The sequence below is a fragment of the Actinacidiphila yanglinensis genome (assembly GCF_900107965.1).
GTDB classification, from domain to species: domain Bacteria; phylum Actinomycetota; class Actinomycetes; order Streptomycetales; family Streptomycetaceae; genus Actinacidiphila; species Actinacidiphila yanglinensis.
This window is the reverse complement of sequence record NZ_FNVU01000022.1, coordinates 1-115343: the sequence shown is the minus strand read 5'-3', so window position 1 is coordinate 115343 and position 115343 is coordinate 1. Positions and strand designations below refer to the sequence as shown.

Below are 115343 nucleotides of genomic sequence, written 5' to 3'. Positions count from 1 at the left end.
CAGGCTCATCTCGCGGGCGAGGTCGCCGAGCCAGCCGCAGGAGCCGGAGCCCAGGGTGGTCGCCGCGTCGGCCCACACGATGGCGCCCTGCGTCCGGGCCTGCACCCGGGCGAACTCGGTGTCCCAGTCCGGCCCGCTCAGCTGGCCGCTGGTTCCGTTGTCCCACTGCGGCCACAGGTACGGGTAGATCGGCAGCGCGGAGTCCATGGCGTGGTCGTTCGCGACCGCGGCGTCCAGCTCGCTCTCCCAGTCGGCCACCGTGGCCCAGCGGTTGTACAGCGACGGCGCGAAGAACTGCAGGTACCCGCCGGTGTAGAGCTGCTTGGTGGAGGAGCTGTTGGCGGTGCTGTAGTCGTAGGAGTAGATGCCGAGCGGTGCGGAGGGCTCGGCGTCGTGGGCCCAGGTGGCCAGCTTCTCGTAGAGGGCCAGGTCCTGCTGGGCCTGCGCGGCCGACGTGGCGCTGACCGGCAGGATGTTCTCCAGGTCCAGGACGAGGGGGGCGGAGGCCGCGGCCGTGAACGTGCCGACGGCGGCCTGGACGGCCGCTTCGAAGGTGGCCTGCGAGGGAACGTTGCTGCACCCGGTGGTGGAGCAGCTCAGGCCCCAGCGGTCGTAGACGGCGGCGTTGTCGACCAGGCCCAGCTGTTCGAGGTCCCAGTGGTGCCAGTCGCCCTGGGTCTGGTCGTACACGGTGAACGTCGCCGCGTGGGCGCTCTGCGCGGCCGGCCCCACGGTACCGAGGCAGGTGGTGGCCAGCGCGAGGAGCGCGGCGGCGGCGAGCACCCCGCGGGCGCGTCGGACGGTGGCTCGTACGGTCATGGCGTCTCCGGTGGTGGGGGGAGGGGGGACGGGCGGTGATGGGGGGGTTCGTCCTGCCGTGGCGGTCGTCACCAGCAGCCGCGCAGGCCCGCCGCGCGCGTGTCGAACGTGACGACGCGGCTCGCGCCCCGGGCCCCGGCGATGTCGGCCCGCACGACGACGGGGTGGCGACCGGTGATGCTGATCGCCGGGTCGGTGGTGCGGGTCCGCAGCGCGGCGGCGTCGAGGGTGACGGTGATCGCGGCGGCGCTCTGGCCGGGGTCGCTGACCGCGAGCGTCAGGGTGTCGCGGGAGGCGCGCACCAGCAGCGAGCAGGGGGTGTCGACGCTGACCGGGCCGATGCTGCCCGCGGTGAAGAAGTTGGCGGCCAGGACCCGCAGCGAGGGGTCCACGACGGCCTGCACCTGCGCGGTGTTGGCCAGGATGCGCGGGACGCGGTGGCGGGCGGCGGCCCGCTGGTCGGCGCCCGGCAGCAGCACGTAGGCGTAGCCGGCGTCGGCCGGGTCGGTGCCGTGGTCGCACCACAGGGTGAGGTAGGTGCGGGTGAGCGGGGTGGTGCTGCTGCCGGTGTTGATGTCGTGCCAGCTTCCGGTACGGGCCTCCCGCAGCACGTTCGGGGCGGCTCCCTCCGGGAAGAGGTAGGCGCCGGCGCCGCCGAGGACGACCGACCGCACGCCGGCCAGGCGCCGCTGCTCGCCGGCGGCCAGCGTCAGTTGCCGGCCGTCGACCAGGAGGGAAGGGGCGCCGCCGGCGCCCAGGTTGCGGTTGTCGACGACGGTCTCGATCGGCACGCCGTCGGTGGCACTGATCCCGGCGCCCAGGCAGACGACCGAGTCCTCCAGGCAGAACCACGACTTCCTGCCCCGCAGGGTGCTGGACAGCCCGCGCACGTCCTGCCCCAGCGCCGCGTAGGTGCCGTCCGTGGCGCCCCCGGCCCAGGTGGCGTCCGGGCGGGGAGCGCCCCAGGCACCGCCCTCCGCGTCGGCCAGCCGCTTGGTGGAGACCGTGGTGCCGGGCAGCCGGTAGGGGTCGACGGTGGGCCAGAAGGCGTCGGAGTACTGGTCGTTGCCGTGGTCGGCGCCCCACCAGTAGGTCATGCCGTTGCTGGAGTGCCAGCCGCGCAGGTTCTCGCCGTTGCCGTTCTCGTAGTACGTGGTGCGCGCCGAGCACATGCTGACGGCGGCCGCCCAGCCGGGCCGCCGGTGCACCGCCCGGTCCATGGCGAAGACGCGGTGGCCGGGCGGCTCGGGCGCGGCGGTGACGGAGGTGTCGGCCAGGAGCGCCTGGGCGCGGGCGAGTTCGGGGACGGCCACGCCCGGGTCGGACAGGTAGGGCAGCCAGGTGTCCCGCTCGATCCAGCCCTTGGCCATGGCCTTCCAGGTGGCGGACTGCTCCGCGCTGCCCATCCCGGAGTCGGCGAGCCGGAGGATGTCGGAGACCAGCGTGTGGCCGCGGGTGTGGTCGCTCTGCGGCACGGCGCTCGTGCTCTGCAGGCCGCGGCTGATGCCGCGCCCCGAAACGCCGTCCATCACCAGGCCGTTGAAGACGAAGGGGGCGAAGGCCCGGGTGACCGAGTCCAGCACGTTGCTCTGCTGCGGGTCGGTGACCGACCAGGGGGAGTCGGCGAGCAGGGCGAACAGCCAGCTCAGGTCGCCGAGCATGACCTCCCCGTAGGTGCCCGTGTAGGGGATGTCGGTGTGCTGGACGAACGACCCGTCGGCGTACAGGCCGTCGCCGGTGGTGACGTACGGGAAGACCGGCGACAGCGCGCCGGAGGCGGTGGCGAGCTTCGGCGCGGACTTACCGACCACCCCGCGCAGCGCGATCACCTTGCACAGGTCGGCCCGGTTGGCCCCGGTGCTGGTGCCGGTGTAGGACCCGACGGCCGAGTCGGGGACGTAGTGGTCGATCGCGGCGCAGTAGGCCGCGACCTGCGCGGAGGACAGCTGCGGGTAGATGAGGACGGCGGTGTCGAGCAGCGACTTGGGGGCGCCGATCTGCCAGTCCCACCAGTTGTCGTAGGTGGCGGCGGTCGCCGTGTAGGCGCCGGCGCACAGCCGGTCCAGTCCCGCGGCGATCTGCGCGGCGAGCGTGGCGTCGGCGGTGAGCCCGGTGCCGGGCTGGGCGTACGCCAGCGCCATCGTCCGCAACCGCACACAGCTCTGGGTGACGTTGTTGGAGACCGATCCGAGCGGGAGGTCCGGCCACAGCGACGTGCCGTCGGCGGTCAGGGCGGCCCGGAACTGCCCGGCCTGCGTGCCGAGTGCGGCCAGCGCGGCGGCGTAGGGCGCCGCGGTCGCGTCGAAGCCCACGCCGGTGAGCAGCAGTTGCCAGCGGCCGCGCAGGGTGTCGAAGTCGTCGCCCGCCGCGGCTCCGGCTGCCGGGGGCAGCGCCCAGGTCCCGGCCGTCGCCGCGAGGGTCGCCGCGGTCGCGAGCTGCAGCAGCCCGCGACGGGACAGGCCCGTACCCGGCCGGGGCGCCGCGCCGTGCTCGCGCCCGCCGTCGTCGCGCCTGTCGTCGTGCCTGTCCATGCTCATGGAACGTCTCCTTGCCCACTGGCCGACGGCAGGAAGTCGGGCGGCCGTCGGGACGGCACCGGACCGGGGTGGAGCGGGTCCGCGGCACAGAAGGTAAGCGGTTTCCTCACGGGGTGTCAATGGTCGTTGCCCGGGCCATCAACGCCCGCACGAGGTGTGGCCGTTGAGCGGGCGCGGCCAGCGCGGGGCACTGCAGGGCGCAGGGGTTCCGGCGTGGGCGGTACGTGGAAGGCGCGAGGAAATCGATTTCACGCGTCAGGAGAACGCGGGCCGCCTGCGCGGGGCGACCGACTGCCGTACGACCACGTGGGTGCCGAGCACGACGTGCTGGTCGCCGCAGTCCGGGTCGTCGCGGTGCAGGGCCAACCGCACGGCGGTGCGGCCGAGTTCGGTGAGCGGGATGTGCACGGTGGTCAGCGCGGGATGGACGTCCTGAGCGGGACTCAGGTCGTCGTAGCCGATGACGGACACGTCGCCGGGGACGTCGCGACCGGCCTCCCGCAGCGCCGCCACCACGCCCGCGGCCACCGGGTCGTCGCAGGCGAGGACCGCGGTGAACTCCGGCCCCTCGGCGAGCAGTCGCCGGGTGGTGCGGTACCCGAAGGCGCGGTCCATCCGGCCCGGCACGACCGCCGCCGGGTCGAGGTCGAGCCCGTAGGAGGCCATCGCGCGGCGCAGGCCGGTGATACGGGCCTCGGTGGCGGTGTTGCCCTCCCACCCCCCGACGAAGACGATCCGCTCGTGCCCGGCGGACAGCAGGTGGCTGGCGGCGGAGAAGGCACCGCCCTCGTTGTCGTACTCGACCACGGTGACCGGCAGGTCGTCCCCGGGCGACGGGCGCCCGCACAGCACCAGGCGCGAACCCGCGTCGTTGAGCGCGTGGGCGAGACGCGCCATCCGCCGCCGGTACTCCGGGGTGTCGGTGACCCCGCCCACCAGGAAGACCGCGTCGGTGCTCTGCTCGCGCAGCATCGAGACGATGGCGATCTCGCGCTCCGGGTCGCCGTCGCTGGCGCAGATCAGGCAGAGCCGTCCTTCGAGGGTCGCCTGGCGCTGGATGCCGCCCGCGATGGTGTTGAAGAACGGCGCGGTGACGTCGCTGAGGATGATCGCGACGGTCTTGGTGTGGCTGCCGGCCAGGGCGCGGGCGTGCGCGTTGACGACGTAGTCGAGATCGCGGATCGCCCGCATCACCTTGGTGCGGGTGGCGGGGGCGACCGGGTGGTTGCCGCTGAGGACGCGGGAGACGGTGGCGGCCGAGACCCCGGCCCGCCGGGCCACGTCGCTGACGGTGGCCTTCTGGACGCCGCCGGCGCCGCCGCGCGTCACGCCACTGCGGGCCATGTGCCGCCCCCACGTCCCTCGGATGGTGTCGAACCTGCGGCTGCCGACGTTAGCCGATGGGTGCCGCCGCCACCCCGGCACCTGCCGCTTCCCGCCCGCCCCCTGATGCGGCGGACCGCGACGTCAGCGCGTGCCGCCGAGTGCGTCCGGCCAGCGCCGGATCACATGATCGGTCAACTCACGACTCGCCTCGGCCACCTTCGGGAAATCCGCCAACCGCGACCACGGACGACACGCATCGATCACCGCACGCGTGTTGAACGGCGGCAACCCCGCCGCCCGCAACGGATCCACCCGACTCCCCCACGTCTGCCGCATCGTCTCGATGTCCTCCGCCGGATCCGTCCGCGTACACACCGCCCACATCACATCATTCAAACTCCGCGGATCCACATCCGCATCCACCACGATCACGAACTTGTTCATATACGCCGCCGACGGCAACTGCGACGCCAAATACCCCGCCTGCCGCGCATGCCCCGCATACCCCTGCCGAATCGACACCGCCAACAACTGCCGCCCACCCCCCACCTCATGAGCCCACACACCCTCCACACCCCGCAACCCACACCCCACCAACGCATCCTGGATCATCGCCGACTTCATCACACTCCGCATATACGAATAATCATGCGGCGGCTTCCCAGGAGGCGCCCCCAACAACACCGGATCCGACCGGTGATAAACCCGCTCCACCTCCATCGTCAACACCGGCTCACTCCCCCCACTGTAATACCCCGTCCACTCCCCGAACGGCCCCTCCAACTCCCGCCGATCCGGATACAACCACCCCTCCACCGCAATCTCCCCGAACGCCGGAACCGGCAACCCCGTCACCTCACCGAGCAGCACATCCACCGGCCGCCCCAACACCGCCCCCGCATACTCCAACTCCGACACCCCCGCCGGCACCTCCGTACCCGCCACCACCAGCAACAACGGATCATGCCCCAACGACGCCGTCACCGGCGCCCGACCCTCCCGCGCAAACCACTCCCGCACATGCCCCGCACCATGCTTCCCCGCCTCCATGTTCACACTCACCGCCCGCCCACCGTTCTGCACCTGCATCCGATACGCCCCCGCATTCACCACCCCCGACACCGGATCCGTCGTGAACACCGCACACCCCGTCCCCACATACCGCCCCCCATCCCCCTCATGCCACTTCGGCACCGGAAACGCCAGCAGATCCACCTCCCCACCCGCCACCACATGCTCAACCACCGGACCCGAATCCACCACATTCATCGGAAACTTCCCCGCAGCCTCCACCCACTCCCCCGGACGCGTCCGCAACGCCTCCACCAGACCCCGATCATCCAGATCCGTCCCCAACCGCAACGTCATCCCCAACCGGCGCGCATTCGCCATACTCGCCGTCAACACCCGCAACCCCGACCGATACCCCACAATGTCATCGAACAACAACGCCGGCGGCGACGCCCGCTTGTAATTCACCTCCGACGCCGCACCGATCTCCCGATCCCAATGCGCACCGGTGATCGTCGTCACCTCACCCATCTCACCCGCCAACTCCAGCCACCCACGCAGATCGTTGACGTCCTCCAAGGAACCCACGCCACATTCCTCCGGTCCTGTTGTGTCGTGCCAGGTTGTCGAGCGAGTCGAATCTACTCGCCCGGACGGGCGTGCGAGGGGTGATCACGCGTGCGGGTCGATCATGGGGCCCCCTGGTCGTCGGCCGGCTCAACTCCCCTCGCACAGAGGCGAATCCGGTCCAGCAGGAGTGCCTGCCGAAGGGTGGCCGTCGCATCGGCGTCCTCCGTGCCCGCCGTGTCCGCCGCGGCGGCCGCCGGGACCCCGGAGCGTACGGCCGCGGCGAACCAGGCCACGGTGTTCCGCACCTGGTCCTCGGCGGGCAGCGGCAGTTCCCGCACGCCTCCCGCCGACTGTTCGAGCCGGATCACCGGGGCCTGCCCGGCCGGCGGGGTGAAGGCCCGGTCGAGGGTGATCCGGCCGGTGCTGCCGCGCAGTTCGTAGCGCGACCTGTAGGCGTTCTCCAGGCCGAAGGTCAGGTGGGCGCTGACGCCGCCGGCGCCCCGCAGCAGGGCCCCGCCGAAGGTGTCGACCTCCCGTCCGGGACCGGCGCCGAGCACCGCGCCGACCACCTCGGGCAGGCCGCCGAGCAGGTGCAGCGCGGCCCGCACCGGATAGACACCGGTGTCGAAGAGCGCCCCGCCGCCCAGGTCGGCGCGGTGGCGGATGTCGCCGTCGGGCCGCTCGGGCACGGTGAAGTCGGCGTGGAAGGAGCGCAGCCGGCCGATCGCCCCGCCGGCCACCAGGTCGCGGACCGCGGCATGCTGGCCGTGGTGCACGAACATCACGTTCTCCCGCAGCACCAGCCCCCGCTCCCGAGCGAGCGAGAGCAGCGCGCGGGTGCGGTCGGGGTCGGTGGTCAGCGGCTTCTCGCCGAGCACGTGCTTCCCCGCGCGCAGCGCCGCCTCGATCCATTCGGCGTGCAGCGCGGCGGGCAGCGGCACGTAGACCGCCTCCACCTCGTCGAGGGCGAGGAGGGCGTCGTACCCGTGCACGGGCCGGCAACCGAAGGTCCGCGCCGTCGCGGCGGCCCGGTCGCGGTCGCGGGAGGCCACCGCATACACCTCGGTCGCGGGACAGGCCGTCATGGCGGGCAGCATCCGCCGGCGGGCGATCTCCGCGCAGCCGAGGACGCCGATGCGTACCGGGGTCACTGCCCGCCCACCAGGGCGTTGAGGCACGCGAGCAGGGTGCGGGCCTGCACGTTGAGGTAGTGGCCGTGCCGGACCAGCCAGGACAGCTGGCCCGGCGTCACCCAGCGGTAGCCGGGCGGTTCCTGGACCGGGGCGTCGTGCTCGTCGGCCTCGACGAGCAGGTAGCGGCTCTGCGCGGCCAGGAAGCGCCCGCCCTCCTCGGAGTGGACCGCCTCGTAGCGGACCCGGTCCGGCGGTGCGGCCAGCACCAGGTCGAGGAACGGGGGCCGCCCGCCGGGGTCCTCGGTGGCCACGAACTCTCCGGGCACGTGCTGCACGGTCGGCGCGAGCTCGACGGTGTCGAGGAAGCCGCCCTCCACCCGCGCGTGCACCAGGACGTGCGCCACGCCGCCGATCTGCCGGGTGACGAAGGCCATCACGCCCGTGCCGTTCGGCTCGATCAGCGGCTGCGTCCAGCGGGCCACCTCGCGGCTCGCGGCGGCCACCGCCACCGCGACCACCCGGAAGCCGAGGCCGTCCGCGTGCTCGACCACGTCCTCACGCCGGTGCCAGCCCGGCAGTTCGCGCAGCGGCATGCGGCGCACGACCAGGTCGTGCCGGGAGCGTTCGGAGGCGAACCACGACAGCAGCTCGGCGTCGCTGTGCAGCGCGCCCGCGGCGGGCTCCGCCGAGCGTCGCAGCGCCTGGGTGTAGCGGGTGGTGCGGGTCGAGCGGCCGTCGGCGGGCGGGACGGGTGCCGTGGACGGGGCGGTGACGGCCGGGCCGGGGGCCGGGCGGGCGGCCGGGGTGGCGGCCGGGCCGTCGACCAGGGCGGCGGCCACCGGTGCGCAGGCGAGGACGGTGCGCGCGTCCATGTTCACCACGTTGTCCAGATGCAGCAGCCGGCCTATCTGGCCGAGCGTCAGCCAGCAGAAGTCCTCCGCCACGGCCACCTCGCCGGACGCCTCGACGATCATGTTGCGGTTGCTCTTGTGCAGGAACCAGGCACCGTGCTCGGACTGCAGCACGTCGACGAGGACGCGGCCGCGGCCCGGCCGGGTGAAGTGGTCGAGGTACTTCACGTCCACGCCGCGGTGCACCTTCGTGTAGTTGCTGCGGGTGGCCTGCACCGTGGGCGACAGCTGGAGCAGGTTGACGTTCCCCGGTTCCATCTTGGCCTGCATCAGCAGGTGCAGGACCCCGTCGAACTCCTTGACGAGGATGCCCAGGATGCCCACCTCGGGCTGCTTGATGATCGGCTGGTGCCACGCGCCGCGCCGTCCCTCGTCGACGCTGACGTGCAGGCCCTCGACGGTGAAGAAGCGGCCGCTGCGGTGCACCAGGTCCCCGGTGCGGCCGTCGAACGACCAGCCCTCCAGCCGGTCGAACGGGATGCGTTCGACCCGGAAGGGGTGCGCCTCGCGGCGCCGGGCGAACCACGCGGCGAAGGCGTCGGTGCGCATGACGCCCCCGTCGGTCGCCGCGGCCGAGCGCGCGAGGCGTTCCGGGACGCCGGCGTCGACGCGGGGCTGCAGCAGCGCGGCGGCCGGGTCGAGAGTGGTGGCGGAGCCGAGGGTGATGGCGGACTGCGACGGCATGTCTCTGCTTCCCCGTTTCCCCGGACGCGTCCGGTGGTCGGTGCAAGTCGGTGGGACGGCCGTTCGCCGGCGGCGGCCCCGCCCGGCTCCGCCCGCTCGAGCCGTACGCCGCCACCCGCCGAACCGCCCTGAGCGAGTACCGCTGGTCATGATCCAACGCGTGCGCCACCCGCGCACCATGGAGGGAGGAACTCCGGAAAACAGCGGGCGGCCTCCACCGGCCGCGCGTCCCCCGGCAGGCGCCGTCCCGGCCCGGTCGCCCGCGAGTCGACGTACGCGCCATGTTCGCCTCCGCGGACGCCGATCCGGCCTGCCCGCAGACGAGTTGGGCCGCCGGGGACCCTGCGCGCCGCCGCGACCGCGGGCCCACCTCCCCTTCCTCGTCCTCCTCGTCCTCGCCGCACCGCGGGAGCGACCGGCAGAATGTTGCCCCGGGAGCCGGACCGGGGGCTGATCGGAGGCGGAGATGAGCGCAGGGGCGGGCGGGGAGACGCCGACACGCCGGCCCGGCCTCGGCGTTCCCCGCCTGGTCGGCCGGGACGGCGACCTCTCGCTGCTCGACCACGGGCTGGACGAGCGCCCGGGACTCGTCGTGGTCGCGGGCGAGGCGGGCATCGGGAAGACCCGGCTGCTGGACGAACTCCTGCGGCGGCGCCCGGAGACGGCGCTGGTCGCGCAGTGCCCGCCGTTCCGGGAGCCGTACACGCTCGGCCCGGTCGTCGACGGCGTGCGCCGGCTGGCCGAGAACGTGGCGGGGCTGCCCCTCACCGGGCTGGCGGGGGCGCTGCGCCCGCTCTTCCCGGAGTGGGCCGGGCAGTTGCCGCCCGCGCCGGAACCGCTGCCGGACGCCGGGGCGGCCCGGCACCGGCTGCTGCGCGCGCTCGTCGAGCTCGTCGACGCCCTCGGGGTCCGGCTGTTCGTGGTGGAGGACGCCCACTGGGCGGACGAGACCACGCTCGAACTCCTGCTGTTCCTGCGGTCCCGGCGGGACCGGGGCCCGCGCCTGCTCCTCACCTACCGGCCCGAGGACGTCCCCCCGCGCTCCCTGCTGCGCCGGATGGTCGCGCAGGCCGACGTCACCCGCCTCGAACCCGCCCCGCTGGACACCGCGGGGACGGCGGACCTGGTCTCCTCGATGCTCGGCGGCGAGCCGGTCTCCGTGGAGTTCGCGGCGTTCCTGCGCCGCCACACCGACGGGCTGCCCCTGGCGATCGAGGAGTCCGTCCGCCTGCTGCACGCCCGCGCGGACCTGGTCTGCGAGGACGGCTCCTGGCTGCGGCGCGACGTCGCGGAGCTGGAGGTGCCGCCCAGCATCCGCGACGCCGTGCTCGAACGGACCTCGCGCCTCGGACCGGCCGCCGGCGCGGTGCTGTCGGCGCTCGCGGTGCTGGAGGGGGAACGTCCGCCGGCGCTGGTCGCCGAGGTCGCCGGCCTGCCGACGGACGCGGCGGAGGCAGGTCTGGTCGAGGCCGTCGCCGCCGGGCTGCTGCACGAACACGGCGACGCCCGGGTGGGGTTCCGCCACGTCCTGGCCGCGCGCAGCGTGTACCACGCCCTCGGCGCGCTGGAGCGCGGCCGCCTCCACCGCCGGGCCGGGGAGGCGCTGGAGCGGGAGCCGGTGCGCCGCGTCGCTGATCTGGCCCGGCACTTCCGGGAGGCGCGCGACCCGGAGCGGTGGGCGGTGTACGCCGAGCAGGCGGCCGACCACGCGAGCGCGTCCGGGGACCCGCGCACCGCGTTCGGGCTGCTGCTCGACCTCCTGGTCGGCGGCGCCGTCCGCGGCGCGGCGGTCTCCCGCCTGGTCCTGCGGATGCCGCTGTACGCCGCCCCCGGGGACGGGGAGCTGCGCCGGATCGTCGGGGCCCTGCGCGAGAGCGCCGCCGGAGGGCTCACCCGGGAGGAACGGGCCGAGGCCACCTGGCAGTTGGCCCGGCTGATGTTCCACGTCGGTGACGTCGAGGAGGCCTCGGTCGAGATGGAGCGGGCGCTGCCCGGACTCGTCGAGGACCGGCCGGCCGCCGCGGTCCACGCGATGTTGATGCTGGCCCGCCCGCTCGGGACCGCCCACCCGGCGGCGCACCACCGCGCCTGGCTGGAGCGCGCCGGGCGACTCGTGGAGGCCCCGCCCGGGCCGTCGCCGGAGGAGTGGCTGGCCTTTCTCGTCGACCGCGCCTCGACGCTGCTGGTGCTCGGCGACCCCGCCGGGTGGGCGGCCGCGCGTGAGCTGCCCGTCGGCGGGCGGACCCCCGGGGAGGTGCTGCAGCGCGCCCGGGGGCTCGCCAACCTCGGTGAGGCGGCGATGCTGTGGGGCCGCTACGACGAGGCCAGGAGACAACTCGACGCGGCCGCCGCGCTCGCGCAGGAGCACCAGCACCTGCGCCTGCGCGACCTCGTGGGCGCGACCCTCGCCCACCTCGACTGGCTCACCGGCCACTGGAGCCGTACCCGGGCCTGGCACGCGCCCGCCCTCGACGCCTCCGAACCCGTGCTGCGCGCCGACGCGTCGCTGCTGGCCGGCCTGCTCGACGCCGCCCGCGGCGACCACCGCGGCGCGCGGGAGCGGATCGGGTCCGCCGGCGCGGCCGGCCGCCTGCGCGGCCCCGCCGACGGAACGCGCGACCCGGCCGCGGTCCGCGCGCGGCTGGCGCAGGCCGCCGGGGACCCCGCGGAGACGCTGGCCGCCACCGACGCCGCCTGGCAGCTCGTCGAGGCCAAGGGGCTGTGGCTGTGGGCCGCGGAGATCGCCCCGCTGCGGGTGCGCGCGCTGCTGGAGGAGGGGCGCGCCCGGGAGGCCGCCGCCGCGGCGGCGGCGTTCGCGGAGGGGACGCGGGCCCTGGACGCACCCGCGGCGACGGTGGCCCACCGGCTCACCGCGGCGCTGCTCGCCCGCGCGGACGGTGATCTCCTGGGCGCCGCGGGGCTGTTCGCGCAGGCGGGAGCCGCCTGGACCGCGCTGCCGCGACCGTACGACGCCCTCCTGGCCCGCGAGGCGGCGGCCGGCTGCCGCCTCGCCGCCGGGGAACGGGACCGGGCCGCCGGTGAGCTCCGCGAGGTCTTCGCGGAGCTCACCGCCCTCGGCGCGGACGGGGACGCGGACCGGGTACGGCGCACCCTGGCCGGCGCGGGGGTGCGGGTCGGGGGGCGGGCCGGCCGGCCCGGCTACGGCGACCGGCTCTCGCCGCGCGAACTCGACGTGGTGCGCCTGCTCGTGGAGGGGCGGACCAGCGCGCAGATCGCCCGCGTCCTCGGCCTGTCGCCCCGCACCGTCGAGAAGCACGTCCACTCCGCGATGCGCAAGCGGGAGGCGCCCTCGCGCACCGCGCTGGCCGTGGCCGCGGTGGAGTCGGGCGACGTCCCGCCGCCGCGGAGCGGTCCGGGAATCGCGCCGCGGGCGGGGTGAGCCGGGGGCGGCCACGGGATTTCCCGGGTAGTTCTGCGCATTGCCGGTCTCCCGACGTGCGGCGTTCACTGCTTGCTCTGGAACAGAACGGAGCAGCGGCGATGACTTCCGGCAACGGCGACGGCGGTGAACGGCCGGGCGAGCGGCCCGTGTCCGATCCCGTCGACGCCTCCCTCGTGGGCTCCCCGGACGGGTCCGACGGGCCTGATGCGCCCGACGGGTGTGCCGGGTCCGCCGAGGGCGGCGGGACCACCCCCGACCCGGCGCCCGATCCCGCCCCCCGGTCGGGGACGGAGACCGGGACGGAGTCCGGGCCGGAGACCGGGCCGGCCCGGGCACCGGGCGCGGACCGGTCGGACGCGCCGCAACGCAAGCCGGGTGTGCAGTACCGGCCCGTCTGACCAGGACCCCGCCTCAGTCGGCCCGGCCGACGCACCTCCCCGAGGAGAACGATGCACAGACGCATACGCATGTGGGCGGCCGGAGTCGCCGTCGCCTGCACCGGGGCGTTCGGCCTGGTGGCCGCCGCCCCGGCGCAGGCGGCGTCCTCCGCGAGCGGCGGCGGCACGGTGAGCACCGCGCCGAGCAGCGCGGGGTACCGGCCCGCCGGTTGCGCCGTGCCCCTTCCCGCCTCCCGGCAGACCGGTGGCGCCCCCTACGCCACCTGCGACCTGATGGGCACGACCAACAGCCACGGCACCCTGGCCGCGGGCTCGGTCGCCCCGCCCGCCACCGCCCTCACCCCGAAGGACATCCAGGCGGCGTACGCGCTGCCCGCGGGCGGCGCGGACAGGACGGTCGCCATCGTCGACGCCGGCGGCTACGCGGCCGCCGAATCCGACCTGGCCGTCTTCCGCGGCACCTACGGCCTGCCCGCGTGCACGACGGCGAACGGCTGCTTCACCAAGCTCGACCAGGACGGCGGCCACAACTACCCGGCGGAGGACGCCGGCTGGTCGACGGAGACCGCGCTCGACCTCGACGCGGTCTCGTCGGCGTGCCCGGCCTGCCACATCCTGCTGGTCGAGGGCGACTCCGCCGACCTCGACGACCTCGGCCACGCCGTCGACACCGCGGCGGCCCACCACCCCGTCGCCATCTCCAACTCCTACGGCGTCCCCGGCGAGGTGCCCGACGCGGCCGCCTACGACGGGTACTACGACCACCCGGGCATCGCCGTCACCGCGTCCACCGGGGACTACGGCAACATCGTGGAGTGGCCCTCGTCGAGCGGGAACGTCGTCGCCGTCGGCGGCACCGCGCTGACCCCCGACGCCGGCACCGCCCGCGGCTGGACCGAGGCGGCCTGGAACTCGGGCGGCTCGGGCTGTTCGAGCGTCGAGTCGAAGCCGGCCTACCAGCAGGGCGTCGACACCGGCTGCGACCGGCGCGCGACCGCCGATGTCTCCGCCGTCGCCGACCCCGACACCGGCCTCGGGGTCTACAACTCGACCGCGGTCGGCGGCTGGGCGCAGTACGGAGGCACCTCGCTCAGCTCGCCGCTGGTCGCCGCGATGTACGCGCTGGCGGGCACCCCGACCCCCGGCACCTACCCGGTGACCTACCCGTACGACGACACGGACGCCGCCGACCTCAACGACGTCACCACCGGCTCCGACGGCCAGTGCGGCAACCAGCTCTGCCAGGCCCGCGCCGGCTGGGACGGGCCGACCGGGCTCGGCACCCCGGCCGGCGTCGGCGCGCTGCGCCAGGGCCCGCACGGCGTGATCGAGGGCACCGTGCGCGGCACCGGAGCGGGCGCGACCGGGAGCGTCGCCGGCGCGTCCGTCACCGCCACCGCCAAGGGCTCCGGCGGCAGCGGCCGCAGCTACAGCGCCACCACCGACGCCTCGGGCGGCTTCACCCTCGCCCCGCCGCCGGGCACCTGGACCCTGACGGTCGGTCAGTTCGGCTACGCCGAGGCCACCGCCACCGTGAAGGTCACCGAGGGGCGGACGGCGAAGGAGGCCCTCACGCTGCGCGCCCTGCCCGCCCACGTCGTCTCCGGCACCGTCACCGACGCGTCCGGCCACGGCTGGCCGCTCGCCGCGACGGTCACCGTCGGCGGCTACCCCGGCGGCGCGATCAGCACCGACCCGGCCACGGGCCGGTACAGCGTCCGGCTGCCGGACGACGGGACGTACACGCTGCACGTCTCGACGACCTCGCCCGGCTACACCGCGGCGGACAGCACCGTCGCCGTCGGCACCCGCGACGTGCGCCACGACCTGTCGCTGTCCAGCGACGCGACGCTCTGCACCGCGCCCGGCTACCGCTTCGGCTACCAGGGCACCACGACCGGCTTCGACGGCTGGTCCGGGGCCACGCCGCAGGACGGCTGGACCGTCAGCGACGACAGCGGCTCCGGCGTCACCTGGCGCTTCGACGACCCGGGCGGCTTCGGCAACGACACCGGCGGCTCGGGCGTGTTCGCCGAGGTCGACTCGCACGACGGCGGCGCCGACACCCACGAGACGACCAGCCTCGTCTCTCCGCCGCTCGACCTGAGCGGCGACGCCACGCCGATCGTCTCGTTCGACAACTCCTTCATGGCCACCCGGTACAACTCCAACGCCTACGTGGACGTCAGCGTCGACGGCGGGCAGACCTGGACCTCGGTCTGGCGGATGTACAGCATCATCTCCTCGGGCCCGCAGGCGGTTTCCGTCCCGCAGGCCGCCGGCCGGAAGGACGTGCGGATCCGGTTCCGGTACGACGCGGTCAACTCGTGGTTCTGGAGTGTCGACGACGTCTTCATCGGTAACCGCTCCTGCGACAGCGTCCCCGGCGGGCTCGTGACCGGGGACGTCCAGGACGCCAACACCGGCGCGGCGCTGTCCGGCGCGACCGTCGGCGTCGCCGGCACCGCGACGACCGCCACGACCGCCGGGGGCGGTTACGAGCTGTTCGCGCCGGCCTCGGCCGCCGACTCCTCCGGGCGGACCGCGCTGGGCGTCGTCGACGGCGCGTACATCGGCACGACCGCGAAGGTCTCCGTCGCACCCGACCGGGTCACCCGCAAGGACTTCCGGCTGGGCGCCGGACGGATCAGCGTGTCCGGCGACGCGCTCAGGGCCACCGAGCGCCTGGGCAGGTCCACCACCGAGACGGTGACGCTGCACAACTCGGGCACCGCGACCGCGCACGTCCTCCTCGCCCCGCAGGGCGGGTCGTACACCCCGCAGTCGCGGCCGGGCGGTTCGGGCGTGTCCGGCGCCGGCGCGCCGGTCCGGCACGTGACCGGCGACCTCACCACCGGGCCGCTGCTCGCCGGCACGCAACGCGCGGCCACCGCGCCGACCGCGTCCGCCGGCGCGGCCACCACGGCGGGCACCACCGCAGGCAGCACCGCCTGGACCCCCGCCGACGCGCTGCCGTCGGCGGCGACGGACAGCGGCGCGGTGACGCTGGACGGGAAGGTCTACGCGTTCGGCGGCACCGACGGGTCGTCCCCGCTGTCCAAGGCGTCCCTCCTCGACCCGGCCACCGGCGGCTGGCAGCGGCTGGCGAACATGCCGGAGCGGCTGGACAAGCCCGGCGTCGAGGCGGTCGGCGGCGCCATCTACGTGTTCGGCGGCTGGGACGGCACCGGCGCCGCCTCGTCCGCGGCGTACCGCTACGACCCGGGGACCGACACGTGGTCCTCGGTGGCGTCCCTCCCCACCGGCCTGGCCGGCGAGGGTACGGCGAGCCTCGGCGGCCGGATCTACGCCGTCGCGGGCTGCACCGGCAACTGCGAGCCCGCCTCGCAGACGACGTACGTCTACGACCCGCAGGCCGACGCCTGGAGCCAGGCGGCCGGCTATCCGGCGACCGACGCGTGGCTGTCCTGCGGCGGCGTCGCGGGCCAGGTCGTCTGCGCCGGGGGGACCGACCCGGCCACCGGCGACGAGTCGTCGGCGGTCTACGCGTTCGACCCGGTCACCGGCGGGTGGAGCGCGCGTGCCGCGCTGCCGTACCCGAACTGGGGGATGGCCGCCGCGTCCTCCGGCGGGCGGCTGCAGGTGGCCGGCGGGGTCACCGGCGGGAAGCTGACCAACCAGGCCGAGGAGTACGACCCCGCCACCGACTCCTGGTCGGCGCTTCCGGCCACCAACGCGCTGGTCTACCGCGCGGGCGGCGCCTGCGGCCTGTACGTGGTCGGCGGCTCGGACGCGGACAGCGAACCGGTCACCGGGGTCGAGCAGTTGCCCGGTTACGCCGACTGCGGCAGCTCGGGCGCGGCCGGCTGGCTCGCGGCCCCGCGCACCGTCACCGTCGCACCGGGCAGCAGCGTGAAGGTCCGGATCACCCTGGACGCGGGCAAGGTCACCGGGGCCGGCACCTACACCAGCGGGCTGACCGTCACCACGGACACGCCCTACGCCCTGCCGGCGCTGGCCGCCACGATGAAGGTCACCGGCGGGCACTGACGGCGGGACGGCCGACCGGCCCGCGATCCCCTCGCGGGCAGCACCGGCGGGGCTCCCGGGCACCTGGACACAGGTGCCCGGGAGCCCCGTCCGTCCGGCAACGGGCCCACCCGGGCACGCAGTCGGCCCCGGCGGCCCGGCCGGCGGAGCTTGTGCGTTCTCTGTACGCCGCGACGGGCCTGATGTAACGTCACCGACGCACCAGGGCATTGAATCGATTCAAACGCCATCGGTTCCGCATCGGCGCCCCGTGGGGCCCGTATGCCCCGCGCCATCCCCGTGCGACGGACAGCAGAGAGGACCTGCTCCATGCCCCTTCCCGCCGAAGTGCGCCGGCCCGCCCGGCGATGGTCGCGGAGCCGGCTGGCCACCGGCCTCGCCGGGTCGGCCGCCGCACTCGTCCTCACCGTCGCCGCCGGGCAGGCCCCCGCCGCGGCCGGCCCGGCCCTCTCGGGCGCCTCGGACTCCTGCCCCTGGCTGGGGTCGAGCGCCTCGCCCGCGCAGCGCGCCGCCGAGGTGCTCGCGCGGATGACCACCGACGAGAAGCTGTCGATGACCCACGGCGCGCAACTGCCCGGCTACGCCGGCGTCGTGGCCCCCATCCCGCGGCTGTGCGTCCCCGCCCTGAACCTCAACGACGGAGGCGCGGGCGTGGTGATGGGCGGCACGACCGCGATGCCGGCGCCGGTGGCCGCCGCGGCGAGCTGGGACCCCGCGGCGGAACTGTCCTACGGGCAGGTGGTCGGCGCCGAGGCCCGGACGAAGGGCGTGAGCGTCGACCTGGGCCCGGACACCAACCTGGAGCGCGATCCGCGCGGCGGGCGCGTCTTCGAGATGGCGGGCGAGGACCCCTACCTGTCCGGCGCGATGACCACGCAGTACGTCAAGGGGGTGCAGTCCCAGGGCGTGATGGCCGACATCAAGCACCTCGCGGCCAACGACACGGAGCAGAACCGCAACAACGGCAACGCGATCGTCGACGAGCGCACGCTCAACGAGATCTACTACCCGGCCTTCGAGCAGGCCGTCCAGCAGGGCGGCGCGGCCTCCATCATGGCCGCGACCAGCCTGGTCAACGGCGTGCACGCCAACGAGAACGCGTACCTCCTCCAGCAGACCGCCAAGCAGGACTGGGGCTTCGACGGCTTCGTCGTCACCGACTGGGACGGGGCGCGCAGCACGGTGCAGGCCGCCAACGCCGGGCTGGACCTCAACATGCCGGCCCCCGGCAACTTCGGTCAGCCGCTGGCGGACGCGGTGCGCTCCGGGCAGGTGAGCATGGCGGTGCTCGACGACAAGGTGGCCCGGCTGCTCACCGAGGAGTTCGCCTACGGCCTGTTCGACACCACCGCGGGCTCGCCCTCCGCCACCGCCACCACCCCCGCACACGTCGCCACCGCCCGGGACATCGCGGCGGAGGGCACCGTTCTGATGAGGAACGAGGGCGGCATCCTCCCGCTGGACGCCTCCGCCACCCCGTCGATCGCCGTGATCGGAGCAGCGGCGAAGGACGCCCCGATCACCGGCGGCGGCGGGAGTTCGCACGTGCCGGCCGACCCGGCGGCGGTGGTCACCGACGCCGACGGCATCGCCAAGCGGCTGGGCAGCGCCGGCCGTGTCGACTACATCGGCTCCTGGGCGGCGAACGCGTCGTCCTCCGCGAGCAGTTCGGACCAGCCGCGCAACATGGTCGACGGCGACCCGGGCACCCGCTGGTCCACCGGCACCCCGATGGCCGACGGCCAGTGGATCACCGTGGACATGGGTGGCTCGCACCCGATCGACCGGATCACCCTCGACGCGGGCAACGGCACCGACTACGCCCGCGGTTACCAGATCCTGCTGTCCGCCGACGGCTCGCACTGGGGTGACCCGGTCGCCACCGGCACCGGGACCGGACAGGTGATCACCGCGACCTTCCCCGCCCAGCAGGCGCGGTACGTCAAGGTGGTGCAGACCGGGAGCGCCGCCAGCTGGTGGTCGATCGCCGAGCTGAACGCGTACACCGCCGACAGCACGGGTGCCCAGGTCGCCGTCGGCCGCACCGGGGTGAGCGTGCCCGGGGTGACCGACAAGCTGCCGACCGTGCCCTCGGCCCGGTTCAGCACCGCTGACGGTCAACAGGGCCTCACCGCCGAGTACTTCAACAACCTCGACCTGTCCGGCACACCCGCTCTGACACGGGTCGAGCCGAACGTCGACGACCACTACACCGCCGCTCCCGGGCCGGGCGTCAACCCGTCCGGGTTCTCGGTGCGGTGGAAGGGGTACCTGACGGCGCCGGTCACCGGCACCTACACGTTCTCGATGGCGAACACCGGCGGCATCCGCATGACCGTCGGCGGGCAGCCGGTCTTCCAGGACTGGGCCCAGTACGGTCCCGGGGTCTCCGCGATCCACCTGACGGGCGGGGTGCGCACCCCGATCACCGTGGAGAACTACCAGCCGGTCAACGGCCCGAGCGGCCCGGTCGCCGGCACCCCGACCAGCCCGCCCTCCAACGGCTCGGTCACGCTCGGCTGGCAGGTGCCCGACACCGCCGCGATCGCCGCCGCGGCCGCCGCGGCCAAGCAGGACAGTGTCGCGGTGGTCGTGGTCAACGACGACGAGAGCGAGGACGGCGACCGGCAGAACCTCACCCTGCCCGGCGCGCAGGACGACCTGGTCGCCGCGGTGGCCGCCGCCAACCCGCACACCGTCGTCGTCCTGAACACCGGTGCGCCCGTGCTCATGCCGTGGCTCGGCTCGGTCAGCGGCGTGCTGGAGTCCTGGTACGGGGGGCAGCAGAACGGCGCGGCCCTGGCCTCCGTGCTGTTCGGCGACGTCGACCCGTCCGGCAAGCTGCCGCAGACCTGGCCGGCGAGCATGGCGCAGCTGCCGACCGCCGACCCCTCCCGCTACCCCGGCACCGTCGACGTCTCGACGAACACCACCGACTACCACTACAGCGAGGGCCTGGACGTCGGCTACCGCTGGTACGACGACCACCACCTGACGCCGCTGTTCCCGTTCGGCTACGGCCTGACGTACTCCACCTTCTCCTTCAGCGGCCTGTCCGTCTCGCCGGGCGCGGCGGCCGCGGCCGGGCCGGTGAAGGTCTCGGCGACGGTGCGCAACACCGGCCGCCGCACCGCCTCGGAAGTGGCCCAGCTCTACGTCGGCGACCCGGCCGGTGCGGGCGAACCGCCCAAGCAGCTCAAGGGATTCCAGCGGGTCACGCTCGGACCCGGCCAGGCGCGGCGCGTCACGTTCACCGTCGACGCCTCCGACCTGCGCACCTGGGACGACGCCACACACGCCTGGCGGACGAACGACGGCACGTACCGGGTGTACGTGGGCGACTCCTCGCGCGACCTGCCGCTGTCCGGCGCCTACACGCTGCACGCGTCCACCGGCGCGCGCACCGTCACCGCGCAGGCCCCCGCCACGCTCGACCCGGCGCACGGCGGCGTGGTGACCACGACCCTCACGGCGGGCGGCACCCAGACCCTCCACCACGTCACGCTCGGGCTCGACCTGCCGGCGGGCTGGACGGCTCGGGCGCGCACCCCTGCGGAGTTCGGCAGCGTGCCGCCCGGTACCCGGCTGAGCACGTCGTGGCTGGTCACGCCGCCGGCGAGCGCGCAGGACCGGCTGTGGCGGCTGGTCGCGTCGGCGAGCGCGGACGGCGGGTACCGGACGCGGAGCGGACTGGGCGTCACCGTGGGCCCGCTGGTGTCGGCGACGCTCTCCTCGACCGCGAAGCTGGCCCGGACCGGGGCGAGTTACCCGGCCACGCTGACGCTGCGCAACACCACCGACGAGCGGGTGACGGTGAACGCCGCGACGGACCCGCCCGCCGGGGTGACCGTCTCGCCGGCGCGGACCTCGGTGGTGCTCGCGCCCCGGGCGTCGGTGGCCGAGCACCTCACCGTCGCCGTCGGGGACGACGCGCGGTCGTCCGCCGTCGACCTCACCGGCACCGTCACGGCCGGCGGGCAGGACCTCCCACTCCAGGGCGGCTCCCTCGACCTGCCGCTGCTGTTCGGCTCGGTCGCCGCCGCCTACGACAACACCGGTGTCAGCGACGACGCGGCGCCGCAGAGCGGTGACTTCGACGGCTCGGGCTACAGCTACTCCGCGCAGTCGCTGGCCGGCGTCGGCCTGGTGCCCGGGCAGCCCGTCCCGCACGGCCAGGCGGACCTCACCTGGCCGGCCGCGGCGGCGGGCAGCCCGGACGACGTGGTCGCCGCCGGGCAGAACATCGCGGTGCGCGGCAGCGGCGGGCACCTGTGGTTCCTCGGCGCGGCCAGCAACGGCAGCGGCTCGGGCACCGGCACGCTCACCTACACCGACGGCAGCACCGCGCCGTTCACCCTCGGCCTGACCAACTGGACGCCGAGCACCCCGCTGCCGGGCAACGACCCGGTCGCCACCGCACCGACCTGGAACCGCCCGGCGAACAGCGGCTACCCGGCCACCACGGCGGTCAGCGTCTACGCCACGAGCGTCCCGCTGGCCGCGGGCAGGACGCTCGCCTACGTCACCTTGCCCACCACCGTCACCGGCGACCAGGCCGGCACCCGGCTGCACGTCTTCGACATGGCCGTCGGGTAGCACGCCCGGACCGGCCGCCCGCCCGCGAGTCCACCCGCGGGCGGGCGGCCCCGGTGGGCGCCGATCATCCGCCAGCAGGGAAAGGCAGCATCGATGAGACCCCGCCGAGGACACCGCGTTCTCTCGGTCGCGCTCTTCTTCCTCCTTGCCGTGTCCCTCCCACCGGCCCTGCCCGCGGGGGCGAGCACCACGGGCCCGCGGGCCGCGGCCGGCCCCGACCTCGGCCAGGGCGACTGGGTCGGCGTGGACGCGGCCGACGCGCACTGGTCGGACTACACCGTCGACGTCGACCTCACCGTCGTGAAGGAGGCGGCGAGCGTCTACTTCCGGGCGCGGTCCGGCGGCGCCGACTCGTACATGTGGCAGATCAACGTGACCGGCGCGGAGCCCGTACTGAAGAAGCACGTGTGGGCCGGCGGGAACGTCTCCCAGGTGACCGAGACGCCGATCGGCGACGTCATCGGGCCGGACGCGCTGCACTCGTCCCACCACCTGCGCATCACCGCCGACGGCGGCACGATCACCACCTCCGTCGACGGCGTCGCGGTCGACACCGCCCAGGAGTCCGCCTACGCGACCGGCACCATCGGCTTCCGGGAGTCGCCCACCGAGGAGGCCACCTACCGCGACCTCACCGTCACCGCCCCGGACGGGACCGGCCTGCTGGACGACCCGTTCACGACCGGCGAGCCGAACGCGTTCGGCGCGGGGACCATCGGCGCCGACGGCCTGGACCTCGCCGGCGCGAGCGCCCTGCTGAAGCCCGGCAACCAGACCCCGCGGCTGCGCACCGAGTTCACCCTTCCGAAGAAGGTCGCCGCTGCCCGGCTGTACGCCTCGGCGCAGGGCATCTACGAGATGTCCATCGACGGCAGGCGGGTCGGCGACGACCTGTTCGCACCCGGCTGGACGAACTACAGCGACCAGGTCCAGTACCAGAGCTACGACGTGACCGACCTGCTCGGCCGCGGCGCCCACGCGATCGGCGCACAGCTCGCCCCGGGCTGGTACGCGGGCGACGTCGGCTGGTTCGGCACCGGGCAGTACGGCACGACGCCCGCGCTGTGGGCCCAACTGCGCGTCACCTACACGGACGGCACCGTGCGGACCCTCGACACCGACGGCTCCTGGCAGGCGAGCACCGGCGGGCCGGTGACGTCCGCGGACAACTACATGGGCGAGTCCTACGACGCGCGCAGGGAGCAGTCCGGATGGGCCGAACCCGGCTTCACCGGCGCGGGTTGGGCCCCGGTCGACGTCCAGCCGGGCCTTGCGTCGAAGGCCGTGCCGCAGATCGGCCCGCCGGTGCGGGTGACCGGCACCGTGCGGCCCGTGCGCGTCACCGAGCCGGCGCCGGGCACGTACGTCTTCGACCTCGGCCAGGACATCTCCGGCGTGGTGCGGGTGCGGGTGCGCGGTCCTGCCGGGACCACGGTCACCCTGCGGCACGCGCAGGCGATCAACCCCGACGGCACCCTGTACACGGACAACCTCGCCGCGGGCCCCGCCCCGTACCTGACCGCCGCGCAACAGGACACCTACACGCTGCGCGGCGGCGGGACGGAGACCTTCCAACCGGACTTCACCTACCACGGGTTCCGGTACGTCGCGGTGACCGGCTATCCCGGCACGCCCACCCCGGCAGACCTGACCGGGATCGTCGAAGGCACCGACGCACCCGTCATCGGCGCGTTCTCCACGTCCGACGCCCTGGTGAACCAGCTCCAGTCGAACATCACCTGGAGCGAGCGGGACAACCTCTTCTCCGTCCCGACCGACACCAACGCACGTACCGAGCGCCTCGGTTGGGCGGGCGACGCCGACTTCTTCGCCCCGACCGCGGCCTTCAACCGCGACCTCGACGGCTTCTACGCCAAGTGGGAACGCGACCTGATCGACAGCCAGACCCCGCAGGGCATCTTCGACAACGTCGCGCCGACCTGGCCGGCGGTCGCGGGCTCCGGCTACGGCGGCGGCTGGGGCGACGCGGGCGTGGTCATCCCCTACACCGCCTGGCAGAGCTACGGCGACACCGCCCTGGTCAGGAGCAGCTACCCCGCGATGCGGAAGTACCTCGCGGCCATGGAGGCGGCGAGCACGGACCTCATCCTGCCCGCGTCGTTCGCGCCGGCCGGCGACTGGATGAACGTGGACCAGCCCACCCCCGCCGACCTGATCGCGACCGCGTACTTCGCCTACGACGCCTCCCTGATGGCGCGGATGTCCGCGGCCATCGGCCGCGACGCCGACGCGGCGGGCTACCGCGCGCTGTTCACCCGGATCGCGTCCGCGTGGGACGCGACGTACCTCGCCGCCGACGGCTCGATCGCCGGGAACAGCGAGACCGGCTACGTGCTCGCCCTCCACCTCGGCCTGCTCCCCGAAGGGCTGCGCGCGCAGGCGGCCGGCCGCCTGGTGGGCCTCGTCCACGCCGGCGGCGACCACCTCGCCACCGGCTTCGTCGGCACCCAGTGGCTGCTGCCTGTGCTGTCCGCCACCGGGCACACCGACGTCGCCTACACCCTGCTCGAACAGACCGGTTACCCGTCCTGGGGCTACGAGATCGCGCACGGCGCCACCACGGTCTGGGAGCGCTGGGACGGCATCCTGCCCGGCGGCGGCTTCAACCCGAACGTGAACGGCAACTCCTTCAACCACGCCGTGGACGGCGCGGTCGGCAGCTGGATGTACACCACCATCGCGGGCATCGTCCCCGACCCGGCCCATCCCGGGTACGCGCGCTTCTCCGTACGGCCGCAGCCGGGCGGCGGGCTCACCCGGGCGCGGGCGAGCCTGCGTTCGCCGCACGGCACGATCAGCAGCAGCTGGCACCTGACGGGCAAGCAGCTCGTCATGGACGTGGTCGTGCCGCACGGCAGCACCGCGGTGATCTCCGTGCCCTCGCCCTCGCCGTCCGGTATCACCGCCACGGGAGGGGCACACGCGGGCACGCCCGCGGACGGCGCCACCCCGTACACGGTGACGGGCGGGCACTACACCTTCCGCACCGCCGTCGGATGAGCAAGGGGGCCGGGCCGACCGGCCTCAGCCCGGCGGGAGTTCCTGGGCGCTGGTCACGGCGGCGATGTCCGCCGAGATCGCGTCCGCGGCCTCCCGCAGCCGGGGCAGGATGACCTCGCGGGCCTCCTCGGCGGAGGTGCGGCCGGCGTGCAGGGAGACGTTCACCGCCGCGACCACCCGCCCGTCCCCGGCCCGGAGCGGGACCGCGATCGACCGCAGGCCCTCCTCCAGTTCCTGGTCCGCGATCGCGAAGCCGTCGTCCCGCGCCTGCCGCACCGCGCGGTCGAGCCGGCCGGGGTCGGTGACGGTGCGCGGGGTCAGCGCGGGCAGCGGCGCCGCCGAGAGCCAGGACGCCCGCTCGTCCGGCGGCAGCCCGGCGAGCAGGACCCGGCCCATGGAGGTGGCGTGGGCCGGGAAGCGGGTGCCGAGGGTGATGGTGACGCTCATGATGCGGTTGGCGGCGACCCGGCCGACGTAGCGGATGTCGTGGCCGTCCAGGACCGCCACCGACGCCGACTCGCCGACCTGCCGGACGAGGGCGATCAGGTGCGGCCGGGCGATCTCCCCGAGGGTGAGCCGGGACAGCACCGGGTAGCCGAGGTCGAGCACCCGCGGCAGCGGGCTGAACCGGCCCGCGTCCGAGCCCACGTAGCCCAGGCTCTCCAGGGTCAGCAGGGAGCGGCGCGCGGTGGCCCGCGCCAGCCCGGTGCAACTCGCCACGGCGGACAGCGTCATCCCGCCCTGCTCCGTCCCCAGGGCGGCCAGGACGGACAGCCCCCGCGCCAGCGACTGGAGGTACTCCGGGCCCAGGTCCCGCTTGGCGTCCGAGGTCCGGTCGGCCGCCGTCGCGCGCCGCGGGGGCTCGCCGGTGGCGGCGGCCAGGGCGGCGGACATCCGCTCGGCGGTGGCCTGCATCCGCGGGAGCGCGAAGTCCCGCAGCTCCCGCACCGCGTGCCTGCTGGTGTGGCTGACGACGCTGAGCGCCGCGACGGTGCCGCCCGCCGCGTCACGCACCGGGACCGCCACCGCGACCAGGCCCGGTTCCAGCAGCTGGTCGTCGACCGCCCAGCCGTGCCGCCCCGCCTCGGCGGCGGCGCGCCGCAGTTCGGACTCCGCCGGCCGGGGACGGTGCTCCCGCGGCAGCGCCGGGAAGTCCCGACCGGAGTCCAGCCGCCAGGACGCGAACCGGTCCTCGTCCCACCCGGCGGTGAACAGCAGCCCCGCGGCGCAGCGTTCGACCGGGAGCAGGTCGCCGATGCGGAAGCTCACCGACAGGGCGCGGCGCCGGGTGTACTGGACCACGAACCGCGCGGCGTTCCCGTCCGGGACGGCGACCGACACGGACTCGTCGAGGGAGTCGGCGAGTTCGCGGGCCAGCGGGCCGAGCACGCGCGGGACCCCGCTGCTGTTCAGGTAGGCCGTGCCGAGTTCGAGCAGCGCGGGGGCCAGCGCGAGGTCGCCGCCCTCCTCGCGCAGGTATTCCAGCCGCAGCAGCGTGGTGGCGATCCGGTCGACGGGCGACCTGGCCAGGCCGGTGGCCTTCACCAGCGCGCTCGCCCGCAACCGCCCCTCGGGGACCTCGGTCAGGGCCCGCAGCACCTGGAGTCCCCGTTCGAGCGGGCCGACCGAGGAATCGCGGTCGATGCCGTCCGGCATGGGAGCTCCTCGATCACACGTGAACCATTGACAACGGGCAGGAGCCGGGGCGAGACTCGCCGCGAGCCGATGGTGAATCTTAGTTCATTGGGCGAACGGCCGCAAGAGCGTGACACCTTCCCGGCCCGCCACGCCGTGCCCCGCCGCGCGTCGGCGACCCGCCCTCGTCCTGGAGCGCTGACACCCATGGCCGACACACAGCCGACGACGCCCGACCAGAAGAGCATCGACGCCGCGATGGCCGCGCTCGCCGGGAGCGGGAACGGCGCGGCCCACCCGTCCCGCGCCTACCCGCCCTACCGCAGCACCGCGCTGCGCCACCCGCGGCAGCGGCTCGTCGTGGTCGAGGACCCCGAGGCGGTCGAGCTGACCGGTCCCGTCTTCGGGGTCACCGACGTCACCGCCCTCGACAGCGACCTCACCCGCCAGCACACCGGCGAGCCGATCGGCGAGCGCATCACCGTCAGCGGCCGGGTCCTGGACCGCGCCGGACGCCCCGTGCGCCAGCAGCTGGTGGAGATCTGGCAGGCCAACGCCGCCGGCCGCTACGCCCACCAGCGCGAGCAGCACCCCGCCCCGCTCGACCCGCACTTCACGGGGGCGGGCCGCTGCCTCACCGACGACCAGGGCCGCTACAGCTTCACCACCGTCAAACCCGGGCCCTACCCCTGGGGCAACCACCTCAACGCCTGGCGGCCGGCCCACATCCACTTCTCCGTCTTCGGCACCGCCTTCACCCAGCGCCTGGTCACGCAGATGTACTTCCCCGGCGACCCGCTCTTCGGGTACGACCCCATCATGCAGTCGGTCACCGACGCGGCCGCCCGCGAGCGTCTGGTCGCCGCCTACGTCCACGACCTGTCCGAGTCGGAGTTCTCGCTCGGCTTCCAGTGGGACATCGTGCTGGACGGACCCGCCGCCACCTGGACCGAGAACGCCGAGGACAGCCGGAACACCGAGCAGGGGGAGAACCGTTGAGCACCGTCGACCGCCGCCCCTCCACCGTCCCCGCGCCCGCATCCGCACCGTCCACGTCCGTATCCGCGCCCGCATCCGGTCCCGCCCCGACCCCCTCCCAGACCGTCGGCCCCTTCTTCGGCCACGCGCTGCCCCTCACCGGCGGCGGGGACGTCGCCCCCCGCTCGGCGCCGGAGACCGTCACCCTGCACGGCCGCGTCCTCGACGGTCGCGGCGAGCCCGTCCCCGACGCCCTGCTGGAGTTCTGGCAGGCCGGTCCGGACGGCCGGCCCCCGGCCGCGCCCGGTTCCATGCGCCGCGACCACTCCACCGGCCGCGACGCGGGCCGGGACGGCGTCACCTTCACCGGGTGGGGCCGCGTGCCGACCGACGCGGACGGCCACTACACCGTCCGCACCCTGCGCCCGCCCGCGGCCGCGCCGTACGTCGGCGTCCTGCTCTTCGCCCGCGGCCTGCTGCACCACCTGTACACCCGCGCCTACCTCGACCCGGCGGCGGACGACGCCCTGCTGGCCTCGCTGCCCGGCGAGCGGCGCGCGACGCTGGTCGCCACCCACGAAGGCGGCGAGGCCCACCGCGTCTACCGCTTCGACCTCCGCATCCAGGGCGACGACGCGCAGGAGACGGTGTTCCTTGACTTCCGCTGACCCGGGCGAGCCCGCGGACGTCGGCCTCCTCGCCCCGGCGTGGGCCGGCACCCCCGTGGAGGCCGCCACCGGCGACCGCGCCTTCCTCCGGGCGATGCTCGACGCCGAGGCCGCGCTCAGCCGCGCCCTCGGCGCCCCGCCGGAGGTGCTCGGCCGGATCCGGGAGCAGGCCGTCGCGGGACGGTTCGACCCGCGGGACCTGGCGCTGCGGGCCCGGGCCGGCGGCAACCCGGTGATCCCGCTGGTCGCCGCCCTGCGGTCCGCGCTGGACCCCGAAGCCGCCGGCTGGGTGCACCGCGGCGCCACCAGCCAGGACATCCTCGACACCGCGATGATGGCGGTGACCGCCCGCGCACGGCCGCTCCTGCTGGCCGACCTGGACGCCGCAGCGGACGGCCTGGCGGTGCTGGCCCGACGCCACCGGCTGGCCCCGATGCCCGGCCGCACCCTCACCCAGCACGCCGTGCCCACCACCTTCGGCCTCAAGGCGGCGGGCTGGCGCTCCCTCGTCCTGGACGCCCGCGACCGGCTGGCCGCCCTCCGCCTGCCCGCCCAACTCGGCGGCGCGGCAGGCACCCTGGCCGCGCTCGGCGGCGACCCGGACCTGCCCGGGCGCTACGCCGGGGCCGTCGGCCTCGATGCCCCCGACCTGCCCTGGCACGTGCTGCGCACCCCGGTCGCCGACCTCGGCGGCGCCCTCGCCCTCACCGGTGGCGCGCTGGCCAAACTCGCGGCCGACGTCCTGCTGCTGTCGCGTACCGAGACCGGCGAGCTGGGCGAGGGCAGCGGCGGCGGCTCCTCCGCGATGCCGCACAAGTCCAACCCGGTCCGCGCCACCCTGACCGCCGCCGCCGCGCGCCAGCTCCCGGCCCTGGCCTCGGTGCTGTTCGCGGCCATGGCCGCGGAGGACGAACGCCCCGCCGGAGCCTGGCACGCGGAGTGGCAGACCCTGCGCGAGGCGCTGCGGCTCGCGGGCGGCGCCGCCCACCACGCCCGGGAACTGGTGGCCGGGCTGCGGGTCGACGCCGACCGCATGCGCCGCGACCTCGACCTCACCGGCGGCCTGATCGCCACCGAGCGCCTGCTCACCGCCCTCGGCCCGTCGCTCGGCCCCGCGGCGGCCCGGGACCTGCTGGCCCGGGCCGCCCGCACGGCCGCCGAGCAGGGGCTGCCGGTGGCCGACGTCCTCGCGGCCGAGCCCGCGCTGCGGGGCGTGCTGCCGGCCGGCCGGCTGCGCGAACTCCTCGACCCCACCCGGTACCTGGGCGCCGCGCCCGAACTGACCGACCGGGCCCTGCGCCGCGGAAGGAAGCCATGACCCCCTCGTCGACCCCCTCGTCCCTGCCGCACCACGCGGTCGACGGACGCGCCGACGCCCCCACCCTCGTGCTCGGCCCGTCGCTCGGCACCAGCCTGCGCCTGTGGGACGCGCAGGTCCCCGAACTCGCCCGCAGCCACCGGGTCGTCCGCTACGACCTGCCGGGCCACGGAGGATCACCGGCCGGCCCGGTCGCCGAGCCGACCGTCGCGGCGCTGGCCGGCGGCGTGCTCCGGCTCGCCGACCACCTAGGCGCCGAGCGGTTCGCGTACGCCGGGGACTCGCTCGGCGGGGCGGTCGGCACCTGGCTCGCCGTCCACCACCCCGAACGCGTCACCTCGCTCACGCTGGTGTGCACCGCGGCCCGCTTCGGGGACCCGCAGGGCTGGCACGAGCGCGCGGCGCGGGTCCGCGCCGAAGGGGTCGGCTTCCTCGCGGAGTCGGCCCCCGCGCGCTGGTTCACGGAGGACTTCCGCGGCAGCGACACCGCGCGCGCCCTGGTCGAGGACCAGCGAGCGGCCGACCCGGCCGGGTACGCCGCCTGCTGCGAGGCGCTGGCCGCCTTCGACCTCCGCGCCGAGCTGCACCGGATCGGCGCCCCGACCCTGGTGATCGCCGGCCGCGAGGACCGGGCCACCCCGCCCCCGGACGCGCGGCTGCTCGCCGACGGCATCCCCGGCGCCACCCTGCTCGAACTCCCCCGCGCCGCCCACCTCGCACCCGCCGAGCAACCGGTGCCGGTCCTCCGGGCGATCCGGGAGCACCTCGGCGCGACCCCGTACACCGACGGCATGGCCGTGCGCCGCGCCGTCCTCGGCGACGCCCACGTCGACCGCGCCACCGCCGCGGCCACCCCCTTCACCGCGCCCTTCCAGGACCTGATCACCCGTTACGCGTGGGGCGAGATCTGGACCCGCCCCGGACTGGACCGCCGCACCCGCAGCTGCGTCACCCTCACCGCGCTGGTCGCACTCGGCCACCACGACGAACTCGCGATGCACGTCCGCGCCGCCCGCACCAACGGGCTGACGCCCGAGGAGATCCAGGAGGTGCTGCTCCAGTCCGCCATCTACTGCGGTGTCCCCGCCGCCAACACCGCCTTCGCGATCGCCGCGCGCGTGCTCGCCGCACTCGACGCGGAGGCGTAGCCCGGCGGGCGGGCCCCCGCCCCGAAGTCACCTGCCCGCACACTCGCCCCATCGGACGGGCCAGGCCCCACCCGGCCGCGTTCCGGGGCGTGTTGCCGGACGCGGAGGCACAGCCCAGCCCCTGGCCCGCATCCGGCATGCGACCCGCCCGCGACCGCACGCGCACCCGCCCCCCTCGCGCGCCGGACCCCGGCCGGCCGCGTCCCCGGGCACGTTGCCGGCAGGACGCGCGACTCACTCCTCGGCCAGCACCTGCACCGGTGCGATCCGCGACATCGCCCGGATCGGGACGATCAGCGCCGCGCACACCAGGACCACGGCCGCGGCGGTCGCCAGCAGCGCGGCGCCGGTGATGGCCGGCAGCCGGCCGGCGAGCATGCCCGCACCCAGCGGGAGGACGGTGACCACGCCGACGACGGCTCCGCCGAGACCGCCCAGGACGGCGAGCAGGGCGCCTTCGTAGAACGACAGCCGGGCCAGTTCGCGGTCGCTCCAGCCGGTGGCCCGCAGCACCGCCAGGTCGGCGGCGCGCTCGCGCTGGGACAGCACGAGGACGTCGACCGCGCCGGCCGCGCCCAGCAGCAGGGACAGCGCCACGGACACGTAGTCGGCCGAACGCGCCTGCGCGACCACCGTGTTGCCCAGGAGCGAGCCGGCGACCTCGCCGCGGAAGCCCAGGGTGAGGGCGAGCAGCACGGTGAACGCCGCGACGCCCAGCGCGATCCCGGCCGCGCCGAGCGCGGTACGGCCCGGCGTCCGCGCCAGGTTGCACCAGGCCAGGCCCCGTACGGAGCGGATGGCCGAGGCGCGGCCGGTGCCGATCACCGGGGGATTGACGGCGTCCAGCGGGCCGAGGCGGGTGGCCTTCCAGGCCGGAAGCAGGCCCGCGACCACGGTCAGCAGCAGGGCGACCGGCAGCACGAGCACCGCGCGCAGGCCGGCGTGCGACAAGCCCAGCCCGCTGCCCAGCACGTACGCGAGGGCGGTGCCCACCGCTCCCGACACGGCCCCGATCACCCCGAGTTCACCGACGATGAGCCGCAGCACCTCGCGGCCGCTCCAGCCCAGGCAGCGCAGGGTGCCGATCTCGGTGCGCCGGGAGCGGACCGAGGCCAGGGCCGCCTGGGAGAGGAACAGCGCGCACACCACCAGGACCAGCACGAAGAGGATCTCGCTCTTGCGGTCGACGGCCTTGAGGATGCGCAGGGCCACGCCCTTGGCGGTCCACTCCTCACGGACCGTCAGGTTGCCGGGCAGCGCGATCTTCTGCGGTGCGGGCGAGCTGCCGACGGTGATGTCCACCTGGAGCTTCGGGTAGGCGCGGCGGATCTCGGCGGCCACGGCGCTGACCCGGGCCCGCGAGACGGAGTCCACGCCGGTGACGCCGGCGACCCTGATCCGGATGGAGCTGACCGGTGCCTTGTCCTGGATGTCGGGCGTGTGGCGGCTCTTGGTCAGGGCGGTCAGCGAGTCGAGGGTGGTCAGCAGGGTGGGCGGTGCGCTCAGGTAGCCGCCGAGATTCCGGTCCGGCTGGAGCGGGGCGTCGTGCAGCGCCTTGCGGGTCGCCGCGTCCGCCCCGACCACGGTCGGCGGCCGGTAGGTCTCCATGGGGACGGCGGACAGCGCCGAGAAGCCCGGCAGCCGGTCCGGGTCGTAGCGGCCGACGACGTTCATGACGGGCAGGGGAAGGCGTCCGGAGTCCTTGTTCGAGCAGATGTCGGCCATGGGGGCGCAGTCGAAGGTGGCCGAGTGCGGCGTGACGGTGCGGAACTGGGTGCCGGTGTTCTCCGCCGGCACGTCGGGTACGAACTGCTGGTTGATGATGGTCCGCCAGGTCTCCTTGGACTGGGACGGTTGCACCTTCGGATGCAGGACGCCGCCCGAGGTGGTGTAGTGCACCGGCCCGGTGGTCCAGTACTCCTCCGTGTTGATGATCGACCTGCCGGCGGCCGTGGGCGGTTCCTCGAGCGACGGGAAACCCCGGTCGAGGTCCGCGCTGACGCTCCCCACCGTGGTGCCCCGCAGCCCGTTGAGGAAGGTGTGGGCGTGGACGCCGCCCAGGTTCTTGATCAGCGCCGTGGGGTCCCCCACGTCGAGTTGCTGCACGGAGCCGTCGATGCGGCCGGCGGTCAGGGCGCGGCTGCTGAAGACCGCGGGAAGGCTCCAGTACGGGTCGACGTCCTTCGGGGTCGTCCAGACCGGCTTGTCGCTCTCCCGCAGCGGGTTCCCGGCGACGGTGGCGTGGTCGAGGCCGACCAGCCGGTTCTCCTGGTCGGGATCGATCGCGGCCATCAGCACCGGGTAGCTGACCGGCACGTCGACCGATCCCTTGGCGGAGCCGCTCCGGCAGGTCAGGGTGGCGTCGAGGTCCGGGTCGAACGGGGACCACTCGCGGGTGTCCTCGGGAAGGTCGATCGGTTGCAGCGGGGTGTTGTCGCCGTTGACCAGCAGTTCCGACTTGTTGGAGTTGTAGTACCAGCACACGTAGTAGGGCGCCTTGCCGACCTTCTGCTCCTGCAGACCCGGATACGTCAGGCCCTGCACCGTGTTGACGGTGCCGATCGGCCGCCGCGAGAGGTACAGGTACTCGTCGGAGCCCGGCACGCGCTGCGTCCCCGTGCTGATCGTGGTCTTCACCCTCAGCACCTGGGCGTCGACACCCTGCTTCAGGTACGTCGAGACGTCGATGTGGAAGTCGGTCTGCACCATCACGTAGCCGACGTTCGCCACGGGCGCCGCGATCCGGACGCCCGCCATCTTCTTGATCGCGCGGTACTGGTCGAGGGTGATGCCGCCGTAGATGCCGGACAGGAAGTTCGCCTGCACCAGGTCGCGGCTCTTCTCCAGCGGCGTCTCGGTTCCCTGCGGGCGGACCAGGACGTCGTAGGCGGAGCGGACGTTGTGCTGCACCACGCCGACAGTACGGGCCTGACTGGTGCTCACCGCCGTGGTCAGCAGGGTGAAGCTCGTCGCGGCGACGACGATGCCGGCACCCAGCGCCAGGGCGCGCGAGCGGCGCCGCCGCAACTGGGAGGCGATCATCCCCAGCAGGCCGGACCGGCCGGGGCGGTGACGGAGGCGGATCACGGCCGGTACCCGCCCAGCCGGTCCAGCGCGTCGGCGGCCGGTGCGACCACGTCGTCCGCGACGATCCGCCCGTCCTGCAGGCGGACGATCCGGTCGCAGGACGCCGCGACCTCCGCGTCGTGGGTGGCCAGCAGCATCGTCATCTCGAACTGCTCGCGCAGGTTCATCAGCAGGTCCACGATGCCGCGTCCGGTCACGCTGTCCAGGTTCCCGGTCGGCTCGTCGGCCAGCAGCAGCCGGGGCCGGCCCACCAACGCCCGTGCTATCGCCACCCGTTGCCGCTGGCCGCCGGACAGCTCCGACGGGAGCGCCCGCGCCCGCTCGGCCAGACCGACCGCGGCGAGCATCTCCATGCCACGCTCCCGCCGGTCGAAGTCCACCCGGCGCGGCAGCACCGGGGCCAGCACGTTGTCCAGGGCGGTCAGCGCGGGCAGCAGGTGGAAGCGCTGGAAGACGAACCCGGTCCCGCGGCGGTGCGCGTCGAGCCTGCGGGCGGTCAGCTCCTCGCCGTCGATCTCCACCCCGCCCCGGTCGGGACGGTCCATCCCGCCGGCCAGGTGCAGGATCGTCGACTTGCCCGAGCCCGACGGCCCGGTCAGCGCGACGGACTCACCGTCCCCGACCGCGAGGTCGACCCCGTCCAGGGCGGTCAGTTCCGGGTAGCACCTCGTCACCTCCCGTAAGGCCAGCCGCATTTCGCGCCTCCCTCCTCTCTTGCATTGTCACAATGTAGCGGTACGTTGTCACAACTCAGGAGGTGTGTAAATGCCACTGCACCACGCGGTGCTCGCGCTGCTGAGCGACGCCCCGGACCACGGCTACGAGCTCAAGGCCCGGTTCGAACGGACCGTGGGGCCGCAGTGGGGCGGCCTCAACATCGGGCACCTGTACCAGATCCTGGAACGCCTGGTCCGCGACGGGTACATCACGCGCTCCCAGGTCGCGCAGAGCGACCGGCCCGACAAGAACCAGTACCACCTCACCCCCGCGGGACGCGCCGAACTCCACGACTGGGCCACCAGCGCCTGGGTGCGCACCGGCGGCTACCGCGACGAGCTCTTCCTCAAGCTCTTCGGTGCCGCGTCCCTGGGCACGGAGGCGCTGAGCGCGCTCGTCGAGGCACAACGCACCACCTACCTCTCGGAGATCGGCGGCCTCGCCCGGCTCCGCCGCACCCACACCGACGACCCGCTGGTGTCCCTGCTGATCGACGCGGCGATCGCCCACACCAAGGCCGACCTCGCGCTCGTCGACTCCGCCACCGACCGCCTCGCGCCGGTCACGGGAGCCGCCGCCACCGCCGCCCCGACGGCCGCCCGGCAGCGGGAGCCCGACCACGCGGGCGACCCCGGGGACGAGGCGGGGGCCCGGCGGCGCTCCGTGTGAGACGGCCGGGCGGCCGGGGCCGAGGGAGGCGCCGCGTCAGACCCGTCCGAGGGCGTACAGCGCGGTGGCACCCACGAGCAGGGCGACGGCCAGGGCGACCAGGGTCCCCATCCGGCCGAGCTGGTGGCGCACCTGCCGGCTGAGCAGCACCGCGGCCACCGCGAGGCAGGCCAGCGGGACGAGGACCTGGAGAGTCTCCTCGGCCCGCGTGGCGATCAGGGCGAGCAGCCGTGGGACCGGCACGTCCATCGCAGGCGCTCCTTCGGGCAGGACGGGCAGGACCGGAGCAACCTACTACATGATGTAGAAATCAGGTCAACCGCGAGACCGCCCACCCCTTGCCGACCCGCGCGCCCGACCCGCGCCTCCCCGACCCGCGCCACCCGGCCCCGGCCGTCCGTCCCGCCCAGGGCCCCGCACACCGGCGGCCCGACCTCGGCGGCCGTTTCCTCCGCCGACCATAACGTCTACAGTCGCGTAGACGATACGACGTGGTGAGGCGGTGTTCCGCATGGATGCGTTCCGGCGCCGGCGGCCAGGGACGAGGACCGCGGCCCGGGCGGTGTCCGGCACGCCGGCGGCCGTCCGCGCCGTGCGCGCGCGGACCGCGGCCCCGGCGGTCCGGCCGTGACCGCCGCGGGCGCGGCGGCACGCGCCGAACCGCCGGTGGCGGAGCCCGCGGGGACCGCCCCGCCGAAGCGGCAGTTGTGGCCGCTGTACGCGGCGGGGTTCACCACCGCCTTCGGCGCGCACGGCATCGCCGCCAACCTCGGGGCCCACGGCCGGGGCGCGGTCGGCTCGCTGCTGGTGCTCGGCGGGCTGCTGGCCCTGTACGACGGCGCCGAGGTGCTGCTCAAGCCGGTCTTCGGCACGCTGGCCGACCGGGTCGGCGCCCGCCCGGTGCTGGTCTGCGGCCTCGTCGCGTTCGCGGTCGCGTCCGGTCTCTACGCCGTCGCGGGCAGCCCGGGCTGGCTGTGGGCCGCACGGCTCGGGCAGGGTGCGGCGGCGTCCGCGTTCTCCCCGTCGGCCTCGGCCCTGGTCGCCCGCCTCCATCCGGCGGCCAAGCGCGGGCGGGCGTTCGGCAGTTACGGCTTCTACAAGTCGGTCGGCTACACCCTGGGCCCGCTGCTGGGCGGGGTGCTGGCGTGGGCGGGCGGCCTGCGCCTGCTGTTCGTCGTCCTGACGGTGCTGGGAGCCGCCGTCGCGGTGTGGGCGGCGCTCGCCGTTCCCGCCGTGCCGCCGCTGCCCAAGGCCCGGCAGACGGTGGTGGACCTGGCCCGGCGGCTGGCCGACCCGGCCTTCCTCACACCGACCGCGGCGCTGGCCGGGGCCACCGCGGCCCTGTCCGTCGGCGTCGGGTTCCTGCCCGTCTCGGGCCGGGCCGCCGGCCTCGGCACGGTGGCCACCGGCGCGGCGGTGTCGGTGCTGGCGGCCTGCGCGGCGTTGGTGCAACCCCGGGCCGGGCGCGCCCTGGACCGCGGGGACCTCGGCACGCGGTCGGGCATCACGGCGGGGCTGCTGCTCACCGCCGCCGGACTGGGCTGCGCGATGCTGCCCGGCCTCACCGGGGTGCTCCTGGGCGCGGCGCTGATCGGCGTCGGCACGGGACTGATCACCCCGCTCGGCTTCGCCGCCCTGGCCGCCACCACGCCCGCGGCCCGCCTCGGCCAGACCATGGGCGCGGCCGAACTCGGCCGCGAACTCGGCGACGCGGGCGGCCCGTTGCTCGTGGCGGTGGTCGCCTCCCTCACCACGCTCACACACGGGTACGCGGTGCTGGGCGTGCTGCTCGCGGCCGGCCCGCTGGTCGGGTACGCGCGGGGGCGGCGCGCGACGGGGTGAGCAGTACCGAGGACCCCGGCGCATGTGGGCCCCTCGTCACGCCGCCCGGGCCGTTCACCGTACGAGCCGCCGGCCCGTTCACCGCACGGGCAGACCCGCGACCCCGTGCTCGCGCAGGGGGCCGACCTGCCAGCCATGGTCGCGGCAGGCGTTGAGGAGGCTGGGCAGTGCGCGCAGGGTGGTGCGCCAGGAGCCCGTGGCCGAGGTGCAGTCGGAGTCGTGCAGCAGGATCGTGCCGCCGCCGCGCAGGTCCCGCAGGACCGTGTCGCGGACGGATCGGGGGGTGGCCCGCCGGCGCCAGTCCTCGCCCCAGCACGTCCACAGCACGGGCGTCAGGCCGAGGCGGCGGCAGGCCAGGTGGGCCGCGGCGGTCATCACCCCGTACGGCGGCCGGAAGAGCGTGGGGGCCCGGCCGGTGGCGGCGGCGACCGCGTCGCGTGCGCGCGCCAGGTCGTCGTAGGTGGCGCGCGGGCCGCGCAGCAGCAGCGGGCGGTGCTCCCAGCCGTGGACGCCGATCTCGTGTCCGGAGTCGGCCATGTCCCGGGCCAGTTGGGGCGCGCGGACGAGTTCCGAGCCGAGCAGGAAGAAGGTGGCGTGCAGTTCGCGGCGCTCCAGCAGGGCCAGGAAGTGCGGGGTGGAGAGCCGGTCGGGGCCGTCGTCGAAGGTCAGGGCGACATGGTCCGGGCGGCCCTGTCCCGACAGGCGCGGCATGGCCCTGGTGCGCAGCGGCCCGAAGGTGGAGACCACCGGTGCGGCCTGCAGCGCGGCGAGCGCGGGCAGGACGGCGGTCGAGGCGAGCAGGGCGGCGCGGGGGCGCGTCATGACCGGTCTCCGTGCAGGTAGTGGGCGACGGTGAAACGGGCGGGGTCGTGGTGGTAGGCGTGGGCGACGGGGGCGGCGACGCCGAGCGAGAGGGCGGCCGCCGCCGCGAGGGCGGCCGCGCCGAGGCGCAGGCGGCCCCGGCGCCGCTCCGGCCTGCGCGCCGGAGACGGGCGACGACCCGGTGCCGGCGCGGCGGGCCGGTCTCCCGCCCGCGCGGCGATGGCCGGCACCGGGCCGGGCGCGGACCGGTGCAGGGCGATGCCGGCCGCGCGCTGGGCCTCGCCGCGCTGTCCGTGCAGGAGTTGGGCGAGGACCGGCGCCAGGTCGTCGGCGCCGCGTATCCAGGCGGCCAGTCCGGCCTCCTCCAGCGCCCGGGCGTTGGTACGGCCGTGGCCGGGGATGCAGCGGTAACTGGCCACCGGCAACCCCGCGGCGAACGCCTCCAGCGAGGTCAGCCCTCCGGCGTTCTGGACCAGGACGTCGCAGGCGTGCATCAGGCCGGGCATGTCGTCGACCCAGCCGAAGGCGTGCTCGACGCCGTCCTGCCGCAGTCGCGCGGCCAGGGCGTCGTTGCGCCCGCACACCACCACCGGGACGGCCAGCCCCGTCGCGCGTATCTCGGCGGCGGCCTGCCGTACCGGGCCGACCCCCCACGACCCGGCCACCATCAGCGCCAGCGGGCCGCGTTCGGGGAGCCCGAACCTCGCGCGGGCCCCGGACCGCTGTCCGGCGGCGGCCGGGGTGAAGCGCGGGTCGGCGACGGGTCCGGCGACGGTGACGGCGGCGGCGCCCTGGGCGTGGGCCTGGGCGGCGGGCACGGCGTGCACGGCCAGGTGGGCGTCGATCCCCGCGGCCACCCACAGGGCGTGGACGGAGAAGTCCGTGAGATACGTCAGCGCGGGCACCGCCAGCGCGCCGCGCCGGCGCAGCGCGCCGAGGACCTGGCTGGCGCCCGGGTAGGTCGAGACGACCGCGCGGGTGTCCGGCGGGAGGTCGCGCAGCAGCCGCCGTCCGGCGCTGCGGAAGAGCGCCCGCCACACCCGACCGGGCCGGGACCGGTCGGTGGTCCGGTAGAGGTGCTGGTAGCCCTCCGGCGCCCAGGTCAGCAGCCGGTGGTACCCGCCGCACAGCAGCCGGCCCGCGCCCGCTGGCAGCAGGTCCAGGAAGTCCCGCCGGTCCACCAGGTACCCGTGGGCGCGCAGCCGTTCGGCCAGCCCCGCGGCCGCGCCGTCGTGGCCGGCGCCGACGCTCGCGGAGACGACGACGATCCGCCCCGGGCCGCCGCCCTCGCGGCGGTCGCCGGGCGGCGCGGGTGCCGGGAGCGGTGGCAGCGGGTCGGGGCGTTCGGGCACGGTCGATCAGCCTCCTGGCAGCGACGGGGACGGCCGGGCATGCCCGGGCCGGGGCTTACCGGCGCACACGGAGGTCAGGCAGGACCGAGGGCTCGCATACGGCAGCGCCGACGCCGAAACTACTACATGATGTAGAAATAAGGGAACGGGCGATCGGGAATCGCGCGACCGGGGCTCCGACCGGCGCCGAGGAGGTGGATCGCGTGCGGGCACAATCTACTACGACATGTAGAAACCATGGCGGGCGCACGGACGCGCGCGAGGGAGGACCGTCGATGAGGCCAGGCCCCACGAGCCCAACCGGCCCGGCCGGGACCGGCCACGCGCCGCACCCGAGGGCATCGACACCCCGCTCCCGGCCCGCCGGAGCCCGCCCGGGCCGAACGCCGGTGAGCCACCCCTGCCCCGCCGACGCCGCCCGCCCGCCGTCCTTCTCCCCCGCGGACCGGATGCTCCGCGGCGTCGCGTGCGTCCTCCTGGCCCTGGTGCCCGCCGGCTACCTCGCCGTCGCGGCCGACCAGAGCCACAACGTGGCCGCGGCACGCGAGATCGACGCCGAGCAGGCCGGGCTCGTCGACGGCGTCCCCTCGGCCACCCAACAGGCCGTCTACCAGACACCGGTACCGGCCGGGAGCGGCGGCGCGGCGTTCTTCGAGGCCAACACGTGGGCGGAGGACACCCTGTACGTACGCTTCACCACCACGCGGGCCGGGCTCGCCGCCTTCCTCCGCGGGCTCGGCGCCGGACCGGCGGACCTGCGCACCGGGCGGCGCGCGGTGTCGGTTCCCGCCGCTGCAGCCCCGAAGGTCCCCTGGACCTTCCCACCCGGCCACCGCTGGGCGGGGATGACGCTGGCCGGGCGCGGCCCGCGGCCCTCCCACCGGATCACCGTGAACCTCGACGATCCCGACCGGCCCGTGGTGTTCGTGATGTCCGTCATCAGCTTCGGCTCCCGCTGAGCGGACGGACCCAGGGCGGGGTCGTGGTGGTACGCGTGGGCGACGGGGGCGTCGGCGGTGACCGCTGCGAGTGAAGGAACGCCGGACATGCAGCCGGGCTGCACGAACAGGCGTTCCATGACTCATTGTGGCGGTTAGGCACGGTCGACGTCGGGCGGGCGACTGAACGACCATCTGATGTGCATGACAGGGCCACAACACTGTGGTCTGTCCATCATCAGGAGGAAGCATGCGGAAGAGGGTGGGGGCCGCGGTCATCGCGGTGCTTTCGGTGGGGGGTCTGCTTCTGGGGACCGGGTCTGCGCAGGCCGCCGGGAAAGACATCCCGACTACCTGGGTGATCGGTCCGTACGGCTATGAAGGCCACGCGTACTTCAACACCGTGGGTGACGACCTCTGGGTGTGCGACGACTACGACGGGGACAGCTACGGGGTCAGCGCATACCTCTACGACGACACCACCGGGACGAGGCTCGAGTCGGTCTACGACGGCGTCCCTGAGACGCAATGCGTTTCGAGCAACAAGAACCTCGATGAAGGAATCCGCGTGTACATCCGGGTATGCCTGCAGAGGGAAAAAGTCGACGAGGTCTGCGCCGATTCGACGTTGGGCACGACCTGACCCAGCCGCCTCCCCGCCTCCCTGACCGGCAGTTGCCGTAGGTGGGGCCGGGGAATGCGGACGAGGGAGGCGGGTGGGGAGTTCTCCCCCGCCTCCCCCGTACCCCCTGCGCCTCGGCGCGGTCGCCGCGCCGTTCCTGCCGGATCGCCGGCCGACGGTACGACAGGGCGGGCGGAAAACGGGAGGAGCGGCCAGGGCGGTGACGGCAGGATGGCCGCGTGACCGAGCAGCCGAGCAGCGCCCAGCCGCCCCGTACCGTCCTCGACGCCTTCGGCGTGGACGGCATCCCCGTCCCCCTGGCCGGCGGGCAGGGACGCAGCGTCCTCGTCGGCGGGTACGTGTTCAAGCCCGTCGAGGGGGCCGAGGAGGAGGCCGCGTGGGCCGCCTCCCTGTTCGAGCAGGTGGCGACGGGCGGCGGCTTCCGGATTCCCGTCCCGCGCCGGACCGTTGACGGCCGAAGCGTCGTGGCCGGGTGGACGGCAAGCGAGTTCCTGGCCGGCGAGCCCGGCCCGGCGGGGCACTGGGCCGACGTGCTCAGCGCCGGCCGCGCGTTCCACGCCGCCCTGCGGGGGCATCCCCGGCCCGCCTTCCTCCAGCGGCGTACGCATCCGTGGGCAGTGGCCGACCGGGTGGCGTGGGGCGAGGAGGACGTCGAGGTGATCGGGGAACTCGTCGCACCGTTCCGGACCCTGACGCATTGCAGACGCCCCGTGCCGCAGGATGCGGCTCAGCTCGTCCACGGCGACCTCACGGGCAACGTGCTCTTCGCCGCGGTCGAGCCGCCCGCCGTCATCGACTTCTCGCCGTACTGGCGGCCGCCCCTGTTCGCCGAGGCCGTCGTGGTCGCCGACGGTCTGCTGTGGCACGACCTCCCGTCCGGCCTGCTGGACGGCGCCGCCGATCACGCCGACTGGCAGCAGATGCTGCTCCGCGCACTGATCTTCCGGCTCGTCGCGCACAGCGAGAGCGCGGGGCGGTCGGGGCGGATCCGGCCCGGCGAGGCGGACCGGTACGCAGGAGCGACCGAGGTCGTGGTGAGGAGGGCGTCGCAACAGCCGTAACCCGGTCTCCCGGATCACACCGCCGGAGCGCGGGCCCGGGGTGCGGTCGGCCGTTGATGGTGTCCACGACCTCGTCGCGGCGCGGCCCGCCGTCAGGTGGTCTCGCCGAGATCCTCGTTGAGCCGGGCCGCGGCGTCCACGCTCGACGGCCGATGCGCGACGAGGCGGGCCAGGTGCGCTTCCAGCGAGGCGAGTTGCCCGGGTCCCATCTGCGCCGCCCAGCGTTCGCGCACCTCGTCGAAGAGCGAGGCGCCGAGCGCCATCATGTCGTGGCCGCGGTCGGTGACCCGCAGCCGCTTGAGGCGGGCGTCGAGCGAGTCCGGCTCGCGCCGGAGGTATCCGAGCTTCTCCAGGGCGGTGATCGTCTTGGCGGCGCCCTGCTTGGAGACCGAGAGCCGGCGGCCGAGTTCCGAGGCGGTGTCCGCCCCCTCGTCGATGGCGCGCAGGGCGAACTCGTGCGAGGCGCGCACGCCCTCGTGGCCGCGGTGCGCCAGCTCGCCGTGCACGTCGTCGACCATCGACTGGAAGCCGCCGAGCAGCAGCAGCGCGAGTTCGGCGCCCTGGGAACGTGCCATGGGGCGAGCATACGAGACGCGCGGAGTAGACAACCCCGTTGTCGATTCATAGAATGACAACCTTGTTGTCGATCGGATCGAGGGGAACGATGGACTCCACCACGGGCGGCGCGACCATCCCGGGCGTCGCACACCACCACGTCGGCGTGAACGGGACCACGCTGCACTACGTCTCGGCCGGAACCACCGGCTCCCCGGTCCTGCTGGTGCACGGCTTCCCCGAGACCTGGTGGGTCTTCCACCACCTGATCCCGCTGCTCAGCGCGCACCACCGCGTGTTCGCCGCCGACCTCCGCGGCTTCGGCGACTCCGCCACCGCGACCGGCGCGCACGACAGCGTGACCGCGGCGCAGGACCTGACCGAGCTGATCGCACTCCTCGACGTGGGTCCCGTGCACCTCACGGGCCAGGACATCAGCGGCCCGACCACGTTCCGCGTCGTCGCCGACCGCCCCGACCTCGTGCGCAGTTACGCGGCGATCGAGACCGGCCTGCCCGGCTTCGGCGCCGAGTCGCTCGCGGACGTCACCCGCGGCGGCGTCTGGCACATCGGCGTACTCGCCGCCCCGGGCATCCCCGAAATGCTGCTCGCCGGACGGGAACGGGCCTTCCTCGCGGAGTACGCGATCCCGTCGCTCTGCGCGACCCCCGACGCGTTCACCGCCGGGGACATCGACGAACTCGCCCGCTCCTACGCGCGACCCGACGCCTTCAAGGGCGCGGCCGGGCTGTACCGATCGCTGCTGCGCGACGGCGAGGAGATCCGCCGGCTGGCCGCCCCGAAACTCACCACCCCCGTCCTCGCCGTCGGCGGCAGATCGGGTGAGTTCACCCCGGCGACCATGCGCCAGGTCGCCGAGGACGTCAGCACCCTCTCCCTCGACGGCATCGGCCACTACGCGGCGATGGAAGCCCCCACCCGACTCGCGACCGGCCTGCGGGCCTTCTACGCGAAACTCGACACCCCGCGCTGACGCCCGGCGGCCTGCCCGGCGGATCGTGCCGGGCGGCCCACCGGCGCCGAACGGCTGGAGCACCCCACAAGGAGCTGAGTCGAGCAGGTTGGGCCCGTCGTAAATGCCTCGACACCGGTCGCGGCGATCGGGGACGCTTCGCGCGATGACACGAATCGACGACACACCGTCCGCGTGGGACGAGCGCACCCAGCTCACCACGTTCCTCGACTACGCACGGGACACCGCCCGCGCCAAGTGCGAGGGCGTCTCCGCGGAGAACGCCCGCAAGGCGCTCCTGCCGGGCTCACCGCTGATGACCATGAGCGGACTGATCAACCATCTCCGCTGGGTCGAGTACTACTGGTTCCAAGTGGTCTTCCTCGGCGAGGAAGACCGGGCCCCCATGACGGATGAGGACCCGGACCGCGAGATGCGTGTCGCCGTCGAGTTCCCGCTCACGCGGTTGCTCGACGAATACGCCGAACAGAGCGCCCGCTACCGCGAACTGGCCGCCGGGAACGACCTGGCCAAGCGGGCCGAGGGAACCATCCGCAACGGCCTCCACGTCGACCTTCGCTGGATCCTCCTCCACCTCACCGAGGAGACCGCCCGCCACAACGGCCACCTGGACATTCTGCGCGAGATGCTCGACGGCACAACCAGCTGACGGTGCCGTGGAAGATGCAGCCGCGCTTGTCGAACCTCCCGGCCACGGCCGGGGAGTTCCTCAACGCGTTGATCGTCCGCTCGACTTCGTTCCTGCGCCTGCGGATCGTCTTGTCGAAGCCAGCGGGCCGGCCGGCCCTTGCCGCCTCTTCGTCGACGGTCGGCCCGCTGGCTCCTCGGTTCGCAACTTCTCGCGGTCCCGGGGCCGGTCACGGCCGAAGAGGCCCAGGCGCTGGTCGCGTGTTTCGGGCCGGACGGCTGCTACGGCCTCGCCTGGACGCTCTTACACCTCGAGACCGGGCCGAACCCCGTCCCGAAGACCGTCCCCCGGGCCGGGCGCCAACGCATGGCATCAGCGCCTCTTCGGCCGCGCCGTGTGCGGGGGACTCATCCCGGAGCCCTGACGAGCGAGCACCGCGAGGTGCCCACGAGTCAGCGCACTCCCGGCCAACCACGCCCGGCCGCGTCGGAGTTCCTCCGGCAACCGACCGGCCTCAGCGCGCACCCCCCTGCGCCGTCGCCACGGCACGCGCATGTATCGCCGCCTCGAACAGCCGCTCCGTGTCGTGCGCCGTGATCGCCAGGCTGACGCAGCACGCCACCATCAGCGCCCCGAACGCCGCGGCCGCCGCGTCGCGGCGCGGGATCGGCGGGGCCAGCAGGGCCCGCACCCGCTGCGGCACCGGCCCGCCCGTCGCCGCCAGCGCGGCCTTCCCGGCCCGGCTCGAGACCAGCGCGGCCCGCGCGATCGCCCGGGCCACCAGCGGCCGGTCGGCCACCACGGCGCCGGCCTCCTCGTCCGCCCACCGCTCGACGGCGAACGCCCCCGCCCGCTCCAGCGGCCGCAGCAACGGGTCGACCACCGCCGCCAGGTGCAGGATCAGCGAGAACAGGTGGTGCCGGTGGCGCAGATGCGCGCGCTCGTGGGCGAGCAGCGCCCGCCGCTCGCCGGCGTCGAGCACCCGCAGCATCCCGGACGAGACCACGACCCGCCCCGGCAGGCCGAGCACGGCGAACGCCGCCGGCACCGGATCGTCGACCACGGCCAGGTCTCCCCCGGCCGCCAGTTCGCGGCACTCCCGCCACGCGCCCACCAGGGCCCGGCCCCGCCGCCAGGACGCCACCGTCACGCTGACCACCACGACCAGCACCGCCCCCGCGCACCCCGCGGCGAACTCCCGGTCCACCGGGTCCTCGGCCGCCAGGACCCGCGCCGACCACGGCCCCTGCGCCGCCACCAGCGGCAGTTGGCCGACCGCGGTGAAGGCCAGCATCGCCAGCTCCGCCACCCAGGTGCCCGCCGCCACCACCGCGGCACACGTCATCGCCCAGGCTCCCGCGTGCGGCGGCATCCGACGCCCCGCCCACGGGGCCACCACCGCGAGGACCGCGCTCACCAGCAGCGGCAGGTACATCGGCGCGGGCCAGAACACGGCTACGCCGGGCCGGACGGCCGGTGGCGCTGCTCGTCCTGCAGCAGCCGCTCCAGCAGGTGCTCGTCCTCCGCGGACAGCTCCGACACGAAACGGGCCAGTACCGCCCCGCGGTCCCCGCCGTCGTCCAGCAGCGAGTGCATACCCGCGGCCACGACACCGGCCCGGTCGTCCACGGGCGCGTAGACATGCCCGCGGCCCTCGCGCCGCCGCGTCACCAGGCCCTTCTCGCACAGCCGGGTCAGGATCGTCAGCACCGTCGTGTAGGCGGTACCGGGCACGCTCTCCTGGACGGCGGCGGCTGCCACCGGCCCGCCGGCCGCCCACAGCGCGGCCAGCACCTCGCCCTCCAACTCCCCCCGGGCCCGCCGCCGGGTGCCCCGGTCGTTCCGCTCCGCCACCCGGCACCTCCTCGTCTCCCACCGGCAGGGATCTCGCCGCCCCCCGCCAAACTACTACGAGTCGTAGGACCAAAGCCACGCCGGGCCCGCGCAGACGCCACGCCGGGCCACCGCGGGCCACACCGAACCCGCGCCCCGGTCGCACCGAGGCCGCGCCGCCCGAGCCTCCCCCGCAGCCACACCGGGCCCACACCGAAGCCACCCCCGGGATCCGCAGGTCATGACCCTTGCCTTGGACGTTCCCGTGGCAGTAGGTTCCCCCAAGCTGCGTGACAACGATGTCAAACGAGCACCGAGCGCAGCACGCCGGGAGGGGCACCATGCGGCGACGGAATCTCCACCTTCGTCCTCTTCGATTCATCGTCACGGCAGCGCTCGTGATCACCGGCCTGTCGGCCGTTCCCGCCGCCGCGTCGGCGGCCTCCGCACCGGCCGATCCGGCCGCCCTGGTCGCGCCGCTGGCCGGCACCGCGGCCGGCGGCGGCACGTATCCCGGCGCCACGCTCCCGTTCGGCATGGTGCAGTTCAGCCCGAACACCGAGTCGGCCGAGGGCGGTGGCTACGAGTACGCGAACCCGAAGACCTGGGGGTTCGGGCTCAACCACCTGTCCGGGCCGGGGTGCGCCGCGATGGGCGACGTGACGTCCCTGCCGCTGACCGGCGGCGTGACGTCGCTGGACCCGCACGCGAACGAGGTCACCTTCGACCACGCCACCGAGGACGCGCACCCGGGTTCGTACGCCGTCGACCTCGGCGGCGTGCACGCGGAACTCACCGCCACCACCCGTACCGGCTGGGCGCGTTACACCTTCCCGAGCGGCGCAGCGCCCGGCGTGCTCGTGAGCCCGGGCGGCGGCTTCCGCGGCGCGTCCGCCGCGACCGTCCAGGTCGTCGGGGACCACACGGTCGAGGGGTCCGTCAGCACCTACGGGTACTTCAACACCTGCCCGTCCAAGAGCTACAACAAGTACACCGTCTACTTCTCGATGCAGTTCGACCATCCGTTCACCTCCTTCGCCACCGGCAGCGGCACCGGCGTCAGGACCGGGCAGGCGTCGGCCACCGGGACGGGCAGCGGTGCCTACCTCTCGTTCGGCAGCGACGACGTCACCTCGAAGGTCGGCATCTCCTACGTCTCGCTCGACGGCGCGCGCGGCAACCTCGCCGCCGAGGGCACCAAGGGGTTCGGCTTCGACCACGTCCGCGCGGCCGCCGCCTCGCAGTGGAACGCGATGCTGTCGCGGGTCCAGGTCCAAGGCGGCAGCGCCGCGCAGCAGTCGACGTTCTACACGGCGCTGTACCACTCGCTGCTCGACCCGAACGTGTACTCCGACGCCGACGGCGCCTACACGGGCTTCGACGGGGCGGTGCACCACGAGCCGCCCGGGCAGACGCACTACACGGCGTTCTCCATGTGGGACACCTACCGCACGCAGCAACAGGTGCTCGACCTGGTCGCCCCGGAGCGCGTCGCCGCCATGGCGCACAGCCTGCTGGAGGACGCGCAGCAGAGCGGCTGGATGCCCAAGTGGCCGTACGCCCAGTACGACACGAACGAGATGGTCGGCGACCCGGCGGCGAACCTCCTCACCGACGCGTACCTCAAGGGCCTGCTGCGCCCCGGTGACGTGCGGCCGATCTACGACGCGCTGCTGAAGAACGCGACGCAGCTGCCCGACCCCGCGCAGACACCCCTGGAGGGCCGCACCGGGCTCGCCGAGTACCTCAACCAGGGCTACGTGCCGCTGGGCAGTACCGGCGACTACCCGACGGCGGCGTCCGACCAGCTCGAGTACGGCGTCAACGACTGCTCGCTGTCGCTCTACGCGAGCAAGCTCGGCGAGAAGGCCGACGCCGCCCGGTTCCTGGACCGGTCGCAGCGGTACGTCGACCTCGTCAACCCGCAGACCGGCTTCGTGCAGCCGCGGCAGGCCGACGGCTCGTGGCTCGCCCCCTTCGACCCGGCGAGCGAGAACGGGTTCAAGGAGGGCTCCGCCTGGCAGTACACCTGGCTGGCCCCCCAGGACGTGACGGGGCTGGCGAACGCGCTCGGCGGGGTCGGCCCGACGGTGGAGAAGCTCGACCGGTTCTTCTCGTACGACCGGCTGGCCGCGGACCCCGCGGGGGTCGCCGGCGGCACGTGGGGCGCGGAGGACCAGTACAACCCGTACAACGAGACGGACCTGCAGGCCCCGTACCTGTACAACTACCTCGGGCAGCCGTGGAAGACGCAGGACGTGGTGCGCGCGGCCGAGACCCTCTACAACACGAGCCCGACCGGCGTCACCGGCAACGACGACCTCGGCACGATGTCGAGCTGGTACGTGCTGTCGTCGCTCGGCCTGTACCCGGCGTTCGCCGGCGGGGACCAGTACACGCTGACGAGCCCGCTGTTCACCCACGCCGTGGTGCACCTGCAGCAGCCGTGGTACCAGTCCTCGCAACTGGTGATCGACGCGCCCGGCGCGTCGGCGGCCAACCGCTACATCGACGGTCTGACGGTCGACGGCAAGCCGCTGCGGACCAGCGTCATCAGCCACAGCGCGATCCGGAAGGGCGCCACGCTGCGCTTCGACCTCGGGGACCGGCCGAGCAGTTGGGCCACCGGCTCGGCCACGCCGGTCTCCGCGTGCTCGGCGACGGCTCACACCGCCGACGTGCGGATCACCGGCGTCACGTCCACGCCCGGCACCGCCGGCGCCGCGGGCACGATGACGGTGCACCTCACCAACGCCGGCAGCACCGCCGCCGATCACGTGACGATCAGCGCCAAGGCGCCCTGGCCGGTGCGCGCGACCACGCTCCCCGCGCTCGCCCCCGGCCACTCGGCGACGGCCACGCTCTCGCTCACCCCGTCCTCGGACGCGACGCCCGGCAGCTACCCGGTGACCGTGACCACCGGCTGGTCGAGCAACGGCGGCAGCGGCGGCGCACTGAACACGTTCGCCGACACCCGGTACCAGGTGGCCGCGAGCGACGTGTCGCAGCTCTTCGACACGGTGGGCACCAGCCCGGACAGCGACCGGAGCGTCGGCAACCTCGACGGCGGACACAACAGCCTGTCCAGGGACGCCCTCGCGGCGGCCGGGCTGACGCCGGGCGCCTCCGTCGCCGTCGGCGACGCCGCCCTCACCTGGCCGGCGAGCAGCGCGGGACAGGCCGACGACGTCATGGCCACCGGGCAGGCGATCCGGCCCGCGGCGCCGGGGAGCGCGGACACGCTCGCGTTCCTGGCGACCGCCGGGTCCGGCGGCCCGATCACCGCCACCGGGCAGATCGTCTACACCGACGGGACCGTCCAGCCGTACACGCTGCACGTGAGCGACTGGACGATGCACCACGACCAGGACGCGTTGCTCCCCGGCGAGACGGTCGCGGCCAAGATGTCCTACCGCAACCTGGCATCCGGCCCGCAGCAGACGAGCACCTACGTGTTCGGGGTCAGCGTGCCGGTGGACGCGTCCCGGACCGTCGCGTCGGTCGTGCTGCCCTCCGGCTACTCGGGGCGGCTGAACGTGTTCGCCATGGGGCTCGGCCCCGCGCACTGAGCGAGGAGAGCTGGAGCCGCCCCTCGCGGGAGTTGCGAGGGGCGGCCACCGGCCCGCCGGCCGGACCAGGTGCCCTCCCGGTCACGCCGAGGACAGCTGTTCGGCGATCTCCTTGACCCAGGCGGCGGTCTTCGCCGGGTCGTTGAGGGAGTTCGCCCATGCCTCGGGGGTGAGCCGCTGGTTCGCGGGCCCCGCCTTGAGGGCGACCAGGAGCGCGCGGGCCGACTCCCGCATCTCGGCCGACGTGTTGCCACTCCCGCTGACGTCGGGCCCCGCCGCCAGGGCGTAGATCCTGCGCGCCATGGCCTGGCGTTCGCCGTTCGCCACCTTCTTCCAGAACTTCAGCGCCTCCTTCAGCGCATCCTCGCGGGAGGCGGGCTCGGCCGCGGTCCCGCCCTGCGCCGCCCAGCGGTCGGGGTGGCGGGCCCCCTCGTAGCGCTTCATCCCGGCGCGGGTCCCCTTGTAGGCGGCGACGCCGAAGATGAGGCCGGCCGCGCCAGCGGCGAGGCCCCAGCCGACCGGGTTGCTGGCCAGCCCGGCCCCGCCGGCGGTCGCGGCGATCGCCGTCACCACGCCGCCCGCGGCCTTGGCGGACTCGCCGACGGCGGTGAGCGCCTGCTTGCCCATCTTGTTGCGCTGCTTGGCGAGCGCGTACGTGAGCACCGTGTTCATCGTGTTCACGTCCTCGGCGCGCTGGACGTCCCGGGCGGCGTCACGGGCGTCGCCCATCGCCGACCACGCCGCGTCGATGGCGTCGGACACCCGGTCCAGCCGGTCCGCGCCGTCGTGGTCCCAGTGGGCGTCCAGCGCGACGTACGCCTCGGCCGCGGACCATTCGGCGTTCTCCCGGGCCTGGTTGAGCCGGGTCAGGGCGCCCTCCTCGGTGCGGTCGGGCCGCTCGATCTTCTCCAGGGCACGGTACTTGCGGGCCGTCAGCCCGAAACGCCGCGCCGCGCGGGCCCCCTTCACCGCGCCGACCACGCTGGAGCCGACCCCGCTCACCTCGGTGGCCTCCATGGCGTGCGCCGCCTTCTCGGCCTTGGTCAGCTCCTTGGCGACACCGAGGGCGTAGTTTCCCGCGCTGGAGGCACTGACGACCGCCTCGGCGGTCTTGGAGGTGTACTTCTTGTGCGCCCCGTGGAAGGCCGCCCCGCTCTGGTGCTTCTTGGCGTCCTTCCTGGCCTTGGCCGCCTCGATGCCGCCGAGGGCGGCGCCGACGGTCTCCGCGACGAGGCTCTCCGAGACGGCGCCGGCGCCCGAGTCGGCGGCGGAGTGCTTGAGGCCCTCGTTGACCGTGGCGGCGGCGTGCTGGGAGAAACCCGCGTTGGCGGGTACCTGGACGCCCTTGACGAAGGTGTCGATGAACTCGAAGTTCTTCTTCAGCCGGTCCAGGATCGCGGCGATCCGGTCACGGTAACTCCGCGATCCGCCGGGCGGGTTGGCGTTCTCCGGCGCCCTGCCCCGCGGGGCGTTCCGGGCGCGCTGCACCATCGCGGTCGCGGCCCGGTTGCCGGCGCTGGACTGGACCGCGCGCATGGCGCGCTCCGCGGGGGTGCCGGAAGGGCTCGCGGCCCGGCTCCGGTCCTGGCCCCGCCGGACCGGCGTGAGGACGGGCCCGGGCCGGCGTGCCGAAGTGGGGTGGACCGGGGTGCTCATGGACGTACCTCTCCTGTGCAGGACCGGGCGAGGGGAGAGTAGCCAGGCAAGGCGAACACAGGGGGAGCAGCGGGGAAACCTTTCCCCGCGGGTGCGGCGCGCGGCCGGGCGGGGTCAGCCCGGGGCGATGCCACCGTCCAGGCGCGCGGCCAGATCGGCCGCCGTGCTGCCCCAACTCTCCTGGACGAGCGCGCCGTTCGGGGTGATCTCGAAGGTGGCGTGGTCGGTGTAGACGCGGCTGACGCAGCGGACGCCGGTGAGCGGGTAGGTGCAGGACGGCACGAGCTTGGGTGCACCGGTCCTGGTGAAGAGCTTCGTCATCACGTAGACGTCCTTCGCGCCGATCGCGAGGTCCATGGCGCCGCCGACGGCGGGGATGTCGTCGGGCCCGCCGGTGTGCCAGTTGGCGAGGTCGCCGGCGGTGCTCACCTGGAAGGCGCCGAGCACGCAGACGTCCAGGTGGCCGCCGCGCATCATCGCGAAGGAGTCGGCGTGGTGGAAGTACGCCGCGCCCGGCAGTTCGGTGACCGGCACCTTGCCGGCGTTGGTGAGGTCCGGGTCGATCGCGTCGCCGACGGCGGCCGGGCCCATGTTCAGCATGCCGTTCTCGGTGTGGAGCACGACCCCGGAATCCGCGGACAGGTGGTCGGCGATCGTGGTCGGCAGGCCGATGCCGAGGTTGACGTACGAGCCGTCGGGGATGTCGCGGGCGATCACCGCGGCGAGTTCGTCCATGGTCAACGGCCCCCGGTCCAGGTGCGCGACCGCACCGGGCGCCGCCCGCACCGCCGTGGCGGCCGTCTTCTCCGTACCGGTCGCGCCCGCCGTGTGCTCCGTGCTCGTCGTGTGCGCCGACGTGCTCATCGTGCCCCCTGGACGGTGTAGTGCCGGGCCTGGACCGGGACGATCCGGTCGACGTAGATGGAGGGGGTGACGACCGCCTCGGGGTCGAGTTCCCCGAGCGCGACGACCTCGTTCACCTGCACGACGGTGGTGGCGGCGGCCGTGGCCATGACGGGCCCGAAGTTGCGGGCGGTCCTGCGGTAGACGAGGTTGCCCATCGGGTCGGCCCGGTGCGCGGAGATGAGCGCGTAGTCGCCCCTGATCGGGTACTCCAGCACGTGCTCGCGGCCGTCGATGGTCCGCGTCTCCTTGCCCTCGGCCAGCGGCGTGCCGACCGCGGTGGGGCAGAAGAACGCGCCGATGCCCGCGCCGGCCGCCCGCATCCGCTCCGCCAGGTTGCCCTGCGGCACCACTTCGAGGTCGACCCGGCCGGACCGGTACAGCTCGTCGAAGACGTAGGAGTCGGCCTGCCGCGGGAAGGAGCAGACCACCTTCCGCACCCGCCCGGCCTTGAGCAGCCCGGCGAGGCCGACCTCGCCGTTGCCCGCGTTGTTGGACACGACGGTGAGGTCCGTGGCGCCCTGCCGGATCAGCGCGTCGAGGAGGTCGAACGGCATCCCCGCGAAGCCGAACCCGCCGACCAGGACGACGGAGCCGTCCTCGATCCCCGCGACCGCCTCGTCGCAGGTGTCCAGGACTCGGGCGCGGCTCACGCCCCGGCCTCCAGGTTCTCCAGGACGACGGCCAGCCCCTGGCCGACACCGATGCAGATGGCCGCGACGCCGTACCGCTCCCCGCGCTCGCGCAGGACACCGGCCAGGGTGCCGAGGACCCGGCCGCCGGAGGCACCGAGCGGGTGCCCGAGCGCGATCGCGCCGCCCTTGGCGTTGACCAACTCCGGGTCGCGCAGCCCCTCTTCGAGCCACGCGTCGACGCAGACCAGGGACTGCACCGCGAACGCCTCGTTGAGCTCCACCGCCCCGACCCGGTCCCAGCCGATGCCCGCCCGTTCCAGCGCCCGGCCGGCCGCCTCGACGGGGGCGTAGCCGAAGTCCTGCGGGTCGAGCGCCATCACGCCGCGGCCGGCGATCCGGGCCGTCGGCTCCCGGCCGATCGCGCCGGCCGCGCCCTCGCTGCCGAGCAGCACCGCCGAGGCGCCGTCCGTCAGCGGCGAGGCGTTCCCGGCGGTGATGGTCCCGTCGGGCCGGAAGGACGGCTTGAGGGCGGCCAGCACCTGCGGGGTGGTCGCGGGCCGGATCGTCTCGTCGCGGGTCAACGCCTCGACCGGCGTGACGAGTTCGTCGTAGAAGCCGCTCTCCCACGCCTCGTGCGCGAGCCGGTGCGAGCGGGCGGCGAACTCGTCCTGGCGTGCGCGGCTCACGCCGTACCGCTGCTGGAGCCGCTCGTTGCACTCCCCCAGCGAGAGCGTCCACTCCTGCGGCATCCGCGGGTTGACCAGCCGCCAGCCGAGGGTGGTCGACACGGCGGTCACGTCGCCGGCCGGGAATCCCTTCGCCGGTTTCGGCAGCACCCACGGCGCGCGCGTCATCGACTCCACCCCGCCGACGAGGACGATGTCGGCGTCGCCGGTCTCGATCGCCCGCGATCCGATCATCGCCGCGTCGAGGGAGGACCCGCACAGGCGGTTGACGGTCGTGCCGGGCACGCTCGTGGGCAGGCCCGCCAGCAGCGCGGCCATCCGGCCGACGTTGCGGTTCTCCTCCCCGGCGCCGTTCGCGTTGCCCCAGACCACCTCGTCGACCGCCGCCGGTTCGAGGTCGGGGGTCCGGGCGAGCAGCCCGGTGATCGCGGCGGCGGCCAGGTCGTCGGGGCGGACACCGGCCAGCCCACCGCCGAACTTCCCGAAGGGCGTGCGGTTCGCTGCGTAGAGGAAAGCGCTCACGCCCCTACGGTAGGCGGCGCCGCCCATAGGATGAAGTATCAATATCGCGGCTGATTGAGAGGCGGACGATATGGATCTTCGCCACCTGCGGTACTACGTCGCCGTCGCCGAGGAGCGGCACTTCGGCCGCGCCGCCGAGCGGCTGCACATGGCGCAGCCGCCGCTGTCGCAGGCGATCCGCCGCCTGGAGACCGAGCTCGGGGTCGAGCTGCTGCACCGCACCACCCGCCGGGTCGACCTCACCGAGGCCGGCCGCGCCTACCTCGAACGCGCCCGGGCGATCCTGGCCGAGGTCGACGAGGCGGGCCACCTGGCGCGCCAGGTCGCGGCCGGGGTCGTCGGCCGTCTCGCGATCGGCTGCGTGGGCTCGGCGACGTACAGCCTGCTCCCGGCGCTGTCCCGGCACCTGTCCGCGCGGCTGCCCGGGGTCGACTTCTCCTTCCGCGGCGAGATGCTGGCACCGGACCAGGCGGACGCGCTGCGCGCGGGCACGATCGACGTCGCCCTGCTGCGTCCGCCGGTGGCCGAACCCTCCCTCGTGGCACACCTGTTGCGCCGCGACCGGCTGGTGGTGGCGCTGCCGTCCGAGCACGCACTCGCCGGGCGGCGGCAGGTGCGGGCGGCCGATCTGGCCGGGACCGACCTGATCGTGCACTCTTCCGCGCGGCGGTCCGTGATGTACGAGGTGGTCCTGCGGTTGCTGCACGACGCCGGGGTCGAGCCGCGGATCCGGCACGAGGTCGGCGAGACGTCGACGCTGGTCACGCTGGTCGCGGGCGGGCTCGGGGCGGCGGTGGTGCCCGAGCCGGTGACGGCGTTGAGCCTTCCCGGCGTGGTGTATCGGCCGCTGGTGCGCCCGGCGACCACCGTCGAGCTGGTGGTCGCCCACCGGGCGGACCGGGCGGAGCCGCACCTCGTGCGGGCGGTGGAGGGGATCCGCGAGGTGGTTCGGGCTTAGCCGCTGGGGGGACCGCCCGGGGTGGGGGGCCGCGGCATGTCCCCGGACCACCCGCCGGCGGCCGGTTGCTCACGCAGTTCCCCGCGCCCCTGGAGGGTGCGGTCCTACCGCGACGGCGCCCAACCCCCCGTGCCGGGGGTGCCCTCACGGGCAAGCGTTGCCCTCCCCCCCGGTGCCGGGGTGCCCTCGCGAGTGAACGGTGCCAACCAGGGGCGCGGGGAACTGCGCTCCCCCACAGCTTCGCCTGGGAGGTACCCCCAGCCACGACGGCGCAGCCGGAGGCCCGCAGGCCCAGCCCCCACGGCGATGTCCCCGGACCACCCGCCGGTGGCCAGTTGCTCGCGCCGTTCCCCGCGCCCCTTCGGGGGCACGTCCAGCCGCAAGGGCACCCAACTCCCCGTGCCGAGGGTGCCCTTGCGGGCGAACGGTGCCCTCCCCCCGGGGACGGGGGTGCCCTTGCGGGCGACGGCAACCACCAGGGGCACGTTCTGCCGCGAGGGCACCCAACTCCCCGGGGTCGGGGTGCCCGCGTCAGCCCCGCGCCACCCACCGGTAGTGCAGCTCCGGCCGCCCGACCTGGCCGTACTGGGGGCTGCGCTCGGCGCGGCCCTGCTCGACCAGGTGCTCCAGGTAACGGCGGGCGGTGATACGGGAGATGCCGGCCGACGCGGCGGTGGCCGCCGCCGTCAGCCCGGCCGGGGCGACCGTGAGCGTGCGGACGACCGTCTCCAGCGTGGGAGCGCTGAGCCCCTTCGGCAGCGCGGCGGGCCTCGACGGGCGCAGCGCGGCCAGCGCCCGGTCCACCTCGTCCTGGCTGCCAGCCTCCCCCGCCGAGGCCCGGAACCTGGCGTAGCCGAGCAGCCGGTCGCGGAGCGTGGCGAACGCGAACGGCTTGAGGATGTACTGCACCACGCCGAGCGAGACGCCTTCGCGGACCACGGCCAGGTCGCGCGCGGAGGTCACCGCGATGACGTCCATCCGGTGGCCCTCGGCGCGCAGCGAGCGCGCGAGTTCCAGGCCGTGGCCGTCGGGCAGGTAGAGGTCGAGCAGGAGCAGATCGACCGGGGCGCGGAGCAGCAACAGCCGGGCCTGCGCCGCGGTGTGCGCCTTGCCGACGGCGGTGAACCCGGGCACGCGGTCGACATAGAGGGCGTGCGCGTCGGCGGCGACCGGGTCGTCCTCGACCACGAGCACGCGGATCGGTGTCCGGCTCATACCTGTCCCCCTCCGGCCGGACGGGCGGCGGCGTCGCTGAGCGGGGGTGGTGCTGGCCGCGCCGGATGCGCCGGCGGTGTCGCATGGGCGGGCGGCGTCGGGGGCGGGATCAGCGGCAGCCGGGCGGTGAAGACCGCACCGCCCTCGGGCCCGGCGGTCAGCGTGAGCGTGCCGCCGTTGCGCGTCACGGTCTGCCGGGCCAGCGCGAGCCCCAGGCCGCGCCCGCCGGACGGCGCCGGCTTCGTCGACCAGCCCCGCTCGAAGACCGCGTCGGTGTCGCCGGAGGGGATGCCCGGGCCCGTGTCGGCCACGCGCAACAGCAGCCCCTCCGGGGCCTGGTGGGCCGCGACCGTGACCTCGACCCGGGCGGCCGGCAGGCCCTGCGTCGCGTCGACGGCGTTGTCGATCAGGTTGCCCAGGACCGTGACCAGGTCGCGCGGGGCGAGACCCGCGGGCAGCAGCCCGTCCTCCAACCGGCTGTCGGGCGTGATCACCAGCTCGACCCCCCGCTCGTTGGCCTGTGCCGCCTTGCCCAACAGCAGGGCTGCCAGCACCGGTTCGTCGACCGCGGCGACCACCCGGTCCGTCAGGGCCTGGGCCGCCCGCAGTTCGGCGGTGGCGAAGTCCACCGCCTCGCGCCCGCGGCCGAGTTCGACCAGCGAGACGACGGTGTGCAGCCGGTTGGCCGCCTCGTGCGCCTGCGCGCGCAGCGCCCGGCTGAAACCGCGCTCGGAGTCCAACTCGCCCATCACGACCTGGAGTTCGGTGTGATCCCGCAGGGTCACCATCGTGCCGCGCTGCTCGCCGCCGGAGACGGGGGCGGTGTTGACGACGACGACCCGCTCGGAGGTCAGGTGCAGCTCGTCGACGCGGGCCTCGGGGGCCAGCAGCGCCGCGGTCAGGGCGTCGGGCAGCCCGAGCGCGGTGACGTGCCGGCCCACGGCGTCCCCGGCCAGGCCCAGCAGTTCGCGCCCGCCGTCGTTGATGAGCGCGATGCGCTGCTCGCCGTCGAGCAGGAGCAGCCCCTCGCGGACGGCGTGCAGCGCGGCCTGGTGGTAGTCGTGCATGCGGTGCAGGTCGCGGGCGTTCATGCCGTGGGTGTGGCGGCGCAGCCGGGCGTTGACCAGGAAGGTGCCGATCCCGCTGAGGGCCAGCGCGCCGGCCGCGACGCCGATCAGCGCGGCGAGTTGCTTGCGGGAGCGCGCGGTGATCGCCTCCACGGTGATGCCGGCGCTGACCAGCCCGGTGATGCGTGCGCCGGACCGGATCGGGGTGATCACGCGGACCGACGGCCCGAGGGTGCCGGTGTAGGTCTCGGCGAAGGTGCGGCCGTGCAGGGCCGGCGCGATGTGGCCCAGGTAGCGGCGGCCGATCTCGGCGGGGTCGGGGTGGGTCCAGCGGATGCCGTGCGGGTCCATGATCGTCACGAAGTCCACCCCCGTGTCGTGCTGCACGGACAGGGCGTACGGCTGGAGTTCGGCCGTGGGATCGCCGCCGCGTGCCGCCTGCTCCACCGCGGGCGTGTCCGCGACCGCCCGGGCCACCGCGGTGGCCTGCCGCCGTGCGGACGCCTCGGCCTGCCGCCCGTCGCTGACGTACCCGAAGATCGCGCACACCGTCACGGCCACGGCGACCAGGACGGCCTGCATCGCGAACAACTGCCCGGCCAGGCTGCGGGGGTAGGGCACGCGGGTCGCCGCCATGGCATCGGTCCGCCTCTCGACTTTGCGTGAACTCAACGAACACAACCGTGACGCACGTCACGCGGGCCGCGATAGTCGCGGGGACCGCCAGGTCGCGGGCCGCACGCGCCGCCGTCCCCGGGACGCCGGCCCGAGCCCTGCGGCACGCCCCCGACGCCACCGATGCCGTCAAGGAGAGTCACCATGCCCGAATCGCCGGTGGAGGCACCGCCCGCCCAGCGGGACCGCACACAGTACCTGTACCTCGCCGTGATCGTCGCGGTGCTGCTCGGCATCGCCACCGGCTTCCTGTGGCCGCACTTCGCCAGGGAACTCAAGCCGCTGGGAACCGGGTTCGTCGCCCTGATCGAGATGATGGTCTCGCCGGTCATCTTCTGCACGATCGCGCTCGGCGTCGGCTCGGTCCGGCAGGCCGCGAAGGTCGGCCGGGTCGGCGGCCTCGCGCTCGGCTACTTCGTCGTCATGTCGGCCGTCGCGCTGGCCATCGGCCTGGTCGTCGGCAACATCCTGCACCCGGGCTCCGGACTCCATCTGACCGAGGCGACCCGGCACATCGGCCACACGGCGGCGGCGAACGCCCACGTCGGCGCGGTCGACTTCCTGCTGGGCATCATCCCCACCAGCCTGCTGTCGGCCCTCACCGAGGGGCAGGTGCTCCAGACGCTGCTGGTCGCCCTGCTGGTCGGCTTCGGCCTCCAGGCGATGGGCCGCTCCGGCGAGCCGGTCCTGCGCGGCATCGGCCACCTCCAGAAGCTGGTCTTCCGGGTGCTGTCGATGATCCTGTGGGCCGCCCCGATCGGCGCGTTCGGCGCGATGGCCGCCGTGATCGGCGAGACCGGCACGGACGCGCTCAAGGCCCTGGGCACCATCATGATCGGCTTCTACACGACCTGCGTGCTCTTCGTCGTCGTGGTGCTCGGCACCATGCTGCGGCTGGTCACCGGCGTCAACCTCTTCCGACTGCTGCGGTACCTGGGCCGGGAGTTCCTGCTGATCCTGTCCACCTCGTCGTCGGAGTCCGCGCTCCCCCGGCTCATCGCGAAGATGGAACACCTGGGCGTCAGCCGCCCGGTCGTCGGCGTCACGGTGCCGGCCGGCTACTCCTTCAACCTCGACGGCACCATGATCTACCTGACCATGGCCTCGCTGTTCATCGCGGACGCGCTCGACCGCCCGCTGGGCCTGGGCCAGCAGATCGGCCTGCTGCTGTTCATGATGCTCGCCTCCAAGGGCGCGGCGGGCGTGTCGGGTTCGGGCATCGCCGTCCTGGCCAGCGGCCTGCAGTCGCACCAGCCCGCACTGGTCGACGGCGTCGGCCTGATCGTCGGCATCGACCGCTTCATGAGCGAGGCGCGGGCCCTGACCAACTTCGCCGGCAACGCGGTCGCCACCCTGCTGGTCGGGACCTGGGTGCACGAGGTCGACAAGGAACGGGTCGCCCGGGTGCTCGCGGGCGACCTGCCGTTCGACGAGCGCACGCTGGTGGACCAGGAGGAGCCGGCCGACTCTCCCACGGTCCCCGCCCCCGGCGGCGCGCCGGACCCCGCCTACGGCTGAGGCGCGCCGCGTGGCCCGCCGCCCGCCGGTCGGGCACCGGGCCACGCGGCGCGGTACCGGCCGGGTTCAGGACTCCGCCGCGGAATCCCGGTTCAGCGCTCGGCCGCCTCGAGGACGAAGAAGAGGAAGCAGGGTGTGGTGGACAGGTCCGCGAACTCCTCGGGGAAGAGCTCGCGGGCAGTCGGATCGGGCTGCGGCTCGCTGAGCGCGGTGAGCCGGAAGCCCGCCGCGGTGAAGGCGTCGGTCATCGCCTGCAACGGCCTGCGCCACAGCCGCATCGGGATGGACCGCCCGCCGAGCGTCCAGTCGAAGGTGTAGCTGGTGGTCGCGGAGTAGTCGGGCCGGGGATCGCGGTGCGTGTAGGCCACGACGGGATGGTCCACCGACCCGATCAGCCGGCCGCCGGGCCTGAGCACGCGCCGCAGCTCGGCGAGCGCCGGGCCCCAGTCCTCCAGGTAGTGCAGCACCAGCGAGGCGACCACGTCGTCGAACGCGCCGTCGGCGAACGGCAGGCGCCCGGCCAGGTCCGCCACGTGCAGCGGCACGTCGTCGCCGAGGCGCTGCCTGGCCAGTGCCAGCATCCCCGCGCTGGCGTCGATGCCGGTGACGAGGGCGCCGCGCTCGCGCAGTTCGGCCGACAGCGGGCCGGTGCCGCAACCGGCGTCCAGGACGCGGCGGCCGGCCACGTCCCCCGCGAGGGCCAGCACCGCGGGCCGCTCGTAGTACGCGTTGGCGATGCCGTGCGCGTTCTCCTCCGCGTACGCCTCGGCGAAGCTGTCGTAGTCGTTCACCTTGACCGGGGGTGCGGGCCGGGCGTGGTTCTCGGCGGTCGGCATACGGCGGTCTCCGTCCTGTCGTCGCGTCATGCGGGCTGGCGCCATCCTGCTGATCGACGTCGCCTCCGAGCGCCGCGGTTCCCGGCGCGACCGATCAGGGCCGGGGGCGGAGCGGGCACAGGACCGTCCCGGGCGCCCGGGCCCGAGCCGCGGACCAGGGCCGATCCGCGAACCCGTTGCTATGGTGGATCGGCTGGCGAGGCAGGGGAACAGCGGCAGCCCGACGACGATTCCAACGGAGCTGCGAGCCATGCCGTCCACTTCCGCCCTCGGGGGCCCCTCCGCGGCGCAGATACGCGGTGCCGTCCAGGGCACGTACATCGCCTTCACCGGATGCGGTCTCGCCTTCGCGAGTTGGGCCTCCCGGATCCCGCAGGTCCGCGACCACCTCGACCTCTCACCGGCCCGGCTCGGCCTGGTCCTGCTCGCCATCGCCGCCGGCTCGATCATCGCGCTCCCGCTGGCCGGGCCGGTGATCCACCGCGTGGGCACCCGGCGCACCGTCGCCGGCATGTCGCTGCTGCTGTGCGTGGGCCTGGCGACCGTGGCGGTCGGGTACCCGCACGGGCCGGTCCCGGTCGTGGTCGGCCTGTTCCTGCTCGGCTTCGGCACCGGCGCGTGGGACGTGGCGATGAACGTCCACGGCGCGCTGGTCGAGCAGTTCCTCGGGCGGTCGATCATGTCTCGCTTCCACGCCGGCTACAGCCTCGGTACGGTCGCGGGCGCCCTGATCGGCGCGGCGATGGTCGCCCTGCACGTCCCGGTCGGCGCCCACCTGCTGATGGCCGCGGTGGTGATCGCGGTGGCGGTCCCCTGGGGGACCCGCCTCTTCCTGCCGGAGGACGCCCCCCTCGACGCCGGAGCCGCCGGAGCCGATGGCACCGCCGCCGACACCGCCGAGCCGGCGGCCGCCCCGCGCAGCCCCCTCGCGGCATGGCGCGAGCCGCGTACGCTGCTGATCGGCTTCTTCGTCCTCGCCTTCGCGTTCGCCGAGGGCACCGGGAACGACTGGATCGGGCTCGCCACGATCGACGGCTACGACACCTCCGCGTTCCTCGGCACCCTCGCGTTCGCCACCTTCCTCTCCACGATGACGGTCGGGCGCTGGTTCGGCCCCGCGCTGCTCGACCGGTACGGCCGGGTGCCGGTGCTGCGCGTGCTGGCTGCGTTCGGGATCGCGGGCTCGCTGCTGTTCGTCTTCGCCCCCGCGACGCCGCTGGCGTTCCTCGGCACGGTGCTGTGGGGCCTGGGCGTCTCGCTGGGCTTCCCCGTCGGCATGAGCGCCGGAGCCGACGAGCCGCGGTACGCCGCCGGCCGGGTCAGCGTCATCGCGTCCATCGGCTACTGCGCGTTCCTCGCCGGCCCGCCCTCGATCGGCCTGCTCGCCGACCACCTCACCATCCTGCGCGCCCTCACCTCCGTGGCGGTCCTGCTGGGCGTCGCGGCGCTGATCACCGCGGCCGTCAAGCCGCCGCCCGGCGTCGTGGTCTTCTCGACCGCGCAGCCCGAGCCGGCCGTCGATCGCGACACCCGCACCGGTGCGTGACCGCCGGCCGGGAACCGGCAGAAGCCCCGGCCCCCGGTGGTCCGGCACGGGGCGGCCGGGTCAACGCGGCGCGCGGCGCAGGGCGGTGAGGAAGGCGGCGCCGTTCGGGGTGCCGACGCCCGTCATCGTGTCGTAGCCCTTGGCGGTCACCTGCTGGGTCTGCCCGCGGTCCTGCGCGTCGAAGACGTCGACGCCCGCGCCGGTCCCGCTGCCGTCCGCCGCGAGCCAGGCGCCGCGGTCGCGCTGCGGCGCCGACCGGCCGACCGGCAGGACGTCGTGGAGGGCGGGCGTGCCGGCCAAACGGTAGAGGAGCGGGTCGACGAAGCCGAACGGCCGTCCGCGGCCCTGCTGGGCGTCGGCGACCAGGGCGGCGACCAGCGGGCACGCCAGGCTGGTACCGGCATTCGGCAGGGTGCGGTACGTCCCCGGCCCGCTGCCGCTGCCCGGGTCGGTGTACCCGGTCAGCAGGCCGGTGTCGGGGTCGGCGTCGGCGGCGATGTCCGGCACCGCACGATCCAGCACGGTGCGCTTGCCGACGCGGGCACGCGCCATCGACGCGGGGACCACGCCCTTCTGGTACGAGGGCTGGCGGTAGGTCAGGCTGGTGCCTCCTCCCCCGCCGCTGATCCCGAGATCGGTCCACTTCCCGCCGTCCAGCGAGCCGTAGTCGTCGGACCAGCCGGTCTCGAAGACCCGGTTCCCGGCGGCCCCGACGCCGAGGGTGGTGCCGCCGACCGCGACCGCGTACGGGTCGGCGTCGGTCGCCGTCAGGCCGCTGGTGTCACCGGACGCGACGTACATGCCGACCCCCTCGGCGGCGGCTCGCACGTCGATCGCGTGCACGGTTCCCGCCGGCACCTCGCCGAGCGGGATCTGCCACGAGTTGGACACGATGGACGCCCGTGGCCGGTCGCCGTCGCCGGTGAGGACGGCGAGCGCGGCGTCCAGCAGCGCCTGGTCCTCGTCGCATCCGCGGCCCACGACCATCACCTGGTCGGCGCCGGGCGCCATCGCGTAGACGGCCTCGGAGTCCATCTCCGCCTCGTCGTTCACGGCGGGCCCGTCGGCCACGGCGGGCGACGCGGCCGCGTCCTTCGCGGATGCCGATGCGGCGCAGTCCTTGCCGGCCTGGATCTGGCGGAACTGCGAGCGCCTGGGCAGCGGCAGGTGGTTGGCGCGCGCGTACGCCGTGAGCGTCGCGAACATCGCGGTCGGCGCCTCGGACTCGGTCAGGGCGACGGTCTGCCCCCTGCCGGTCAGGGCCCACGTGGCGCCGTAGGCGGCGCGCATCTGGGCGGCGGAGTACCCGCACACCGGCAACGACGCCTGCGTCAGGCCGCGGTAGGCGGGCGTGAAGCCGTGGGTGTGCTCGCCCCAGTACCGCGCGCAGGTGGCCGGCCCGGCGGTGCTCGCCGCCGGGCCGGCCACCGTCCCGCGCACGAGCGGAGCCGCGGCGGGGCGGGCGGTGCCGCCGGTGGCGTCGCCGAGCCCGGTCACGCCCAGCACGTCGGGCGCGAGCGCGGCCGGCACCGACACGTCCCGGTCGTTGGCCTCGAACGGCGCGGCGCCGCCCGCCGGGCCGTTCGCGCGGTACTGCGCGATGCGCACCCGGAACGCGGACTGCACCGCCGACACCGGCCCGGTCGCCGACACGTAGTCGCGGCCGCCGTCCACCCGAACTCCCGTGAGCCCCTTGGCCGTCAGCCAGGACGCGACCGCCTCGGCCCGCGCGGCGGAGGGCCCGAACCTCGCGGTGTACGCGCGGGGCGTCAGGTAGTGGCGGTGGCGCGCGCCGCCCGGGGTGGCGACCGCGTCCGCGTACGCGGCGGCGCCCGCGAGGTCCGGGGCCAGCCACACCTGGACGGTCATCGCCTGCGCGGCGGGCGCGTCCCCGACGCGCGAGGCGGCGGCGACGGCCGGGGACACCGACCCCGGCACCGTGACCGTGGCCGCCGCGCGCGCGGTGGCGGGTGGCCCCAGCAGCACGCCGGCCGCCCCCGCGGCGAGGCAGGCGACCACCGCCCGGGTCGTACCCCGACCCCGGCCGTGACCCCGGCCGCGACCTGGAACGCTGCCTACCGTGGCCGCCCGAGTCCCGCGTGAACCCGCTCGCCCCGCCCGTCCCATCGGCACCTCACACCTCAGCGCACGCACCGGCCCCGTCGGCCTCTGCCCTCGCCCTGTGTACAACGCGGCCCGGCCGTCCCCGGTTGCGACACGACGAAGCTCCCGGCAGTCCGCGGGCGGGCTGGGTGCCCGCCCCGTCTGCCGGGAGCTTCGTCGTGCGGTCCCGCCCGGGTGTCCTACCGTGGCGGCGGCCCCGAGGGTGCGTGCCCCTCGTCACCCGTGGTGGGCGGGATCAGCAGGGGAAGGTGCCGCTGTAGAGGGCGTGCCCGGAGGAGGAACTCCCGGAGCCGAAACCGTAGATGCCGTCGTCGCTCCAGACCGCCTCGCGGGTGCCGCCGGTGCAGGTCGAGGTCGGCGCGAGCGCGAAGCCCTCCAGGTTGTCGGTGGGCATGACGGTCGGGTTCGTGTAGGTCACGTCGGGCACGATCGCACCGGAGGCGTTGACCTTCATGAAGGTGTGCGTCTCGCCGCAGGTGTTGTCGCAGGTCGCGACGAGGCGCTGGGTGCCGGCGTCGAAGGTCACGTCCATCACGGAGGACTTGCCGGTCGCGATGGTGCCGAACGTGGTGAACGTGCCGTCGGAGTTGAGCCCGTAGACGTGCAGCGAGCCGTCCCACTCCAGGCCGGCGAAGTACAGGCCCGCGCCGTGCAGCGGGTAGTTCGCGGGGTTGTAGGCGGCGCCGGTGAGCGGGTCGACCCAGCCGTTCGCGGTCAGCCAGCTGTCCGGCACGTATCCGACACCCTCGAAGCCGAGGTTGGCGTCGTCCTTGTCACCGGTGTTGAGCTGCGGGAACTGCGAGGTCATGTCCCACTGGTGGATCGGCGTCAGCGTCGACCCGGTGGCCGTCGGGTCGAACTCCAGGATGGTGTCCTTGGGCTTGGTGTTGTCGGTGTTGTCGCGCTCGGTGGTCACGTAGAGGTGGCCGTTGCCGCCGACCGAGAGGCCCTCGGAGTCCGGCTCGCCGCTGCCGCCCGCGAAGCGGATCTGCTTGCCGGTCGCGCTCCAGGTCGGGTCGGGGATCCACTTGCCGTTGCTCTTGACCAGCTTGAACAGCCAGTTCTTGTTCTTCGCGGCCCACAGCACCGACGGGTTCGACGGATCGAAGGCCAGGCCGCTCACGTCCCGGCCCTCGGGGCCGGTGGAGGTGGTGAACGCGCAGACGTTGTCCGCGATCGTGACGTCCGCGCCGCCCGGCCAGGCCAGCGTGCCGGACGGGGTGGAACCCGTGCCGGAGGGCGCCTCGGGGGTGCAGCCGCTGGTGAGCGAGCCACCGCCGCCCAGCAGCTGGCCGGGCGGGGTGCCGCCGGTGCCGCCACCGGGGCTGCCGGAGCAGGAGTTCGCGCTGCCGAGCGTCGCGGTCGTGGCGGTCCGGAACCAGCCGGTGCCGTTGGCGCAGCGCTCGTCCGACGGCTTGGCGCCGTCGGTCGCCCAGGTCAGCGAGTCGACGGTGTCGCCGCTGCCGTCGAGGAGGAAGACCGAGTCGTTGTCGCCGAGGCCGATGGTGGAGTTGAAGGTGACGTAGCCGCCCGCGGGGATGCTGGTCGCGCTCGGCGAGGAGGACGAGATCGTCGCCGCCGAGTGGGAGGTGTCGCCGTCGACGTACTTCCACGACCCGACGCTGACCGCGCTGGTGCCGCCGTTGTACAGCTCCACGGTGTCGGAGCCGTCCGAGGTGGCCTCGTTGATCCGCACCCGGCTCGCCGCCGGGATCGACGACGGGCAGCCCGAGGCGTTCGGGCCGCCGAACGTGGTGGCCGTCGTCGCGGTCACCCACGCCCCGGTGCCGTCGCCGCCGCACCGTGCCATGGCCGGCTTCGCCTTGTCCGTCGCCCAGTCGACGCGGTCGACCACGGTGCCGCCGGAGGTGTAGATCACCAGCTTGTCCGCGTCGCCCAGCCCCTTGGGCGAGTTGAAGGTGACGAAGCCGCCGGCCGGGATCGTGCCGGCGGACGGGCTGAAGGACTGCGCCGAGAAGCTGTCGTCGGACATCTTCCAGCCGCTGATGCTCACCGCGGTCGAGCCGGTGTTGTACAGCTCCACGGTGTCGGAGCCGTTGGAGGAGACTTCGTTGATCCGGACGTTCTGGTAGCCGGCCGGGTCCGCCGCAGCAGCGGGCTGAGCGGCCAGCACCCCGGTGAGGAGCATTCCTGAGAGCGTCAGAGTCGCGGCGCAGACGGACGCGACGCCGGCACGCGAGTGTGAGGTAGGCACGAGGCGGAACTCTGCTGACACGACGTTGAAACGACGTGTACTGCGGCTGAACTCCGCCTGCTGGCCACCGGAACGCCAGGCGCCCGCCCCGGGCCCAACGGCCCCTGTGCGACCGCGGGTTCGCGCCGCTGCCGCCGGCCGTGCGCCGCACCCGGAGGGACGTGAGGGACGCCACTGGCGATTAGTGAACAAAGATCCCTCGCCGCTTCGTCCCTTTCTCATGGCAATGAAATCGAATGCTCCCCTCGGGCACGCGGTCGTCGCCGGCGGCAGCGTCGCCGGCCTCCTGGCCGCCCGCGCGCTGAGCGCGTCCTTCACCCACGTGACCGTGGTCGAACGCGACACCCTCCCTGCGGGAGCCGTCCCCCGCCGCGGCGTACCCCAGGGCCGCCAGGTGCACGCGCTCCTCACCCGCGGTGCGGTCGGGCTGGACGGCCTCTTCCCCGGCTTCACGGACGCGATGACCGCGGCCGGCGTGCCCAGCGGTGACGCGCAGGCGGACTTCTCCTGGTTCCTCGACGGCCGCAGGATGGCCGAAGCGGCGTCCGGGCTGCGCGGGTTCGGGATCAGCAGGCCGCGGATGGAGGAGATGATCCGGGAGCGCGTCCGGGCCCTGCCCAACGTCTCCCTCGTCGACGGCACCCGGGTCGAGGGGCTGATCGTCGACGACGGCCGGGTGACCGGGGCCCGGGTGCGGCGGCACACCGGCGCGGAGGAGGCGCTGCCGGCGGAACTGGTGGTGGACGCGGCCGGACGCGGCTCCCGCGCCCTGTCCTGGCTCCGCGCGTTCGGCCACCCCGTCCCGGAGCGGACGGCCGTCAGGACCGACGTGGTCTACGTGACACGGCACTTCGCGCAGGAGCCCGGGCTGCTGGACGGACGGCTCGGGACGACCGTGGTGCCCTTTCCCGGGCAGCCCCGGGCCGGAGTGGTGGTCCGGCAGGAGGGCGGGCGGATCGCGGTGCTGCTGGCCGGACTGCTCGGCGAGGAGCCGCCCACGGACCACGCCGGGATGATCGCCTTCGCCTCGACCCTGGCGGCGCCGGACGCCGCCGACGTGCTGCGCTCGGCCACCCCCGTGGACGAGGCCGTCACGATGCGGTACCCGGAGAGCGCCCTCCACCACTTCGACCGGCTCGACCGCCACCTCGGCGGATTCCTCGTCGTCGGCGACGCGTTGTGCAGCTTCAACCCGATCTACGGCCAGGGGGTGACGGTGGCCGTCATGGAGGCGGAGCTCCTGCGGTCCCTGCTGAAGGAACAGGGCACGCGCGACCTGGCGCCGCGGTTCTTCGCGGCGGCGGCCGCGCTGCTCGCCGAACCGTGGTCCCTCGCCGTCGGCGGCGACCTGCGGTTCCCCGAGGTCGAGGGCGAACGCGGGCCGCAGGACGCGGAGATCAACGGCTACCTCGACCGGTTCCGTGCCGCGGCGGCGGTCGACCCGGTCCTGGGCACGGCGTTCCTGGAGGTGGCCAACCTGATGGCGCCCGTCGGCTCGCTGTTCGACCCGGAGTTGGCGGAGCGCGCCACCCGGTCCGTCGCCCGGTAGGAAGCCCGGGATCCGCAGGGGCGCCGCGCGGCAAGGGGGCAGTGGCCCGCACCACGGCACGTAGTATCGGAGCCCGATATCGGTTTCGTGACATCCCCGGAGGGAGCAGCGGTGCGGGAGTTCCAACGTGGCGCGGTGCGGCTGCACATCCTGCACCACGCGGCCGAGGAGGAGATCCACGGCGCCTGGATGGCCGAGGAGTTGGCCTCGCACGGCTACCGGATCAGCCCCGGCACGCTGTACCCGACGCTGCACCGCCTGGAGGGCGACGGGCTGCTCGTCTCCGAGCAGCGGGTGGTCGACGGCCGGACCCGCCGGATCTACCGGGCGACCGAGGCCGGCCGGGCGGCGCTGGCGGAGGACCGGCGGGCGCTGGCGGAACTGGCCCGCGAGTTGCTGCCCGAGGACGACCGGCGGCGTACCTGACGTCCATTCAGGAGCGGCCGCCGGAGGGACCGTTCAGGAGCGCCGTTCAGGCTCGGGCGAGCGCCTTGCGCAGGCCGTAGGCGGCGACCCCCAGGGCGAGGACGACCGCGCCCCACAGCACCGAGGCACCAGGCAGCGAGAACGCGAGCACCGCGCACCCGGCCGCCCCGAGCACCGGCACGAAGCGCGGCGGGCGGCCCTCGGCGGCGGTCAGCGTGAAGGCGGCGGCGTTGGCCACCGCGTAGTAGGCGAGGACGCCGAAGGAGGAGAAGCCGATCGCGCCGCGCACGTCCGCGGTCGCCGCCAGCACCACCACGACCGCGCCGACGGCGAGTTCGGCCCGGTGCGGGACCTCGAAGCGGGGGTGGACCGCGGCGAGCGCGGGCGGCAGGTGGCGGTCGCGGGCCATCGCCAGCGTGGTGCGGGAGACCCCCAGGATGAGGGCGAGCAGCGAGCCGAGCGCCGCCAGGGCCGCCCCGACGCGCACCACCGGGACCAGGCCGGGCACGCCGGCCGCGCGGACGGCGTCCGCCAGCGGCGCCGTGGTGTGTGCGAGGCGGCCGGGGCCGAGGACGGCCAGGACCGCGAGCGCGACGACCGCGTAGACGACCAGGGTGATACCGAGCGCGAGGGGGATCGCCCGGGGGATGGTGCGCCGCGGGTCCCGGACCTCCTCGCCGAGGGTGGCGATGCGGGCGTAGCCGGCGAAGGCGAAGAACAGCAGTCCGGCCGCCTGGAGCACCCCGCGCCACCCGGTGTCCGCGCCGATCGCCCAACGCCCGGCGTCCGCCGCGGAAGCGGTACAGCACGCGGTCACCACTGCCGCGAGCACCGCGAGCACGACCGCGACGATCACCCGGGTGAGCCAGGCCGCCTTCCGGACCCCCACGTAGTTCACCGCGGTCAGCGCCACCACCGCGGCGACCGCCACCGCGTGGGCCTGCGCCGGCCACACGTACGAGCCCACCGTGAGGGCCATCGCCGCGCACGACGCGGTCTTGCCCACCACGAAGCCCCAGCCGGCGAGGTAGCCCCAGAACGCGCCCAGCCGCTCGCGCCCGTACACGTAGGTGCCGCCCGACGCCGGGTACCGGGCGGCCAGCCGCGCCGAGGACGTCGCGTTGCAGTAGGCCACCACCCCCGCGAGCGCCAGCCCGACCAGCAGTCCCGAGCCCGCCGCGGCCGCGGCGGGGGCCAGGGCGGCGAAGATGCCCGCGCCGATCATCGACCCCAGGCCGATCACCACCGCGTCGAACACCCCCAGGTGCCGCCGTAGCACCTGCCCCTCCGCCGCCGGCGCCGACGCACCCATGAGCCACCCTTCCGCAACGAGACCCGATATCGGCGCACGATACATGGGCGAGGTGACAGGTTCGTCCGGGCTTTCGTCCCGGCTCTCGTCAGGGCGGGGGGGAGGCGAACGGATTGGCCTCGGCGTGGTGGTGGCCCCAGACGTCGGAGACGCCGAAGTCGTGCGGCACCCAGTCGTCGCCGACCTCGATGCCGCCGCAGCCGATCTCGAGGTGGAATCCGCTGGGGTTCCGCACGTAGAACGAGATCGCCTTGTCGTTCATGTGCCGGCCGAGGCTGATCGATATCGGCGCGCCATTGGCCTTGGCCCGGTCGTAGGACCGCCCGACATCGTCGATCGAGCCGTGCTCCAACTCGAGGTGGTGGATCGACGTGGTCTCGGCATGGGCGAGCGCGATGCTGTGGTGGGCCGCGTTGCAGCGGAGGAAGAAGAGGCCGGGGGCACGGTAGTCGGTCAGCTTGAACTCCAGTACGGACTCGTAGAGTTCGCGCAGCTCCGCGAGGTGGGGACTGGCCAGCACGAAGTGGCCGAGGCCGGTGGCGCCGGGCGCCGACCCGGCCGGCCGCGCGACGCCGGTGCGCACCTTGGCCTCGCCCGTGGCCAGCTCCACCCGGTGGCCCGCCGGGTCGGTGAACCAGCGCAGGCGGGTGGCGCCGCGCAGTTCCGTCTCCTCGGCCGAGCCGTCCTCCACGGCGTAGCCCGCGTCGTCGAGCCGCCGGCTGAGCCGGTCCAGCTCGCGCGGGGTGTCGACGATCCAGCCCAGCTCCCGCGGCGCGTCCTGCAGGGACGGGTGCAGGGCCAGGCGGTACTTGAACGCGTCGAGTTCGGCCAGCGCGACCTCGCCGGCGCCGAACTTCACCGTGGTGACCCCGATGCCCAGCGTGCGCCCCAGCAGGTCGGTCCACGCGTCGACGTCCGTCACGTCGAGCCCGACGTAACCGAGCTTGCGGATACCCACGGTGTCATCCCTCCGCTACGGCGGCTGCTCCGCCCTGCAGGAACTCGCGAACGATGTGGTTGAACTCGGCCGCACGCTCGTACTGCACCCAGTGCCGGCAGTGCGGCAGCACCCGGAGTTCGGCGTCGGGTATGCCCGCGAGGATCCTGTCCGCCCAGGCCAGCGGCACGGTCTGGTCCTCCCGCCCCCAGACCAGCAGCGTGGGGGCGGCGACGAGCCCCAGATCGGGGGTCAGGTCGCCGAAGTTCGGCGGGATCGGCAGTTCGGGGTGGGCCCGCAGGCTCGACGCGTACCGCTCGTCGACGAGGGATTCGGTCGCCAGCGTCTCGTCGAACACCATCAGGCGCACGAACTCGGCCATGGCCTCCCGCGACGGCTCCGGGGCGGCCATGTACGCGAAGAGGCGGTCGAGCCCGACCGGCCACGGCGGTGCGTCCGCCGGGAGGACACCGCCCGGGGCCATGAGGACCAGCCGGTCCACGCGCTCGGGATGGCGCATCGCCACGCGCATCGCGACGGCGCCGCCGTAGGAGTTCCCCACCAGGTGGGCACGCTCGATCCCGAGGGCGGTCAGGGCCCGGCACACCTGCTCCGCCGCGTGGAAGATCAGCGGCTCGTCCGTCTCCGGTCGCGGGGAACTCCCCCAACCGGGCAGGTCCAGCACGATGTTGCGGTACTCCCCGAAGGCCGCGAGGTTCCCGCCGAAGTTGCTCATCCCGGTGGCCCCGGGCCCCGACCCGTGCAGCCACACCACCGGCCGCCCCACCCCGACCTCGGTGTACCCCAGCCGCGAGCCCCCGAGTTCCAGCATGCTCGTCACGCGCATCCCCCACTTCTGAATGTAGCGTTCACTACACAGACTCTACACGCCTTGGCGCGCGTCTTCCATGCCGGAGCCCGACCGCCGGAGGCGCAGTTGCGAACGTCGTCCGAAGTGCGCTCGGCCCCAAACGGACTGCCGCCCCGGCGCGTTCGAGGATGCGCTCGACCACGCCGGGGCGACAGCTGCCGCAGATGACGCCGGGCTCAGTCGCGTCGGGCCGCGACCAGGACCGGGCCGCCCGGCACCGTGGGGAAACGGCGCTCGTCGCGCAGGCCGTACCCGGTGAGGGTGCTCGCCATCCGGTCGGCGTCGTACGCGCTGCCGCCGTTGCGGACGGCGTGCCAGCCGGCGACGGCCTGCCGCAGGGGGTCGGGGGCGGCCGGGTTGGTGCCGGCGACGATCCAGGCGCCCGGCTTGAGTGCCTCGACCAGTCGCGGCAGGGCCTGGGTGAGGGCCGCCTCCGGCAGGAAGGGGGCGGGCAGCCAGATCATGTCGTAGGCGGCCTGCTCGGCCACGTCCACGACGTCGGCGTGCCGCAGGGTGACGCGGCCGGCGGCCTCGGTGCCGGCCGCGGCCAGGTCCTCGCGCGCCAGTTCCAGCACGCGCTCCATGACGTCGACACCGACGACGTCGGCGCGGGGGAACGCCTCCGCCAGGGCCAGCGCCAGCGCCGCGACGCCGGTGCCGATGTCCAGGATGCTGCTGCCCTGCGCGTCCAGCCGCTCCGCGAGACCGGGCAGCGCGGGAACCACCTTGCCGGCGAGGGCGCGGCCGGTGCCCGCGGACACGCGGCCCTGGTTGCGCAGCACCTCGTCCTCCTGGTCCGCCCAGCCGCCGCTCTCGCCGCGGTCCCCCGCGGCCGCCGCCACCGCCTGACGCAGCGAACTGAGCCGCGCCTGCGCCGCGCTGTGGTGCGTCGGCCCGTCGGGGTACCGGTACGCCGGGTGCAGCGCCGGCACGTCCCCGTCCCGCCGGACCAGCCCGGCCGCTTCCAGTACGGCGGTGCGCTGCGGGTTCGCCGCAAGGACGTCCGCCAACGGCTGCGTGGCGGCGTCCTCCAGAGTGGCAACCAGGGCTGCCAGCGCCCAGGTCGCGGACTCCAGGGTGGTGGACGGGTCGTCCGGGTCCAGCGAGAGGACGGTGGACGAAGTGCGCTCGGACATGCGGGGAACCTTTCCTGCCTGCGGGTCTTGCATCAATCACTGGTACCACCGGGGAACACCGGCGCGGCGCTCCGCACTCCCGGCTCCGGCCGGCCGCATCAGCGGCCGTAGCCCTCCAGCAGCCGCAGCCACACCTCGCTGACGGTGGGGAAGGCCGGAACCGCGTGCCACAACCGGTCCAGCGGGACCTCCCCGACCACCGCGATCGTCGCCGCGTGCAGCAACTCCGCGACGTCCGGGCCCGCGAGGGTGAATCCGACGATCACCTTCCGGTCCTCGTCGACGACCATCCGCGCCTGCCCCCGGTAGTCCTCGGCCTGCAGGGTCGACCCGGCCACGGCGGCCAGGTCGTGGTCGACCACCCGGATCCGCAGCCCGGCCGCCTCGGCGGCGGCCGCGGTCAGCCCGACGGACGCGATCTCCGGGTCGGTGAAGACCACTTGGGGCACCGCGCGCTCGTCGGCCGTCGCCGCGTGCCGGCCCCACCGGCCGTCGTCGACGGCCTCCCCCTTGGCGCGCGCCACGATGGTGTCCCCCACCGCGCGCGCCTGGTACTTGCCCTGATGGGTCAGCAGCACGCGCCGGTTGACGTCCCCGGCCGCGTAGAGCCATCCGTCGCCGACCGGCGCGCCCTCCGCCCCGACCACCCGCAGCGTGCCGTCGACGGTGAGCCAGTCCCCCGGCGTCAGGCCGACGGCCTCCAGGCCGATGTCCCGGGTGTTGGGCACGCGGCCGACCGCGACGAGCACTTCGTCGGCGTCGATCTGCGCGCCGCTGGTGAGGGTGAGGGACACCGTGCCGTCGCCGGCGCGCTTCACCGTCGCGGCCTCGGCGCCGAGCAGGACCGACACACCGGCCTCCCGCAACGACGCGACGACCCGCTCGCCCGCGAACGGCTCGGCCGACGGCAGCACGCCGTCACGCGCCAGCACCGTCACCGAGGCGCCCAGCCCGGCGTACGCGGTCGCCATCTCCGCGGCGACCACCCCGCCGCCGATGACGGCGAGCCGGCCGGGAACCGTGCTCGACGCGGCGGCCTCCCGGCTGGTCCACGGTGCCGCCTCGCGCAGCCCTTCCACGTCCGGGACCAGCACGCGGCTGCCGGTCGCGACGACGACCGCGTGCCGTGCGGTCAGCGTGACCGTCGCGCCGTCCTCGCCGGTGGTCACCTCGACCGCTCGGGTGGAGACGATCCGGCCGTGCCCGCGGTACAGCGGCACGCCCACCTGCTCCAGCCACGCCGCCTGCCCGTCGTCCTGCCAGTGCGCGGCGAAGGAGTCACGACGGCGCAGCACCGCCGCGACGTCCAGCTCGCCCGTCACCGCCTCGCGCGCGCCGGGCACCTGCCGGGCCGCACGCAGCGCGGCACCGCTCCGCAGCAACGCCTTGGTCGGCATGCACGCCCAGTAGGAGCACTCGCCCCCGACCAGTTCGCGCTCGACGACGGCCACGGTCAGGCCGCCCTGCACCACCCGGTCGGCGATGTTCTCGCCGACCGGGCCGGCGCCGATGACGACGACGTCGTAGGTATTGGTGTCCACGTCAGTTCACCTTCGCGTGCGCGGAGCGGCCCAGGCGCAGCGCCGAGACGAGGAAGAAGACTCCGCCGAGAACGGCGTACCCGGCGACGTTGGTCAGCTTCGGGTCGGACGCGGAGGCCCCCGCGATGAACGAGGCCCCGGCCAGGACGGAGATGCCACCGCTGAGCATCATCGGCCACTGCCCGCCCATCGCGCGACGGCCGACCCCCACGATCAGCTGGACCGCCCCCGAGACGATCGCCCAGGCACCCCACACGCGCAGCACCGCCGGCACACCGGAAGTAGTGGCGACGGCCAGGCCGACCGTGGCGAGCAGGCTGATCGCCATGTTCACCCGCAGACCGCGCACCGGGCCGGTGACACCGGCCGAACGAGCGTCGGTGACCGCTGCGGCGACATCGAACAGCGGATAGAGGACGAGCAGGGTGACACCGAGCGGCCCGAGGTGGGACTTGTTGGCGAACAGCAAGGCAGCCCAGACGACGGCGAACCCGAACCGCACGAAGTACAACTGGCGCAGAGACGGTGCGAAGGTGACGGCGACAGGTGATGCGGCGGTGGCCACGATGATCCTTTCGGGACGGCGCGGGGGGTCTGGGCGATTGGGTGGGTTCCACGGTCGGCTTGCTCCGTACGAAGCCCGGCCCGACGCGCCACCCGAGCCACAACAAGACCGAACGTTCTCTCTCGTCACAGCATGGGCGACCGATCTCGGCCTGTCAAGACCGAACGTTCTCTCCTGCGGATCGACGGCACTCTCTCACGAGGATGTGCGCAGCTCAGCGCGCTGAACGGAGGTACCGATCTCCCGTGGATCGCGCGTGGCGTGACCGTTGCGGCCGGTGCGATCGTGATCGTGGCACCAGTCGTGGATGCCCCGGACGTTGTCGAAGCCGGGTCGCCACCGTCAGACGGTCGGGCGGCGGGCCGCCGGTGCTCGTTGTCGAGGTGGCGGCGGGCGGTCAGGCGTCAGGGTCGACTTCGGGGTGCGTGAACCGCACGGGCTTGCCGAGCGACCGGGCGTAGGCGATTTCGGCTCGGGTGCTGTCTCCGATGTAGTCGCCGACCACGAGCACGTCATCAGCGAGCCGGATCTTCGCCCGGTGCAGAGCGTCGAGTCGCACCTTCAGTGCCTCGGCCTCGCCAGGATCGGACCACAGTTCGTGCGGCGACTTCAGGTCACAGCCCGGTTTGACGACGATCCTTCCGGCCGTGGTCTCGCGCAGATCGGCCTCGTTCATCTCGGTCATGAAGCGGGTGGAGCCGCAGATCACGACGATGCGCGGGAGGCTCAGCAGCTTCTTCGCGTCGGCGATCTTCTCCTCGGGGGTGGGCGGGTGCGGGGGTGACACCGGTTCCTCCTGGTGGCGTGGTCCGCGGCGGCGACGGAGCCACGGGAACGACATGTCCTCGGGGCGGCTCAACCGGCGTGCTGGAGGCGGTACTGCTGGAGGTCGGTGCCCGGCGTGTCCTGGACGGGAGCCACGCTCAGGCCGGCGCTCGTGGCGAGTTCCTCGAACCCGGAGGGCGGGTACCAGTGGAGCAGCCAGGGCCGGTCGGAGACGACGCTCTCACCGTCGCGGTGCCGCTCGTACCGCAGGAGCGTCGTCTGGGTCCGGTCGGCCTCGTTCCGTTCCTCGGACACCACCGACACGCGCAACTCGGCGCCGTCGTCGGCCGTGGCGGTGCGGACCCGGCCGATCTGCTCGGCCGGCGTGGGGGACGGGACGAACAGGGGAACCAGGGCGGTGCCTCCCTCCGCAAGGTGGCGGCTGATCCCGCGGAGGGCGGCCAGCGCGGTGGCGTCGTCGGGCAGGAGGTTGAACGTCGGCCCGGCAAGGAAGATCGCACGGTAACAGCCCGGCAGATCGAGCGCCTCCATCCGCTGGTGGTGGACGACCACCTCGACGCCCTGCTCCCGCGCCCGGCGACGGCACCGCTCCAGCATGTCCGCCGAGGAGTCGACCCCCTCGACGTCCAAGCCGCGCCGACGCAGCTCGAGGAGCGGATCGCCGTCCCCGCACCCGAGTTCCAGCGCGGGAGAGCCGGCCTCCTGCACGAAGGCGGCGTAGCGTTCCGGGTCCTGGGTGGCCGACTTCAACGGCCCGTAGATCTCGGCGACGATGCCCGTGTAGAAATCAGCTGCGTCCACACCCGCACCTTACGTTTCCGACCCGTGCAGGTCCCCCCCCGCGGCTCGCGACGCCACGCGGACCGAGGGGCCCACGAGTTGCCGCCGTCGAACCGAGCCGGAGTGCCGGGTCCTCCAGGCGACAGCGGGCCCCGGCCCCGGATGCCTCGCCCGCCTACGGACGGCGCTGGTCCGCGGAGAGGTCGGCGACCACCGTGCGGGCGGTCAGGCCGAGTTGCCGCGCGGTCTCGGTGAACGCCGCGGTGCGGACGGCGCTGTGGCCGGGTTCGGCGGGTCCGCTGACCCGGGCGATCCTGCGGTGGCCGAGCGCGGCGAGATACAGCACGGCCTCCGCCGCGGCGGCCGCGTCGTCGGCCCCCACCGAGGTGAACGGGCCTGCCGGCGACGGGTGTCCGACCACGAGGGCCGGCAGGCCGATGCCGGAGAGCACCGACCGGCTGCCGGTCAGCCCGTGACGCCGCCGGAACCGCACTCCAGATACCGGCGCAGCGCTTCCCGCCCCGCCGGAACGAAGCGCCATCGATCAACCACTTCGCACAGTTCGGCCACCGTCAGCCAGTCCTGCCACGCGATCTCATCCGGGTCCGGGATCAGGGCCCCCGACACGACGGCCTCGTGCACGCCGACCCAGATGGGGCCGATCCCCTCCCGGCAGAGGAACTTGAAGAGGAAGCGCACCGGCACACGCACGCTGAGCTCTTCGGCCAGCTCGCGGGCCGCCGCCGCCTCGTACGACTCACCCACGTCCACGGCGCCGCCGACCATCACGTCGTGGTGGCCCGGGAAGCGGGGCATCGTCTCGGCCCGCCGCACCACCAGGATGCGCCCCGCACGGTCACGGCAGATCGTCGCCGCGATGCGATGGGGCCACTGCTCGCGCACCGCCTCGTCCCGCTCGACGACCCCCAGCACGCGGTCGTGCTCATCGACACGCTCGATCAGTTCGCTCACGGAGGCACGATCCCAGCACCCACCGACAGTTCGGGCCGTGCGACGGGACGAGCGCCGCCGGCGGGCGATCCGCGTCACGGGGAATCCCGTGGAAAGGCGCAGCCGGGTGCGGGGTCACAGGTGCAGCAGGGCCCGGGCGTTGCCGAAAGCGACTTTCTGCCGCTCGGCCTCGGTCAGGCCGGTGCCCTCAAGGGCCGCGACGGCAGCGCTGGTCCTTTCGTAGGGGTAGTCGATGGCGAACAGCACCGCGTCTGCTCCCATGACGCGTACGAGGGCTTCGATCGCGGCCAGAGCCAGGACACCGCTGGTGGTGACAAGCACGTTCTTCCCGAAATACGCCGACGGCCGCTGTTTCAACGGCTCGGGCACGGTGATCGTGAGATACCGGGAATCGAACCGGGACAGCTGGAACGGCAGGAACTCTCCGGCGTGACCGAGAATCATCCGGGCGTGCGGGTGCCGATCGAACACTCCGGACATGATGATCCGCATGGCATGGCCGCCCGTGGTGGCCTGCCAGCTCCACAGGGCACCGTCCAGCTCGGGATGCCCGTCAAGCACATGGCACGCATCGGCCGGCGGCATGCCGGGGTGCAGATACAGCGGGACACCGAGCTCCGCGAGCGTGGCCCAGACCTCGTCGAACGCCGGGTCGTCGAGGTACGCGCCTTGGACGTGATCGTTGACGAGCACCCCCTTGAACCCGAGTTCCTGTACGGTCCGGCAGATCTCGGCGACAGCCGCCGCGGGGTCCTGCAGCGGCAGCGCGGCGAACGCGGCGAACCGGTCGGGGTGCCCGCGCACGACCGCGGCGAGTTCATCGTTGACGTACCGGGCGTTCTCGACCGCACGGGCGGCGTCGGAGTCCACCTCGATGCCGGGAACGGTCAGCGAGAGCACCTGCATCGCGACCCCGTTCTCTGCCATGTCCGGCAGACGGAACCGCTCCACGTCGGGCAACCGGGCGAACACGTCCGCGGCGAATGCCGGGGCGGCGTTGGTCGGCATCGGTGGTGCGGGCCGCCGCGACGCGAGGCCGGGGACGGCGATGGCCTCCTCGATGGCGATGTACCCGTCCATCAGGCACGCACCGGAACCAGGATCTCCGCACCTGCGGTCGGTTTCTCCGCCTCGTCCAGCATCAGCGCCGCGACGGTGGCACGCGAGGCCCACGGCGGCATCACCGGTTTCGGGTACCGGGCCAGGGGAATGTTGCGACGCGTCTGCGTGACACCGCCGACCCGCAGATCCGGCGCATGGAAGACGGTGGCGCCGTTCGCGAGGGCGATGGCGTCCGCTTCCGCCTTCTCCGCGAGCTCCTTTCCGACGAACAGCCTCATGATGCCCTGATACATTCCGCCGCCGGCACCGGCGGACGTTCCCGAGCCCAACGCACCGAGCGACAGGGTGCGCACGCCCACGCCGGACAGGACCTTCGCGCCGGCAACCAGGGTCCCGGGGCCGTCGCCCTTGCTGATCCCCAGGGCGGAGACGATCACGCCCACATCCCCCAGGTCGGGGAACGCGGCCGGCTGCGTGACGTCCGCCTCCCGTACCTCGACCCTCCCCTGCTCGGGCTGGGCGTAGGCGCCCGGTCGGCGCACCAGCGCCACTACCTCATGGCCGCGCTGGAGCGCCTGCTCCACGACGGCACGGCCGACCCTCCCGGACGCCCCCAGAACCGCGACACGCATGGTCCCTCCTCCTTATAACTGAACACCCGTTGGCGATGATGAGTGAACACCTGTTGGTCAGGCGTGTCAAGCCGCCGTAGGATGTCCCCGGAAGAAGGGATCCCGACGTGAGCCAGACCGGCGCCACACCTCGCCGCCGCAACCCGCGCGGCCAGGGCCAGGTGCTCAAGACGCAACTCCTTGAGGCGGCCGCGCACCTGCTGGCCACCATGGACCGGCCAGAGACGCTCACCTTGCGCCAGGTCGCACGCGAGGTCGGTGTGGCCCCGGCCAGCATCTACAGCCACTTCCCCGACCTCGGCTCGCTCATCCAGCAGGTGCTGCACCTGCGGTACGAGGAACTCGCCGCGCGCATGAACGACGCAGCCGGTACCGCCTCGTCCCCTCTCGAGGAACTCGTCGCCCGCTGCGCCGCCTACATTCACTGGGGTGTGGAGCATCCGGGCGAATACCGCACCCTCTTCGGCGGCGGCATGCCCGAGACCCTCGTGCCCTTCGACACCCACGGGGTCGGCGAGGAGATTCTCGCCTCGGTGATCAGCGTCCTCTCGGACGTGACAACGGCACCCGGCCGGAAGCCGGATCCGCACGAGGACTGGCAGGCCGGCCTGCTGCTCTGGACCGGGATGCACGGCCTGGTCGCGCTGTACAACGCCCACGGCGCCATCGACTGGCCGCCCCTCGACGACCTGACCGCCAAGGTGCTCGGCAAGCACGCCTCACAGCCGGCACCCGTTGTCGCGAAGATCCTGCGCACCCTCAAGGAGCCCGACTCCGGCCGGCCGGTCGATCCGCACCACTCCTGAACCGACACCACCACCCCGGCACACGTCGACGGTTGGTCGACAGGCATGTGGCGCGCCGGGTCGAACTGCCGCGCACGCACGACGCCGACGGGCCCCGGGAAGCGATGCTCGGCTCCCGGGGCCCGTCTGCATGTGCCGCGACGTCAGTGGCGCGGAGCCAGGATCCGGGAGAGCACCTGGTGGACGTAGGTGTTGGGGTGCTTGCCGGAGAACTGCTCCGACAGCGGGCCGTCGGCCGTGACGGGCACGTCGGCACCGGTGTGGCCGGAGGTCGTCCAGTCCATGACGAACTGCTTGTCGCTGCCCTGGATGGCGAACGGGCCGTCCTCGGCGGAGACACCGGTGCCGGACTCGTCGGCGGCGTCGGTCGCCTCCTCCACCGTCAGGCCGCCGCACTCGTGGTCGCCCGTGACGACCAGCAGCGTGTCGGGGTGGGTGGCGACGTAGGCGCGGGCGATCGCGACGGTCCTGTCCAGCTGGGCCATCGCCTGCAGGACGCGCGTGCCGTTGTTGTTGTGCGCGAACTCGTCGACGCCCTCCTCCTCGACGAAGAGGAAGAAGCCCTTCTTATTGCCGTGGAGCGTGTCCAGCGCCTTGGTGGTCATGGTCGGCAGGTCCACGACGGGGCTGTAGACGTCCCCCTGGCCCTCGGGACGCTGCTGGAACATCTCCTCGTTCCCGAACAGCCCGAGCAGTTTGCCGCCCTTGGCCTTGCCGAGTTGCTTGGCGTCGGTGACGTAGGTGTAGCCGGCCTTCTCTGCCTTGGCGACGAGGTTGCCCTTGGTGCCGACGCTGCCTTCGGCGGGGTCCTCGGCAGGCTGGTCGGGGAAGGCGCCCGGCGTGCCCTTCGGCAGCCACCAGTCCTCGCCGCCGCCGAGGATGACATCCGGCTTGGAGACGTCGATGTACTGGCGGGCGATCTCGTCCTGCGCGGACCGGTTGGCGGTGCTGGCGAAGAACGCCGCCGGGGAGGCGTCGGTGACCTGCGCGGTCGTGACCAGACCGGTGGCCTTGCCGGCCGCCTTCGCCTGCTGGCCCAGCGTCGCGAGCGGGTTGCCGTCGACATCGACGCTGATGGCGCCGTTGTACGTCTTCTCGCCCGTGGCCCACGCGGTCGCCGCGGCGGCGGAGTCGGTGATGACGGCCTTCGGGTCGTGCGGCGACGTGGTGAGCTGACCGGAGGCGGCCAGCTTGTCCATGGTCAACTGGCCGTCCAGGCCGGCCAGGTTCAGCCGGGCGGCCTCCCGGTGGGCGGCGGCCATGCCGTCACCGTTGATGAAGATCACGTTCTTGGCGCTCTTGGCGGCCTTCGCGGCCGGGCTCGGCGCGGTCGCCGAGGCACCAAGGGTCGGGCTGACCACCATCGTTACCGTGGCCGCGGCCACCGCCGCCACCAGGGGCGCACCCCACCGCCGTACTCCGCGCACTCGCTCGGTCACAGGAACCTCCCAGGGGATTTGACTATTGCTTGACCCGGACATTAAGGAACCATTGGGTTCTTTCGCTGAACGGAATGTGGAGGCGAGTCGAACACCGTCCCTCTCGGCGGGTGGGCGGAAAGCTGCGCCGGGGCACGGAGTTGGAGGTGGCGCCGAGCAGGTCCCGCTCGCCTGCCACCCGACGGCCGGGTCGAAGTACTCGCCGTGACGGCGGTCCTGCCCTGTCCGCTGCCGACGCGGGCGGCGCTCTCCCCGAGGTGAGCGCGGATGATGGTGGTGTCCGGTGCGGTCCGGAGGTGAGTTGTGCGGTGGGTGCGGCTGGTCGCGTGGGTGCTCGGGCTGTATGCGTTCGCCGTGCTGTGCGGGCATTTCCCGAGGTCGGGCGGGACGGGGTTGTCGTGGGCGGCGGCGTGCTGGTGGGCTTTGCTGACGGTGCCGGCGAGCGTATTTGGATGGTCGACGCAGGAGTACCGGCGCCGCCGACCGTGAGTTGATGGCCCGGCTCAACCGCGGACGCGACGTACCGCGGCATCCCGGCCGGAACACCAGGTCACCTGGCTCCCTGAGATGACGGACTCCCGAGACGGAGGCCGAAATGCCGAACGCGCCCCCGCGGGCCGCAGCCGGACAGGCAGCCCGAGCAGAAGACCCTCCGTTACCAGGTGCGCCGGACCGGGCGCACCGCGACTGTGGCGCCTGCGTGGTTCAAGGCGGTCTCGGCCTTGGCCGCAGCGTCGGCGCTGACTGCCTCCAGAACCGCCCTGGGAGCCTTGTCGACAAGGTCCTTGGCTTCCTTCAGACCGAGCGACGTCAACTCACGTATCGCCTTGATGACCTGGATCTTCTTGGTCCCGGCAGAGCCGAGGATGACATCGAACGAGGCTGCGGGATCACGCGGCCACGTGTGCTGGACCGGGCGCACCGTGACCGTTGCGCCTGCGCGCTTCAGGGCAGCCTCGGCCCGGGCCGCAGCGTCGGCGCCGACCGCCTCCAGAACCGCCCTGGGAGCCATGTCGACAAGGTCCTTGGCTTCCTTCAGACCGAGCGACGTCAACTCACGTATCGCCTTGATGACCTGGATCTTCTTGGTCCCGGCAGAGCCGAGGATGACGTCGTAACCCTCCCCCTCTTCCCTGCGACCGTGGTGCGTCGGCGGGTTGGTGGCGTCCCTGAGGGTGGTGGGTGTCGCCGACAGCCCCCTGAGTGCCGCGATCGCGTCGCTTGCGGCAGGGCGGTATCCGGGGTTCTTCGCCAGCAGTTGCTCGATCAGCGCGGTCAGCGCGCCAGCGTTCCGCAACGGCGGATGCGGCTCGAAGGCCACTGCCGCGATGATCGCCGTCGCCGACGTACGTCGAAACGGCGAGATTCCCTCGACGGTCTCGAACAAGGTCGCTCCGAGAGAAAAGAGATCTCCTGCCGGGTGGTCTGCGTCCGGGGCCGCGCCGAACCGCTCGGGCGCCATGTACTCGAGGGTGCCGACAACCATGCCGGTCGAAGTGAGCGAGGTGTCGTCGCGGTGCTTCGCGATACCGAAATCAGCCAGCAGCACCTGTCCGTCGGCGGCCAGCATGATGTTGGCCGGCTTGACATCCCGGTGCACGATCCCGAGCCGGTGTGCGGCACTGAGAGCCGCCAGCACACCGAGCGCGATCCCGGCGGCCCGTTCCGGTTCGAGGCGGGTGCGCCGCGCGAGTTCCTGTGCCAGCGACACACCGTCAACCAGACGCATGACGACCCACGGCAGGCCGTCCTCGGTGACCACGTCGTACACGGCCACCACGTTCGGCTCGTCGCGTAGCGCCGCGGCGTTGCGCGCCTCGCGTTCCGCCCTGGCGACAAGCCCTGCCCGCTCGGTTGCGGAAGTGTACGGCGCGATCTTGATGCGCTTGATCGCAATCAGGGCATTCAACCGCTCGTCGTGCGCACGCCATACCTCGCCGAATCCTCCCGCGGCAATGAGATCGAGGAGCCGATAGCGACCACCGATCAAGCGTCCCGTCACGAGAGCCCCTCCGTCATCAGTCTTGACGTTGCCAGCAGCGTACTTCTCGGACCAGGGAAGGCGGGTGCGTTCTTGGATGATGAACTGACGGCGCGAGGCCGTCCGGGAAGAGCTGCTCGCCCGCAACGCCGCCCGGATCGTGGAAACCCCTACCGATTATCCAACCCGAGGGCACCGACACCCGGGGCCACGCCAGGGATGCTGCCTGAGCCACCGGTTCCCACATGCACGGCCAGGTTCCAACTCAGGTGTCCCGGCTCAATAACTCGAGTCGACCACCAGCGCTCACCCGCCCGGCGCAAGGCTCACTCGTCAACCAAAAGGATCAGTCAGAGGTCCTGCGCGGCAGCCGTGTTCCTTGCTTCCGGAAGCGGCCGCCGAACAGAAATCCCGTGAGGGCGACAGTGACCTTCTGTCATTCTGCTGGCCATGTCCGCACGAAATCGAAGGCTTCCCCGGCACCGTGCCTGGCCACTGACCACCACCGACATCGACGAGTGTCTCGGCCCCTCCATGACCCGAGTCACGGACCTGCGGTTCCTCACCGGACATGACAGCGAGACCATCGTTCTGGGAGCAGAATGGATCGCTCCGATCCCCCGCAACCACGGCCGCGGCACACACCCGGACATGGTCGGCTTCCGCATCGACATCCACCCGGTCGAAGCCGCTGAACGTGCTGCCACCCGCGCCGTCCTACGGGCGCAGGCCCTCCCGCAACTCCACGAGTGGATCACGCAGGCGATCGCTGCCAACGAGACCTGGCGACTGACTCCCCATCAGCACTACTGGCGGCTCACCAACGGCCACCTCACCCACCGCGACGACGCATGAACCCGGTCCGGACGGCACGCACACCCCAGATGCGGACGTGACGATTTCGGACCACCGGTACCGCGCTCCTCGCCCAAGCCGACCCGTCAGGACCAGCGGACTCGCCAACTGACCCCGAGGCCAGGGCACTTGCCGCCGACAGCAGAGCGCTCGTGTCCTGGTCTCCCTCCACCGACGAGGGATACATCGGCACGGACGGCGGGTCGCCTATAGGCCGGCGCTGCCGTTGCTCCCGTGGAGGTGGGGGCCAGGTGTCAGTAGTGGCAGTGGAGCCGTACCAGAAGGGTGTCGCCCGGCAGAGAGGCCAGAAAGAGCTCCGTGTCCGCTCCGACGGCCGGGGCGGTGTGGACGCACTGGTCCGAGTCGCACGCGCCGTGGACCGCCAATCCGTTCGGTTCCACCCACCAGCCGTCCGTCGTCAGCACATCCCGCCGCAACCACGCATCATACTTCGCAGAGACGCGTACACTGCTGTACTCCTCCCGGCTCCCCTGGTACGCGATCACCGGATGCTCCCTCGGGTTCGGGAAGGACAGCCGGCCTCCCCCGAGGCTGAACGGATGCTCCAGGTACGCCATGATCAGCGGCTGTTCACGATAGGCGGCAAACATCGCCGTCCCGTACGGATCATCAGGGAACGCCTGTGGATCGGTCTCCGAGCGCTGCACGAAGTCCGCCAAAGGAACCGCGGCCGGGTGGATCGCGGACAGTTCCTGCCACAGGTCCCAGGACGCAGCGAGCGCCCGCTCCATGGCGGCCTGGGGCCGAGTGAAATCGAGCAGCCCCCGCGGCCCACCTGCGCAGACCCCCGGCACGTTCGGCAGAGGAATGTCACCAGAGCGGGGCATGTCACGGATCAGCCGAGGATCATCGAAGTGCCCCTCGGCCACGGCGAACCCGTACCCGTTACTGCCGCCCGCGATCCTCCACCAGTCCCACCGGCCGCCGTCCACCGGATGGTCGCCATTCGAATCGAACGGCGCCAACGCCGCCGCCAGAGCTCCTTCCACATCCCCCGCAGCCTCCGCCGGCAGGCACACCGTCACCGACACTCCCGCCACTACGAACTCCTGACTTCATCCTCGACCACGTATGCAACCTCCGGTCGATCTGCCCTCGGTCGACGGACGGCACCGGCACATCATGGCGTGGTCGGATCGCGAACTCACCCTCGGCCGGGGGCGAACGGCCGTATATCGGCCTGGGGCCGCATTCTCCAGCGCCTCGGGCGCCGCGGTGCGCACCCGGTTCATCGCCGGCAACCCGTGCCGGTAGTCGCCCATCCCGCGCCCGGCGGCCGGCGAGCCGGTGCTCTGCCGTGAGGACGGCTTCCCACTCCGGCCGCAGTCGGTGCTCACGGAACTGCGCCGTCGTCCGGCCGAACTCGGCCTGCCCCGGATCGGGGTACACGACCCGCGACACACACCAGCCACCGGCATTGTGAGCTCGCAGGTGCCACTCGCCGTGGTCTCCAAGACGAGGCGGAGTCGGCGGACAGCAGGAGCAGTGACGACGCAGCGGTCTGACGATGCCGCGCAGCAACGGTGATCCGCGCTCGAGGACGGGAGCGAACACGACTGCCATCACCGTGCCATCACATGTACCCACCAACGCGTTCAGCGGGTCCGCCGTTGCCGATGAACCCGCTGATCACACTATCGGGACGACACGATTTGACCGTGCGACCCCCTGACCCCCAGTGCGTGAATAGAGGCCATTTCCGCGACAATCGGGATGAGCCTTCGCGGATTTCGTTCTGTTACGCGGCCTTTCTCTCATCGCAGCGCGGTCCCCACGTGGTCCCCGGCACCCTCCTCAACGTCGCCCGGGTCACCGCCTTCACGCGCTGTTCAAACTCATCCAACGCAGCGGATTCCGCGAACTCCTCGGCCTGCGCTGGAAAGACCTCGACCTCGGTCGGGGCACTGCTGCCGTCCGCCGCACCCTGCAGCGCACCAGCACGGGCGGACTCACCACGTTGCCCACCAAGACCTGGGCCTCCGAGCGCCGCAGCACCCTCCCCGCCCCCTGCCTCCAGTGACTGAAGGTCTACCGCGAGGAGTAGCCGTGCAACCGAGACACGGCAGGAACCGAGTGGCGGCACAGCAGACACGTGTTCAGACGGCACAGGGCGGACCGATCGACCCGACCAACCTCACCCGCGCCGCCAACACTCTCCTCCAAAAGGCCGGCCTTCGCAGCATCTGCTTCCACGACCTCAGGCACTCGACCGCCACCCTGTTCCTGGACGGGGCGTCGAACTCGTCGTCGTCAAAGGACTCCTCGGCCACGCCCGCCGAGCCATCGACACCCTCAGCAACGCCCTCTGGGCCCGACGGGCGAGACGACCGACTCCGACGACGGCAATGAACCGCCGCTTCGTGCAGCATCCATCCGCTGACGTTGCCGCAAACAACTGAGACAAAGACCAAAGGAGGCCCCACCGGAATTATTTCCGGCGGGGCCCTCTTGATATTTGAGCATGCCGATGGCGCGGCTCACAATTCCCGGGCGACACGCCGTTCAAGCGTTCAGGTCGACCGCCATCAGCATGGCTGATGTTCGGCTACAAATTAACACGGCGAGCGCGACCCCGCAGGCCCCGCAGATCCGGGGCCAGAATCTCAGAGACTTCTACCGTCCGCCAACCGTGCGAATTTCCCCGTCGCGCCCGAAGCCCAGTTCCCCCATCCGCGATTGCGCATCCGAAGCGAGCCGCCTGGTCCGCGCCAGGATGCTGACCTGCGGGACATGGCCACGCCCTGGGTTCAGAAAACGTTCTGCAGACAACGCATAATCGTCGGAAATCCACCACTGTGCAATGCTTCCAGACGCGTCCGCGTCCAACTGCAATGAACTTTCATTCAACGATTTCAAGGCCCTACGCGGCTCACATCTGAAGGACGCAGCAAATTTCCACCCGCGAAGCGCACTCCAAATGGCGAAATTCTCGATCATGTGCTCGACTCCGTCGAACAATGGCCAAAAATCAAAGCCCCAGGAACTTCCAATCCGGCCCGAATCAGTGAGCGCCAGAGCGCACTGTACTTCACTGTGGCGCGCCACTCGGACGACGTAATCGTCCCCGGCCCGCCATGCTTGCAACCGCCCGACGCTACCGAGTTCGAGCTGGCCGGCAAGGGCTCCGTCAGGCACAAGAATATTCATTCCACCGTATACGCGGTTGACTTCACCGAGTTGCGAATGAAGTGATCGGACCTTCTCGGAACGGACCGTTTCTCCCAATCTCTCCACGTCGATACAGAAGTTTCGCTCCGCCTCTTCGGACGCCTTCACGGACGCTGTCTCAAGAAATCTCGTGGCTCTCAGGGACAGCCCACCCTTATGACTGTCCACCCTTACCCCTGTTCGTCAAGATACTTGAACATCCTCTGACATGCCGGGCAAGGAAAAAGATTATCCCCATGCCCTGTGTAATCATACCCCTGGCTGCCACCCGCGACGTTCACTGCTGCGGGCCCGGCTCCCGCGAGCGGCGCTCCTTGGCTCTCCAGGTCGCACAATTCTTCCACCTCTGCACAGCCGCCACGGCGACTGGTCTCCTCAACTGCTTGCCGAACTTGACGGGTCAAAGTGGAAGTGTCATGCCCGACACTCACGCCGTATCCCTTGGCCCCGTTGGAGGCCGTGACTTCCGAAGCGACATTCGTCTTTCCGATATTTCCTTCCGCGAGGTCAAGCAATTCATCGCTTGGTCCCGACCCGCAGTTGTGCACCAGGACCGGCGTCGTACCAGCCAGCACATAGTACGAGTGGAGGCTCGCCACGGTGAGGTCGTAGGTGACGGCGACCGCGTGGTAATCGCGGACGGCCGTGATGGTGGCGTACGTGCCCTTGGCTTCGCGGAGCGGATGCAGGGGGGAGCTGGGACGCTTCGGTCCATTGGCGGGTGGAGGCGTTCCAGAAGGGGTGGTGCCAGGTGGTGGTGACGGTCCAACACGGGAGTGGCCGCGGTTAAACCCGTGGGTTGGTCATTTCTGAAGGGCAAAGCGGGCGGAACCCACGGGGCGGATGTCCCGTCTCGGGGTGTCTGCGGCCGCATCATCGATGGGCTGGTCCGCAGCCCCGCGCGAGATTGTCAGTGGCCGAGGAGACACTGGCGCCATGATGACCTCCTCGTTCGCCTCATCCTGTTCAGCCAAGGCCCCCACTTGGGTCCAGTCGATGGGCGGCCCGCTGATAGCCATCCCCCTTTCCGCACTGGACGGATGGGGCGGCAGCACGGAGTTGGGGATGGTCATCAGCGACGGGGATATCAAGGACGACTACGACCGCGCCTGCGAGGTCGACGGCCTGGCTGGAGTGGTTGGTGTGGGCAGCAAGGGCGCCCAAGGACTCGTCCTGGCCGACGAGCCCGCCACGACCTGCTATTTGCCGGAACTCCGCGTCTTTGTCCGCTGGCTTGGAGCAGACTCCGACGCCGATCTGATAGCCGCAGCCAAGACTGTCCTCGCCGACTCCGCTGTCGAGTGGGAGGAGTGTGGTCTTTGGGAGACGGACGGGGCGGCGGTGCTGATGGACTCTGCCGACGATGGGGCCGAGCTGAATGTCGAGTACCCCAACGGCGGCGGAATGCCGGACCAAGCACCCATCCCAATACCGCCCGGTCGCTGGGCTGTCCGCGCGGTTCATACCTCGGTAGACGAGGAGACCTCGGTGGGCTTGGTCCAGCTGTTCCCAGCCCCCCGCCTAAGGGCTGTCCCGCAACTGCTGGTCGCAGTGAGCCCGTAACGCCCGCCTGAGCTACTGAAGTTGAATGAGTGTTGTCGGGGAGCGGGCTCGCTCCACCTCGTGTAGGTCATGTTGTAGGTGCTGCGACATGATGTGCAGATGACGGAGGGTGGGGCGGATCTGCTGGCGTTGCTGCGTGAGCTCGATGACCCGCAGTGGCTTGAGTGGCCGGCAACGTACGACCGGAACGCAGTCGCTGCGCGGTTCGGCGAGCTGGTCGCGCGGCTCGAAAGTGACTTCGGGGTTCCGTGCGTGGCTGAGCAGGATACGCAGGATTCCAGCGAGTACGGGCGGGCCACTGTGCCCGCCGAGGCCACGGTATGCGGGACCCGGATCGTCGTCTGCGTCAGCAAGTTCGGATCCCTCCCCCTGGTCTGTGCTGAGAATCCGGGAGCCTTCCTCGGGACGCAGGACGCCCAGGACGAAGGCGAGCTCGACGCCGCCGCTCTGGCCTCCGTTGAGCGAGCCCTTGTCGAGCTCGGCTTCTCGGTCGTCCCGGAGGAACTGGTGGAGTCCGACTACGGCGGACCGAGTCGAGCGCACCTATACGGGCAGCGGCCCACGTGGTGGGACCGGTTCTTCGGAACCTTCTGAGGTCACGCCCCGGGGACCAGGCCCGTGCCTGCGAGGCAGCCGTCGATCAGGTGCGGGCGGTACTGGAGCTTCTTGAGCCTGTGCTTTACCGCGCGGGTGATCTCGCCGAGGTTTGCCGCCGCAAGGTTGCCGATGTCCCACTTGACGAGCGACCACACGCCCTCGGTCGGGTTGAGGTCGGGCGCGTAGGTCGGCAGCTGGACGACGCTGAGCCAATCGGCATTGGCTTCGATGAACTCGCGCAGCGGCCGTGTCAGATGGAGCCGGACGTTGTCCCAGACCAGCACGATCGGGCCGCCGAGCTGGATGCGGGCGCGGACCCGATCAGGTCGCGGAAGTCGCGCCAGCCGAATCCCTTCGGCTGGTCCTTTCGTCCGGTTTACTCGCAGACGGCGTAGAACAGCCGGGACCGCTCGCCGGGCTTGTAGCAGTCATGCCTGCCATCGAGACCCGGCCGGAACCCCGACCGCGCACGCGCACGACCGGCGTGCAACCGCGGCGACCCCAGGTCCTGGCCCGCGGCGGAGTCATCGACTGCCCGGCCTCGTCCTGAGGAGTGGGTCCAGGGTGGTGAAGACGTCGTTCCAAGGGCGCTGTCCGCCGAAGCCGTGCATCTCCTCCAGCGTGAATCCCTCGGTCTGTACCAGCCACCGCCGGAACACCCCGAAGCCGGTGTAGGACCAGGAGACGTCCGGGCTGCGGACGACAGCACATCCCCCGAGATCAGCGCACGGCCTCTCCGCGCACGTCCGCAGCCAGCCCGATCAGGAGGATGTCGACGAGTCGTTGAAGGTCTGTGGTGGAGTGCGCCAGACGGAACGAGGCAATGGCGCCGAGGCATACGCGTACGTCGTCCACTGTGACGTCCGGACGCACTGCGCCGGCCTCGCGGGCGCGGCGTACGAGCTGCTCCATTGCCCGTGCCTGTTCGCGGCGGTCGACAGCGAAGGCTGCCGCCGACGGGTGGGAACCGAACAGCGCCTCATTCAGCCCGCGGTCCTGCACCCGGTGCTCCGCGAAGCCATGTACGGCGCCGCTGAGCGCGCGCCAGGGATCGGGCTCGTCCAGAAATGTCTGCATGTCCCCACGGCACTCCGCGACAAGCTCAGCGAGCGCCGCCGTGACGAGGTCGGTGCGTGCCGGGAAGTGCCGATGGACCGTGGCAATGCCCAGACCGGCGCGGCGGGCGATCTCCCGCATCGGCAGGTCGAGCCCTTCGTCGGCGAAGGCGACGCGGGCGATGGCGATGATACGGCGACGGTTGAGCTCCGCGTCCACACGTGGTTTCCGAGTCACTTCGATCTCCGCGATTCTCACTTCGGCCTGATACGGAACACCTGCTCCACATCCATGTTTACCGTAGGGCAGCGCCCGGAGATTCCGGCCCGGAGAGGTGATCATGCAGGCGGTACAGTTCGACCGTTTCGGTTCTCCCGACGTACTCAGCGTCCGCTCGGCGCCCGAGCCGCACGCAGGCCCGGGCGAGGTGCGCATCGCGGTCCGCACCAGCGCGGTTTCGCCGGTCGACCTCGCGCTGCGGGCCGGTGAATCACCCTCACGCGACAGCCTTGCCCTGCCCCACATCCCTGGCGTGGATGCGGCCGGCGTGATCGACGAGGTCGGCGAGGGCGTCGAAGGCTTTGCCATCGGGGACGAAGTGTTCGGCGCCGTCGATGTCGCACGACTGGGCGGGGCGACCGCGCAGTTCGCCGTCCTGGCGTTCTGGGCGGTGAAGCCGGCCGCCTTGTCCTGGGAGGAAGCAGGTGCCGCCGGGACGAGCGTGGAGACGGCGACCCGTGCTCTGGACCTGCTCGGCGTTCGCGAGGAGAGGGACACGACATTGCTGATCGACGGTGCGACGGGTGGCGTCGGGAGCATCGCCCTGCAACTGGCCGCGGCTCGCGGAGCCCGTGTCGTCGGGACCGGCCGCCCCGGCAGCGAAGAATTCCTCTCCGGTCTCGGCGCGACCCCCCTGCCCTACGGGCCCGGCCTGCCCGAGCGGGTTCGCGCGCTGGGTATCTCACGCGTCGACCGCGCGCTCGACGTGGCCGGAGCCGGCTCGCTCGATGAACTCATCAGTCTCACCAACGGACCTCAGTCGGTGGTCACCCTGGCGGACTTCACCGGCCCCAGCCGTGAGGTGCGCCTCTCCCTCGGCCGGTTCGGCGGCGAGCCCGACGGACGCCACGGACTCGCCGTCGCTGCAGATCTCGCCGCAAAAGGGCTGTTCCACGTACCGGTCCAGGCGGTCTTCCCTGTCAGCCAGGCGGCCGAAGCACACGCGGCGGCGGAGACAGGCCCCCGCCGCGGGAAGACCGTCATCGATCTCACGGCACTCACGCCTGGCCTCTGACGCGGGTCAGGCGAGACCGACATCCCTGATTCCCGCTGGCTGACGGAATCTCTGGTGCGCGGGCCGGGGCAAAGCACCCGGCGCCCCGAGGCCCACCGCTCGCTGCGCGACGACGCGCTCATCGCCGACGGAGAGTGCGGCGCGCTGGTGGGACCGCAAGACGAGTGGATGTTGATGTGCGCGCCCCGCCGGGACTCGGAGGCGGTCTTCTCCGGCCCGATCGGCGGTCAGGGCGTTTCGCGTGGCCGAAGGGCCCGGGGATCTGTCCAGCCACAAGCCGGGTTGCCGGCCGGGAAGACCGCCGGGGCGCACGCGCGGCATGCGTGCCGCCAAAGGTGAGACCAGGCCCCGTGGTGACCCGATGCAAGGATCGGGCCCGGTCCTTCTCACCGGCCGAGTCGCCCCCGGCGGGGCGCGGGGCGCTCAGTCGGCGACGGTGACGCCGAGGGAGAAATCGTAGTTCCCCACGCCATGGCGTCCCAGGCCCATCATCAGCACGCCGACTCCCTCCAGCCACTGCGCCATCTTCAGGTCGCCGGTGTCCAGCGGGCGCAGTCCGATGCTCTCGATGAACGCCGACGTGTTCGCCTTGGCCTGCGCGTCGTCACCGGCCAGGAACACGTCCACCGGGCGCCCCTGGGCGAGGACACCGCCGAAGACGGTGTTGAACGCCTTGACGACATGGGCGCTCGCCGGGGCAGCCTTGGCGATCTCCTGCGCGACGGAGCTGCCGTCGGGCGTGACAACCCCGGTGGCACCGGAGTTGAAGGGGTTCGTGATGTCGACGATGATCCTGCCGGCCAGTGCGTCCCCGTACAGGCTGACAACCGGCACGGCGCTGCCGGAGGGCACGGCGAGGATGACGATGTCTCCGGCCGGCGCCGGGCCCACCGTTCCCGCCGTGGCGCCGCGGCCCAGCGCACCGGCCACGTCCGCGGCCTTGGCCGCGTCTCGACCGATGACCTCGACGGCGTTGGCGCCATCGAGCGCGCGCGCGGCGATAACGCGGGCCATCTGCCCCAGACCGATGATGCTGATGTTGCTCATGGTGAACTCTCCTTCTCCCTGTTACTGGTCTTTGCTTGTGCCGCTCTGCCGGATCAGGACCAGCGCGCTCCACCGTCGACGTGGAGGGTCTCGCCGGTGATGTACGGGTTGATCAACAACGCGCAGGCGGCAGCCGAGACGTCGGAGGGGTCCCCGACACGGCGCGCCGGCGCGGAGGCGGCGACGCGTCGGAACAACTCCTGCTTGTCGGGCACGACGGCGTCCCAGTTGCTCGTGTCGATCACGCCGGGCGAGATGGCGTTGACACGTATGGGCGCCAACTCGACCGCGAGAGCGGACGCAAGGGTGCTCACGCTGCCATTGGTGGCCGCCATCGCGACGAGTCCCGGCGACGGCCGCCATGCGGCCAGGCCCGAGAAGAACAGCAGCGACCCCTCTTCGGCGATCAACCCCGCGAAGTGCTTGGCCAGCAGGATCGGGCCCACGACCTTGGCATCGAAGGCTGCGAGCAGCGCGCCGCGCTCAAGGGAGGCGACCGGCCCGTTGCCGCGCTCCGTGGCGACACTGACGAGATGATCCAGCCCGCCGTCGGCCCGGACCTGATCTGCGGCCGTCCGGATCGACTCCTCGCTCGAGAGGTCGAGTGCGACAGATCCGACGGCATCTCCGAGGGCGTTCGCCGCGGCGGCCGTCTTCTCGATGTTCCGGCCCGCGAGCGTGACCCGCGCGCCTTCCTGGAGGAGGTCAGTGGCCAGCGCAGCAGCGATGTCGGAGCCGCCTCCCACGATCAGAACGCGTTTGTCCTTCAATGAATACGGCATCGAATGCTCCACGGATGTTCCGCAGGACAGGCGGTACACCCGTCCTCGTCGGACAGTCCAACAGCCGGGGAGCCACCCGCACTTCCCGTCCGCTCATCGATAGAAGTACGCGTTGCCATAAATTCTTCTCATGTCAGAACTGGTCAGCGGAAGCTGAGACCCACCGCTCCCTCGGTCCGCTCAGCACACCTCCGGCACTGCTGTCCGACCGGACCGACACCCGTCCACCCGTCCACCCGTCGCCATTGGCTCGGCGTAAGGCGGGCAGGGCAATCAGGATCCGGTGTCGACTCGTTCCTGTTCGGTGGCGGCCCAGGAGGCGAGCAGCATGAGGGTGTCGTGGTCGGGAGTGCCGGGTTCGGCGCTGTAGGCGGTGAGGGTCGGTTCGGGGTGCCCCGGTAGCTGCATGGCGTCGAAGTCGAGGGTGATCTCGCCGACGGCCGGGTGGCGGAAGGGCTTGCGTCCGGTGTGGTGCAGGCGCACGTTGTGCTTGGCCCATGCCGCGCGGAACTCGTCGCTGCGGGTGACGAGCTCGCCGATCGGTCCGGTGAGTTCGGCGTCTCCCGGCGCGCGGCCCGCTTCGGTGCGCAGCAGGGAGACGGTGGTGTGGACCGAGGCGTTCCAGTCGGGGAAGAACCCGCGGCTGGTGGGGTCGAGGAACTGGAAGCGGGCGATGTTCACCGGCGCGGGTGCCGTCGTGGTGAGAAGGGGGGCGTACAGGGCGCGGCCGAGGTCGTTGACGGCGAGGATGTCGAGGCGGCCGTTGCGGATGAAGGCCGGTGAGCCGGTCATGGACTCCAGGACCCGCTTGAGGCCGGCGGGAACGCTGTCCTTGGCCCGGCGAGCGGTACGGCGGGCAGGGCGGCGGCGCTGGGCGGCGGCCAAGTCGTGCAGGTGGGAGCGTTCGGCGTCGTCGAGCTGGAGGGCTCGGCAGAGGGCGTCGAGGACTTCTTCGGATGCACCGGCGAGCTGGCCGCGCTCCAGGCGGGCGTAGTAGTCGATGCTGACCCCGGCCAGGAGGGCGACTTCCTCGCGGCGCAGCCCGGGCACTCTGCGGATTCCACCGCCGAATGCGGGCAGGCCGGCCCGCTGCGGAGTGATCTTCGCGCGGCGGGTCGCCAGGAACTCGCGGATCTCGTGGGCGGTATCCATGCCATCCAGGCCAGGCGGGGCGGAGCAGAGGTGGGGTGCCCTGCCAGTGCCTGGAACAGCAGTACCTTCCCCGGCCCTGTGAACTGCTGTTTTCTCGGTGGTGGCAGTGCATGCGGCCCGTGGGCCGCCGGAAGGCGGTGTAGCTGGAGATGCCGTCGGGCCGGCGCTGACCGACCGTGAAATGCACGACCACATCGTCGACCATCAACGGCTGTTCGTGTCCGTAGCATCGCAGGGAGTCATTCAATGGCCAAGCAGTCCGCACCCCAGGAGCTGGCCGGCATCGCGCCGAAGCTGGTCGAGGTCACCAACGAGGTGCTGTTCGCAGACGTGTGGGAGCGTGCCGAGCTGTCGCCCCGTGACCGGAGCCTGGTCACGGTCAGCGCGCTGGCTGCCCTGTACCGCACCGAGCAGCTGCCTTACCACCTGGGCAAGGCGCTGGAGAACGGACTGAGCGTGCAGGAGCTGTCGGAGGCCATCACGCATCTGGCCTTTTACGCCGGATGGCCCAACGCCATGACCGCGATCACGCAGCTGAAGAAGATCGCCGACGAGCGGTCCGCCTGACCAGCGGTGCGAGCAGCGCAACGACACCCCGCACGGCCGGTCGGGCGTGCTGAATGAACAGGAAAGAACGCGATGGCTGCCAACGGATTTGATCAGATCTTCCCTCTGGGGGAGAAGAACGACGCCTTCGCGCAGTACTTCATCGGCCAGAGCTACCTGGCCCCGCTCGCCCCGGGGAGCGTTCCCGTCAGCAATGTCTCCTTCGAGCCGGGCTGCCGCAACAACTGGCACATCCACCACGGCACCGCCGGGGGCGGGGACCAGGTCCTCCTGTGCACGGCGGGCAGCGGCTGGTACCAGGCCGAGGGCGAGGATCCCGTCAGCATGGAGCCGGGAACAGTGGTCCGCGTCCTGGCGGGCACGAAGCACTGGCACGGCGCGAAAGCCGACTCGTGGTTCTCCCACCTCGCCTTCATCACCCCGGGCGAGAACGTCAGCAACGAATGGCTCGAACCCGTCACCGAGAAGGCGTACGGCGAGCTGCCGAAGAACGGAGCGAACGCATGACCATCCTGGACGAGACCTACACGCTGGCAGGCGGCGTCGAGATTCCCAAGCTGGGGCTCGGCACCTGGTTCATCGACGACGACAAGGCGGCCGAGGCGGTCCGCGCAGCCGTGGAGATCGGCTACCGCAACATCGACACCGCCCAGGCCTACGGCAACGAACGCGGCGTCGGCGAGGGCGTACGCACCTCTTCGGTCCCCCGCGACGAGCTGTTCGTCTCGACCAAACTCGCCGCGGAGATCAAGGACTACGACCGGGCGGTCGACGCGATCGACGGCTCTCTGGCGAAGCTGGGCCTGGACCGCATCGACCTGATGCTGATCCACAGCCCGCAGCCATGGGACGACTTCGGCGGCGGCGACTACGCCCGGGGCAACCGCGAAGCCTGGCGTGCCCTCGAAGAAGCACACCAGGCCGGCAAGATCCGATCCATCGGCGTCTCCAACTTCCAGCAGCACGACCTCGAAAACATCCTGCAGGGCACGACCGTCGTCCCGCACGTCAACCAGCTGCTCGTGCATGCCGGCAACACCCCCTCCGAGCTCCTGGCCTACTGCGAGAGCAAGCAGATCCTCGTCGAGGCGTACTCGCCCATCGCCCACGGCGCGATCCTGAAGAACGCCGCGGTCCAGGCGATGGCAGAGAAGTACGGCGTGTCCGTCCCCCAGCTGTGCATCCGCTACACCCTGCAGCTGGGCGCCGTGTCGCTGCCCAAGACGGCGAACCCCGAACACATGCGGTCCAACGCCGAGGTCGACTTCGAGATCTCGGGCGATGACATGGACGTCCTGCGGGACCTGCGCGACGTGGACTACGGCGAGCACAGCGTCTTCCCCGTCTACAGCGGCAAGTGAGGCCGGACGAGCGCCACCTCGCGCCGGCACGGGTCGGCCATGACGCACCGAGCCGGACGCACCCGTGCCGACGGCGTCGACGCCGAGGTGTCGTTCACTGACGCGTTGACCGGGATCCCGCCCGCGCGACCTGCCGCACGACACTTCCGGCACGCGGGCGGGCCGGCCTGCTGCTGCTGAGCGATCTCTCAGTTCACCGAGCATCGGGAGCGGAGTCTCGGACAGTTCCCTCGTCCGGCTTGCCGAGAAGGACCAGTTCTTCTTCGGTCAGGCGCAGGCTTCCGGCGGCGATGTTCTCCGCGAGGTGTGCCGGGTTCGTGGTACCGGGAATGGCCAGCACGTGTGGACCGCGGTGGAGAGTCCAGGCGAGCCGTACCTGGGCCGGAGTGGCGTTGTGGGCGCGAGCGACGGAGTGGACCCGCGCGTCGTGCTCCTGGCCTGCGGCTGCCTCGCGCCGCAGACCGGAGACCGCGAAGAACGGGACGAAAGCGATGCCCTGCTCCCGGCACAGGTCCACCAGCCCGCTCTCGTCGGCACGGCGCCAGTCCAGGCCGTAGGAGTTCTGCACGCAGACCACGGGCGCAATTTTCTGCGCCTCGGTCACGTGCTCAGGCAGGACAGCGGAGAGCCCGAGGTGCCGAACCAGGCCGGCCTCGCGCAGCTCGGCGAGAGCGCCGAAGTGCTCGGCGATCGAGGCCGTGCGGGGACCGCCGGCACGCAGGTTCACCACGTCCAGGCAGTCCCGGCCGAGCTGACGCAGGTTCTCCTCCACCTGGCCACGCAACTCATCGGGGCGGATCGTGTCGAGCCATTCTCCGGAGGGATGACGCCCCGGGCCGACCTTGGTCACCACGACCACATCGCCGGACCAGGACGAGAGCGCGCGGTTGATGAGCTCGTTCGCGGACCGCAGTGGAGAGAAGTAGAAGGCGGCCGTGTCGACGTGATTGACCCCCTGCTCGAACGCCTTGTGCAGCAGGCCGACAGCGACATCGCGGTCGATCGGCGCATTGTCGGAGTTGCCCATCATGCCGTTGCCCGTCAGCCGCATCGCGCCGTAGCCGATGCGATTCACCTCCATGTCCCCGAGCTTCCAGGTCCCTGCTTCCGCCGCTGTGCTCACCGTGCTCCTTCACCCGTCGGTACCAGATCCCGGAGTATGGGGCCGTCACGGTGCAGTGCGACAGGTCAACGAGCTGGGCGAAACGTCACATCCCCATCGGGAATTAAGCATCGCCGCAATGTTGTTGGACATGGCAAGAGAGCGTCAGTCGGAAGAAGCTGTCGGACCCTGTGCCGCTGTCCTGCCGAGGCGGCCCGCGGCGTTGACCACCAGCACGCCCTCCCGCATCACCCGATGACCGCTCGGCGCCGACGGACGGGTCGGCCTTGCGCCGAGAAAAGCATTATCGGGACCCGCTCACCCTCACCGGGCCCGCATCCTCGCCGCTCACGGCAACGCACCGTCGCCTGGCATCCCGCTGCCCTGGCCCGCTCCGAGCCGACCGCCAGAGTGCACGGCATGACCAGCCGCCTGGCACATATGTGACGCCATCTCAGGTAACAGGTTCGGGAGTCCCGGTCCCGGAGTCTCGTCGTCGCGACGGACCGTCTCCGGCAAGCCGGCCGGGATCAGTCGGCGGCTCCGGTGTGATGGCAAACTCCCACAGGCCCACGAGGCCCCGGGGCGCGTACAGCAAGTCGGCGGTCAGGGCGCGCAGGCGAGGCGGCGGCGCTCGTAGTAGGTGCCGGAGGTCCAGTCCTCGCCGGGGGGTGCCCTCGGCGAGCCGGACCAGTTGCCCCGTCTCCTTCTCCGGGCTGGTCATGACGGCGCGACCGAGCCGGCTGCCGTAGATCGTGGCCGTACGGCGCGGTGTCGACGGCGTAGCACCCCGCCTCCAGCGGCGGCGGGTGCGGAGTCTCCCCGTGAGCGTCGGCCAGGTGGACCGGCACGCCACCTCCGACACCGGCGCCGTCAGGACCGCACCGCGGCCCGCACACCCGAAACCGCCAAGCTGTCCGCTCCCACCGCCGAAACCCCCGCATCCCACCCAAGCAGGGGGACCGAGGAGCAAGGGGTTTTCGGCTGCCGGCCGCGTTGCGGCGCTCTCGGGACGTGCCGCCCACGCACCTCGCCCCGCTGCCTCTCGCCCGCCTCCACCCGTGATCGGGTCGGGCTGCGGCGCGCGTCAAGGGAGGTCAAGGGAAGTCAAGGGAAAGGGGCCCCGGACAATGTCCTGATGCGACAATCCCGGATATCGGGAATGTGGCCGGCCGACACCCCGGAATTCACTCGACGAAGAGGACCATGTGATCGCCGCGGCGGACGCCTGCCCGAAAGTGCGGGAACAACGGCCCTTCGGTGCGGGGTAATTCAGCGGTGGGCATTCGACGCACCGGTAGCGTCGACTGCGTATTCACGGGACACGTGCGGGGCGCGCCCGCGCCGGAGCGGACGGGACGCGGCGTGCGGCCGGCTCGCCGTCCGGCCGGGAGAACGCGCCGGATCGCTCCGGCGGTTGGCTCCCCCGCCGTCCGATCAACACCCCCGCTTTCCGACGTCACGGGAGACGAAGTGCCGCCCCAACGAAATCCGCAGGACCCCGCACTCCTGGACGGAGCCTCCTCGCGCTTCGCGAACGCGTTCCTGCGGCGCTCCACGCAGCACCCGGAAGGCAGGGGGTCCGGCCCGCGGCCCTGGACGTGGATCCTGGGTGCGGTCGGTGTCACCGCGGTCGTGCTGGCCGTCGTCTTCGCGGTCTCGCGGATACCCTCCGGCTCCGACCACAAGACCGACGCCTCCGCGAAGGTCTCCGCCTCGCCGACCGCCTCGCGTGCGACACCGTCCACGATCTCGCCCGAGCCGGGCCACACGGAACGCGGCAGGACCCTGAGCAGCGGCGGCACCGACCCGGGCGGCACAGGCACGTCGGGCGGCACCGGCGCCGCGCCGACCCCCGGCACGTCGACCGCGCCATCACCCACGGGCACGAACAGCGGCTCCGGCGCCGCACGTTCGGGCAGTACCCGGGTCGAGGACCAGCCGGTCGACTACCCGGGCGTCACCGTCGTGGGCCACGCCAGCGGCCGCTGCGTATCCGCCGCCGGGCACCGGAGCAGCGCCGCCACCGACGGCACCCGCCTGGAGATCGACGACTGCGACGGCGGATCGTGGCAGAAGATCGACTTCCGCTCCGACGGCACCGCGCGGATCTACGGCCTCTGCATGGACATCGCGGGGGCCTCCGAACAGGAGGGGACTCCCATCCAACTCGTCGGCTGCAACGGCGGTTGGGCGCAGAAGTTCGAGCTCAACAGCTCTTACGACCTGGTCGACACCGTCGCCGGTATGTGCGTCGACGTCGTCGACGGCAAGACCGCCAACGGCACCGCACTCCAGCTGTGGGACTGCGCCGGCACCTCCAACCAGAAGTGGAGCAAGGACTGAGCCGGCGGGCCGACCGGGGCGCGCGGGGGGAACCACGGTGGTGCTCCCCCGCGAGTCCGAAGCCCTGACCTGGCCCGACCGGACCTGACGGCGCACCGGTGAACACCGTTGCGCCGTACGGCATGTCCGACCGCGATCGGCGCTCGCACCTCGCGTGCCGGCGCACGTTCGGCGAACGGCCGCTCGCACCGCGGCCCCTCATGATCGGAGCCCGGAGATGGACCTCGACGACGACGCGACCATCAGGCGACTGCTCACCAGCACCCACCAGCTCCAGCAGGACCTGGTCCGGGCCCAGGACGATGCGGGCGCGCTGACCGTCCAGGGGACGGCGGGCGGTGGCCTGGTGCGGGTGACCCTCAACGGCAAGGGTACGGTGGAGGATCTGGTGATCTCCCCCGTCGCGGCCGACCCGGGCAACGCGCGGGGGCTGGCCGACCTCGTCGTCGCCGCCGTCCGTGACGCCCGGCGGACCCTGGCCGAGCGGCATCGGGCACGCCTCCTGCCGGTGCTGGAGTCGATCCGCGACGAGCTAAGCGACCCGGCGCCCTGACGCGTCCGCGCGACGCCCACCCGGCCCCAGCACTCGTACGTGCCGGGGCCGGAGAACGCGGCCGTCACCGGACACGCCTCACACGACGTGCCGCAGGTCCGTGCCGAGGCCGAGTTCGCAGAAGCGCGCCGCCTCTCCGCCCGCGGCGAGCAACCTCGGGTCCGGACGGATCAGCCTGGCCCGCGGGTCGAGGTCGATCGACAGCACCTCACTCCCGGCCGGCGCGGTCCGCGGCGGCTCGGTGATCCGCCCCGTCCCCTGCTCCAGCCAGCGCACGCCGCCCGCGATGTTCACGGCCCACAGCTGCTCGCCGGGCACCGCGCCGATCACGAGCGACCGCGCACCCGGACCGGCCGCCAGCAAGGTGCGTTCCAGCTCCGCCACCTCGTCGGCCGCCGTCCCCTGCCACGCGCGCTTCGCGAGCGCGATGCGGTCCCGGTACCTGAGCGGCCCGGAAGCCGCCGGTTCCGTCGTGGCCGCCCGCCCGCCCGGGGCCGCGCCCTCCTCGGTCAGCGAGAGCACCACCGCGCGCCCGCCGCCCTCGACGGGAACGGCGTACATGCGCGCCGCGTCGGTCGCGAGCGCGTACGGGGCCGCGTCCGGCGGGAGGATCTGCCGCAGCTCGTCCCAGTTCGCGACGCGCCCGATCCAGCCGTTGTCGCCCCGCAGCAGGTACCCGCGGTCGTGCAGGAAGTCGTCGCCGAACCGTACCCAGTGCCCGCGCAGGGCGACGCCGTCGGGCAGCAGAACGGTCCCGGCGTCACCGACCTCGTAGCCGTACGACCGTGACGTGTGGGCGAAGGGCCGGCTGAAGCGCCGGAAGGACTCCGCTTCCTTGCCGCTCCGCGGTCCGGCGGGCGCCGGCTGCTGCTCCTGCGCGCGCTCCTGCAGGCCGAACCGCTCCGCCGTGACCGTGAGGTCACGGCCCACCGCCCAGCCCTCGACGCGGGGGTCCACCCCGTGGTCCCGCGAACCGCCGTACAGACCGGCGGCCCTGAGCAGGTTCGAGGCGGACACCAGGGACGCGCGGGCCCGCGCTCCCCGCTGGTGCTGGTCGACCATCCGGATGACGGCCACGACGGCGGCCGGCGTGAGCCGTGTACGGCCCTGCGCCGCCCGGCCGGAGCACGCCGGGTCGAAGGAGGGGGGCTCCGCCCGCGACCGCGTCCGGAGCGAGCCCGCTCCTTCCTCGATCGCCCGCGCGCTGTCGGACAGTTCCGCGACCACCCCGCGCAGCGCCCGCACCTCCTTCGCGATCGGTGCGGGCACGCCCCGGCCGGTGAACCCGTCGATCGCCCGGTGCGCGCGTTCCGCCAGCCGCGCGAACTCCGCGGCGTCCGTGCGGACTTCCGCGACGAGGGCGTCGACCGTGACCTGGGGCAGCCCGGCCGCCTGATGATGCAGGGAGTAGGGCACCCCGAAGTTCTGGGCGATGTCGAGGGTCTCGTGGAGCGTGTGGGCGGCCAGTTCCTCCCGGTGGTCGTAGTGCAGTCGCCAGAAGGAGAAGATCCCCCAGGCGACCGCCGCCGTCTCCTGCCGCGACGCCCCGAACCACTCGGCGAGTTTGAACATGCGCATCGCGGTGAAGGACTGCCCCGCCCACACGGGGAGGTTCAGCGCACGCGCGAGGATGGTCGACCGCGCGTTCTCGTTCCGCGTCGAGGGGTGCCGCCGGCCGGACTTGAGGACGTTCTGCCCGCGGTCCTGGGTGGCATGGGTCCGGTGGCCCTCGCCATCGACGCGGGCCGTGCTGAGCGTGTCGTGTTCCCGCTCCTCGGGCAGCATCCCGGAGCCGTAGGTGACCGGATAGTGCGCGGAGTCCACGAAGTACTCCATGAGGTCGTGCAGCACCATCGTCTTGTCCCGCAGGTCGAACGCGGCGGGGTCTTCCAACACCGCGGCCATGCCGCCGCGTTCGGGCACGGTCGTCGCCAGATGCCGCGAGTCCGGAGGCAGTTCGTCGGTGTAGTAGGTGAGGTAGGCGCCCAGTTTCTCCCCGTTCAGGTGCGAGGTGAGTTCCCGCATCTCGCGCAGCATCGCCGCGCCGCGGGGGAGTTTCCGCACGCCCGTGTGGATACGGGTGAGGAGGATGTCGAGCAACTGCTCGACATGGCCCTCGGCCTCCACCCGGAGGGCGAGTTCCTTCTCCCGGTGCCGGTTCGGCTTCGCGGCGACCCAGCCCATCAGACCGCGGGCGAGGTCCGCGACGTCGTCGACCACGACGTCCTGCCGTTTCGCACCGAACCGCGGGTTCCGCCCCACACGCGCACCGAGAAGGTCATGGTGGCCGCGGTGCCCGGTCGGCTCCACGACCAGTTTCGACAGCTTCCTCAGGATCCGGTCGCGGTCCCTCCCGTACGCACGCCACTCGTCCTCGGTCAGCGGCCGTTCGGTGACCTCGCCGCGCAACGCCTCCTCGAAGGAGCCGAGCAGTGCGGTGAGCAACTGCTTCTTCCGCGCCGTCAGCTCCCGCTGGCCGCGGCCGATGCGTTCCCGGAGCTCGGCGATCTCCCTCTCCGCTTCCGTCGGGGCCTGGTGGCGCGGTCCGGCGGACCGCGGGTCCAGGAGCAGCAGGGCCTGCGCCGCGTTCGCCGTACGGACCCTCCGGTCGAGATCCTCCCTCAGGTCCGCCAGTTCGGCGTCCAGTTCCTGCTCCGCCTCCCGGAAGAACCCGGTCAGGTCGACGCCGGCGACCTCCAGCATGCCGGCGGTGAGCTGCTCGGGGTCGGTGCCCAGCTCCTCGGAGAAGCCGGCCGCGAGTTCCCGGGCCGTTTCCGTCCCGCCCGCGACGAGCTCCTGCGCCACGGCGACACGCGCCGCGTCGTAGGCGTCCCCTGCCGCCCGCAGGTCCCGGTGCGAACCGAACACCACCGGCGGCGCCCCCAGCACGTCGCGCGCCTGCGCCATCACGGCACGGAACCGCCCGGCCGGCAACTCGCTCAACCCGGCCGGGAGCAACGGGTCGTCGCGGCCGGAGAGGTCCCCGAGCCCGAGATCGACCATCCGGTGCTCGGCGGCGTCGAGCCGCTCCTCGGCAGCGGCCAGTCGCTCCCCGCGGACGGCCGCCGACCCCGCGTCCGCCGAGGAACCGGCGCCCTCGACCCGTCGCTGGACCTCTGTCAGAGCGGTGACCGCCTCGACCACCTCCCGAGCCGCCTCGGCGTACTCCAGCATCGCCTGCCCGTGTTCGTCTGCCGCGTCCCCGGCGGGCGTGGCCTCCTCGAACGCGCCGGTCGAGGGCCGCTTGCCCGCCCGGATCTCCTCCCGGGCCTCCTCCCCGATCTCCTGCCGCGGTGCCGGTGCCGTCTCGTCGTGCGCCTCCCGCGGTGCGGGTGCGGAGGCCGCCGCGTTCTTGAACAGCACCGGCGTGACGCTCACGCCGACCCGCTCGCTGATCCGCCGGGCCGTGCTGGCCAGCCAGTGCCCCGCTGCCGCGGGATCAAGGCCGGACCGGATCTTGAAGCTCATGTAGCGCCCGGACTTGTTGTTCAGCTCCCACCCCTGGGAGACGGGGTTGTAGGAGAGCTCTCCGCTGATCCGGGCCGGCCGGACCGCGGTGGTGCCGTCGGCACGGAACCCCGCGGCCACCGTCGGATGACCCCGGTCCTCCAGCGCCGTCCTGAGCTCGTCCAGCGTGAGGTCCGGGTCGGCCCGCCGCATCCGGTCGAGGAGCTGGTGGAGTTCCTCCTCCGTCATGAGGGCGAGCACCTGATCGCTGCCGAGGCTGATCTCCCCGTCCTCGTCGACGGCGTACTGCCAGCTCCCCCCGGTACGTTGCAGCAGTGCGGGGGTGAAGTCCTCCAGCCGGTACCACAGCGGGTTGAGGCGTACCTGCGAGGTGTCCGCGGGGTCGCGCTCGTGGTCCTTGACCTTCTTCGGACCCGCCAAGGGACCGTAGTCGCGGTCCAGTTCGGCCGTCCCCGTACCCGTGACGAGCGCTCCGTGGGAGATCGTGGGCTGCCCCGCGCTCCTGGCCAGGATCGGCATCCCGAGGACCGAGCTGATCCTGTCGGCCGCGTTGCGTACCCAGCGGGTGACGGTGTCCGCGGGCACGCCGGGACGGACCACGTCTCCCACGTAGCGGCTGGACGCGTCGATCGTCCACCGGCCGGTCAGCGGATCACGGAAGAGCTCACCACCCACCCGGGCCGAACCGACCACAGTGGCACCCGAGGCGTCGAAACCGGCGCCGACGGTGGGCACGCCTTGGTCGTTGAGGGACTCCCTCAGCTCCCCCTCGGTCAGCTCGGGACGCACCGTCCGCAGCCCGGCGAGGAGTTCCTGCCGTTCCTCCTCCCCCGCGATCGACCAGACGTCCTCGCTGCCCAGGAAGACGCGGCCCTCCTCGTCGATCGCGTAGACCCAGACGCCGTCTCGCTCCAGCAGGGCCGGCTCGAAGTCGTCCAGCGGGTACCACAACGGGTTCAGCCGGACCCTGGCCGGCTCACCGTCGTCCTTCTCGGCGCGCTTGACCGTCTTCGGCTGCACGGCCGGGCCGTACAGGTCGTCCAACGACACGGATTTCCGGGCCGCTTGAGGCGATTCCGTGGCGCGGGTCACGGGCTCACCGGGTGCCTGGCGCGCGCTGCCGACCGGTTCTGCCGCGACGCGGGGGACCGCGGCCACGGTACGTCGCGGGATCGGCTCCGCCACCTGCTCCGGTGCCTGGCCCTGCCCGTTCTCCTGCTCGTGCTCGCGCTGGGCGAACCGCTCCTCGGACGCGAAGGGGTCGAATCCGGCGGCGTGCTCGATCATCTCGATCACCGCCGTGCGGCGCGCCTTCAGGTTCTGCCGGTAGCCCTCGTCCGCCGTGCCCGGCGGAAGCGCTGCCCGCTCGGCGGTCACCGCGGTGATCCGCACCCCGGCGGGGACCGGGGCCGGCTGGTCGCGCGACGCCCGCAGGAGGCTCGTGCGGAAGGCGTCGGCCACCGCCGCCGCACGACCCGCACCGGCCGTCCCGGGGTCGGCCTCCCCTCCGATACGTGGCAGTCGCGCGCCGTTGCCGTACCCGGTGACGACCACCTCGGGCAGCGGCAGGCCGCGACGCGCATGGTGCTCGGCGGTCCTGGCCACCGTCCGGGCGAACGCGTCCACCACGTCGAGGCCGTCGCCGGCCACCGTCGTACGCTCCCCCTCGGCGAAGGTGACCTGGACGTGTGGCGGGTGCGCGACGGGGGACACGGCCGCGGCGCGGAGGGAATCGACGCCGTCGTCCTCCACCACCGCCTGCGGCAGCGTGACGCTGCCGGCCGCCCGCCAGGCCCGGGTCTCGGCGACGAGGTCGCCGACGAGCCGGTGGTAGTCGGAACGCACGTCACCGTAGAGGTCCGACCAGATCAGCAGCTGGGCCAGCACACCGTCGTACTCCCGCGTCGGGCCCGTACCCACGTGGACCACCAACTTGTCCCGGCTCGCCTCGCGCCAGCCCTGCGGCATTCCCGACGTGGGCAGCAACCGCACCAACTGCACGACGCGCGACCGCACATACGCCTCGAACCGCCGCACGGACCCCGGAGCATCCAGCAGAGCGGGGTCCGCGTTCTCCTCGTTGCCGTACCGCCGGTGGACGCTGACGTGGACGAGTTCGTGGACGAGCGTGGCGATCTGGTCCTCGACGTACGGCGTCGCGCTCAGCACGATCCTGGTTCCGCTGTCCGGGTGCGCCGTGTGCCCGCCGGACCCGGGCGTCTCCTGGCCGCGCGGCCAGTACATCCGCGGCACGGTTCCGACCGCCCCGGGGCCAAGGTAGGAGATCTCCTCCACCAGCGGCGCGACCTCGTCGAGCAGACCACGGACCTCCGCGTCGGTGCTCACCGCGCGGTACCCGGCCAGCATGCGCGCCACCATGCCGGCCGTCATCGGGCCCTTGTACTCCTCTCCGAACGAGGCCAGTCCGAACCGGGTGGCCGGCTCGCCGGAGGTGTCGTCGGTGCCCTCCCGCTGGACGAGCCGCTCCTCGGACGGCGTGGCCGACGGGCCGAACTCGACCTGCGCGGCGGGCTGGTGGACGCCGGTCGTCTCCTGGCCCGGCTCCGGGGTCCGCGCGGTCTCCGGCACGGGCGTGTCCGCCGACGCCGCTGCGGGGAGGTGCTCCTGGTGCTCGGACTCGGCGGTCAGCAGGTCGAGTCCGCGCCACATCGCACGCTGCGCCGGATCGAAGGTGAGGTGGTGCCGCCGGAACGCGGTGGCGTAGGACACCCGGCCACCGGATCCGTCGTACTCCGACCCGGTGGGCCACCGGTGACCGAGGAACTGCTCCAGACGCCGCTTGACGTGCGGCGGCCCGGTCACCTCCGGGCCGTCCTGCCGCAGGTCCCCGGCGGTCGCGGGAAAGCCGGGAGTGTGCGGAGCGCGCAGGTGGGCGAGCAGGTCGTCGACGAAGGCGGAGCCGGCCGGAGCGACGATGAGGTTGTTGTCCAGATCGCCGATGCCGTACTGATGGTCGCTCGCCCGGGCCAGGGGCTCCTCGTCGCGCGGCGGAACCGGGACGCCCCACTCCGCGGCCTGGTCCTCGATCCGGTCGAGGACGAACTCCAGGTGCCCGCGATCCCGCACGGACGGCGCGAAGAACGGCAGCCCGTCACGGTCCATCACGAACGGCTCCTCGGGCAGCCGCACGCTCCCGGGCGCGATGTCGACGTCCACGGAGGCACCGCCGAACCGCCGGAGCGCGCCGTAGCGGATCGCATCCGACGCGACGGCGAACGCCCCGTGGCCACGCGCGAGGTCGAGCATCTCGCGGGCGGTGGAGTCCTCCGCCGCGAACAGCGCGTCGGGAGTGTCGTGGACGTGCCAACCGGCGGCGGACAGGCCGTCGAAGTGCCCGGCGTTCGCCTGCCAGGCCGACCGGTCCGTCCACAGGTGCACCGACCAGTCCGCCCGCCCGGCCGCCTCCCGCCACCGGTCGAGGTTCCTCCGCGCTGCCTCGCTCAACTCACCGCCGAGCCAGACGAAGTGCAGGTTCTTCGCCACCTCCACCGGGTGCTCGCCCGGTCCGCCGAGGACGACCTGCGGCTGGTCGTGGTCCACCGTGACCGTGACGCTGCGCCCGACCTTCGCGAGCGCGTCCTCCTGCGCGCGATCGGACACCCCGGCCCTCGCGAGCACGTCCTCCCGCCGACCACCGGACACGCGGTCGATGGCGAAGTCCCCGGCCGACGGCTTCGGGCCCGGCACGTCCCGCAGGAGTGCCTCGACCCGGCCGCGCAAAGCGTCCCCGACGTACCGCGCCCGTAGCCCTCCCGTCTCGACCGCCCGCGGGACCTCCTCACGCGACCGGGTGCTGTTGCCGTACCCGGTGGCCCGTACCTTCGGCAGGGGCACGCCCTGCCGCCAGTTGCGCACCCCTGCCTCGACCAGCCGGGCAGCGGTCGCATCGAGCAGACGCTGTGCCTCGGCCGACAGCTTCCCCTTCCGGCCCCAGGCGAAGGGGACATACGTGTGCTCGCGGCCGCGGACATGTTCCAGCCCGGCACGGACCGGAGCGGAGGGGCCCGGCTCGACGGGCCCGAGGGCGCTGTCGTCGCGCGCGCCGGAGACGACACCGGTGTACGTCCGGCGAGGCGCGAGACCGTGTTCGGCACGGATCCTGTTCTCCGTGATCTCGAGCTCCGCGGCCTCCCGGAACCCCACGACCTGCCCCTCGTCGTCGGCCGCGCCCACAGCCGACCGGCCGTTCAGGTTCCGCCACACGTGGATCAGCTCGTGCGCCAGCCCGATGAAGGGGGGACGCAGGCCGTCTGCGGTCTCCCACGCGTTCGGGTTGTACTTGACCAGGCTGAGCGTGCCCCGCTCCCGGTCCGACGCCGCCTCACCGTTGATCGGCATGGTGACGTTCCCGCCGTGCGCCATGAAGCGGGGGCCGTCACCGATCACCGTGCCCGCGCCGACCCGCTGGATCTTCACCTTCGCCTGCTGCCAGGCGGGCAACCGTGACGTCGTCCCACTGTTGCCGATGCCTTCCAGCAGCGCCTTGCCCACCGGACGCTCCGCGATCCTGCGCAACTGCGCCTGCACGGTGAGGAGGAACGTCGGGTCCACCTCGGGGTCCCACCGGACGGAGATACCGGGGAAGCCCGACTCCTCGTCGCGCAGGACCGGCTGGACCGGCGTCCCGGTGCTCTTCTTGGTGCGCTTCCCCCAGCCCTTCCACTCGTGCTGCCCTGCCGCCACCCGCGCCTCCGAAGCCGCGGGAACAGCGCCCGCGACGGCGTCCGTCCCGGACAGGTGCGCGGGGAGGGTCCCGGCGACGATGTCGGCCCGGGCCTGCAGGTCCAGGTGACCGAACTCGGAGCCGTACCGGGCGACGAGCCGCCCGTGGGCCGAGGACACCTGCGGGAGGGTGACGTGCTGACCCTCCAGACGCTCCCTGACCTCGTCGGTCAGCGCCCTCTGGTCCAGCAGGTGCGCGGTGACGATGCCGGCCCGCTGCTCCTGCGTGAACTGCCCGAACTCGTCCGGGAACTGCTCCTGGAGCTGCTGGTGCGCCCGATGGATCTCGCCGGAGTCGGGGTACCGGCCGGTGCGCTCCAGCAGCCGGCCGGTCACCGCGGAGACGAGTTCCCGTTCGGGGCGTACCAGCGCCGCACCGACCAGCGTGGCCTGGACCCGGACCGGCAGGTCGGCGAGGGAGGGATCCTCCTCCAGCAGTTCCTGCCTCGCGTGGTCGACCTGCGCGTCGCTGAAGGTGAACTGCGTGGCCTCCCTGAGCAGGCGGTGCACCTCGGCGCGCGGGTCGAGGATCCGGGCGCCGTCCCCGAGGTCGTCGCGCAGGCCGTCCCGGACGTCGTCCCGGGCGGATTCCTGGGGCGGTTCGTGCTCCTCGCGCCGCGATCCGGCCGTCTCCCCCCGTTCCGCACGCGCCGCCTCGCGGGGCCCGTGGTCGACCGCGGGACGGACGCCCGCCGTGCCGCGCTCCGCCGGGACCGGATCGGCCGTCACCTGCAGCTGGTCAGCGGCGTGTTCACCCGGGTGCGGTGCGGGCCCCTCGGTGCCGGTCCTCGCGTCGCGGTCCGCGGCGGCCGCACCGTGGGCGTCGTCGTCGGGCACGGCGGGGCGGGACGGGGCGGGTTCCGGGTGGTCCGGGGTGCGGGACGGGATCGGGTCCGGATGGTCGGGGGCCGTCTCCCCGGGCGTGGCCCGTTGGTCGGCGCGCCAGTCCCTGAAGGCGGGGTAGTTGACGCTCCGGACGTCGGGGAAGTAGTCGCCGTCCTGGAGGTGGTCGAGCCGTTGCTGGAAGCCGTCCTCGTGGTGGGACTCGTGTGCGAGCCAGGCGTCGGTCCGGTGCCCTTCGGTGGCGAACAGTTCGTCGTACCTGGCGACGCGCTCGGTACGGAAGTCGTCGCCCAGCCTGCTGAGCGTGTCCTCGTACAGGTGGGCGGACTCGCTGCTGCCCGGGTGGCCCACGATCTCGTGGAAGTCGTGCGCGGACGCGCCCACCACGGCCTGCAGATCGCCCTCGTGGCGGATGCGCGCGGGCAGGGAGGAGCGCAGCCGGTCGCGTGCGTCGGCCCACTGCACGCCGGCGTCCCCGGCCTTCCCGTCGGCGCCCCACCGCTCGGTGAAGTGCCGGTCGGCGCCGGTCCGTACGGCGTCCAGGTACGCGCCGGTGACGCGCTGACGCCCGCCGTCGCCGAAGTGCGCCTGGAAGTCCTCGCCCAGCTGTGCCAGTCGGTGCTCCGCGTGCAGGGTCTCCTCGCCGACCCGGGACCGGACGAACTGCTCCCTGGCGATCCGGCCGGGGAGGTCGTCGATCGCCCGGGCGGACGTCAGCTCCCACAGCGCGCGGGGGCCGTCACCGTCGCCGTGGGCGAACACCAGGTCGTGGTCGGCGCGCAGGTCGCGCCGGAAGTCCAGCCGCACCCGCTCGGCGACGTCGTCCGTCATCTCCCCGTCCTTGGCGTTCCACCGGACGATGTCGTCGAACTCCTCCTTCGTGGCCACGCTGATGTCGTGTTCCCGGTCCGCCAGCCGCGAGATGTCCTGGGGCGCGTCGTCCAGGATCCCCTCGATCCGCCGTCCGGTCGACGCCGGGAGCCCGCCGGTGCGCTCCGGGTCGCGGAGGAACTCCGCCAGGATCCGGGCGAGTTCGTCGCGCTTGTGGAGGTAGAACTGTTCGAGGGCGTTGAAGTCGTGCGACCTGTCGCGGAAGTGGTCGACGGTGACGTCGGTGCCGGCATCCTCGGCGATCCGGCCGCGCCCGGGGCCCGTGTCCTCCTGCGGGTGGCCGTAGACCTTGCCGTCGTCCTTCACGTACGCCCCGAGCCCGTGGTCGTAGGCGTACCTCGTCGGCGCCGTGCCGAACGCCGGGAGGTCGTCGGCGTGGGCGAAGCGGTTCGCCCGGTACTCCTCCAGTTGCTGCTTGAAGCGGACCTCGAACCTGCCGAACCGGTCGGCCCGCACGAGGTACTTGTACGCGCTCGCCTTGGCGTTGCCGAGGATGTGGTCGTACGCCTCCGAGGAGACGTGCCCCGTCCGGTCGATCTCGTCGCGGAAGGCCCGGGTGATGTCGGCGCGCCACTGCCATCGGGCGCTGGCCGCCTCGATGCCGTCCTTCGGCACGCCCCCGCCGTCGAAGAGGTCGTGGCGGGCGAAGGTGGCATGGCCCTCCCGCCAGGCCGCGTCCAGGCCCGCGCGGTCGAGGTCCAGCCGGTCCTCGGCCTCGACCAGGGGACGGTTCTGCTCGGCCTGCCGCTCCTTGAAGGCGGTCCACTGCGCGGACTTGGCACCGTCGGGGTCGGGGTGGGCCGGCTCGTGGCCGGGGCGGGGCGGCTCGTGGCCGGGGGTGGCCGCCGCTCCGCTGCCGGGGGCGTGGTGCGCGGCGGCCGGAACCGGGTCGTGCCCCGTCGGGCCGCGGTCGTGCGCGGGCCGGGTGCCGTCGTGCCCGGTCAGGCCGCGGTCGTGCGCGGCTTGGGCGCCGTCCCGCGCGGCCGGGCCCGGGTCGTGCGCGGGCTGGACGGCCTGGTCGTGGCCCGGGCGGGAGGGGGTGCCCGCGCTCTCGGTGGCCCGAGCAGCTTCGTGACCGTCCGCGTGACCGCCCGCGTCGCCGCGCGCAGCGGCCGGTCCGCCGGCGCCGACGTCGTGCGGCCTGCCAGGAGGGGCCTCGGACGCCGGCGACATGAGGGCGCCGTCCCTGTGCCCGGCTCCTTCGAGCGTCCCCGGCGCCGCCGACGTCTCCCAGCGCGTGTCCTCCCGGCCGGTCGCAGCCGCGTCGGTCTCGGTACCGGTGGCGGAGCGGTGGCGGCCCGTGGGGGGCGTGCCTCCCGCGTGGAGCTCACCGGAGGAGGGCACGCCCGAGCCGCTGTTCGGCTCGGCGCCCGCACCGACGACTTCGCGCCCGCCCTGCGGGACGTCGCGGCCGCCCGGGGCGGAACCGTCCGGACCGGCCGAACCCGCGGGGCGGCCGGGAGCGGGCGCGACCGCGTCGCCGCCGCCCCGTCCCTCGGACCCCGCCGGGGTGCCGGCGGGTCGCGTTCCGGGTCCCTCGGTCGTACCGGCGCGCAGCGGTGTTCCCGATCCGCCCGTGGCCTCGTGCGCGGCGCCGGCGCCGCCGTGGACGGCCGCCTCCCCGCCACCGGCGCCGCGGGGCGACGCGTCGAGGAACGCGTTCGGCTTCCCGGCGAGGGTGTCGGCGCCGTCCCTGCCGGCATGCGCGTTCCCCGGCGCCGAACCGGCGTCGCCCCTGCCGGCGTTCAGGGTCCCCCGCATCGCGTCCGTGCGGCCGCCGACCGAGGTCTCGATGCCCGGCGTAGGGCCGGCGTCGCCCCTGACGGTGTGCGGGGGCCGGCCCCCGTCGGCCCCGCTCGCCACCTGGCGGACCGGGGGGTTGGCCCCGCCGATGTCGGTCACGGAGGTCCCGGGAACCTGTGTGGGGGACGTCCGGCCGGGTCCGCCCGCGTCCGGGTGGGAGCCGTCGGGAACCGGCGCGGCCGCTCGCGGGCCACCGATGTCCGTTCGCGGCGTGCCCACCACCGGGCCCCCGGGTCCGGCGCCCGGCAGCGGTGCGTGGTCGGTCTCGACGACCGAGTTCATGGGGACGGACGTGAGGCCCCTCGCTCCCGTAATCCCGCCGTCCACACCCGGCGGCAGGTGCAGACCGCCGACGTCGGCGGAGGGCGTCGAGGTGGTCGGGACGTGGGGCGTGACGTCCGGCACGCCCTCGCCCGAGGGCGTCCTCGGGACCTTCGGCACCTCGACGTTCGCGCCGTCCGCGTCGAAGTGCTCGCCGCCGTGCATGCCGAAGCCGGCCCACACGCCGAGAGCGAGGTTGATGCCCTCGCCCGACCAGTCGATGGTGTTGGGTCCGCCGACGATGCGCGAGGCGATGCTCTGGGAGGAGATGTCGGTGCCCAGCGTGATGGCCACGTTGATGACCTGGTCGGTGACGAACGTGGCCACGCTGCCCAGCGCCTCGGCCGACATCGCGATCGACTCGATCGACGTCGCGAGCCGCGCCACCAACTCCCCCACGGCTGCGGCGATCTCGCCCAGGATGCCGGCCAGTCCGAGCGTGACTCCGCCCAGGATCAGGCCGAAGATCGCGGCGAGGGCCTCGATCAGGTGCTGCTTGTTGATCTCCTTGATCGTCTTCTGCAGCTCGTCGGCGTAGTTGTTGATCGCCTGACCGATCTCGTTGGCCACGGACGCGGCGTTCACCAGCTCCGCCAGGATGCTGGGACCGCCCTGCCCGGACCCGTCCCAGACGACCTGCGCCGCCTGGCCGGCCTTGCCGGGCCAGCCGCCGGCCATCGTGTTCATGCTGCCGTCGATCGCCGCCATGTGCCCGAAGAGGTCCTCGCTGTTCTGGATCCACTGCTGGGCGAGGGCGCGGATGGGCGTGACGTCGTAGTCGGCCATGGGATCTGTTCCTCACGGGAGGGCGGCCCCGGAAGGAGGCAGCGTGCTGGTCGTCCGTCGGACGGGGGTGCGCGAGCGGTGACGGTCGCCGTCGCCGTGGGTACGGCCGGGGTGACGGCCGGGATTGCGGCTGGGGGCGTCGTTCGGTGCCGGGCGTGGTGTGCCGTCCGGCACCGGAACGACGGACCCTCAGTCGGTGTCGCCGGTGTCCCCTGTGTCGCCGGTGTCGTGGACGGTCTGGACGAGGAGGGCGCCGGCGCGGCGGGAGACCAGGACGCCGCGGCCCGGGGGCAGGCGCCGGGCCCGCTGGTCCCCCAGCACCACGCCCTCGCGGGGGTCACCGGACAACAGCAGCCCACCGGAGCCGAGTTCGCGGATCCGGCCCGCGACCGGGTCCGTGAAGGAGCGGTTCATGCTGCTCGTCCGGCGGGCGAGCACCACGTGGAGCCCGATGTCGGTGGCCTGGGTCAGGTAGTCACTGATCACCGCCAGTGGCCCGTGCCCGCTCGTCCCGCTGCCCGCCACCAGGTCGTAGTCGTCCACGACCAGGTAGAGCTCGGGGCCGGTCCACCAGCTGCGTTCCTTCAGCTGGCGAGGCGTGATGCCCAGCGGCGGCATCCGCTCCTTGAGCTTCTCCACCACCTGCTCCAGATAGGCCGCGGCGGTGGCCGGGTCCCCGGCCATGGCACCGAGGTAGTCCTCGGGCACCGCGCCCAGCAGCCCGCGCCGGTAGTCCACGACGATGAACCGCACGTCCCACGCCGACCGGCGCCGGGCCATCGCCCGCATCCAGGAGCGCAGGAACGCTGTCTTGCCCGACCCGGGGTCGCCGTGGACCAGGAAGTGCGGGCCGTCCGTCTCCAGGTCCAGGGTCGCCGGACGCAGATCGAACTCGCGGATGCCGATGGGCACCCCGCTCGCGGATCGAGGTTGGGATCCATCGGGCAGGGCCGCGCAGGCCCGGTCCAGTTCCTCGGGCGTGACCGACTCCGCCAAAACCCGCAACTCCGGGGCGGCCGCACCCTTCCAGCGCGCGGCCAGCTCGTCGACCACCGTAGCCTGCGCCTTCGTCAGGTTCTCGGTGGTCGCCGCACCGTCCAACCGAGGCAAGGCCGCCTGGAACACGTGCCCGGGCGAGACGAGACCCCGGCCCGGGAGGAACCCCCGTAGCTGCCGGGCCAGCGGGCGGGAGATCTCCGACTCGGCCGCCTCCGCCAACCGCAGCTCCAGCCGGCCGGGAATGGTGTCCCGAAGGTTCGCCCGCAACTCGGCCCACCGGTTGGCCGTGAGCACCACGTGGACGCCCACGTTCAGACCCCGCACCACGATGTCGGGGACGACGGCCTCGGCTTCCTCCATGGCCGCGCGCAGAGCGCCCCAGTTGTCGATGACCAGGACGACATCGGCGGCCTCCACGCCGTCCGGCAGCTGCTTCTCGTCACGCAGCCGCCGGAAGTCGGCCGCGGAGTCGATCCGCAGCTGCTGGAAGAGCCGTTCGCGGTCCTCCACCACCTGCCGGACCACCGACAGGGCGCGCCGGGTGCGGGCCTCGTCATGCCGGGTGGTGACGCCGGAGACGTGCGGGGCCCGCTCCAGGCCGACGAGGCTGCCGCCGCCGAAGTCGATGGCGAGGAACCGCAGTTCGTCGGGGGTGTGGGTGAGCATCGCGCTCATCATCAGGGTGCGCAGCAGGGTGCTCTTGCCGGACTGCGGCGCCCCCACCACGATCAGGTGGCCCTGCAGCCCGGCGAGTTCCAGGAGGACCGCGCTCTGCTGCTGACGGCTGGGCAGGTCCACCACGCCGATCGGGAAACTCATCCCGCCGCCTCGGGGCCAGAGCGTGGAGTGCAGGCCGCGTGCGTCGTCGGTGCCCACCGGTCCGAGGACGGAGTCGAGTTCGATCGCGGTCGGCAGCGGCGGCAGCCACACCTGGTGCACCGGGGTTCCGTAAGCCCTGATCTGCGCCACGGCGACCTGCATCTCAGTGCGTTGCCCGGGCAGCGGCCGCGAGAGCGTGACAGACGGCTCGGACTCCTCCGGCTCCTCCCCCGTGGCGTCCTCCGCCGTCCGCAGACCGAACAGCACCGGAACCGGGACAGGACCCGACACCGGTTCCCGCTCCGCCTCCCCCTGGTAAACGCCGGAGATGTGCGCGACCCGGAACCGCTCGTAGACGGACTCATCCACCTTCAGATACGCCGAACCCGGAATCGCCGGCAACCGATAGGCATCCGGCGTCCCGATCACCGCACGGCTCTCCTGCGCACTGAACGTCCGCAGGCAGATCCGGTAGGACAGGTGCGACTCCAGGCCGCGCAGACGACCCTCGTCCAGCCGCTGGGTGGCCAGCAGCAGGTGCATGCCCAGGGACCGGCCCACCCGCCCGATCTGCACGAACAACTCGATGAAGTCCGGCCGCTGGGCCAGGAGTTCACCGAACTCATCGACCACGACCATCAGATACGGCATCGGCTCCAACCGCCGCCCGTCCTCATCGACCCCGCCGGCCGCCTGCAGGATCTGGTACTCCCGCACCGAGTCCACGTTCCCCGCCCTGCGCAGCATCTGCTGCCGGCGCTGCTGCTCCCCCTGCAACGCGGTCCGCACCCGGTCGACCATCGCCAGATCATCGGCAAGGTTCGTGATCAACCCCGCCACATGCGGCAACTCGGTCACCCCCGCGAACGTCGCACCGCCCTTGAAATCCACCAGCACGAAACCCAGATGCTCCGGGGCATGCGTCATGCTCAACCCCGTCACCAGCGTCCGCAACAACTCGCTCTTACCGGAGCCGGT

General features: G+C 73.1%; 79 protein-coding genes and 3 pseudogenes (1 of these 82 running past the window's edge). 32 read left to right on the top strand and 50 right to left on the bottom strand.

Features of this window, described 5'->3' with window-relative positions:
- The 6 genes from C4U44_RS34225 to C4U44_RS34200 all read right to left on the bottom strand — a co-directional run.
- Positions 1–819: the 5' portion of a hypothetical protein gene (locus tag C4U44_RS34225; protein WP_103889994.1), read on the bottom strand. The gene continues 330 nt to the left of window position 1, outside the view; only the first 819 of its 1149 coding nucleotides appear in the window; it begins with the start codon at positions 817–819; the stop codon falls past the left edge of the window.
- A 68-nt stretch (positions 820–887) separates the two neighbouring features.
- The gene (locus C4U44_RS34220) at positions 888–3356 is read right to left on the bottom strand and encodes a polysaccharide lyase 8 family protein (protein ID WP_235032570.1); all 2469 of its coding nucleotides are present in this window, start codon (positions 3354–3356) and stop codon (positions 888–890) included.
- Positions 3357–3611: 255 nt separating this feature from the next.
- Positions 3612–4700, bottom strand: a complete 1089-nt coding sequence (locus C4U44_RS34215) for a LacI family DNA-binding transcriptional regulator (protein ID WP_103889993.1) — start codon at positions 4698–4700, stop codon at positions 3612–3614.
- Between the two features lie 123 nt (positions 4701–4823).
- Positions 4824–6272, bottom strand: coding sequence for a UbiD family decarboxylase (locus C4U44_RS34210; RefSeq protein WP_200823505.1), 1449 nt, complete (start codon positions 6270–6272; stop codon positions 4824–4826).
- 110 nt (positions 6273–6382) lie between these two features.
- On the bottom strand, positions 6383–7414 hold the full coding sequence (locus tag C4U44_RS34205; protein WP_103889991.1) for a Gfo/Idh/MocA family protein: 1032 nt from the start codon (positions 7412–7414) through the stop codon (positions 6383–6385).
- The gene (locus tag C4U44_RS34200; protein ID WP_103889990.1) at positions 7411–8991 is read right to left on the bottom strand and encodes an NDP-hexose 2,3-dehydratase family protein; all 1581 of its coding nucleotides are present in this window, start codon (positions 8989–8991) and stop codon (positions 7411–7413) included. Before C4U44_RS34200 ends, C4U44_RS34205 begins: the two co-directional genes overlap by 4 nt.
- 466 nt (positions 8992–9457) lie before the next feature.
- On the opposite strand from C4U44_RS34200, the gene C4U44_RS34195 reads away from it, so the two are divergent.
- From C4U44_RS34195 to C4U44_RS34175, 5 genes are all read left to right on the top strand, one after another.
- Positions 9458–12391, top strand: coding sequence for a helix-turn-helix transcriptional regulator (locus C4U44_RS34195; protein WP_103889989.1), 2934 nt, complete (start codon positions 9458–9460; stop codon positions 12389–12391).
- 101 nt (positions 12392–12492) lie between these two features.
- Positions 12493–12792 carry a hypothetical protein gene (locus C4U44_RS34190; RefSeq protein ID WP_103889988.1) on the top strand — a complete coding sequence of 100 codons (300 nt, stop codon included), beginning with the start codon at positions 12493–12495 and terminating at the stop codon, positions 12790–12792.
- 51 nt (positions 12793–12843) lie between these two features.
- Positions 12844–16803 carry a kelch repeat-containing protein gene (locus C4U44_RS43345; RefSeq protein WP_146088411.1) on the top strand — a complete coding sequence of 1320 codons (3960 nt, stop codon included), beginning with the start codon at positions 12844–12846 and terminating at the stop codon, positions 16801–16803.
- 309 nt (positions 16804–17112) lie between these two features.
- Positions 17113–21399, top strand: coding sequence for a glycoside hydrolase family 3 C-terminal domain-containing protein (locus C4U44_RS34180; protein WP_103889986.1), 4287 nt, complete (start codon positions 17113–17115; stop codon positions 21397–21399).
- A 150-nt stretch (positions 21400–21549) separates the two neighbouring features.
- Positions 21550–24420: a family 78 glycoside hydrolase catalytic domain gene (locus C4U44_RS34175; protein WP_146088410.1), complete on the top strand. Its 2871-nt coding sequence runs from the start codon at positions 21550–21552 to the stop codon at positions 24418–24420.
- A 24-nt stretch (positions 24421–24444) separates the two neighbouring features.
- Here the strand turns inward: C4U44_RS34175 and C4U44_RS34170 are convergent, their stop codons facing one another.
- Positions 24445–26076: an IclR family transcriptional regulator domain-containing protein gene (locus tag C4U44_RS34170; RefSeq protein ID WP_103889984.1), complete on the bottom strand. Its 1632-nt coding sequence runs from the start codon at positions 26074–26076 to the stop codon at positions 24445–24447.
- Between the two features lie 186 nt (positions 26077–26262).
- On the opposite strand from C4U44_RS34170, the gene pcaH reads away from it, so the two are divergent.
- The 4 genes from pcaH to pcaDC are packed head-to-tail and all read left to right on the top strand — an operon-like array spanning position 26263 to position 30167.
- Entirely contained in the window at positions 26263–27054 is a 792-nt protein-coding gene (pcaH, locus tag C4U44_RS34165) for a protocatechuate 3,4-dioxygenase subunit beta (protein WP_103889983.1), read from the top strand.
- On the top strand, positions 27051–27701 hold the full coding sequence (gene pcaG, locus C4U44_RS34160) for a protocatechuate 3,4-dioxygenase subunit alpha (RefSeq protein WP_103889982.1): 651 nt from the start codon (positions 27051–27053) through the stop codon (positions 27699–27701). Before pcaH ends, pcaG begins: the two co-directional genes overlap by 4 nt.
- The gene (pcaB, locus tag C4U44_RS34155; protein WP_103889981.1) at positions 27688–29019 is read left to right on the top strand and encodes a 3-carboxy-cis,cis-muconate cycloisomerase; all 1332 of its coding nucleotides are present in this window, start codon (positions 27688–27690) and stop codon (positions 29017–29019) included. The genes pcaG and pcaB overlap by 14 nt, the downstream gene beginning before the upstream one ends.
- A complete protein-coding gene (pcaDC, locus tag C4U44_RS34150) occupies positions 29016–30167 on the top strand; it encodes a bifunctional 3-oxoadipate enol-lactonase/4-carboxymuconolactone decarboxylase PcaDC (protein ID WP_103889980.1) in 1152 nt (383 codons plus the stop codon). Before pcaB ends, pcaDC begins: the two co-directional genes overlap by 4 nt.
- A 234-nt stretch (positions 30168–30401) precedes the next feature.
- Here pcaDC and C4U44_RS34145 read toward each other — a convergent pair whose 3' ends face one another.
- On the bottom strand, positions 30402–33254 hold the full coding sequence (locus C4U44_RS34145; RefSeq protein WP_235032569.1) for an ABC transporter permease: 2853 nt from the start codon (positions 33252–33254) through the stop codon (positions 30402–30404).
- Complete coding sequence (locus C4U44_RS34140; RefSeq protein WP_103889979.1) at positions 33251–33949, bottom strand: ABC transporter ATP-binding protein; 699 nt, start codon at positions 33947–33949, stop codon at positions 33251–33253. The genes C4U44_RS34145 and C4U44_RS34140 overlap by 4 nt, the downstream gene beginning before the upstream one ends.
- 70 nt (positions 33950–34019) lie before the next feature.
- Here C4U44_RS34140 and C4U44_RS34135 point away from each other — a divergent pair, with 70 nt between their 5' ends.
- Positions 34020–34640, top strand: coding sequence for a PadR family transcriptional regulator (locus C4U44_RS34135; protein ID WP_103889978.1), 621 nt, complete (start codon positions 34020–34022; stop codon positions 34638–34640).
- Positions 34641–34676: 36 nt separating this feature from the next.
- Here C4U44_RS34135 and C4U44_RS34130 read toward each other — a convergent pair whose 3' ends face one another.
- Entirely contained in the window at positions 34677–34889 is a 213-nt protein-coding gene (locus C4U44_RS34130; protein WP_103889977.1) for a hypothetical protein, read from the bottom strand.
- Positions 34890–35345: 456 nt separating this feature from the next.
- Here C4U44_RS34130 and C4U44_RS34125 point away from each other — a divergent pair, with 456 nt between their 5' ends.
- Positions 35346–36482: an MFS transporter gene (locus C4U44_RS34125; protein ID WP_103890034.1), complete on the top strand. Its 1137-nt coding sequence runs from the start codon at positions 35346–35348 to the stop codon at positions 36480–36482.
- Between the two features lie 78 nt (positions 36483–36560).
- Here C4U44_RS34125 and C4U44_RS34120 read toward each other — a convergent pair whose 3' ends face one another.
- Positions 36561–37304: a polysaccharide deacetylase family protein gene (locus tag C4U44_RS34120; RefSeq protein ID WP_103889976.1), complete on the bottom strand. Its 744-nt coding sequence runs from the start codon at positions 37302–37304 to the stop codon at positions 36561–36563.
- Complete coding sequence (locus C4U44_RS34115) at positions 37301–38656, bottom strand: MGDG synthase family glycosyltransferase (RefSeq protein WP_322973719.1); 1356 nt, start codon at positions 38654–38656, stop codon at positions 37301–37303. The genes C4U44_RS34120 and C4U44_RS34115 overlap by 4 nt, the downstream gene beginning before the upstream one ends.
- A gap of 389 nt (positions 38657–39045) precedes the next feature.
- Between C4U44_RS34115 and C4U44_RS34110 the strand changes: the two genes are divergently transcribed.
- The 3 genes from C4U44_RS34110 to C4U44_RS34100 all read left to right on the top strand — a co-directional run bounded on the left by C4U44_RS34110 (position 39046) and on the right by C4U44_RS34100 (position 41298).
- On the top strand, positions 39046–39615 hold the full coding sequence (locus tag C4U44_RS34110) for a hypothetical protein (protein ID WP_103889975.1): 570 nt from the start codon (positions 39046–39048) through the stop codon (positions 39613–39615).
- A 229-nt stretch (positions 39616–39844) separates the two neighbouring features.
- A complete protein-coding gene (locus C4U44_RS34105) occupies positions 39845–40237 on the top strand; it encodes a hypothetical protein (protein WP_103889974.1) in 393 nt (130 codons plus the stop codon).
- A gap of 218 nt (positions 40238–40455) precedes the next feature.
- A complete protein-coding gene (locus C4U44_RS34100; RefSeq protein ID WP_103889973.1) occupies positions 40456–41298 on the top strand; it encodes an aminoglycoside phosphotransferase in 843 nt (280 codons plus the stop codon).
- A gap of 92 nt (positions 41299–41390) precedes the next feature.
- Here the strand turns inward: C4U44_RS34100 and C4U44_RS34095 are convergent, their stop codons facing one another.
- Positions 41391–41873 carry a MarR family winged helix-turn-helix transcriptional regulator gene (locus tag C4U44_RS34095; RefSeq protein ID WP_235032568.1) on the bottom strand — a complete coding sequence of 161 codons (483 nt, stop codon included), beginning with the start codon at positions 41871–41873 and terminating at the stop codon, positions 41391–41393.
- Between the two features lie 89 nt (positions 41874–41962).
- Between C4U44_RS34095 and C4U44_RS34090 the strand changes: the two genes are divergently transcribed.
- Entirely contained in the window at positions 41963–42847 is an 885-nt protein-coding gene (locus C4U44_RS34090; RefSeq protein WP_103889972.1) for an alpha/beta fold hydrolase, read from the top strand.
- A gap of 145 nt (positions 42848–42992) precedes the next feature.
- Entirely contained in the window at positions 42993–43496 is a 504-nt protein-coding gene (locus C4U44_RS34085; RefSeq protein ID WP_103889971.1) for a DinB family protein, read from the top strand.
- Here C4U44_RS34085 and C4U44_RS42095 read toward each other — a convergent pair.
- The 3 genes and pseudogenes from C4U44_RS42095 to C4U44_RS34065 all read right to left on the bottom strand — a co-directional run.
- Positions 43423–43678 (bottom strand): annotated as a pseudogene (locus C4U44_RS42095) (hypothetical protein); the annotation flags it as partial. The gene C4U44_RS34085 and the pseudogene C4U44_RS42095 overlap by 74 nt on opposite strands.
- 311 nt (positions 43679–43989) lie before the next feature.
- On the bottom strand, positions 43990–44928 hold the full coding sequence (locus C4U44_RS34070; protein WP_103889970.1) for a M56 family metallopeptidase: 939 nt from the start codon (positions 44926–44928) through the stop codon (positions 43990–43992).
- Between the two features lie 2 nt (positions 44929–44930).
- Entirely contained in the window at positions 44931–45329 is a 399-nt protein-coding gene (locus C4U44_RS34065) for a BlaI/MecI/CopY family transcriptional regulator (RefSeq protein WP_103889969.1), read from the bottom strand.
- Between the two features lie 377 nt (positions 45330–45706).
- Here C4U44_RS34065 and C4U44_RS34060 point away from each other — a divergent pair, with 377 nt between their 5' ends.
- Complete coding sequence (locus C4U44_RS34060) at positions 45707–48877, top strand: GH92 family glycosyl hydrolase (protein ID WP_160145168.1); 3171 nt, start codon at positions 45707–45709, stop codon at positions 48875–48877.
- 81 nt (positions 48878–48958) lie between these two features.
- On the opposite strand, the gene C4U44_RS34055 is transcribed toward C4U44_RS34060, so the two are convergent.
- The 4 genes from C4U44_RS34055 to C4U44_RS34040 form a co-directional block, all read right to left on the bottom strand.
- Positions 48959–50533 (bottom strand): hypothetical protein, encoded by a 1575-nt coding sequence (locus C4U44_RS34055; RefSeq protein ID WP_103889967.1) that lies wholly within the window; start codon positions 50531–50533, stop codon positions 48959–48961.
- Positions 50534–50647: 114 nt separating this feature from the next.
- The gene (locus C4U44_RS34050) at positions 50648–51268 is read right to left on the bottom strand and encodes a 3-oxoacid CoA-transferase subunit B (RefSeq protein WP_200823507.1); all 621 of its coding nucleotides are present in this window, start codon (positions 51266–51268) and stop codon (positions 50648–50650) included.
- Positions 51269–51393: 125 nt separating this feature from the next.
- Positions 51394–52089, bottom strand: a complete 696-nt coding sequence (locus C4U44_RS34045; protein ID WP_103889965.1) for a 3-oxoacid CoA-transferase subunit A — start codon at positions 52087–52089, stop codon at positions 51394–51396.
- Positions 52086–53279 carry a thiolase family protein gene (locus tag C4U44_RS34040; protein WP_407642932.1) on the bottom strand — a complete coding sequence of 398 codons (1194 nt, stop codon included), beginning with the start codon at positions 53277–53279 and terminating at the stop codon, positions 52086–52088. The genes C4U44_RS34045 and C4U44_RS34040 overlap by 4 nt, the downstream gene beginning before the upstream one ends.
- Before the next feature lie 70 nt (positions 53280–53349).
- Here C4U44_RS34040 and C4U44_RS34035 point away from each other — a divergent pair, with 70 nt between their 5' ends.
- The gene (locus tag C4U44_RS34035; protein ID WP_103889963.1) at positions 53350–54237 is read left to right on the top strand and encodes a LysR substrate-binding domain-containing protein; all 888 of its coding nucleotides are present in this window, start codon (positions 53350–53352) and stop codon (positions 54235–54237) included.
- A 531-nt stretch (positions 54238–54768) separates the two neighbouring features.
- Here the strand turns inward: C4U44_RS34035 and C4U44_RS34030 are convergent.
- The gene (locus C4U44_RS34030; RefSeq protein ID WP_103889962.1) at positions 54769–55452 is read right to left on the bottom strand and encodes a response regulator; all 684 of its coding nucleotides are present in this window, start codon (positions 55450–55452) and stop codon (positions 54769–54771) included.
- Complete coding sequence (locus tag C4U44_RS34025; protein WP_103889961.1) at positions 55449–57155, bottom strand: sensor histidine kinase; 1707 nt, start codon at positions 57153–57155, stop codon at positions 55449–55451. Before C4U44_RS34025 ends, C4U44_RS34030 begins: the two co-directional genes overlap by 4 nt.
- A 183-nt stretch (positions 57156–57338) precedes the next feature.
- On the opposite strand from C4U44_RS34025, the gene C4U44_RS34020 reads away from it, so the two are divergent.
- Entirely contained in the window at positions 57339–58712 is a 1374-nt protein-coding gene (locus C4U44_RS34020; protein ID WP_235032567.1) for a cation:dicarboxylate symporter family transporter, read from the top strand.
- 92 nt (positions 58713–58804) lie between these two features.
- On the opposite strand, the gene C4U44_RS34015 is transcribed toward C4U44_RS34020, so the two are convergent.
- Positions 58805–59548, bottom strand: coding sequence for a class I SAM-dependent methyltransferase (locus tag C4U44_RS34015; protein ID WP_103889959.1), 744 nt, complete (start codon positions 59546–59548; stop codon positions 58805–58807).
- 250 nt (positions 59549–59798) lie between these two features.
- On the opposite strand from C4U44_RS34015, the gene C4U44_RS34010 reads away from it, so the two are divergent.
- Entirely contained in the window at positions 59799–61094 is a 1296-nt protein-coding gene (locus C4U44_RS34010; protein WP_103889958.1) for an MFS transporter, read from the top strand.
- Between the two features lie 60 nt (positions 61095–61154).
- Here the strand turns inward: C4U44_RS34010 and C4U44_RS34005 are convergent, their stop codons facing one another.
- Both C4U44_RS34005 and C4U44_RS34000 read right to left on the bottom strand, forming a co-directional pair.
- Complete coding sequence (locus C4U44_RS34005; RefSeq protein WP_235032566.1) at positions 61155–63113, bottom strand: S53 family peptidase; 1959 nt, start codon at positions 63111–63113, stop codon at positions 61155–61157.
- Positions 63114–63453: 340 nt separating this feature from the next.
- A complete protein-coding gene (locus C4U44_RS34000) occupies positions 63454–65367 on the bottom strand; it encodes a lamin tail domain-containing protein (RefSeq protein ID WP_103889956.1) in 1914 nt (637 codons plus the stop codon).
- A 292-nt stretch (positions 65368–65659) separates the two neighbouring features.
- Here C4U44_RS34000 and C4U44_RS33995 point away from each other — a divergent pair, with 292 nt between their 5' ends.
- Together C4U44_RS33995 and C4U44_RS33990 are read left to right on the top strand one after the other, a co-directional pair.
- The gene (locus C4U44_RS33995; protein ID WP_103889955.1) at positions 65660–66982 is read left to right on the top strand and encodes an FAD-dependent monooxygenase; all 1323 of its coding nucleotides are present in this window, start codon (positions 65660–65662) and stop codon (positions 66980–66982) included.
- A gap of 111 nt (positions 66983–67093) precedes the next feature.
- On the top strand, positions 67094–67408 hold the full coding sequence (locus C4U44_RS33990; protein WP_103889954.1) for a PadR family transcriptional regulator: 315 nt from the start codon (positions 67094–67096) through the stop codon (positions 67406–67408).
- 46 nt (positions 67409–67454) lie between these two features.
- On the opposite strand, the gene C4U44_RS33985 is transcribed toward C4U44_RS33990, so the two are convergent.
- From C4U44_RS33985 to C4U44_RS33930, 12 genes and pseudogenes are all read right to left on the bottom strand, one after another.
- A complete protein-coding gene (locus tag C4U44_RS33985) occupies positions 67455–68720 on the bottom strand; it encodes an APC family permease (protein ID WP_103889953.1) in 1266 nt (421 codons plus the stop codon).
- 88 nt (positions 68721–68808) lie between these two features.
- On the bottom strand, positions 68809–69678 hold the full coding sequence (locus C4U44_RS33980) for a VOC family protein (protein ID WP_103889952.1): 870 nt from the start codon (positions 69676–69678) through the stop codon (positions 68809–68811).
- A gap of 4 nt (positions 69679–69682) precedes the next feature.
- The gene (locus C4U44_RS33975; protein ID WP_200823504.1) at positions 69683–70504 is read right to left on the bottom strand and encodes an alpha/beta fold hydrolase; all 822 of its coding nucleotides are present in this window, start codon (positions 70502–70504) and stop codon (positions 69683–69685) included.
- 200 nt (positions 70505–70704) lie between these two features.
- Positions 70705–71664, bottom strand: coding sequence for a class I SAM-dependent methyltransferase (locus tag C4U44_RS33970; RefSeq protein WP_103889951.1), 960 nt, complete (start codon positions 71662–71664; stop codon positions 70705–70707).
- 98 nt (positions 71665–71762) lie between these two features.
- Positions 71763–73205 carry a dihydrolipoyl dehydrogenase family protein gene (locus C4U44_RS33965; RefSeq protein ID WP_103889950.1) on the bottom strand — a complete coding sequence of 481 codons (1443 nt, stop codon included), beginning with the start codon at positions 73203–73205 and terminating at the stop codon, positions 71763–71765.
- Between the two features lies 1 nt (position 73206).
- Entirely contained in the window at positions 73207–73770 is a 564-nt protein-coding gene (locus C4U44_RS33960; protein ID WP_103889949.1) for a hypothetical protein, read from the bottom strand.
- A 397-nt stretch (positions 73771–74167) separates the two neighbouring features.
- Positions 74168–74611 (bottom strand): hypothetical protein, encoded by a 444-nt coding sequence (locus tag C4U44_RS33955; RefSeq protein WP_103889948.1) that lies wholly within the window; start codon positions 74609–74611, stop codon positions 74168–74170.
- Positions 74612–74625: 14 nt separating this feature from the next.
- Positions 74626–75357, bottom strand: coding sequence for a class I SAM-dependent methyltransferase (locus C4U44_RS33950; protein WP_103889947.1), 732 nt, complete (start codon positions 75355–75357; stop codon positions 74626–74628).
- 166 nt (positions 75358–75523) lie between these two features.
- A pseudogene (locus tag C4U44_RS33945) lies at positions 75524–75784 on the bottom strand (LacI family transcriptional regulator); the annotation flags it as partial.
- Positions 75785–75801: 17 nt separating this feature from the next.
- Positions 75802–76308 (bottom strand): NUDIX hydrolase, encoded by a 507-nt coding sequence (locus C4U44_RS33940; RefSeq protein WP_103889946.1) that lies wholly within the window; start codon positions 76306–76308, stop codon positions 75802–75804.
- Positions 76309–76422: 114 nt separating this feature from the next.
- Positions 76423–77316, bottom strand: coding sequence for an amidohydrolase family protein (locus C4U44_RS33935; RefSeq protein ID WP_235032565.1), 894 nt, complete (start codon positions 77314–77316; stop codon positions 76423–76425).
- A gap of 71 nt (positions 77317–77387) precedes the next feature.
- On the bottom strand, positions 77388–77954 hold the full coding sequence (locus C4U44_RS33930) for an NAD(P)H-binding protein (RefSeq protein WP_235032564.1): 567 nt from the start codon (positions 77952–77954) through the stop codon (positions 77388–77390).
- A gap of 155 nt (positions 77955–78109) precedes the next feature.
- Between C4U44_RS33930 and C4U44_RS33925 the strand changes: the two genes are divergently transcribed.
- Complete coding sequence (locus tag C4U44_RS33925) at positions 78110–78808, top strand: TetR-like C-terminal domain-containing protein (protein ID WP_235032563.1); 699 nt, start codon at positions 78110–78112, stop codon at positions 78806–78808.
- A 143-nt stretch (positions 78809–78951) separates the two neighbouring features.
- On the opposite strand, the gene C4U44_RS33920 is transcribed toward C4U44_RS33925, so the two are convergent.
- A complete protein-coding gene (locus C4U44_RS33920) occupies positions 78952–80247 on the bottom strand; it encodes an alkaline phosphatase (RefSeq protein ID WP_235032562.1) in 1296 nt (431 codons plus the stop codon).
- Between the two features lie 655 nt (positions 80248–80902).
- A complete protein-coding gene (locus C4U44_RS33915) occupies positions 80903–82249 on the bottom strand; it encodes a ribosomal protein L7/L12 (RefSeq protein WP_146088408.1) in 1347 nt (448 codons plus the stop codon).
- A 429-nt stretch (positions 82250–82678) separates the two neighbouring features.
- On the opposite strand from C4U44_RS33915, the gene C4U44_RS33910 reads away from it, so the two are divergent.
- Positions 82679–83083: a hypothetical protein gene (locus tag C4U44_RS33910; RefSeq protein ID WP_103889942.1), complete on the top strand. Its 405-nt coding sequence runs from the start codon at positions 82679–82681 to the stop codon at positions 83081–83083.
- 254 nt (positions 83084–83337) lie between these two features.
- Here the strand turns inward: C4U44_RS33910 and C4U44_RS33905 are convergent, their stop codons facing one another.
- The 3 genes from C4U44_RS33905 to C4U44_RS33895 all read right to left on the bottom strand — a co-directional run bounded on the left by C4U44_RS33905 (position 83338) and on the right by C4U44_RS33895 (position 86922).
- Positions 83338–84144, bottom strand: coding sequence for a hypothetical protein (locus C4U44_RS33905; protein WP_103889941.1), 807 nt, complete (start codon positions 84142–84144; stop codon positions 83338–83340).
- Between the two features lie 1573 nt (positions 84145–85717).
- Positions 85718–86380, bottom strand: a complete 663-nt coding sequence (locus tag C4U44_RS41305; protein ID WP_146088407.1) for a hypothetical protein — start codon at positions 86378–86380, stop codon at positions 85718–85720.
- Positions 86381–86442: 62 nt separating this feature from the next.
- On the bottom strand, positions 86443–86922 hold the full coding sequence (locus tag C4U44_RS33895; RefSeq protein WP_265737357.1) for a hypothetical protein: 480 nt from the start codon (positions 86920–86922) through the stop codon (positions 86443–86445).
- Between the two features lie 286 nt (positions 86923–87208).
- Between C4U44_RS33895 and C4U44_RS33890 the strand changes: the two genes are divergently transcribed.
- Together C4U44_RS33890 and C4U44_RS33885 are read left to right on the top strand one after the other, a co-directional pair.
- Positions 87209–87835 (top strand): Imm21 family immunity protein, encoded by a 627-nt coding sequence (locus tag C4U44_RS33890; protein ID WP_103889939.1) that lies wholly within the window; start codon positions 87209–87211, stop codon positions 87833–87835.
- Between the two features lie 99 nt (positions 87836–87934).
- On the top strand, positions 87935–88429 hold the full coding sequence (locus tag C4U44_RS33885; RefSeq protein ID WP_103889938.1) for a hypothetical protein: 495 nt from the start codon (positions 87935–87937) through the stop codon (positions 88427–88429).
- A 2-nt stretch (positions 88430–88431) separates the two neighbouring features.
- Here the strand turns inward: C4U44_RS33885 and C4U44_RS43795 are convergent.
- Both C4U44_RS43795 and C4U44_RS33870 read right to left on the bottom strand, forming a co-directional pair.
- Positions 88432–88981, bottom strand: a pseudogene (locus tag C4U44_RS43795) (IS630 family transposase); the annotation flags it as partial.
- Positions 88982–89152: 171 nt separating this feature from the next.
- Positions 89153–89707 carry a TetR/AcrR family transcriptional regulator gene (locus C4U44_RS33870; RefSeq protein ID WP_103889937.1) on the bottom strand — a complete coding sequence of 185 codons (555 nt, stop codon included), beginning with the start codon at positions 89705–89707 and terminating at the stop codon, positions 89153–89155.
- Positions 89708–89828: 121 nt separating this feature from the next.
- Here C4U44_RS33870 and C4U44_RS33865 point away from each other — a divergent pair, with 121 nt between their 5' ends.
- Positions 89829–90782, top strand: a complete 954-nt coding sequence (locus C4U44_RS33865) for an NADP-dependent oxidoreductase (RefSeq protein ID WP_103890028.1) — start codon at positions 89829–89831, stop codon at positions 90780–90782.
- Between the two features lie 423 nt (positions 90783–91205).
- On the opposite strand, the gene C4U44_RS33855 is transcribed toward C4U44_RS33865, so the two are convergent.
- From C4U44_RS33855 to C4U44_RS33845, 3 genes are all read right to left on the bottom strand, one after another.
- The gene (locus tag C4U44_RS33855; RefSeq protein WP_103889935.1) at positions 91206–91829 is read right to left on the bottom strand and encodes an NADPH-dependent F420 reductase; all 624 of its coding nucleotides are present in this window, start codon (positions 91827–91829) and stop codon (positions 91206–91208) included.
- Between the two features lie 53 nt (positions 91830–91882).
- A complete protein-coding gene (locus C4U44_RS33850; protein ID WP_235032560.1) occupies positions 91883–92623 on the bottom strand; it encodes an SDR family oxidoreductase in 741 nt (246 codons plus the stop codon).
- A gap of 261 nt (positions 92624–92884) precedes the next feature.
- Entirely contained in the window at positions 92885–93763 is an 879-nt protein-coding gene (locus tag C4U44_RS33845; protein WP_103889934.1) for a helix-turn-helix transcriptional regulator, read from the bottom strand.
- Positions 93764–94009: 246 nt separating this feature from the next.
- Between C4U44_RS33845 and C4U44_RS33840 the strand changes: the two genes are divergently transcribed.
- From C4U44_RS33840 to C4U44_RS33830, 3 genes are all read left to right on the top strand, one after another.
- A complete protein-coding gene (locus C4U44_RS33840) occupies positions 94010–94330 on the top strand; it encodes a carboxymuconolactone decarboxylase family protein (RefSeq protein ID WP_103889933.1) in 321 nt (106 codons plus the stop codon).
- Positions 94331–94402: 72 nt separating this feature from the next.
- Positions 94403–94837: a cupin domain-containing protein gene (locus tag C4U44_RS33835; protein ID WP_103889932.1), complete on the top strand. Its 435-nt coding sequence runs from the start codon at positions 94403–94405 to the stop codon at positions 94835–94837.
- Positions 94834–95691, top strand: a complete 858-nt coding sequence (locus tag C4U44_RS33830) for an aldo/keto reductase (protein ID WP_103889931.1) — start codon at positions 94834–94836, stop codon at positions 95689–95691. The genes C4U44_RS33835 and C4U44_RS33830 overlap by 4 nt, the downstream gene beginning before the upstream one ends.
- A 193-nt stretch (positions 95692–95884) precedes the next feature.
- Here C4U44_RS33830 and C4U44_RS33825 read toward each other — a convergent pair whose 3' ends face one another.
- Entirely contained in the window at positions 95885–96814 is a 930-nt protein-coding gene (locus C4U44_RS33825; RefSeq protein WP_103889930.1) for an oxidoreductase, read from the bottom strand.
- Positions 96815–98266: 1452 nt separating this feature from the next.
- Between C4U44_RS33825 and C4U44_RS33820 the strand changes: the two genes are divergently transcribed.
- Both C4U44_RS33820 and C4U44_RS33815 read left to right on the top strand, forming a co-directional pair.
- A complete protein-coding gene (locus C4U44_RS33820; protein WP_160145167.1) occupies positions 98267–99139 on the top strand; it encodes an RICIN domain-containing protein in 873 nt (290 codons plus the stop codon).
- 217 nt (positions 99140–99356) lie between these two features.
- Positions 99357–99692, top strand: coding sequence for a YbaB/EbfC family nucleoid-associated protein (locus C4U44_RS33815; protein WP_103889928.1), 336 nt, complete (start codon positions 99357–99359; stop codon positions 99690–99692).
- A 78-nt stretch (positions 99693–99770) separates the two neighbouring features.
- Here the strand turns inward: C4U44_RS33815 and C4U44_RS33810 are convergent, their stop codons facing one another.
- Entirely contained in the window at positions 99771–112547 is a 12777-nt protein-coding gene (locus C4U44_RS33810; protein ID WP_103889927.1) for a M91 family zinc metallopeptidase, read from the bottom strand.
- A gap of 189 nt (positions 112548–112736) precedes the next feature.
- A partial coding sequence (gene eccCb / locus C4U44_RS33805) for a type VII secretion protein EccCb (protein ID WP_103889926.1) occupies positions 112737–115343 on the bottom strand: 2607 nt, incomplete at its 5' end.

What these genes read in the sequence shown, in the direction of transcription:
- C4U44_RS34220 (WP_235032570.1), bottom strand. Translation starts at nt 3,356, where the DNA reads ATGAGCATGGACAGGCACGACGACAGGCGCGACGACGGCGGGCGCGAG.
- C4U44_RS34215 (WP_103889993.1), bottom strand. Translation starts at nt 4,700, where the DNA reads ATGGCCCGCAGTGGCGTGACGCGCGGCGGCGCCGGCGGCGTCCAGAAG.
- C4U44_RS34200 (WP_103889990.1), bottom strand. Translation starts at nt 8,991, where the DNA reads ATGCCGTCGCAGTCCGCCATCACCCTCGGCTCCGCCACCACTCTCGAC.
- C4U44_RS34195 (WP_103889989.1), top strand. Translation starts at nt 9,458, where the DNA reads ATGAGCGCAGGGGCGGGCGGGGAGACGCCGACACGCCGGCCCGGCCTC.
- C4U44_RS34190 (WP_103889988.1), top strand. Translation starts at nt 12,493, where the DNA reads ATGACTTCCGGCAACGGCGACGGCGGTGAACGGCCGGGCGAGCGGCCC.
- C4U44_RS43345 (WP_146088411.1), top strand. Translation starts at nt 12,844, where the DNA reads ATGCACAGACGCATACGCATGTGGGCGGCCGGAGTCGCCGTCGCCTGC.
- C4U44_RS34180 (WP_103889986.1), top strand. Translation starts at nt 17,113, where the DNA reads ATGCCCCTTCCCGCCGAAGTGCGCCGGCCCGCCCGGCGATGGTCGCGG.
- C4U44_RS34170 (WP_103889984.1), bottom strand. Translation starts at nt 26,076, where the DNA reads ATGCCGGACGGCATCGACCGCGATTCCTCGGTCGGCCCGCTCGAACGG.
- pcaH (WP_103889983.1), top strand. Translation starts at nt 26,263, where the DNA reads ATGGCCGACACACAGCCGACGACGCCCGACCAGAAGAGCATCGACGCC.
- pcaDC (WP_103889980.1), top strand. Translation starts at nt 29,016, where the DNA reads ATGACCCCCTCGTCGACCCCCTCGTCCCTGCCGCACCACGCGGTCGAC.
- C4U44_RS34140 (WP_103889979.1), bottom strand. Translation starts at nt 33,949, where the DNA reads ATGCGGCTGGCCTTACGGGAGGTGACGAGGTGCTACCCGGAACTGACC.
- C4U44_RS34135 (WP_103889978.1), top strand. Translation starts at nt 34,020, where the DNA reads ATGCCACTGCACCACGCGGTGCTCGCGCTGCTGAGCGACGCCCCGGAC.
- C4U44_RS34130 (WP_103889977.1), bottom strand. Translation starts at nt 34,889, where the DNA reads ATGGACGTGCCGGTCCCACGGCTGCTCGCCCTGATCGCCACGCGGGCC.
- C4U44_RS34120 (WP_103889976.1), bottom strand. Translation starts at nt 37,304, where the DNA reads ATGACGCGCCCCCGCGCCGCCCTGCTCGCCTCGACCGCCGTCCTGCCC.
- C4U44_RS34105 (WP_103889974.1), top strand. Translation starts at nt 39,845, where the DNA reads ATGCGGAAGAGGGTGGGGGCCGCGGTCATCGCGGTGCTTTCGGTGGGG.
- C4U44_RS34095 (WP_235032568.1), bottom strand. Translation starts at nt 41,873, where the DNA reads ATGGCACGTTCCCAGGGCGCCGAACTCGCGCTGCTGCTGCTCGGCGGC.
- C4U44_RS34090 (WP_103889972.1), top strand. Translation starts at nt 41,963, where the DNA reads ATGGACTCCACCACGGGCGGCGCGACCATCCCGGGCGTCGCACACCAC.
- C4U44_RS34085 (WP_103889971.1), top strand. Translation starts at nt 42,993, where the DNA reads ATGACACGAATCGACGACACACCGTCCGCGTGGGACGAGCGCACCCAG.
- C4U44_RS34055 (WP_103889967.1), bottom strand. Translation starts at nt 50,533, where the DNA reads ATGAGCACCCCGGTCCACCCCACTTCGGCACGCCGGCCCGGGCCCGTC.
- C4U44_RS34050 (WP_200823507.1), bottom strand. Translation starts at nt 51,268, where the DNA reads ATGGACGAACTCGCCGCGGTGATCGCCCGCGACATCCCCGACGGCTCG.
- C4U44_RS34035 (WP_103889963.1), top strand. Translation starts at nt 53,350, where the DNA reads ATGGATCTTCGCCACCTGCGGTACTACGTCGCCGTCGCCGAGGAGCGG.
- C4U44_RS34030 (WP_103889962.1), bottom strand. Translation starts at nt 55,452, where the DNA reads ATGAGCCGGACACCGATCCGCGTGCTCGTGGTCGAGGACGACCCGGTC.
- C4U44_RS34025 (WP_103889961.1), bottom strand. Translation starts at nt 57,155, where the DNA reads ATGGCGGCGACCCGCGTGCCCTACCCCCGCAGCCTGGCCGGGCAGTTG.
- C4U44_RS34020 (WP_235032567.1), top strand. Translation starts at nt 57,339, where the DNA reads ATGCCCGAATCGCCGGTGGAGGCACCGCCCGCCCAGCGGGACCGCACA.
- C4U44_RS34015 (WP_103889959.1), bottom strand. Translation starts at nt 59,548, where the DNA reads ATGCCGACCGCCGAGAACCACGCCCGGCCCGCACCCCCGGTCAAGGTG.
- C4U44_RS34010 (WP_103889958.1), top strand. Translation starts at nt 59,799, where the DNA reads ATGCCGTCCACTTCCGCCCTCGGGGGCCCCTCCGCGGCGCAGATACGC.
- C4U44_RS34000 (WP_103889956.1), bottom strand. Translation starts at nt 65,367, where the DNA reads ATGCTCCTCACCGGGGTGCTGGCCGCTCAGCCCGCTGCTGCGGCGGAC.
- C4U44_RS33995 (WP_103889955.1), top strand. Translation starts at nt 65,660, where the DNA reads ATGAAATCGAATGCTCCCCTCGGGCACGCGGTCGTCGCCGGCGGCAGC.
- C4U44_RS33985 (WP_103889953.1), bottom strand. Translation starts at nt 68,720, where the DNA reads ATGGGTGCGTCGGCGCCGGCGGCGGAGGGGCAGGTGCTACGGCGGCAC.
- C4U44_RS33975 (WP_200823504.1), bottom strand. Translation starts at nt 70,504, where the DNA reads ATGCGCGTGACGAGCATGCTGGAACTCGGGGGCTCGCGGCTGGGGTAC.
- C4U44_RS33970 (WP_103889951.1), bottom strand. Translation starts at nt 71,664, where the DNA reads ATGTCCGAGCGCACTTCGTCCACCGTCCTCTCGCTGGACCCGGACGAC.
- C4U44_RS33955 (WP_103889948.1), bottom strand. Translation starts at nt 74,611, where the DNA reads ATGTCGTTCCCGTGGCTCCGTCGCCGCCGCGGACCACGCCACCAGGAG.
- C4U44_RS33935 (WP_235032565.1), bottom strand. Translation starts at nt 77,316, where the DNA reads ATGCCGACCAACGCCGCCCCGGCATTCGCCGCGGACGTGTTCGCCCGG.
- C4U44_RS33910 (WP_103889942.1), top strand. Translation starts at nt 82,679, where the DNA reads ATGTCCGCACGAAATCGAAGGCTTCCCCGGCACCGTGCCTGGCCACTG.
- C4U44_RS33890 (WP_103889939.1), top strand. Translation starts at nt 87,209, where the DNA reads ATGATGACCTCCTCGTTCGCCTCATCCTGTTCAGCCAAGGCCCCCACT.
- C4U44_RS33885 (WP_103889938.1), top strand. Translation starts at nt 87,935, where the DNA reads ATGACGGAGGGTGGGGCGGATCTGCTGGCGTTGCTGCGTGAGCTCGAT.
- C4U44_RS33865 (WP_103890028.1), top strand. Translation starts at nt 89,829, where the DNA reads ATGCAGGCGGTACAGTTCGACCGTTTCGGTTCTCCCGACGTACTCAGC.
- C4U44_RS33855 (WP_103889935.1), bottom strand. Translation starts at nt 91,829, where the DNA reads ATGAGCAACATCAGCATCATCGGTCTGGGGCAGATGGCCCGCGTTATC.
- C4U44_RS33845 (WP_103889934.1), bottom strand. Translation starts at nt 93,763, where the DNA reads ATGGATACCGCCCACGAGATCCGCGAGTTCCTGGCGACCCGCCGCGCG.
- C4U44_RS33840 (WP_103889933.1), top strand. Translation starts at nt 94,010, where the DNA reads ATGGCCAAGCAGTCCGCACCCCAGGAGCTGGCCGGCATCGCGCCGAAG.
- C4U44_RS33835 (WP_103889932.1), top strand. Translation starts at nt 94,403, where the DNA reads ATGGCTGCCAACGGATTTGATCAGATCTTCCCTCTGGGGGAGAAGAAC.
- C4U44_RS33830 (WP_103889931.1), top strand. Translation starts at nt 94,834, where the DNA reads ATGACCATCCTGGACGAGACCTACACGCTGGCAGGCGGCGTCGAGATT.
- C4U44_RS33815 (WP_103889928.1), top strand. Translation starts at nt 99,357, where the DNA reads ATGGACCTCGACGACGACGCGACCATCAGGCGACTGCTCACCAGCACC.
- C4U44_RS33810 (WP_103889927.1), bottom strand. Translation starts at nt 112,547, where the DNA reads ATGGCCGACTACGACGTCACGCCCATCCGCGCCCTCGCCCAGCAGTGG.